The 91,094-nt window shown below is 71.8% G+C and carries 62 protein-coding genes and 1 pseudogene; 31 read left to right on the top strand and 32 right to left on the bottom strand.

The annotated features are described in order from the left end of the window. Positions 1–54: 54 nt before the first annotated feature. Positions 55–1,680, bottom strand: a complete 1,626-nt coding sequence (locus ABZ887_RS42950) for a S53 family peptidase (protein ID WP_361303032.1) — start codon at positions 1,678–1,680, stop codon at positions 55–57. 136 nt (positions 1,681–1,816) lie between these two features. Beyond that, entirely contained in the window at positions 1,817–4,924 is a 3,108-nt protein-coding gene (locus ABZ887_RS42955; RefSeq protein ID WP_361303035.1) for an AAA family ATPase, read from the bottom strand. Positions 4,925–5,120: 196 nt separating this feature from the next. Between ABZ887_RS42955 and ABZ887_RS42960 the strand changes: the two genes are divergently transcribed. Both ABZ887_RS42960 and ABZ887_RS42965 read left to right on the top strand, forming a co-directional pair. Further along, positions 5,121–6,446: an alpha/beta hydrolase-fold protein gene (locus ABZ887_RS42960; protein WP_361303038.1), complete on the top strand. Its 1,326-nt coding sequence runs from the start codon at positions 5,121–5,123 to the stop codon at positions 6,444–6,446. 122 nt (positions 6,447–6,568) lie between these two features. Further along, a complete protein-coding gene (locus ABZ887_RS42965) occupies positions 6,569–7,180 on the top strand; it encodes a DJ-1/PfpI family protein (RefSeq protein WP_361303041.1) in 612 nt (203 codons plus the stop codon). A gap of 42 nt (positions 7,181–7,222) precedes the next feature. Here ABZ887_RS42965 and ABZ887_RS42970 read toward each other — a convergent pair whose 3' ends face one another. Then, positions 7,223–8,890, bottom strand: coding sequence for a phospholipid carrier-dependent glycosyltransferase (locus ABZ887_RS42970; protein ID WP_361303209.1), 1,668 nt, complete (start codon positions 8,888–8,890; stop codon positions 7,223–7,225). A 391-nt stretch (positions 8,891–9,281) separates the two neighbouring features. Here ABZ887_RS42970 and ABZ887_RS42975 point away from each other — a divergent pair, with 391 nt between their 5' ends. From ABZ887_RS42975 to fxsT (ABZ887_RS42985), 3 genes are read left to right on the top strand one after another with little or no spacing between them, the layout of a single operon-like run. Continuing rightward, positions 9,282–10,736, top strand: coding sequence for a hypothetical protein (locus ABZ887_RS42975; RefSeq protein WP_361303212.1), 1,455 nt, complete (start codon positions 9,282–9,284; stop codon positions 10,734–10,736). After that, complete coding sequence (locus tag ABZ887_RS42980) at positions 10,733–11,863, top strand: MoxR family ATPase (RefSeq protein ID WP_361303044.1); 1,131 nt, start codon at positions 10,733–10,735, stop codon at positions 11,861–11,863. Before ABZ887_RS42975 ends, ABZ887_RS42980 begins: the two co-directional genes overlap by 4 nt. Next, the gene (gene fxsT / locus ABZ887_RS42985) at positions 11,863–16,485 is read left to right on the top strand and encodes an FxSxx-COOH system tetratricopeptide repeat protein (RefSeq protein WP_361303047.1); all 4,623 of its coding nucleotides are present in this window, start codon (positions 11,863–11,865) and stop codon (positions 16,483–16,485) included. Before ABZ887_RS42980 ends, fxsT (ABZ887_RS42985) begins: the two co-directional genes overlap by 1 nt. Positions 16,486–16,634: 149 nt before the next feature. Here the strand turns inward: fxsT (ABZ887_RS42985) and ABZ887_RS42990 are convergent, their stop codons facing one another. Beyond that, a complete protein-coding gene (locus ABZ887_RS42990; RefSeq protein ID WP_361303050.1) occupies positions 16,635–17,993 on the bottom strand; it encodes a cation:proton antiporter in 1,359 nt (452 codons plus the stop codon). A gap of 298 nt (positions 17,994–18,291) precedes the next feature. On the opposite strand from ABZ887_RS42990, the gene ABZ887_RS42995 reads away from it, so the two are divergent. From ABZ887_RS42995 to ABZ887_RS43015, 5 genes are all read left to right on the top strand, one after another. Next, positions 18,292–19,350, top strand: a complete 1,059-nt coding sequence (locus ABZ887_RS42995) for a hypothetical protein (protein ID WP_361303053.1) — start codon at positions 18,292–18,294, stop codon at positions 19,348–19,350. Beyond that, positions 19,347–20,447, top strand: a complete 1,101-nt coding sequence (locus tag ABZ887_RS43000) for a caspase family protein (RefSeq protein WP_361303056.1) — start codon at positions 19,347–19,349, stop codon at positions 20,445–20,447. The genes ABZ887_RS42995 and ABZ887_RS43000 overlap by 4 nt, the downstream gene beginning before the upstream one ends. Before the next feature lie 82 nt (positions 20,448–20,529). Further along, on the top strand, positions 20,530–20,706 hold the full coding sequence (locus ABZ887_RS43005) for a hypothetical protein (RefSeq protein WP_361303059.1): 177 nt from the start codon (positions 20,530–20,532) through the stop codon (positions 20,704–20,706). Between the two features lie 22 nt (positions 20,707–20,728). Further along, the gene (locus ABZ887_RS43010) at positions 20,729–22,549 is read left to right on the top strand and encodes an HEXXH motif domain-containing protein (protein WP_361303062.1); all 1,821 of its coding nucleotides are present in this window, start codon (positions 20,729–20,731) and stop codon (positions 22,547–22,549) included. A 193-nt stretch (positions 22,550–22,742) separates the two neighbouring features. Then, a complete protein-coding gene (locus tag ABZ887_RS43015) occupies positions 22,743–24,665 on the top strand; it encodes a hypothetical protein (RefSeq protein WP_361303065.1) in 1,923 nt (640 codons plus the stop codon). Between the two features lie 4 nt (positions 24,666–24,669). Here the strand turns inward: ABZ887_RS43015 and ABZ887_RS43020 are convergent, their stop codons facing one another. Beyond that, complete coding sequence (locus ABZ887_RS43020; RefSeq protein WP_361303068.1) at positions 24,670–25,833, bottom strand: VCBS repeat-containing protein; 1,164 nt, start codon at positions 25,831–25,833, stop codon at positions 24,670–24,672. A 561-nt stretch (positions 25,834–26,394) separates the two neighbouring features. Then, positions 26,395–27,261: a 5'-methylthioadenosine/S-adenosylhomocysteine nucleosidase gene (locus tag ABZ887_RS43025; protein ID WP_361303071.1), complete on the bottom strand. Its 867-nt coding sequence runs from the start codon at positions 27,259–27,261 to the stop codon at positions 26,395–26,397. A 135-nt stretch (positions 27,262–27,396) separates the two neighbouring features. Here ABZ887_RS43025 and ABZ887_RS43030 point away from each other — a divergent pair, with 135 nt between their 5' ends. Continuing rightward, entirely contained in the window at positions 27,397–29,757 is a 2,361-nt protein-coding gene (locus ABZ887_RS43030) for a tetratricopeptide repeat protein (RefSeq protein ID WP_361303074.1), read from the top strand. A gap of 86 nt (positions 29,758–29,843) precedes the next feature. Then, on the top strand, positions 29,844–30,722 hold the full coding sequence (locus ABZ887_RS43035; RefSeq protein WP_361303077.1) for an alpha/beta hydrolase: 879 nt from the start codon (positions 29,844–29,846) through the stop codon (positions 30,720–30,722). A 64-nt stretch (positions 30,723–30,786) separates the two neighbouring features. On the opposite strand, the gene fxsT (ABZ887_RS43040) is transcribed toward ABZ887_RS43035, so the two are convergent. The 5 genes from fxsT (ABZ887_RS43040) to fxsA all read right to left on the bottom strand — a co-directional run bounded on the left by fxsT (ABZ887_RS43040) (position 30,787) and on the right by fxsA (position 39,467). After that, positions 30,787–34,731, bottom strand: a complete 3,945-nt coding sequence (gene fxsT / locus ABZ887_RS43040) for an FxSxx-COOH system tetratricopeptide repeat protein (RefSeq protein ID WP_361303080.1) — start codon at positions 34,729–34,731, stop codon at positions 30,787–30,789. Then, positions 34,728–36,029, bottom strand: a complete 1,302-nt coding sequence (locus ABZ887_RS43045; RefSeq protein WP_361303083.1) for a TIR-like protein FxsC — start codon at positions 36,027–36,029, stop codon at positions 34,728–34,730. Before ABZ887_RS43045 ends, fxsT (ABZ887_RS43040) begins: the two co-directional genes overlap by 4 nt. 113 nt (positions 36,030–36,142) lie before the next feature. Next, on the bottom strand, positions 36,143–36,979 hold the full coding sequence (locus ABZ887_RS43050; RefSeq protein WP_361303086.1) for an AAC(3) family N-acetyltransferase: 837 nt from the start codon (positions 36,977–36,979) through the stop codon (positions 36,143–36,145). Continuing rightward, complete coding sequence (gene fxsB, locus ABZ887_RS43055; protein ID WP_361303089.1) at positions 36,976–39,153, bottom strand: radical SAM/SPASM protein FxsB, inactivated metallohydrolase extension form; 2,178 nt, start codon at positions 39,151–39,153, stop codon at positions 36,976–36,978. Before fxsB ends, ABZ887_RS43050 begins: the two co-directional genes overlap by 4 nt. A 149-nt stretch (positions 39,154–39,302) precedes the next feature. After that, positions 39,303–39,467, bottom strand: coding sequence for an FxSxx-COOH cyclophane-containing RiPP peptide (fxsA, locus tag ABZ887_RS43060; protein ID WP_361303092.1), 165 nt, complete (start codon positions 39,465–39,467; stop codon positions 39,303–39,305). Between the two features lie 223 nt (positions 39,468–39,690). Here fxsA and ABZ887_RS43065 point away from each other — a divergent pair, with 223 nt between their 5' ends. Continuing rightward, positions 39,691–40,572, top strand: coding sequence for a DUF4231 domain-containing protein (locus ABZ887_RS43065; protein WP_361303095.1), 882 nt, complete (start codon positions 39,691–39,693; stop codon positions 40,570–40,572). 84 nt (positions 40,573–40,656) lie between these two features. On the opposite strand, the gene ABZ887_RS43070 is transcribed toward ABZ887_RS43065, so the two are convergent. From ABZ887_RS43070 to ABZ887_RS43090, 5 genes are all read right to left on the bottom strand, one after another. Continuing rightward, entirely contained in the window at positions 40,657–41,193 is a 537-nt protein-coding gene (locus ABZ887_RS43070; protein WP_361303098.1) for a hypothetical protein, read from the bottom strand. A gap of 110 nt (positions 41,194–41,303) precedes the next feature. Then, entirely contained in the window at positions 41,304–42,341 is a 1,038-nt protein-coding gene (locus ABZ887_RS43075; RefSeq protein ID WP_361303101.1) for a rod shape-determining protein, read from the bottom strand. A gap of 159 nt (positions 42,342–42,500) precedes the next feature. Next, entirely contained in the window at positions 42,501–43,868 is a 1,368-nt protein-coding gene (locus tag ABZ887_RS43080; RefSeq protein ID WP_361303104.1) for a carboxyl transferase domain-containing protein, read from the bottom strand. Beyond that, a complete protein-coding gene (locus ABZ887_RS43085) occupies positions 43,861–45,303 on the bottom strand; it encodes an acyl-CoA synthetase (RefSeq protein ID WP_361303107.1) in 1,443 nt (480 codons plus the stop codon). The genes ABZ887_RS43080 and ABZ887_RS43085 overlap by 8 nt, the downstream gene beginning before the upstream one ends. Positions 45,304–45,595: 292 nt before the next feature. After that, positions 45,596–46,675, bottom strand: a complete 1,080-nt coding sequence (locus ABZ887_RS43090) for a MerR family transcriptional regulator (protein ID WP_361303110.1) — start codon at positions 46,673–46,675, stop codon at positions 45,596–45,598. 134 nt (positions 46,676–46,809) lie between these two features. Between ABZ887_RS43090 and ABZ887_RS43095 the strand changes: the two genes are divergently transcribed. Next, positions 46,810–47,685, top strand: a complete 876-nt coding sequence (locus tag ABZ887_RS43095; RefSeq protein WP_361303113.1) for a hypothetical protein — start codon at positions 46,810–46,812, stop codon at positions 47,683–47,685. Here the strand turns inward: ABZ887_RS43095 and ABZ887_RS43100 are convergent. Continuing rightward, positions 47,666–48,220 (bottom strand): hypothetical protein, encoded by a 555-nt coding sequence (locus tag ABZ887_RS43100; protein WP_361303116.1) that lies wholly within the window; start codon positions 48,218–48,220, stop codon positions 47,666–47,668. The two genes, ABZ887_RS43095 and ABZ887_RS43100, sit on opposite strands and share 20 nt — an antisense overlap. Before the next feature lie 230 nt (positions 48,221–48,450). Here ABZ887_RS43100 and ABZ887_RS43105 point away from each other — a divergent pair, with 230 nt between their 5' ends. Together ABZ887_RS43105 and ABZ887_RS43110 are read left to right on the top strand one after the other, a co-directional pair. Then, positions 48,451–49,224 carry an IclR family transcriptional regulator gene (locus tag ABZ887_RS43105; protein ID WP_361303118.1) on the top strand — a complete coding sequence of 258 codons (774 nt, stop codon included), beginning with the start codon at positions 48,451–48,453 and terminating at the stop codon, positions 49,222–49,224. Next, positions 49,221–50,081 carry an SMP-30/gluconolactonase/LRE family protein gene (locus ABZ887_RS43110; RefSeq protein ID WP_361303121.1) on the top strand — a complete coding sequence of 287 codons (861 nt, stop codon included), beginning with the start codon at positions 49,221–49,223 and terminating at the stop codon, positions 50,079–50,081. The genes ABZ887_RS43105 and ABZ887_RS43110 overlap by 4 nt, the downstream gene beginning before the upstream one ends. A gap of 183 nt (positions 50,082–50,264) precedes the next feature. On the opposite strand, the gene ABZ887_RS43115 is transcribed toward ABZ887_RS43110, so the two are convergent. The 3 genes from ABZ887_RS43115 to ABZ887_RS43125 are packed head-to-tail and all read right to left on the bottom strand — an operon-like array spanning position 50,265 to position 53,514. Beyond that, entirely contained in the window at positions 50,265–51,659 is a 1,395-nt protein-coding gene (locus tag ABZ887_RS43115; protein WP_361303124.1) for an FAD-dependent oxidoreductase, read from the bottom strand. Beyond that, positions 51,656–52,894: an MAB_1171c family putative transporter gene (locus ABZ887_RS43120; protein WP_361303127.1), complete on the bottom strand. Its 1,239-nt coding sequence runs from the start codon at positions 52,892–52,894 to the stop codon at positions 51,656–51,658. The genes ABZ887_RS43115 and ABZ887_RS43120 overlap by 4 nt, the downstream gene beginning before the upstream one ends. Then, the gene (locus ABZ887_RS43125) at positions 52,891–53,514 is read right to left on the bottom strand and encodes a toxin-antitoxin system, toxin component family protein (protein WP_361303130.1); all 624 of its coding nucleotides are present in this window, start codon (positions 53,512–53,514) and stop codon (positions 52,891–52,893) included. Before ABZ887_RS43125 ends, ABZ887_RS43120 begins: the two co-directional genes overlap by 4 nt. A gap of 263 nt (positions 53,515–53,777) precedes the next feature. On the opposite strand from ABZ887_RS43125, the gene ABZ887_RS43130 reads away from it, so the two are divergent. From ABZ887_RS43130 to ABZ887_RS43150, 5 genes are all read left to right on the top strand, one after another. Further along, positions 53,778–55,136 carry an extracellular solute-binding protein gene (locus ABZ887_RS43130; protein ID WP_361303133.1) on the top strand — a complete coding sequence of 453 codons (1,359 nt, stop codon included), beginning with the start codon at positions 53,778–53,780 and terminating at the stop codon, positions 55,134–55,136. After that, positions 55,133–56,089: a sugar ABC transporter permease gene (locus ABZ887_RS43135; protein WP_361303136.1), complete on the top strand. Its 957-nt coding sequence runs from the start codon at positions 55,133–55,135 to the stop codon at positions 56,087–56,089. Before ABZ887_RS43130 ends, ABZ887_RS43135 begins: the two co-directional genes overlap by 4 nt. After that, a complete protein-coding gene (locus ABZ887_RS43140) occupies positions 56,086–56,943 on the top strand; it encodes a carbohydrate ABC transporter permease (protein ID WP_361303139.1) in 858 nt (285 codons plus the stop codon). Before ABZ887_RS43135 ends, ABZ887_RS43140 begins: the two co-directional genes overlap by 4 nt. 10 nt (positions 56,944–56,953) lie before the next feature. Further along, positions 56,954–57,922, top strand: a complete 969-nt coding sequence (locus ABZ887_RS43145; protein WP_361303142.1) for an arabinan endo-1,5-alpha-L-arabinosidase — start codon at positions 56,954–56,956, stop codon at positions 57,920–57,922. A 98-nt stretch (positions 57,923–58,020) separates the two neighbouring features. After that, complete coding sequence (locus ABZ887_RS43150) at positions 58,021–59,532, top strand: alpha-N-arabinofuranosidase (RefSeq protein ID WP_361303145.1); 1,512 nt, start codon at positions 58,021–58,023, stop codon at positions 59,530–59,532. 60 nt (positions 59,533–59,592) lie between these two features. Here ABZ887_RS43150 and ABZ887_RS43155 read toward each other — a convergent pair whose 3' ends face one another. Next, a complete protein-coding gene (locus tag ABZ887_RS43155; RefSeq protein ID WP_361303148.1) occupies positions 59,593–62,583 on the bottom strand; it encodes a beta-galactosidase in 2,991 nt (996 codons plus the stop codon). 73 nt (positions 62,584–62,656) lie between these two features. Between ABZ887_RS43155 and ABZ887_RS43160 the strand changes: the two genes are divergently transcribed. Together ABZ887_RS43160 and ABZ887_RS43165 are read left to right on the top strand one after the other, a co-directional pair. Then, the gene (locus ABZ887_RS43160; RefSeq protein ID WP_361303151.1) at positions 62,657–63,115 is read left to right on the top strand and encodes an Rrf2 family transcriptional regulator; all 459 of its coding nucleotides are present in this window, start codon (positions 62,657–62,659) and stop codon (positions 63,113–63,115) included. Positions 63,116–63,295: 180 nt separating this feature from the next. Next, positions 63,296–63,964 carry a DUF4360 domain-containing protein gene (locus ABZ887_RS43165; RefSeq protein WP_361303154.1) on the top strand — a complete coding sequence of 223 codons (669 nt, stop codon included), beginning with the start codon at positions 63,296–63,298 and terminating at the stop codon, positions 63,962–63,964. A gap of 81 nt (positions 63,965–64,045) precedes the next feature. Here ABZ887_RS43165 and ABZ887_RS43170 read toward each other — a convergent pair whose 3' ends face one another. Continuing rightward, complete coding sequence (locus ABZ887_RS43170) at positions 64,046–65,023, bottom strand: Lrp/AsnC family transcriptional regulator (RefSeq protein ID WP_361303157.1); 978 nt, start codon at positions 65,021–65,023, stop codon at positions 64,046–64,048. 112 nt (positions 65,024–65,135) lie between these two features. Between ABZ887_RS43170 and ABZ887_RS43175 the strand changes: the two genes are divergently transcribed. After that, positions 65,136–65,759 (top strand): carboxylesterase family protein, encoded by a 624-nt coding sequence (locus ABZ887_RS43175; protein WP_361303160.1) that lies wholly within the window; start codon positions 65,136–65,138, stop codon positions 65,757–65,759. Positions 65,760–65,838: 79 nt separating this feature from the next. Here ABZ887_RS43175 and ABZ887_RS43180 read toward each other — a convergent pair whose 3' ends face one another. From ABZ887_RS43180 to ABZ887_RS43190, 3 genes are all read right to left on the bottom strand, one after another. After that, positions 65,839–66,825 carry a helix-turn-helix domain-containing protein gene (locus ABZ887_RS43180; RefSeq protein WP_361303163.1) on the bottom strand — a complete coding sequence of 329 codons (987 nt, stop codon included), beginning with the start codon at positions 66,823–66,825 and terminating at the stop codon, positions 65,839–65,841. Positions 66,826–66,917: 92 nt separating this feature from the next. Continuing rightward, positions 66,918–68,387 carry a HAMP domain-containing sensor histidine kinase gene (locus ABZ887_RS43185; RefSeq protein WP_361303166.1) on the bottom strand — a complete coding sequence of 490 codons (1,470 nt, stop codon included), beginning with the start codon at positions 68,385–68,387 and terminating at the stop codon, positions 66,918–66,920. Beyond that, a complete protein-coding gene (locus ABZ887_RS43190; protein ID WP_361303169.1) occupies positions 68,374–69,054 on the bottom strand; it encodes a response regulator transcription factor in 681 nt (226 codons plus the stop codon). The genes ABZ887_RS43185 and ABZ887_RS43190 overlap by 14 nt, the downstream gene beginning before the upstream one ends. A gap of 128 nt (positions 69,055–69,182) precedes the next feature. Between ABZ887_RS43190 and ABZ887_RS43195 the strand changes: the two genes are divergently transcribed. Further along, positions 69,183–70,736 carry a glycosyltransferase family 39 protein gene (locus tag ABZ887_RS43195; protein ID WP_361303172.1) on the top strand — a complete coding sequence of 518 codons (1,554 nt, stop codon included), beginning with the start codon at positions 69,183–69,185 and terminating at the stop codon, positions 70,734–70,736. On the opposite strand, the gene ABZ887_RS43200 is transcribed toward ABZ887_RS43195, so the two are convergent. Further along, positions 70,657–70,998 carry a hypothetical protein gene (locus ABZ887_RS43200; protein WP_361303175.1) on the bottom strand — a complete coding sequence of 114 codons (342 nt, stop codon included), beginning with the start codon at positions 70,996–70,998 and terminating at the stop codon, positions 70,657–70,659. The genes ABZ887_RS43195 and ABZ887_RS43200 overlap by 80 nt on opposite strands. 395 nt (positions 70,999–71,393) lie before the next feature. Continuing rightward, positions 71,394–74,768: an FG-GAP-like repeat-containing protein gene (locus ABZ887_RS43205; RefSeq protein WP_361303178.1), complete on the bottom strand. Its 3,375-nt coding sequence runs from the start codon at positions 74,766–74,768 to the stop codon at positions 71,394–71,396. Positions 74,769–75,532: 764 nt separating this feature from the next. Between ABZ887_RS43205 and ABZ887_RS43210 the strand changes: the two genes are divergently transcribed. Further along, entirely contained in the window at positions 75,533–82,942 is a 7,410-nt protein-coding gene (locus ABZ887_RS43210) for a ricin-type beta-trefoil lectin domain protein (RefSeq protein WP_361303181.1), read from the top strand. Then, positions 82,939–83,259 carry a hypothetical protein gene (locus tag ABZ887_RS43215; protein WP_361303184.1) on the top strand — a complete coding sequence of 107 codons (321 nt, stop codon included), beginning with the start codon at positions 82,939–82,941 and terminating at the stop codon, positions 83,257–83,259. The genes ABZ887_RS43210 and ABZ887_RS43215 overlap by 4 nt, the downstream gene beginning before the upstream one ends. A 151-nt stretch (positions 83,260–83,410) precedes the next feature. On the opposite strand, the gene ABZ887_RS43220 is transcribed toward ABZ887_RS43215, so the two are convergent. Genes ABZ887_RS43220 through ABZ887_RS43230 form a run of 3 tightly spaced genes read right to left on the bottom strand, consistent with a single transcriptional unit; the run spans position 83,411 to position 86,597 of the window. Beyond that, on the bottom strand, positions 83,411–84,673 hold the full coding sequence (locus ABZ887_RS43220; RefSeq protein ID WP_361303187.1) for a site-specific integrase: 1,263 nt from the start codon (positions 84,671–84,673) through the stop codon (positions 83,411–83,413). Continuing rightward, positions 84,673–84,864, bottom strand: coding sequence for a helix-turn-helix domain-containing protein (locus ABZ887_RS43225; RefSeq protein ID WP_155058002.1), 192 nt, complete (start codon positions 84,862–84,864; stop codon positions 84,673–84,675). The genes ABZ887_RS43220 and ABZ887_RS43225 overlap by 1 nt, the downstream gene beginning before the upstream one ends. Further along, a complete protein-coding gene (locus tag ABZ887_RS43230; protein WP_361303191.1) occupies positions 84,861–86,597 on the bottom strand; it encodes a replication initiator in 1,737 nt (578 codons plus the stop codon). The genes ABZ887_RS43225 and ABZ887_RS43230 overlap by 4 nt, the downstream gene beginning before the upstream one ends. Positions 86,598–86,961: 364 nt before the next feature. On the opposite strand from ABZ887_RS43230, the gene ABZ887_RS43235 reads away from it, so the two are divergent. Next, a complete protein-coding gene (locus tag ABZ887_RS43235) occupies positions 86,962–87,351 on the top strand; it encodes a winged helix-turn-helix domain-containing protein (protein ID WP_361303194.1) in 390 nt (129 codons plus the stop codon). Between the two features lie 916 nt (positions 87,352–88,267). Here the strand turns inward: ABZ887_RS43235 and ABZ887_RS43240 are convergent. Then, a complete protein-coding gene (locus tag ABZ887_RS43240) occupies positions 88,268–88,621 on the bottom strand; it encodes a hypothetical protein (protein WP_361303197.1) in 354 nt (117 codons plus the stop codon). Further along, on the bottom strand, positions 88,618–89,181 hold the full coding sequence (locus ABZ887_RS43245; protein WP_361303200.1) for a hypothetical protein: 564 nt from the start codon (positions 89,179–89,181) through the stop codon (positions 88,618–88,620). The genes ABZ887_RS43240 and ABZ887_RS43245 overlap by 4 nt, the downstream gene beginning before the upstream one ends. Before the next feature lie 161 nt (positions 89,182–89,342). On the opposite strand from ABZ887_RS43245, the gene ABZ887_RS43250 reads away from it, so the two are divergent. From ABZ887_RS43250 to ABZ887_RS43260, 3 genes and pseudogenes are all read left to right on the top strand, one after another. Beyond that, positions 89,343–89,720, top strand: coding sequence for a hypothetical protein (locus ABZ887_RS43250; RefSeq protein ID WP_361303203.1), 378 nt, complete (start codon positions 89,343–89,345; stop codon positions 89,718–89,720). A 3-nt stretch (positions 89,721–89,723) separates the two neighbouring features. Continuing rightward, positions 89,724–90,146 (top strand): DUF4259 domain-containing protein, encoded by a 423-nt coding sequence (locus ABZ887_RS43255; protein ID WP_361303206.1) that lies wholly within the window; start codon positions 89,724–89,726, stop codon positions 90,144–90,146. A 188-nt stretch (positions 90,147–90,334) separates the two neighbouring features. After that, positions 90,335–90,993, top strand: a pseudogene (locus ABZ887_RS43260) (IS5 family transposase); the annotation flags it as partial. Between the last annotated feature and the right edge of the window lie 101 nt (positions 90,994–91,094).

Genomic DNA, 91,094 nt, shown 5'->3' on the forward strand with positions numbered 1-91,094 from the left:
CACCGGGACGGATCCCGGTGCGCGCGGGGGCGGGTGGTGCAGAGGGGGGCGGGGTCAGCCGAGGAGCTTCGTCGCCAGGGTCGTGGAGTTGTACGAGCCCCAGCCGGTGGTGAAGTCCCAGCCGGTGGCCGCGGAGTAGGCGCCGTTGCTGCCGCTGGTGATGTCGTGGAAGCCGGTGCCGCTCGCCGCGTACAGGGCCGGGTTGGCGAAGCCGAGGTTGGCCTTGCCCTTCGCCGCGGCCTGCTGGTTGTAGAGGGCCGCGAACGCCGCCCACTCGGGGGCCGCCGCGCTGGTGCCGCCGACCGAGGACCAGGAGCCCTGCGAGTAGATGGAGACACCGGGGCTCGGGTTGGCGTGCGCCGAGACGTCCGGGACCTGGCGGTAGCCGCCGCCCGCGCTCTTCTGGACGGCCGTCTGCCAGCTCGGGATCTTGAAGACGGAGGACTTGCCGCCACCGCCGCCGGACCAGGCCACCTCCTTGCTGAAGGCGTTGGCCGAGGTGACGGTCAGCTTGGTGCCGCCGACGCCCGTCACGTACGGGTCGCTGGCCGGGTAGTCGACGGAGGTGCCGCCGTCGCCCGCGTCGTCGGAGCCGTCGTCGCCGGAGGCCGCGTAGAAGCCGAGGCCCTCGGCGGCGCCCGTCTTGAAGACGGCGTCCACGGCGTTGATGTTGGAGGTGGTGCGGGCCGACTCGGCGGCGCCCCAGCTGATCGAGGTGGTCGGGATGCCGCTGTCGACGATGGCCTGGTACGTGTCGACCTCACCGGCGTCCGAGTTGGGGCCCTCGAAGACCGTCACGTTCGCCTTCGGGGCGATCGCGTGCAGGACCTCGATGTCCAGCTCGACCTCGACCTGGCCGTCGCCGAGCGAGCCGGAGCCGCCGTCGACCTTGGACACGGCCGGGGTGGGCGAGCCGAGGCTGTAGTTGGTGTCGTACTTGGTGATGTTGGACTGCTGGAAGCCGTCGAACTCGATCAGCGCGATCTTCTGGCCGCTGCCGGTGTACGTGCTGGAGACGTTGTAGCCGCCCTTGAGCTGGGCCGGGGTGTAGCCGCCGCCGGGGCCGTCGTGCGGGGAGACGGTGTGCGGGGTCGCCTGGTGGTGCAGCTGGACGCGGTTGTTGAGGCCCGCCACGTCGCTGACGAGGGAGGCGAGGGAGGCGGGGAGCGTCGGCGCGCTGTCGTTCGCGTAGAAGGAGCGGCCCGTCGTGGCGTCCTTCCAGGTGGACAGCCGGGTGCCGAAGGCCTTCTGCAGCTGGGCCGCGGTGCCGCTGGCGTCGACCAGCAGGTTGCCGGAGTGCACCTTGCCGACGGTGACGCCCTGCGAACGCAGGTAGTCCTTCAGCTGCCTGACCTCGGCGTCGGTCCGGCCGAAGCGGGCCGCGAACTGGCTCTTCGTCAGGTAGTGGCCGTAGGAGGCCGAGTGCGGGTCGCTGACCTTCGCCACGAAGGTGTCGAGTGCCGTGCCGCCCCGGGGAGTCAGGCTGATCGCCACGGATATCCGCTTGCCGGCCGCCACCTTGCCGGTGCGGGCGGCGTCGTGCTTCAGGCCGGGCAGGACGTCTCCGGCGACGGCGGCCCGGGCGGTGTGCGGGGCGTCGGCCGCGAAGGCGGCGGGGACGACGGCCGTGACCAGGGCCGGCGCGGCGACCAGGCCGAGCAGCTTGAGGCGTGACTTCACTGGGGTCCTCCGAGGAATGGAGAGTGGGGGGTGGGGAGTTGCGTCCCGGAACCGGAACGGGATCACCGTAGGAACTCCGGACCCACCCCCGTAAGCGGGGGAACCCTTGCGTTACGTGTTAACTGCGGATGTCACGTCAACGGCGTGTGTCGAGCGGGCGGGGGAGACGGGCGCGGACCGGCTGACTCACCGTCACCGTCTGTGCGGTGGGCCCGGACCGGTCGTCGTCGCCGGTGTCCACCGCCGCCCCGGAGGCGATGACGGCGACGGCCATCGCGTGCGCCAGCGCGGTGCGCGAGCGGACGCCGAACTTGCGGTAGACCCGGGACAGTGCCCCCTCCACCGTCTTGACGCTGATGAACAGCTCCGCGGCGACCTCCCTGTTGGTGGCCCCGCCGCCGACCAGTTCGGCGATCCGCGCCTCCGTGGGCGTGAGTTCGGGTCCGCCCGCACCGCTCTCGCCGCCCCGCTCCCCGGCCGCCAGCCGGGCCAGTTCGTCCCTGGCCCGGGCCGCGAGCGGGGCCGCGCCGATCCGGGTCGCCGTCTCCAGGGCCTCGGCGAGCGCCTGCCGGGCGGCGTTCCGGCGGCGGGCGCGGCGCTCGACCGCGCCGAGTGCGATCAGGGTGCGTACCAGCTCGACGGGGAGCGGCAGCCGGCGCAGCCGCTCGACGGCGGTGCGCAGCCGTACCGCCCCTTCCCGTGCCCGGCCGAGGCCCGCCTCGCACAGCCCCTCCGCCCGTTCCAGCGCCGCCAGGACGCTGCCGGGCGCGCCGTGCGGCACGCGCGCCCGGGCGTCGCGGAGCACGGCCCCGGCCGCGTCCGTCTCGCCCAGCGCGACCAGGGCCTCGGCCAGGTCGCCGTACCAGTGCAGCAGCGGCGGGTCGGCGGCGCACATGGCCTCGCCGAGTTCCCGGACGCGTTGCAGTGCCTCGACGGCGGCGGCCGCCCCGCGCGGATCGCCGCCGAGGAGTTCGGCCTGCCCGAGCACCGCGAGCGCGCGCAGCAGGAACAGCCGGTCGCCGTCCGCCTCCGAGGCGCGGACCGCCTGTGCGGCCAGCCGCCGGGCCTCGTCGGCGGTGGCACCCGCGGTCGCGGCGAGCGCCGCCGCGTACAGGGCCGGAGCCGCCTGGGGCAGGGCCCGCGAGCAGCGGGCCGCGGTGCGCAGCGCCTCCCGGCAGTGCCCGGCACGCACCTGGATGCGGGTCAGCGCCACCAGGGTCGCGACGGTGTCCTCGGCGCCGGCCGGCTCGCCGGTCGCCGCGAGCAGCGGGACGACCTGGTCGCGGGCCTCGGTCACCCGGTCGGAGTCCAGGGCGAGGATCGCCCGCATGCGGATGAGCCGCCGGCTCTCCGGGCCGCCGGGGCGCTCCGCTGGGAGGGGCGCGATGTCTGGGGGTGCCGCATCTGGGGGTGCCGCGATCTGCCGTGTGTCGGCTGCGGCGCCGTCGTGGCTGGTCGCGCAGTTCCCCGCGCCCCTATGGGGCGCTGGTGAGTCGGGGCGTGTTGTGTCGACTGGGGTGCTGTTGTGGTTGGTCGCGCTCGCGCGGTGGCAGCCGCATGCCGGATCGGGGCCGGCGTCCCTGTGGGGCGCTGCCGAACCGCGGCGGAGCAAGGTCAGTGCCTCCGTCAGTGCCGTGTCGGCGGCGAGCGGGTCGCCGGCCAGGGAGCGTACCCGGGCGAGGGTGGCGAGCGCGTCGATCCTGGTCCCGGTGTCGCCGGCCGCGCCCGCCTGCCGTGCGGCCCGCCGGGCGTGTTCGGCCGCCTCCGTCAACTCCCCGCACAGCAGGCCCCGTACGGCGGCCCAGTGGTGCAGCCGGGCCTCGGAGCGCGGATCGCCGGCGGCGTCCCGCAGGCCGTCCGTGATCAGGTCCTCGGTGCCCTCCAGCGCCTGCCCGGCGCCGCGCAGCAGGACCAGGCGGGCCCGCACCCGCTGCGCCGCCGAGCCGGACCGGGCGAGCACGGCGCCGGCGGCCTCGCCCGCCTCCTCGGTGCGTCCGGCGTCGCAGGCGTACTCGGCGGCGGCCAGCAGCCGTTCGGCACGGTCCGCGGGGTGGCCGGCCGGGGTGCGGCGGGCGGCGAGGACGGCCAGTTCGAAGGCGGTGCCGGGGGCGCCGTCGCGGCGCGCGGACCCGGCCGCCGTCATCAGGGTGCGGGCCGTGGACTCGTCCTCGTACGGGTGGGAGAGCGCGAGATGACGGGCCCGTTCCACGGGTTCGGTCACCGCGCGGGCCAGCAGCGCGTGCGCCTGCCGTCGGCCGTGCTTGGAGGCGTCGGCGTGCACGGCGGCCCGGAGCACGGGATGCCCGAAACGTACGACCCCGTCGGCGTCGGCGGCCGCGATGCCGAGCCGCTCCGCCTCCGCGAGGGCCGCGGCCGGGTCGGGGAGACCGGCGGCGCGCAGCAGGGTGAGGCTCGGCCGGTCGGCGGCGCTCGCCACGAGGAGGGTGCGCCGCACCGGCTCCGGCAGCGAACGGGCCTGCTCCAGCAGGAGCGTGCGCAGTCCCGGGGGCACCGGCGGCAGCGCGCCGAACCCGGCGGGCACCGGGGCGCGCAGCGCGGCGCGGCCCAACTCCCGTGCGTAGTACGGGTTTCCGGCGGCGGTCTGCTGGATCGCCCGCAGTACGGCCGGGGGCAGGTCGGCGCCGAGGTCGGCGTGGACCAGGCGGGCCGTCTCGCCGTCCGTCAGGGGCGGCACCGGGAGTTCGACGGTGCCCGGCGGGCAGCAGTGCAGCCGCTCGGGCTGGCCGCCGTCCGCCACCCGCTCGGCGGCGAGCATCCGGATGCCGGGGTCGTCGAGCCTGCGCATGGCGAAGGCGAGGGCCTCGGCGGTCGGTCCGTCGAGCCACTGCAGGCCGTCGACGACCAGCAGGACGGGGCCGTCGGCGGCGAGGGCGCGCAGCGCGTCGAGGACGGCGACGCGTACGGCGAGCAGGCCGCGGTCGTCCGCCGGTCCGCCACCGCGCAGCAGGGCGGTCCGCAGCGCCGCCCGGGGCTGCGGCGCCAGGGCCTCCAGGTGGCTCTCCGGGATCCGTGCGAACAGGTCGACGAGCCCCGCGAAGGGCAGCCGGGCGTCCTCCTCGGCGGGCGAGCAGTGCAGTACGGTGCCGGCGGCCCGGTCCGCCGTGAGGGCCGCCACGAGCGTCGACTTGCCGATGCCGGCGGGACCGTGGAGAAGCAGTCCGGGGCGCGTCGCCGCCTGGACCCGGGCGGCGTCGAGCAGCGTACGGCGCCCGGTCAGTTGCATGTGTTCATGACAACCTTCGGTGATCCGGTGTGTCAATGACGTCCGTCACCCCGCGGCGGCCGGTGCCCTGTCCGACATGGCGTAACAGGTCATGTCTTCTTCCTGAATCCCTCGTTACGGAACGCGGAAGGCTCTTCGGCCCTCCTCCTGTGCGGAAGCAACGATGCACGGGCAGGGAAACCAGGGACTGAGTGACATGGGTTTGACCAGTCGAACGACCGTATACGCGCTCGCGGCGCTGGCCGCCCTGTGTGTGGCCCTGCTGGTCTGGCTGTGGCCGCGGTTCGCCAGGCCGGGGCTGTGGCAGGTGCTGGGGCGGCTCGGGGCCGTCGCGGTGACGCAGGTGACGATCGTCGCGGCGTTCGCGTGCGCGGTGAACTCGTCGTACCAGTTCTTCGGCTCCTGGAACGAGCTGCTCGGCAACGTCGACACCGCTCCGGTCGGCGTGACCCAGGCGGCCGGCGGGAACGGCGGCGGTTCGGTGAACGGCATAAGCAGCGTCCACGGGGCGTCGCTCGTGCAGCCCGCCGGGGACCAGCAGTTGAGCAGGGTCAGCGGGCTGCCGAGCGGACCCGCCGCGGCCGTCGGCCGGGTGGAGTCGGTGAAGATCATCGGCCGCCGCACCGGCGTGGTAGACCCGGCCTTCGTCTACCTCCCGCCGCAGTACTTCCAGAAGGCGTACCACCGCATGCGCTTCCCGGTGATCGTCGCGCTCAGCGGCTACCCGGGCAGCATCTACAACCTCGCCCAGCACCTGCGGGTCTCGCAGACCGCGGGCGAACTCCAGCGCAAGGGCCAGATGCAGCCGACGATCATGGTGATGATCCGGCCCACCATCGCCCCGCCGCGCGACACCGAGTGCGTCGACGTCCCCGGCGGACCGCAGACCGAGACGTTCCTCGCCAAGGACCTCCCGGAGGCGATCAAGTCCGTCTACCGGGCCGGCCACGACGCCAACTCCTGGGGCGTCATGGGGTACTCCTCGGGCGGCAGCTGCGCCCTCCAGCTCACGATGCGCGACCCCGGCGTCTACACCACGGCCGCCGCCCTGTCGCCCGACTACCGGGTCAAGGACGACCCCACCACCGGCAACCTCTTCGGCAGCGGCCCCGGCCGCCAGGCCCGGATCGACGGCCACGACCTGATGTGGCGGCTGAAGCACCTGCCGGTGCCCCAGGTCTCGGTCCTGGTCGCCAACAGCAAGCACGGCGAGAAGGGCTACGCCGAGACCCAGGCCTTCATCAAGGCCGTCCGGGCGCCCATGCGGGTCGTCTCCGTCCTCCCCGAGAACGGCAGCCACAACTTCCCCACCTGGGTCCGGGAGATGCCGGCCGCCCTCAAGTGGATGAACGACCAGCTGACCTTCCCGCAGGACGTCGTGCCCCGGCACCACGCCAGGAAGACGACGAGCGAGGCGGCGGGCAGGCCCAGCCCCGGCCCGCACGCCCGCCCCGGTCACGGCCACGGCTCGGTACGCGCGGAGGGCCCGGCACCCAGCCCCACGGCCACGGCACACCGCTGAGGCGCGGCGCGGGCTGTCGCACCGCGCGGGGACCGTGGACGCGCGGCGACCGTGAACGTGCCGGGACCGTGGACACGCAGGGACCGTACAGTGGACGTCCACCGCCGGGCCGGGGAGTTGCGATGCAGGTAGCCGTGGTCACCTTCGACGGGTTCAACGAGCTGGACTCCTTCATCGCCGCCGCGCTGGTCAACCGGTGCCGCAAGGACGGCCTCGAGGCGTTCATCACGACGCCCACGCCGGTCGTCACCTCCATGAACGGCGTCGAGGTGACCGGGCAGCGGCCGCTGGAGTTCGTGGCCGAGGCCGGCGCCGTGCTGATCGGCAGCGGGGTGCGGACCCGGGACGTCGTCGCCGACGACCACCTCGTCTCCCGGCTGCCGCTCGACCCCGGGCGCCAGCTGATCGGCTCGCAGTGCTCCGGCGCCCTCGTGCTGGCCCGGCTCGGCCTGCTGGACGGCCGGCCCGCGTGCACGGACCAGGTCAGCCGGCCCTTCGTCGAGGCCCGCGGTGTCACCGTGCTGGACGCGCCGTTCCACAGCGAGGGGAACATCGCCACCGCCGGCGGCTGCATGGCCTCGCAGTACCTCGGAGCCTGGGTGATCTCCCGGACGCTCGGCGACCGGGCCGTGCGCGACGTCATCGGCTACACGGCACCCGTGGGCGAGCAGCGGGAGACCGTCGACCGCGTCCTGCGTACCGTCCGCACGGGCGAGGCCGCCGCAGTGCGCTGAGCCGGGCGCCTTACCGCGCCGGGCCCCGGCGGCGGGTGCGCCTCAGATCCAGGTGTCGAGCCACATCCTGGCCTGCCAGCCGCTGTAGGGAATCGTCTGCCCGGTGTAGATCGGATAGAAGTAGACGAAGTTCCAGGCGATGAGGAGCACCAGCACCCCCGCGGCCACCGCACCCCGGGTGCGGCGCCGGCGGTCCGCGCCCGGCGGGCCCAGTACGGCACCCAGCATCATCGCGACGGCCAGGCACAGGTACGGCACGAAGACCACGGCGTAGAAGGAGAAGACCGTACGGTCCTGGTAGAGGAACCAGGGCAGGTAACCGGCCGCCACCGCGCAGAGGATCGCGCCGGCCCGCCAGTCGCGGCGCAGGGCCCACCGGTAGAGCAGGTAGCCGAGGGCGAGGCAGGCCGACCACCACAGCGCCGGGGTGCCCAGGGCGAGGACCGTGCGGGTGCAGGCGGACGCCGTGGAGCAGCCGTCCTGGCCGGGCTGGGGGGAGTCGTAGGCGAACAGCACGGGACGGCCGAGTACCAGCCAGCTCCACGGGTTCGACTGGTACTTGTGCGGCGTGTGCAGGTTCACGTTGAACTGGTAGACGAGGTACTCGTAGTGCCAGAGGCTGCGCAGCGGCGCCGGTATCCACGACCAGGTGCCGCCGCGGCCGTCCGCCCAGTGCCGCCCCCAGCCGTCGTCGGACAGGAACCAGCCGGTCCAGGTCAGCAGGTAGGTGACCACGGCGGTCGGGACGAGGGCGAGGACCGACCCAGCGAGGTCCCGGCGCAGCACCGCGCGGTACGGGTGGCGGGCCCCGGCGACGCGGCGGGCGCCGACGTCCCACAGCAGCGTCAGGACCACGAAGAAGACCAGGACGTACAGGCCGTTCCACTTGGTCGAGGCGGCCAGGCCGAGGAGGACGCCGGCCGCGAGGCGCCAGGGCCGCCGGCCCGTCCCGGTCCGGGCGGCGGTGTCGGCGTCCGGGCGCACCCGGCCCTCCGCGTCGGCCGGCAGGGCCGCCGCGAGCCGCGCCCGGGCCCGGTCCCGGTCGATCAGCAGGCAGCCGAACGCGGCCAGCACGAAGAACATGACGACGAGGTCGAGCAGGGCGGTGCGGCTCATCACCAGGTGCAGGCCGTCGATCGCCATCAGGGCCCCGGCCAGGCAGCCCAGGAACGTCGAGCGGAACAGGCGGCGGCCGATGCGGCACAGCATGAACACCGACAGGGTGCCGAGGACCGCCGTCATGAAGCGCCAGCCGACGGGGTCGAGGCCGAACAGCCACTCGCCGGCGGAGATCACCCACTTGCCCGTCGGCGGGTGCGCCACGAAGGCACCGGTGTCGGAGAGCGGGATCTTCTGGGGGTGCGCCAGGATGTCCGGGTCGGCGATCTTGCGGTCCGGCCAGGTGCCCTCGTACCCGAGATGCAGCAGCGCCCAGGCGTCCTTGGCGTAGTACGTCTCGTCGAAGATGAGATCGCGCGGCCGGCCGAGGCGCCAGAAGCGGAGGACGCCGGCCAGGACGGTGACCAGCAGCGGGCCCAGCCACTCCGCCGCCCTCGCGAGGCGCTCCGCCCGGGCCGGGCCGAGGCCCAGGAGCAGCCAGAGGCGGGTGGCGGGCTCGGGGAAGGGCGGGACCAGGCGTTCCCGGACGCCGGCGGGCGGGGCCCCGGCGTAACCGAACCGGCGCAGCCGGTCCGGCCACCGGGGGGACACCGGCGCCGGACGTATGCCGTCGAGGTCGTGGGAACGCGTCGCGCTGCTGTTCGTCACCGGACGACCTTAGGCGGTGCCCGCACCCGGCCGTGAAGCGGGAGCCCCACGCCCGTGCGACCGTCCGGCCCACCCGCGTGCGACCGTCCGGCCCAAGCCTGTGCGACCCTCCGGCCGGATGCCTGTGCGACCCTCCGGCCTGATGCCTGTGATTCCCGTTCCGGGGTGGCCACCCGTAAGGCCTGGGCCATACCCTGGACGCAGGGCTGCGGCACCTGGACTGCCCTGTAACGGGAGGGAGTTGGGGGACGCCGGAGCCGTGACGGGGGGAAGTTCGTTGAGTGGGAGAAACGGCGGCCATGCGGCGGGATTCGAGCATGAGCTGGTAGAGCAGATGTGCGCGGTGTCGGGACTCGATGCACCGGGAGGGCGCGATCTCTTGATCGACATGCTGGCGGGCCGGTTACCCGAGTTGGCCAACGTCCGGCGACACAGCCGGAAGCGGCACGACATACTGGAGATCTTCCAAGCCTGCTGGCGGAAGCCCTCCGGACTCTCCGTACTCGCGGACACCCTCCAGGAGTACGACCCCGGCTCGATCCCCGTACTGAGGATCGTCGAGCTCGTCTCCGCGTCGCCGGTCCTGGCGGTCCTGCCGGAAGCCGAAGTCCGCAGAGCCCGTGCGCTGTTGAGCCGCTTACCGCATCCCGACCCGCAGGGCCTGCTGTACGCGGCGGCCGGTGACCTGCCGCTCCCGGCCCGTCCGGTAGCCACCCTCCAGGAGGCCTTCGACTTCCTGGCCGACGCCAACGCCCGCCCCGACGGCCTGCTTCCCGTGCTGGTCCTGGTGGAGCACGCGATCGCGGCGGGCGCCGGGTCCGGCGCCGACCGGCAGGTCGTCGACGGCCTGCGCGGCTGGAACGACGATCAGGGCACCCGACTTGACCTGCTGAGTCCTCTCCACACCCTCCGCTCGCAGATCACTCGCGGAGTGGCGGAACCGGCTCCTGCCTGTCTCGTTGTCCAGCTCAGCAAGCACGGGATGAGCCCGGACGAGTACCTGCTGTCCCACTGGCGGCAGCGGCGTCCGGGCTCGTGGCGGCCGGAGCGAGGAGAGGACCGGATCGTGGCCCTGGCGCAGGTCGAGGCCGCGGTCGAGGAGTTGGTCGAGAGCGTCGAGGAGGACTGGGGCGAGCGCCCCGGCAGGCCGGTGCTCGAGTTCGTGCTGCCGCTCCAGCTGCTCAACGACCCGGTGGAATGGCTGCCGACGGCCTCGCACTCGGACTCCGCCACCGCGCTGTGCCTGGACTTCCCGGTGGCGCTGCGCAGCCTGGAGCGGATGCGGGCCCGGCGGTACCACCGACGCTGGCGCAACCGCTGGCAGCAGATGACGGCCGGCCCCCGGATCCTCTGCCACTGGGACACGACGGGCGAGCGCGGCCACGACCCCGTGCGCTGGAACAGCACCCTCGCCGCCGACGAGCGGCTGGTGTCGGTCGCGCTCAACGCGCCTCCGCTGGCCGGACCCGAGGGCCGCCAGGCCACGCTCGAGGCCGCGCTGCGGGCCGGTGTGCCGCTGGCCGTCTGGGACCGCCGGCCCACACCCCCGGGCGACTTCCGCAAACGGGTCGACAAGCTGCTGCGCGGAACGGCCGCCGAACTGCCCGAACGCGTCCGGCAGTTGCGGATCGAGGCGGCCACCGCCGCCGCGGCGCAACGCGACGCGCACTCAGGACGTCACCTCGCGGTGCTCCTCGACAACCCGAACCGGCTGGTCGACTGGTCCGACTACCCGGCATCGGATCCCGGAAGCGTGCGCGGCGGACACGACGACGAGGGGACCTCATGAACGGCGCCCAGCCCCCGGCCCACAACGGCAGCCGCAACGGCGGGCCCGTCAGCCGCAGTTGGTGGATCTACCGCGGCACCGGGCAACCGCTGCCCGACATCCGCCTCGCCGACGTGCTGCCCCCGCCGCCCGGCTGGCGGGCCTTCGACGGCGGCCCGGTGCTGCCGCCCGTACCGGCCGAGAGCGCCGAGACCGACCGCAGGCTCGGCAGCATGGGCCGCACCACCTCCCGGCAGGACCCGCACGACATCGACATGATCAACACGGCGCTGCTGCTGCGCAGGCCGCTGCTGGTGACCGGCCGGCCCGGCATCGGGAAGTCCACGCTGGCCTATCTGGTCGCGCGCGAACTGGGCCTGGGCCGGGTGCTGCACTGGGGCATCACCTCGCGCAGCACCCTGCGCGCCGGACTGTACGAGTACGACGCCATCGGCCGCGCCCAGGCGTCCCTCGGGCGGGGCCCGGCCGCCCCGGCCGCGCCGTCCGGCGACGGCACCCCGGAGGCGGCGGACCGTACCCCGTCGGCGGCGCCGGAGGGCAGCACCGGGGCACGGATCGGGGACTTCGTCCGGCTCGGCCCGCTGGGCACCGCCCTGCTCCCGTACGAACTGCCCCGCGTGCTCCTCATCGACGAGCTGGACAAGAGCGACATCGATCTGCCCAGCGACCTTCTCCACGTGCTGGAGAACGGTTCGTACGACATCCCGGAACTGGTCCGCGCCCGCCATCACGAGAGCGAGGCGCGGGTGTTCACCGACGACCCGGACGCCACGGTCACGGTGACGGACGGCCGGGTCCGGTGCCGGGCCTTCCCGTTCGTCGTCATCACCAGCAACGGCGAACGGCAGTTCCCGCCGGCCTTCCTGCGGCGCTGCGTCCGGCTGGACGTCTCCCCGCCCCGCGAGGACCAGCTGGCCGCCATGATCGCCGCGCACTTCCGGGACCAGGAGGGCCGGCACGACGAGATGATCCGGGCGTTCGTGGAACGCAGCCGGCAGAACGGCGGGCTGGCGACCGACCAGCTGCTCAACGCCGTGTTCCTGCGGACGGCCGGGGTCCGGGAGGACGACGAGTCCTGGGGCGAGCTGCTGGAGGCGCTCTGGCGTGAGTTGTCGGGGGCGCCCTGATGGGTGAGGACCCGCGTGCCTATCCGGAGGCCTTCGAAGTGGCGGAGGGCCTCTGGCTGCACGCGTACCAGACGCTGGCGGCCCGGCTGCCGGCGTCGGACCGCCCGCCGCAGCCCCGGCCGACCGCGCTGTCGGAGCTCTCCGGCCTGCCCGAGATCCCGGGGTGGCCGTCCGCGTCCGGCCGGACGAACGGGACGGGCCGCCCCGGTGGTACGACGGGGAGCGGGGGCGGCGCGGCGGGCAGCACGGGCGGCATGGGCAGTACGGGAGGCACAGACGGCACAGGCGGCACGGACGACAGTGCGGCTGCCGGGGCCGACGGCCGTCCGACGGCCCGGAACGGCGACGGAACGGCGGACGGGGCCGGCGGCGACGAGGTGCGGGACGCGTCCGGTGACCTGGCCGAGGTGCTCTTCCTGCCGTTGCCGCCTGCCGGGCCGCAGAGTCCCGGGCCGGCCGGTTCCGGGCCGGGTTCCGCGCGGGAGCGGGCCGCCCGGCGGTTCCGGACCGGGTCGGCCGAGCCGGTCGAGGCGGTCGAGGCGGTGCCGGATCTGCGGGACGCGGCGGGGATCAGCCGTGCCCTGCGACCGCTGAAGCAGCTGGTGCCCTCGGCGTTCGAGGTCGAGCTGGACGAGGAGACCACCGCCGAACGCGCCGCCGAGGACGGCCTGTGGATGCCCTACACCCGGTCGGCGGACGAGCGCCGCTTCGACCTGGTGCTGGTGGTGGACGACCACGCGACCATGGTCGTCTGGGAGCAGACGGTCGCCGAGCTCACCGCCCTGGCGGAGCGGCTGGGCGCCTTCCGGGACGTACGGGTGCACCGGCTCGGCCTGCGGGAGACCGCGCGGGGGCCGGAGGCGGTGCTGCGCGGGCCGTACCCGGACCACGACGTCCTCGGTGTCCCCGGCGAGCTGGTGGACCGCACCGGCCGCCGGATCGTCCTGGTCCTGACCGACGGACTGGGGCCGCTGTGGCGGACCGCGGCCGGCCGGCGGGCGCTGGAGCCGTGGTCGGCGGCCGGTCCGGTGGCGGTGGTGCATCTGCTGTCCCAGCGGGACTGGCACCGCACCGCGCTGGTGCCCCGGCAGGCGCGGCTGCGCAGCCCCCGCGCGGCGGCCCGCACCACCGAACTGGCCGTGGACTTCCCGGCCGAGTGGCGCGACCCGTTCGACCCGCCGCCCGCCGGCTGGAGCGCGGCGGTCCCGGTCCTCGAACTGGACGCCCGGTGGCTGGGCCGCTGGGCCGGTCTGGTGGCCGGTGCGGAGCCCGGCTGGATCGAGGCCCCGGTGCTGTTGCTGGGCGCGCCCGACGAGCCCGAGGAGGACGTCGACGAGCCGCCGGTCGTCATCCCGGCGCCCTCGGTGCAGGAGCGCATCCGGCGCTTCCGCAGCCATGCCACCCCCACCGCCTTCCGGCTGGCCACCCATCTGGCCGCCGCGATCCTGGAGCCCCGCCTGGTGCGGGACGTACAGCGCCGGCTGGTGCCCGAGGCACAGCCGGCCCATCTGGCCGAGCTCTTTCTGAGCGGCCTGCTGGAACAGCCCCCGCCCGCCGGGGCGCGGAGCGCCGCCGCGCCCGTGCCGCTGGAGTTCGTCGACGGTGCGCGCGAGGCGCTGCTGGCGGGTGCGATGCGCGCGGACACGGCCCGGGTGGTCAGTTCGGTGTCCGAGTTCTACGGCGACCGGTTCGAGGCGGCCCGCGGGCTGCACGGTGCGCTGCTCGCCCCGGAGGAGGAGCCGGTTCCACAAGTGACGGCGGAGAGCCTGCCGTTCGTGCGTGTCGAGCTGGCCGTGCTGCGCGCCCTGTCGGGGCCCTATCTGCTGCGCGCCCGCCGGGTCAGCGCGGCTCTGGAGGGGGCCCCTTCGGGTGCGTCGATGAATGAGAATTCGCGGCTTATGGGCCACGATAACCGAAATAAAAATGTTGTAAATCCAGACTTGGGCGGCCCGGACATGACCGACACCACTGCCAGCGAGTACCAGCATGCAGCGGAGGGATCCGCGAGCGGGACTCCGGTGCGGGAGACTCCCGTGCCGAGCGCCGACGGGCAGCCGGGCGCCGGCCTCCCGTCACCCGGCAGGACGGTCCCGGGGCCGGCCGCACCGGAGTCACGGCAGGCCACGCAGCGCGCCTCCGTGCCGGTGGTCTGGGGCAACGTGCCACCGAACAACCCCAATTTCACCGGCCGGGAGGACCTTCTCGAGCAGGTGCACGAGCAGTTGCTGACGGGCGACACCTCGGCGGTGCTGCCGCACACCCTGCACGGCATGGGCGGGGTCGGGAAATCCCAGATCGCCATCGAATACGTGTACCGGCACACCGCCGAATACGACGTGATCTGGTGGATCCCCTCCGAACAGCCGACGATGATCCTGACCGCGCTCACCGAACTCGCCCACCGGCTGGGCCTGAACGTGGGCGCGGAGGCCAACCGGGCGGTCCCGGCGGTCCGCGAGGCCCTGCGCCGGGGCGATCCGTACGACCGCTGGCTCCTGGTGTTCGACAACGCCGAGAACGTCGAGGCGGTGCGCCCCTACTTCCCGACCGGCGGCACCGGCAAGATCCTCATCACCTCCCGGAACCAGGAGTGGGACCGGGTGGCCAGGACCCTCTCCGTGGACGTCTTCACGCGCGAGGAGAGCAAGGCGCTGCTGCGCCGCCGGGCCCGTGACCTGAGCGACGCCGACGCCGACCTGCTCGCCCAGGAGCTGGGCGACCTGCCCCTCGCCATCGAGCAGGCCGCGGCCTGGCAGGCCGTCACCGGCATGGCCGTGGACGAGTACCTCGGGCTGATCCGGGAGAAGATCGCCGAGCTGATGCTCGAACTCGTCCCGTCGCCGGACTACCCGATGTCGGTGGCCGCCGCCTGGGACGTCTCGCTGCGCCAGCTCGAACAGCGCAACCCCGCGGCCCTCCAGCTCCTCCAGGTCTGCTCGTTCTTCGCCCCGGAGCCGATCTCCCGCTCCCTGTTCAACAACTCGCGGAGCACCATCGCCCCCGAGCTCGACGAGGCCCTGCGCCACCCGATCCGGCTCGGCCGGGCCATCCGGGAGATCAACGTCTACGCGCTGGCCCGCATCGAGCACCGGCACGACACCATCCAGCTGCACCGTCTGGTCCAGGCGGTCCTGGTCAACCGCATGTCCCCGCAGCAGCAGGCGGACATGCGGCACGGCGCCCACCTGCTGCTCGCCGACGCCAACCCGAACAGCCCCAGCTCCCGCGAACTGTGGCCGCGCTACCAGCAGTTGCTGCCGCACATCGCGGTGTCGCGGGCCGTGGAGTGCGACTCGCCCTGGGTGCGCGGCCTGATCCGCGGGGTCGTGGAGTTCCTCTACTACTGGGGCGACCACGACGGCGCGGTCTCCATGGCCCGCGAGGCGCTGGACGTGTGGACCGCGAAGTTCGGCGCCGAGGACCAGCAGACGCTGGAAATGGCGAAGTGGCTGGCCTATCTCCTGCGCATGGTCGGAGAGTACGAGGAAGCCGCCGCCATGATGCAGCGCACCGCGGACACGTACATCCGGGTCGCGGGCGAGGACGACGAGGGCACCCTGGACGCCCTCATCCAGCTGACCAGCGGGCTGCGGCTGAGGGCCGAGATGGCACAGGGGCTGGAGATCAACCGGTCGGTCTACGACCGCTGCCTGCGGGCCTTCGGCGACGACGACCCCGCCACCCTGCGCGCGGCCCACAGCCTGGGCGTCGGGCTGCGGCTGATGGGCCTGTACCAGGAGGCGCGCGAGTACGACACCGAGACGGCCCGGCTGCGGACCCTCGCACTCGGCGAGAACCACCTCGACACCCTCAACACCCTCAGCAACCTGTCCATCGACATCCGCGAGACCGGCGACTACCCGGGTGCCGTCACCCACCAGGAGGACGTCTACGCCCGCTACATCGCGACCTACGGCGAGGACAACCCCTCGACCGTGAGCTGCGCCCGGGTGCTCGCGGTGTGCCGTCGGCGCGCCGGGGACCACGACGGGGCGGTGCAGCTCGGCGAACTGGCGCTGTCGAAGTTCCAGAACCGCTACGGCGCCGACCACCCGGACGCCATCGCCTCCGCGGCCAACCTGGTCGTCGACCTCCGGCAGGACGGCCAGCTGACGCGGTCCAGGGAACTGGGCGAAGCGACGATCGGGCGCTACACGGCCAAGCTGGGCAGTGTCCACCCCTACACCCTGTCGGCCCGGACCAACCTGGCCATCACCCTGCGCTACCTGGGCGATCTCGACGCGGCCGGCGAAGAGGTCGGCACGGCGCTGCGGGGGCTGCGGGAGTCGCTGGGCGACGAGCACGTCCTCACGGTCACGACGGCCCTCGGCATGGCCAACCAGCGCAGTGCCGAAGGGCGCCACGAGGAGGCCCTGGAGCTCGACCGGGAGTCCCTGGGGATCCTCACCCGCATCTTCGGCAAGGACCACCCGACCACGCTGGCCGGCGCCAACAACGTCGTTCTCGACCTGCGCGCGCTGGACCGTGTGGACGAGGCCACGGTGCTGCACACCGACACGCTGACCCGGTTCCGCCGGACGCTGGGAGAGAGCCACCCGGCGACCGTCGCCGCCGCCAGCAGCCAGCGGGCCGAGGCCGACATCGCCCCGGTGCCGTTCTAGACGGTCCTGGGGCGTCCCGAGCGGTGCAGGACCGCTCGGGACGCCCCAGGCGTTCCCAGGCGGTCCCGGGCCGTTCCGGCCGAAGGCCGCCCGCCGGGCCCAGCTCCCGGCCGGCGGCTCGACCCGGCAGCAGTGCCAGGGCAGCGGCGCTACGGCTGTGGCGTCGGCTCGGCGTCCATGGCGGGGGCCTGTCCGGAGTCCGGCGTCTGTTCCTCGCCGGAGCCGGAGCCGGAGCCGGGGCCGGGGCCGGGGCCGGGGCCGACGTGTCCGGCCGGTGCCGCGTCGGCCGGACGGTACAGCGGGCCGATCAGCGGCCCGGTGGCCGCCGTGGTGAAGAGCGCCATCACGACGAGCAGCGCGTAGAGCCGGGGGCCGATCACTCCGGCCTGCAACCCCACGTTGAGCACGATGAGTTCGGTGAGCCCCCGGGTGTTGAGCAGCACACCGATCAGCAGCGAGTCCCGCCAGGGCAGCCGGGCACCGCCCCGGGCCGCCAGGGCACCGGCGGTCACCTTGCCCGCCACCGCGGCGGCGCATATCACCAGCAGGAGCACCAGGTCGGAGGCGTGCAGTCCGTTGAGCTGGACCGACATCCCGGAGATCGTGAAGAACACCGGCAGCAGCAGGCCGCCGGTCTCCTGGAGCGGGCGCAGCACCTGGCTGTCGGGAGCCCCGTCGGGCTGGCGGGGCATGATGATCCCGGCCAGCAGCGCACCGAAGATCACGTGCAGCCCGAGCGCGCTGGTGGCCCAGGCCGAGGCCAGCGCCAGCGCGGCGGCGACGGGGACGTGATTGGTCATCAGGGCGCCGGGCCGGTGCATCCACCACTTCAGCGCCGGCCGCACGACGACGAACATCACCAGCACGTACGCCGCCAGCAGCGCCACCTTGACGGTCCACGCCCGCAGCGAGCCGTCCTCGCCGCCGATCAGGGCGACGGCCAGCACCGGCCAGCTCAGCGCGTCGATGACACCGGCGGCGGCCATCGCGATGGTGGCGGGGCGGGTGCCGGCCAGTCCCTGGTCCCGGATGATGCTCGCCAGCACGGGAACCGCCGTGATGGACAGGGCGACCGCCATATAGAGGGTGAATGTCGCGTCGATCGGATGACCGCCGTTCGCGGAGCGGAATCCTCCGGAATACAGCAGAACGATGCCGACGCCGACCAGCATGGGAATCGCGAACCCGCTCAGCGAGACGGCGGTCACCGCGCCGCGATTACGCAGCTGGCCGAGGTCGAGTTCATAACCGACTGCGAACAGGAAGAGCACCAGCGCGACTTGCGCCAGGGAAGTGAGAATTGGCTTGATCTGCTCCGGGAACAGGGTTTGATACACCCCTCCGGGGAGCAGGCCCAGCAGACTGGGGCCGAGCGCGATGCCGGCGAATAACTGCCCGATGACGGAAGGCTGGCGTAACCTGCGGGCGGCCGCTCCCAGGACCGAGGAGGCCGCGATCACCAGCGCGAGAGCTGCGACGACATGAGTGACAGTGGAGTCGATGCTCACCGGCATCCCCCTTCGGCAAGTGCCGCACCCTGTGGCGTTGTCCACACGCAGTGTAGCCGGTGAAGTGGCAACTGACCTATTGTTGCGTCCGCTTGAAACATGCCGTTCTGGGGCGGGGGGGGGGACGACCGTGACGACGGTCCTATTCGTACACGGCACCGGCGTGCGCGAGCCGGGATTCAGCGCGACCGTGGAAGTCGTACGGGAAGGATTGCGGTCGTTACGGCCCGAAGTCCGTATGTCTTCCTGTTATTGGGGGGGAACTGCCGGATCGGTACTGCATTCGAACGGTATTTCCGTGCCGGGGTACGGGACCGGGCGTGAAGTGCCGCACGCGGGCGCCCCCGGTGCGCTGCGGGGGGATGCCGACGAGGACGTCGAATTCTGGGGACTCCTCTATCTGGACCCGCTGCTCGAACTGCGCCTGCTCACCGCGGAGACCACGGCGAGAACCGAGTTGGCACCCGGCGCCCGGCCGCCGGGCGAGGCCCTCTCCGCGGCGGCCCCGGCGCTCACCGCGGACGACCGGCTGCGCCCGCTGCTGGACGCGGCGGGCATCGCGGACGACTTCGCCGCCGCCGTGGCCGCCGTACTGACCGCCGACGACTGCCGCCGCTTCCTCCGCGCCCCCGCCGAGGGCGCCGGAACCGCCGAACTGGCCCGGGCCTTCGTGGCCGAGGCGGTGCGGCGCCGGACCGCACGGCAGGGACCGGCGGCGACCCTCGACGGCACCGCCCGCGACGAGGCGGTCGCCCGGATCACCGCCCTGCTCCCCGGGGCCTCCGGCAGCGGGGACGAGCCCGGCACCCACCGCGGCCCGGTCACCCGGCGGATCAGGCGGCTGACCGGGCGGCTGGCCCTCGGCCTGGCCTCCGCGCAGGCGGTGAAACGGCGTTCGGCGCTCACCGACGCGGCCCATCCGGCCGCCGGGGACGTACTGCTCTACCTGGCCCGCGGCGGCCCGGTCCGCGAGGCCGTCGCGCAGGCGGTGCTCGCCGCCGAGCCGCCGGTCGTCCTGCTCGCCCACAGCCTCGGCGGCATCGCCGCGCTGGACCTCCTGGTGCTGCGGCCGCTGCCGCAGGTCGCGCTGCTGGTGACGGTCGGCTCGCAGGCCCCGTTCCTGTACGAACTGGGGGCCCTGCCCAGCCTGGAGCCCGGCACCCCGCTGCCCGACCACGTCCCGCGCTGGCTGAACGTCTACGACCGGCGGGACCTGCTCAGCTACCTCGGCGCCGGTGTCTTCCCCGGCCGGGTCGCGGACATCGCCCTCGACAGCCGCCAGCCCTTCCCGCTCTCCCACAGCGCCTACTGGAGCAACCCGGAGCTGTACCGCGTCCTGGCCGGGGAGCTGCCGTGACCGCTGCGCGCCCGGACCGGACCCACGCCGTCGTGGTCGGCGTGGAACGCTATGCCGTCGGCCCGTCCTGGGACCTGCCGGGCCCGGCCGCCGACGCCCGCCGCTTCACCGCCTGGCTGCGCGGCCGCGGCGTGCCCGCGGCCCACATCTCCCTGCTGCTGGACGCCCTGCCCGGCACGGGCGGACCCGGGACGGACGTGACCGCGGGTCCCGCCGGGCGGGAGGCCGTGCAGGAGGTGCTGACGCGCCGGCTGCCCGCGCTGGAGGGCGACCTGCTGTTCGTCGTCTGGGGCGGACACGGCGTCACCGACCCGCAGGGACACCGCAGGCTCTTCTACGCCGACGCCACGGCCGAGGACAAACGCAACCTCGACCTGGACGCCTGGCTGACCACCCTCACCACCGACGCGCTGCCCGGTTTCCGGCGCCAGATCTGGCTGGTGGACTCCTGCCAGACCTTCGTCGAGGACCTGGGCTTCGCACGGTCGCTGCCCGGGGAACTCCCGTCCCGCGGCGACCGGTTGCCGGGCCGGGAGCAGTTCGTGCTGCTGGCCTCGGGGCCGGGGCAGCGGGCGGCCAACGACCCCGTGCGGCGCACCGGGGCGTTCTCCCGGGCGGTGCTGGCCGCGCTGGAGTCCTCGGACGACGAGAACTGGCCACCGGACATGGGCGCACTGGCGAACACGGTGATCGGACGGTTCACCGACGGGGGCCAGCGGCCCACCTCGCTCTGGTACCGGTCCGGGGCCGGCGACGTACGCCACTACGACTTCCCCGCCACCCGGCGCCGGGAGGAACCGGTGCCCGACGCGGCCCTGTCGGAGCTGATCGCACTGCTGGCCGGCTGGCCCGCCCTGGCCGACCGTGACCAGCGGCAGCTCGTCATCGGCATGCTGCCGGTCGACCTGGCCGGTGCCATCCCCCGGCTGGGCGCGGCCCGGGCGGACATCATCAGCATCGTGCGCACCTGCCGTCTGCACCCGGGCGGCCTGGCCGCCCTCGTGGCGGCGCTCGGGGTGCTCGACCCGGGCTCGCTGGCCCAGGGCGAGCTGACGGACTGGGCAGCCCGCCGGCTGCCGCCCGGGTCAGCGGGGTGACCGGCCTGATCACGGCCTTCCCGCTACCTGGCCCATGCGTCATCATGAAACCAACGGGAGGACGTACTCAGGGGGATGGCGCATGAACACGTCCGCGGACTTCGTGCGATCCGAACTGCCCGATCTCAGCGACACCGCGCTTGTCGAGCTTCGGTCGCGACATCCGGACGTCTACGCGCGTGCACTGGACCGGTTGCTGCGCCAGGTCGAACGGCTGCGGATCAACTTCGGGGACGGAGCACCTGGACGGGCTGACTGACGGTCCCTACGGAAGGAGACACGTGCAGGCCGACGGAGGCTCCGCATCCGCCCATGCCGATCACCACGTGATTCCCTCGGCGTACTTCGACGATCTGGCGGCGGGCCGGGGCGGTCCGGAGGCGGTTCGTTTCCTGTGGACCACCGAGTACAGCAGGCGGCTTCTGCTGCTGCGGGCCCTGCTCGACACCATCGCCGCGACCTCCGGCGCGCTGGGCCCGCTGCCGCCCGTGGACACCGCGTGGGACACCCTGACGGCGGCTCAGCAGCGCGCCCCGGAGGACTTCGGGAAGTTGCTGCTGCACCCGCAGATCGGCATCTGGCTGGGACACAGCCTGCGCCGGCTCAGGCACCGGGCCTGGGGCGACGGGCCGCTCTGGACCGACCTCGGTCACCTGCACGCGGTGTGCGCGGTCGCCGCGCTGCGCGCCGGGCTCCCGCTGCGCACCACCGTGCCGCTGCGGGACGGTACCGCGATGTTCCCGGGCCTCGGGCTGGCCCGCCTCCCGGACCGGCCGCGGTGGGGGACGGCGGAGGTGGTGGTGGAGGCGGGGCGGCTGCAGGTCGACCCGTACGGCACCGGCGTGGGCCCGCCCGAGCCGCCCGGGCCCCCCGACGGTGACGCCCCCGGATGGCAGGGGCTGCGCGCCCTGCGGGCCGACGTGGCCGGCCGGGCGGTGTCCGTCTGGCTGGACGACATCGACCCCTACCGGGACCTGAGCGAACCGCTGCCCCCGCAGCGCCTCGGCAAGGACGAACTGGCTTGCTGGCGGGAGCGGTTCGGCCGCGCCATGGACCTGCTGGCGGGCAGCGACCCGGGCACGGCCGCCGCCATGGCCGAGGGCCTGCGCACCATCGCGGAGGTGCGGGGGGCGCCGGCCTGGATGATCCTCAGCGCCTCCTCCGGCGACGCCTTCGGCGGCCTGCTCACCTCGCTGCCCCCCGATCCGGTCAGCTTCGCGGTCACCCTGGTCCACGAGTTCCAGCACACCAAACTGGGCGCGCTGCTCCATCTGCTGACCCTGGAGCGGGACGGCGGGACCGAACGGCACTACGCCCCCTGGCGCAACGACCCGCGCCCGCTGAGCGGCCTGCTCCAGGGCGCCTACGCCTTCCTCGGCATCACCGACTTCTGGAGCAGGTACCTGGACCACGCGCCGCCTGCCGGGCGGCCGCTGGCGGAGTTCGAGTTCGCCCTGCGCCGGCGGCAGACCCAGGAGGCGATCCACGCCCTGCGCGCCGACCCGGGGCTGACCGCGCACGGCCGCCGGTTCCTGCGCGGCATGGCCGCACGGCTGCCGGCCTGGCGGTCGGACGGCCGGGTCCGGCCGGACACCGCCGCCCTCGCCGAGTTCGTGGCCACCGACCACCGCACCGGCTGGCGGATCCGGCATCTGGCCCCCGCCCCGGACGACGTCCGCGCCCTGGCCCGGGCCTTCGCCGCCGGTGCCGCGGCGGACGCGCGGGTCGCCCCGTCCACCGTCGTCCCCGACCTCGCCGCGCCCTGGTCCCACGCCCGCTTCGGACTGGTCCGGCAGCGCCTCGCCGTACCGGACGCCGGCGACCGGCACGCGCTGTCCGCCGGCGACTGGCCCGTACCGTCCGCCGCCGACCGCGCCCTGGTCGCCGGGGCCCCCGACGCCGCCGACGCCTACGCCCGCCTGCTGGCAGGCGACCCCGAGGATGCCGACGCGTGGACCGGCCTCGTCCTCGCCCTCGCCGCCCGCCCGCTGCTGCACCGCCCCGAACTGCCCCGCGCGGTGCACCGCGAACTCCGCATGACCGGCACGGCCGCCGACCCGCGCGACGTCGCGCTCTGGCTCGCGGCCGGCCTGGCCGCCTGAGGACCCGGCAGCCGGGTCGGCAACCGCACACCCAGCGCGTCCATCGCATCCAGAGTGTCGACACTGAGCCTACTTTCGACGGCAGTTCCTGAGAATATCGCTCAACTGTCGACAGTAGAACGGCGGTTGGGGCAGACTGCACCGCGATCCGGAACCGTCCACCGGCATGTCCGTGACCGCGGAGGAGTCGTTCATGACAGCAGGCAGCAGTGCGTACGAGCCGTCGATGAGGGACCGGGTGCGGGCCCTGGTGGCGCTGGCGACCGCGGGGGTCGGGCAGGTGGCGCTCACCGGTACCGCCCGAGCGGCGGACGCGGCGGACGCGGCGGACGCGGCGGATGCGGGGGACACGCTCAGCGTGGGGGCCGGGGAGACGTACGTGGTCGCGACGACGACCGCCCTCGGCTCCCTGGCCCTCGCCGAGGGCGGCACCCTCGCCGCGCCCGACGGCTACGGCCTCACCCTGACCGTGGACGGCGTGGAGACCGGCTCCGTGCTGACCGCCACGCTCGCCACGGACACGACGATCGCCCCGGGGTCGTACACCGGCGACCTCGTGCTCACGGTCGCCGAGCAGAACCCGGCCACCTTCGCCGGCGTCACCTTCCCCCTCCGCCAGGCCCTGTACGCCGACGCGGACGGTGTCGTCGCCGCCAGGTCCGTCACCCCGGCGCTGGTGGGCGGCACGGTGACCGGCTCGGCGGCGCAGGGCGTGCGCGTCACCTCCACCGGCGAGGCCTTCGACGGCTTCTACGTCGCGGGCGGCACGTACTCGATCACGGACACCACGATCGGCCTCACCGGCAACGGGCGGTGCGACTTCGTCGGCGACGGGGCCGCGATCGTCGCGACCGGGTCGGGCACCCGGCTGGTCGTCGACGGGGTCACCGTCTCGAACAAGGGCGTGGAGCGCAGCGGTCTCGTCGCCGAGGGCGGGGCCGACGTCGTCGTCAAGAACTCGTCCATCCAGTGCCTGAACGGCGTCCTGCCCTCCGACTACGTGCCCGCCGGCGGTGCCGACATGCTCGTCGTGCCCTGGCGGCTCGGCATCTCCGGCAACGTCCGGACCACCACCCTCATCGGCACCGGCACCAGGGCCACGTACATCAACTCCACCATCGCCTCCGAGACCTGGGGTGCCTTCTCCACCGACTCCGTCAGCAACGCCCGGGCCACCGCCGTCAACTGCACCATCCGCAACCTCGGCGACGAGGGCTACGGCTCCTTCGCCGACGGCGACGTGACGGAGCGGATCCTCGGCTGCACCCTCGACGTCGGCACGTACGCCACCATCATCGGTGCCTCCAACAGCACGCTGTACTACGGCGACAGCACCCGCGAGGACGTGGCCCAGCTCAACACCGACCTCGAACTGGGCCTGACCGAAGAGGAGCTGGCCGCGTTACCGGTGCGCAGCACCACCGTCGACTCCGGGGAGTTCGGAGTGATGTGGCACGGGGCCGGGACCCTGCACATCACCGGCGGGACCGTCGTCACCACCGCCGCGACCACCTTCCTCGACAAGGCGGTCCGGGCCACCATCACCGTGGACGGCTCGGAAGGCGCCGCGCTCGACCCCGGCAACGGCGTCGTCCTCCAGGTGATGGAGACCGACAACCCCGGGTCCAACGACGGCGTCTACACCGAGCCCACCGACGACCCGGTGAAGGACGACACCTGGGACGTCACCGCGGCGCACGACACCGACACCTCGGCCGCCTTCACCGACATCGCCCTCACCGGCGACTTCTACAACGCGATGCGCACCGGCCGGAACATGGTGCTGACCTTCGACGCGTCGAGTGTCACGGGCGTCCTGTCGGCCTCCGAGTCCCGGCACGCCGTCGCCACCATCACCTCCGCCGAGTACGCGCAGCTCGGCCATGTCACCAACACCGCGCAACCGGTCGTCAACAACGGGGTGCTCGTCACGCTCACCGGCGGCTCGCGGTGGACGGTCACCGGGACGTCGTACCTCAGCCGCCTGACCCTCTCGGCGGACTCCTCCGTGACCGCGCCCGCCGGGAGCACGGTCACGATGACGGTCGACGGGGAGCCGACCGCCATCGAGCCGGGCGGGGACTACAGCGGTGCGATCGCCGTCGGCGTGGGCTGACCGGTCACTCGCACGAGCCGGTGAAGACGTCCACCGCGTCGTCGCTGCTGCTCGCGACCAGCAGGTCCGTGGTGCCGTCGGACGTCACGTCGGCGGCGGCCGCCTCGTAGGCGCCGTCCGCCGACAGCTCGGTCAGCTCGCTCAGCGAGCCGCCCGCGGTGCCGGCGTAGACCTCGACCGAGCTGCCGTTGAGGGAGGACACCAGGACGTCGGGGATGTCGTCGCCGTTGACGTCGGCCGCGTTGACGGCGACCGGCAGGGCGGAGGTGGTGTGGTCGACGGGGTCCTGGAAGGTGCCGTCGCCGTTCCCGGCGTAGATCTCCAGGGTGTCGGAGCCGTTGCTGACGGCGGCCAGGTCGGTGGTGCCGTCCCCGTCGAAGTCGCCCCCGGTGAGCGAGTAGAGCCGCTGCACGCTGCTGTACGCGGTGACGTCGCCGAAGGTCCCGTCGCCGTTGCCGAGGGCCACGCTCACGCCCCCGGCGGTGGCGACGCTGGCGGTGGCGACGTCCAGGTTGCCGTCGCCGTCGAAGTCGGTGAGGACCAGTCCGTGCGGCCGGGTCACGGTCACCGTCTGCGAGGAGACGGTGAACGCACCTTCACCGTCGCCCAGCAGCAGGTTGACGCGCCCGGCGGACTCCTCGGCCACCGCGACGTCCAGGTCGCCGTCCCCGTCGACGTCACCGGCGACCAGCGCGCGAGCACCCGAGCCGACCGTGTACTGCGTGGCCGTCCCGAAGGCGCCGTCCCCGGTGCCCAGCAGCACGCTCACCGTGCCGCCGTCGAAGTCCGCGGTGGCGAGGTCCGGGTTGCCGTCGGCGTCGAAGTCGGCGATGACGGTCTGGTACGGGGCGTCGCCCACGGCGTAGTCGGTGGCCGCGCCGAACGTGCCGTCGCCGTTGCCCAGCAGCACGGACACCGAGTCGGCGGAGTTGTCCGCGGCGACCACGTCGGCGTTCCCGTCGCCGTCGAGGTCACCGGTCACCACGTGCCGGGGGTTGTCCCCGGTGCTCGCCGAGGTGTCGGACCGGGTGAAGGAGCAGGTGGTCGCGGTCGCCGTGGCCGGCTGGCTCGCCGACGCCACCGCGGTGACGCCCGCGGCGACCGTCAGGGCACCGGCGGCTCCGAAGGCCACGATGCGCGCGGCCCGGCGGTTCCTGTGTTTGCTCATGACCGGAGGGATGTCCTTCCGTGAGACGTGCAGAAGGTGTCTGCCATGGGCACCGGAACCTACGGGCACCTCCTGTGATTCACGTGTTACGGGACCGTGGTTTCGCAGGGCGCCGTGGCCGCGTCGGGGACGCCGCCACCGGAACGCGGAGTGCGTGATGGGACGGCCCCCGCCAACCCCCCGCTCGTTACGGCGAGATGACGTCGCATTACGTGCGCGTCACACGGCGGGCCCGGCACCGCCAGGGGTTTCCGAACGGCGTCCGGCCGGCCGGACGCGCGGAGAAGTGCGGTCAACTTCGATCCTCGCAGGAGGCTTGGACCTGTTGACCGCGGGGCAGAGCCCTCCTACCGGACAGCAGGACGGGGCAGAGCTCGGCACAAGGAGGGCGTCATGGACGGTCGGATCCGCGTACGCGTTGTTCGTCGGCCCGCTCCCCGCGGTCAGGAGATCGACCGCAGGACGCCTTCCGGGCGCATCCTGCCGTACTAGGGGCGTGCACGGAGTACTTCGTCCGGGACCTGCCGGACGACGGCCGGCTCCGCCGGAGACACCGGCGCGCTACCGCTGTCCGTGTTCCGGGTTGCCGTGGTTGACGACCTTGCCGATCACCGGGGCGTTGAACGTGCCCTTGAACTCGGTGTGTTCCCCGCGGTAGACGCCGAGATTGTGCACGGTCGTCTGCGCGGGCGACGGTTCGGTCGTGCCCCGCTCCGGTACGGGGAGCAGCTTGCCGAGGACAGCGACGGCGGCGCGGGCGGCGTTCGCGGCGGCGCGTCTCTGCGAGCCCTCCTTGTCGGTCCGCCCCTTGTCGGCGCCCGCCTTGTCGCTGATCCCGCGAATGATCATCGCGTTCAGCTTCTCACTGACGTGTGCCGCGTGGGCGAACCCCGTGCCCTCCATTTCGATGGCGACGGCGTCGTTGTAGTGGGCGCGCAGGAATTCCCGGAGCTCGGCGTCGTCGTCGGCGAGCACCACGTCACCGACGGCGACCGGCTTGAACTCGGCCCTGTCCTCCAGCGCCTTGTGGGCGGCCTGGTCGAGCCGGTAGGGAACCGGCCAGGCGGCGGGGCGGACGTCGAAGCGCCCGTCCTTCAGCTTGCCGCCGTGGATCCCGTACACCTTGGTGGCCACCACCACGTCGCCGATCTCGAGGTCGTCGTGCAGCCCTCCGGCGACGCCGACGAAGAACGCGGCCTGCGGACGCAACCAGTCGGTCACCCGCATGGTGACCGTGGCGGCGTTCAGGACACCCACGCCCGTCCGCACCAGGGCGATCCGCCAGGGGATTCCGGTGACGCGTCCGAGGTCGGCGTACGTCCCGTCCGGATGGACCACTTCCTCGATGTCGGTGAACAGCGCCTTCACGGCGGCGTATTCGAGGGGAAGGGCAGTCAGGAATGCCGCAATGGGCTCAGTTGCTGACATGGTCCCGACTCTATAGCCAAATCACCGTCATGCCGGTCATGTTCGGGGCCCGCTCCGGGTTTCCGAGGGCGTGCCCGGAAGACGTGCGGTCGTTATGCTGGACCGTCCGGGTGGAGACGCGGTGCGGGCGGGCACATGGACGAATTGCGTGGGCTGCTCGGTGCGCTGCGTGACGGCGCCGGCGGCTCGGCCGGGCTGGACGCGTTACGGCGACTGGCCGAACTGACCGGTGGTGACGGAGACCTGGACCTGTTGGCGGCGAGAGCTGCACGCGCCTCCGAGGACCCGGCACTGCGCGGACCGTTCGCCGACTGGGCGGCCGCAGTACGGCGGGCACTGACCGGCGACCCGGAAGCCGTCGCGCGCGTCGCACGGGCCATGGACCGGCACACGCCCGGCAGCGGTGCCGCCCTGTACGCAGGCGACAGCCTCAGCTTCGACGGTCTCTTCCTCGGTGACGTGGTCGGCACGCAGGTCAACGTCCGGCCGGCAGCACCGCCCACCGCCCACGAGTCCCTGCCGCCCAAGGCCTCCGGATTCACCGGCCGGGAGGCGGAACTGGAACGACTGCTGGCGGAGTTGGATCCCGGTCGCGAGTCGGGGAACCCCACCCCGGTCGTCGTCGTGTCCGGGCTGGGCGGCGTCGGGAAGACGGCGCTGGCGGTGGTCGCCGGGCACACGGCCCATGAGCGGGGCTGGTTCCCGGGCGGGACGTTCTTCATCGATCTGCACGGATACGACGAGACCCCGGGCTCGGCCGATCTCGCCCTGGAGTCCCTGCTGCACGCGCTCGGTGTACGCGCGGAGCAGGTGCCGAAGACGCTCGACGACCGCAGCGCCCTCTTCCGCACCGTCCTCGCGGAACGCGTCCGGTCCGTCGGTACCGTGCTGATCGTCGCCGACAACGCCTTTGTCGCCGAACAGGTCCGGCCGCTGCTGCCCGGGCACCCCGGCCACCGGGTGCTGGTCACCTCCCGCTCCCGGCTGTCCCAACTGGACGCCCGTCTACTGCCGTTGGCCGAACTGAGCACAGCCGGGGCGACGGATCTGCTGGACCGCGCACTGCGGATCGCCGACTCCGCGGACGACCGTGTCGACCACGACCCCGCGGCCGCCGCGGAGCTGGCGCGGCTGTGCGGGCATCTGCCGCTCGCCCTGCGGATCAGCGCCGGGCTGCTCGCCGGCGACCCCGGGGTGCCGGTCGCCGGCCTCGTGGCGGAACTCGTCGGCTCACCCCGCCTGCGCGTCCTCGAGGACGGTGACCAGAGCGTAGGGGCGTGTTTCGACCTGTCGTACCAGCGGCTTCCCGCAGACCAGGCACGGGTCCTGCGACTGCTGGCCCTCGCGCCCACGGCGGAGGGTGCCGAGGAGGCGATCGCGGCGCTCGTCGACGGGGACCCGCCGACGGCTGAACTGAGAGGGCTCCTGCGTACCCATCTGGTCGAGCGCACGGGAGTGCCGGGCCGGTGGAGGCTGCACGATCTCGTGCGGGAGTACGCGGCCGGCGCCGCCGGGACGGCGGAGGAACAGGGGGCACGGGCACGGGTCCTGCGGTTCTACGCGGACCGGGCGGCCGTCGCCGCCCGGCATCTGCACTGGGTCGGCCCGCAGCCGCTGCCCGGTGTGTTCGAGAGCCGGGACCGGGCACTCGGGTGGCTGGTGACCGAGCAGGCCAACCTACTGGCGGCTGTCGGGTGGACAGGCCGGGAGGGGTGCGCGGTACTGGCCCGCGGACTTGCGGGGGACCTGTGGCTCTATCTGGACTGGCGGGGCTACTTCAGGCACGTGGCCCGGAGCCTGGTCCGGGAAGACGCCGTCACCGAGGGCCCCGGGCAGGACGAGCAGGGCTTCACCTATCACGAAGGAACGACGGAGGCCGCGATCGAAGCGCGTGTCCGGGAGATCAAGGAGTGCCGGACCCGCGGCGACTCGAAGGCCGAGGCCTGGGCGTGGAACGCCCTGGGAAGCCTGTGGGGGCACGCGAGGCTGGTCGATCGGGCGATGGGCGCTCATGGCCACGCCGTCTACCTGTTCGAGACCGCGGACGACATGTTCGCCGCGGCCTACGCCTGGAACAACCTCGGCACCACGCTCTACGAGAACGGTCGGCTCCAGGGCTCCCTGGAGGCCCACACCCGCGCTCGTGACCTGTTCCAGCAGGTCGTCGGCGACCGGTACCGTGAGGCCTGGGCGTGGACCAATCTCGGGACTGCCCTGTCCCGTCTGGGACGACGGGAGGAGCAGGCGCAGGCGCTGTCGGCGGCCCTGGAACTGTACAGCGGGTGCGGCGACTCGCTGCTCGCCGCTCACACCCTGCGGAACCTCGCCCTGAGCGTGGCGGCTCAGGGCGATGCGGAAGCCGCCCGCGCGAACTGGGCCCGAGCCGCCGACGCCTACGCCCGGGTGGGAGCGAACGCCTATGCCGTGTGCGCTCGCGCGGCAGCCATGGCCGAGCCGCCCGCGGACCTCGAATCGCCCCCGGCACAGGATGGTTGACCTGCACGTTCGTTTCGTGGCCTGGTCCTGCGGGCAATTGTCGGGCAACGTGGTCCCGGCCATGGCCGCGGGAGGGGGACACGGCGGTGCCTGATGTGGTGCGGACGACGGGTGGGCGGCGGCTGCGGGTGGAGGTGTCGGGGGACCCCCGGGGGCGGCCGGTGTTCCTGCTGCACGGCATGCCCGGCAGCCGGGTGGGGCCGCGGCCCCGGCCGATGTTCCTGTACCAGCACGGCGCCCGGCTCATCAGCTTCGACCGGCCGGGGTACGGGGGCTCGGACCGCCGGCCGGGGCGCCGGGTCGTGGACGTCGTCGAGGACGTGGCGGCCGTGGCGGACGCGCTCGGGCTGGACCGCTTCGCGGTGGCCGGCCGCTCCGGCGGCGGACCGCACGCCCTCGCCTGCGCGGCGCTGCTGCCGGGCCGGGTGACCCGGGCGGCCGCCCTGGTGGGGCTCGCCCCGCGGGACGCCGAAGGGCTCGACTGGTTCGCCGGGATGGCACCGTTCAACGTCCTGGAGTTCCACACCGCCTTCACCGACCCGGAGCGGTACGCGGCCCGGATCATCCCGCGCTCGGCGGTCATCCGCAGCAACCCGGCACGGATGCTGGAGGACCTGCGCGCGGACCTGACCGAGGAGGACCGGCTGATCGTCTCCGACACCAGCATCCGGTCGATGCTGCTGCGCACCTATCACGAGGCGCTGCGCACCTCGCCGTACGGCTGGATCGACGACGCGTTCGCGCTGACCAGCCCGTGGGGCTTCGATCCGGCGCACATCGGGGTACCGGTGCTGCTGTGGCACGGCGCCAAGGACGTGTTCTCGCCCGCCTCCCACTTCTCCTGGCTGGCCGCGCGCATTCCACGGGCCAAGGCCGTGCTGGAGCCGAAGGCGGCGCACTTCGCTTCGCTGCGCGCCCTGCCCGACGTACTGGACTGGCTGCTGGCGGGTACGCCGAGGGGCTGACCCGCCCGGCCGACGGCACCCGGGCCGACGGAGTTCGCCTGCCGCGTCCGCCGGCCGCGTGTGCTCACACGGCGAGCGGCTCCAGGTCCCGGTAGACCCGGCGTTCCTCCAGCGCGAAGCGGGTGATGCCGTTGTTCTCGCCGAGCTGCAGGCGCAGCCCCTTCAGCCTCCTGACCGCTTCCTCGCGCACCGCCCGGGCCTCGTCCAGGCGGCCGAGGGCGGTCAGGGTGAGGGCGCTGTTGCTGACGACGGCGAGGGCTTCGGGATGCTGGGCGCCGAGGTCGGCGCGCAGCGCCTCGGCGCTGCGCTGCTCCCGCTCCCAGGCCTCCTCCGGCCGGCCGGTCTCGGCGAGCACGATCGCGTAGTTGGCGGAGCAGAACTGGGTGTGCGGGTGATGGGCGCCCAGTACGTCGGTCATGCGGTCCAGTACCTTCAGGAACACCTCCTCGGCCTGCTCCTTGTCGCCGCAGCCCCAGTGGAAGACACCGAGGTTGTTCATCGCGGCCTGGGTGTAGGGGTGGGCCTCGCCCGGCTTCTTCACGTACTCGGCGAGCACCTTCTGGGCGACGTCGCGCGCGCCCTCCCGGTCCTCGGCCGCGAACAGGTCCGCCGCGCGGTTCAGCTCGCAGGCGAGGAAGTCCGGGGTGGAGGCCGTGTACTGCGCCCGGTACTGGTCCAGGGTCGCGGAGGTCAGCCGCCGGGCGTCCTCCAGCTCGCCCGCCCTGCGCAGGGACACCGCGAGCGACTTGGCGCACCGCAGCGTGCCCGGGAAGTCCTTGCCGAGCACGCGCTTGTGCTGGTCGTACGCCCGGGACAGCACGGTCACGGACTCGGTGTACCGCCCGACCTCGCGCAGGTCGCGGCCGAGGTTCTCCGCGGACGACAGGGTGTAGATGTGATCGACGCCGTGGACCTGGGTGCGGCGGGCGAGGGTGAGTTCGTCGATCTGCCGGGCGTCGGTGTACCTGCCGACCATGCGCAGCGCCAGGGCGAGGTTGTTGGCCGCGTTCAGGGTGCGCGGATGGGCCTCGTTGAAGATGTCGCTGAAGCCGTTGTGCGCCTCCCGCGCCAGCTCCACCGCCTTGGTGTACTCGCCCAGCGCCGCGAGGTCGCTGGAGAGGCTGGAGGTGGTGATGAACGTGTGCGGGTGCCGGCTGCCGAGCAGCCGGCGCTGCCGCCCGAGCACGTCGTCGTCCATCTCCCGTGCCTCGACGTACAGCCCTTGGGAGCGCAGTACGTTGGCGAGCTGGCAGCGCACGTACAGGTACTGCTCGTCCTCCTCGCCGATGGGCTCCTTCCAGTGGACGAGGAGCTCCTCGGCGAGCCGCTGCGCGCGCGGGAACTCGCCGCGCTTCCACAGGTAGCGGACGCGGTCGATGAGCAGCCGGCGCGGTTCCGCCTCGGTGCAGTTGCGGATGTCGGAGGCGGAGAGATGCGGCCAGATGATGTCGAACTGCGGCCAGTTCTCCCGGTTGTCGGTGGGCTCGTCCCCCTTGGGGCGGGCCTCCCTGAGGATCTGGTGCACGATGTGCCGGGCCTGCCGCTGCTCCGCCGTCGACATCCGGGAGCGGATCACCGCCTGGACGAGGCGGTGCACCTGGATCGAGCCGGAGATCTGGTCGACCTTGGCGAGCGCGAGCTGGGCGATCTCCCGCACCAGCTTGCCGATCAGCAGGCTCTCCTTGAGGGTGCTGTCGAAGCGGTGGAGGGCCTTGAGCATCTCGTCGTTCTCGTAGAGCAGCTTGGCGGAGATCGGCTCGGGAGCGAGGAACGCGCACAGCTGCAGCAGCCGTACCGAGGCGGGCGAACGTTCCTTCAGCCGCTCGATGGAGATGTTCCAGGTGGCGGCCACCGTCTCGGGGTAGTCGGCCGGCTGGTTGAGGCCCATCACCGCGGTGGTCTCCTCGGCGAGGCGGCGCAGGTACTCGGCCGTCGGCATCGCGGTCGCGGCCAGCCAGGCGCCGGCCTGCTCCACCGCGAGCGGCAGGTCGCCCACGGCCACCGCGACCTGGTCGGCCTCCGCCGGGGTCAGTCCCGGAGCGCGCCGGGACAGGTGCTCGACGCTCTCCTGCCGCTGGAAGACGTCGACCGGCAGCGTCTCCCCCTTGTCCGACCACGCCTGGTTCCGTGAGGTGACCAGGATGTGCCCGCCTCCGGTGGCGGGCATGTAGTCGGCGAGGTCCTCCGGAACGTCGGCGTTGTCGAAGACCAGGATCCACCGCTTGGTGGGATTGCCCCGGGAGAGCATGCGCACGGTTTCCTTGCTGGCCAGCGCCATGTCCTCGCCGCCGGGCGCACCGATGCGGGAACCGAGTTCGGCGAGCGAGGCCACCACGTTGTCGATGTTCTCGGCCGACACCCACCACACCAGGTCGTAGTCGGCGCTGAAACGGTGCACGTACTCCAGGGCGATCTGCGTCTTGCCGACCCCGCCCATCCCGAACAGCGCCTGGTGCTGGGGCAGCACCGCGGTCATGCCGCTGCGCAGCTGCTCCCGTACCTTCTCGAGGATGTAACCCCGGCCGGTGAAGGTGCTGTTGCGCTGCGGCACGCTCCAGTGGTCCGGCACATGGCCGGGGAACCGGGGCGCCGCAGGACCGCCCTTCGGCGGGTGCCCGGGCAGTTCGAGCGCGCCGAGCAGCGCGCCCTCGCAGCCCGCCTCGTCGAGTCCGTGCAGGTCGACGAGGCCGGCCGGATCCAGGTACGACTCCGGCAGCCCGACCTCCTCGACCTGCACCGGCACCAGGCTCCCCGGCTGCCCGTCGTCGCCGGCCGCCTGGCCGAGGACGCTCTCGACGGGCCGGGAGTCGCGCAGCGCCCTGGACACCACCACCAGGGTGCGTGCGCCCGGGACGGTCCGCTCGGGTGGTCCGGCGGCCAGGTCGTGCAGGGTGACGGTGCAGCCCGCCCGCTTCAGCAGCGACTCGATCCAGTCGGCCCACATCCGGTTCTCCGCCGCGTACACGATCGAGACCCGCGCCCCGGTGGCCTGCGGCCGCCGTCGGATGAACGCGTCCCGGCTGCGCAGCCGCACCGGTTCCGGGATCTGCGGCAGCGCGACGACCTGGTTGTCGGACACGGCCGCGGTGAGCCGTTCGAAGGCGGACAGCAGCGACTTGGGGTCGCCCTTCTTGTCCCCGACGACGGCGAGGGTCTCCTCGTACGCGTAGTACGGCTTGTACGGTATTTCGACGCTGCCCCAGTAGGCGGTGACGTCGTCGGCGCTCAGCAGCTCACCGCCCGGCCCCTTCGGCAGTCCGGCGAACTTCAGGCGGGCCACGGCGCGGCCCGCCTCGACCTTGTCCTTCTCGCCGTCGTCGACGCGCATCGGCACGGGCAGCACCCGGATCCGCCGCTTGCGGTGCTCGTCGGCGACGCTGTGCGCGACCTCGGCGGCCCCGTCGATGGACTGGTCGCTGAGGGTGAAGCAGTCCACGAGGAGGTCGGGCATCTGGAGGGTGCAGATGTCCGCGGTGTCCGACAGCCCGGTTCGCGAGTCGATCAGGACGTAGTCGTACGACCGTTTCATGCTGTCGCGCAGCGCCTCCAGGAACATGCCGCCGTTGAGGCGGTCGTAGAAGTTGTCCCACTCCAGGGACGACGCCGTGCCCGAGTAGGCGCGGAACTGGCGGCCCGCGGAGAGGAAGTCGAGCGAGCCGCCCTTCTCGAAGGCGAGCCCGTGCCGTTCGGGGGAGAGCGAGACGGCGTGCTGTTCCACGTCCGCGAACTCCAGGTGCCAGAGCCCGGTGCGGCTGATGCCGTCCGTCGCGGCCCAGGCGTAGTCCTGGAGGATGTTGAAGATGCCCGCGGTGGAGGCGAGCACGTTCGGGTCCAGGAACGGATGGAAGAAACGATCCAGCCCAGGGGCTTCCAGGTCCCAGTCGACGGCGAGGACCCGTTTGCCGTTGGCGGCGAGGATCCATGCCGTGTTGGCCAGCGCCATCGTCCGTCCGGTGCCGCCCTTGTACGAGTAGAAGGTGATGATGCGTCCGTCCCTTGCGGCCGTCATGCCTCTCCTCCGGGGTCGTCTCCCGCGTCCGGGTCGGACGGCGGATACGGGTCCGCCAGACGGGGTCTGGGGATGTGCGGGCCCGGCGGCAGTCGGACCTCCGCGTTCTTCAGGAACTGCCGGGTCGTGTACGCCACGACCTCGGGCAGCACCCTGGTGAAGGACTTGAGCGTGGGTACGCCGTTGACGGCGGTCCGGGTGTCGCCGCGCCGGGCCCGCTCCAGGATGGTCGGCATCACCCGCTCCAGCTCCTCGGCGAGCCGCCGCCCCTCCTGCCCGTGGTTCTGCAGGTCCGCCCGGCAGCGCGGCACGATCGCGCTCACCCACGGGCGGGCGTACGCGTCGAACGTCTTCAGCCTGCTCCGGCGTTCCTCGTCGCTCAGCGCCCACTGGTCCACGAGCAGGATGCCGGGCTGCCGCTCCCCGGATCCGTGCGGTTCCTCGGCGGGGTTCTCGTCGTCGAAGGCGGCGACGGTCACCCGGTAGTCCAGCGAGCGGATCAGCTCCTCGGCGTGCGTGGACAGCGCGCGCGTCGACTCGGTGTGGTACGGGTTCCAGTCCCGTGCGTCGTCGCCGTACGGGCGGGCGTCGCGGTGCTCCGGGACGGAGTCCTCGGTGGGGGCGGCCACGGTCAGCCGGATGTGCCGGGGGCTGGTCCCGCGCGGTTTGAAGGCGCTCGGGGTGCTCTCGTAGTCCCGGGGGCGGCCGGGCGGCAGCCGGGCCTCGCGGGCCGCCTGCACGATGCGCTCGGCGAGGCCGAACACGGTCTCGTCGTACTCGTCGCGCAGCCGGCTGAGCTTGATCAGACCGTAGATCCCGTTGTTGAGGTACCGCCCGCCCGACGAGGCGTCCTCGACGTGGATGTGCCGTACGGAGTCCGGGAGTTCATGCATGTCGACGTGCGTCCACAGGGCGGGCACGATGGCCGAGGCGGTGGCCGTCCCGGTGGTCCTGGCGTTCAGCATCCGCTCGTGGAACGCGTACCACTCGCGGCCGCACATCTCGCTGGAGAAGTAGCGCGGCGAGAACAGCGGCACGAACACCCGGCAGGCGGCGAGGTTCTCGCTCAGCTTCTCGGGCCAGCCCACCCCGGAACGCATCTCCCGGTCCATGAAACCGGCCGGCGAACCCCCGGGCAGGTCGGTCAGCGCCATGATGTGGCTGCACAGGTCGTTGAACAGCACCCGCACCCAGTGGTCGGGGTCCCCGCTGTCCGGACCCCACCGCGGGGTGTGGGCGTACGACAGGAAGAAATAGGGCCGGTTGTCCGGAACCCAGTCCTGCACCCGTTCCCCCATGTCCGCACGTCCCCCTGCCCGCCGGCAGGCCGCTGGACCGCCCCCGTCGCCGGCGCGTGCCTCCGTCGGACTCAACAATGTGCCCGACGGATGCCGTATCCGGTTCACTGTTTTCAGGCCAAAGCCCGGCGATATCCAGACATCTGGCCCTTGGCGTGGCCCACCACGTCCCGCATGGCACAGAGCACGACCGTCCGCGAGGCCCATGCGGCCTCGGCGAGCATGCGGGGCGGCAGCTGTGCGCCGATCTTCCCGAAGTCGCTGTCGTCCAGGGAGAGATCCCGGTACTCGACCCAGTTCCCCTTGGCGCCCACCACGCACCGGTACGTGCGCCGGGGCGGCCTCGGCCGCATCAGGTACTCGGCGTAGTGGAACGCGCTGCACACCTCGAACCCGACCCGCAGCAGCAGGATCTGGGCGTCGGCGGCGTACAGCCCCGCCATCGGGGAGAGCCGGCCCAGGTGGCTGCGCAGCGGGTGCCGGCGCAGCAACTTCCCCGCCCGCGGCCCGAGTCCGGCGAGGGAGGTCTGCGGATGCGAGCTGCGCACCGCCCCGTGCGTCGACCACACGCACTCGGCGAGCGCCCCCATCGTCGGGCATCCGGTGGCGTCCGGGTCGAACGGCGGCATCGTCCTGCGGTACTCGGCCGCCTCCGCCTCGCCCATGTCCGCGACGGCCTCCCGATAGGCCCGGGAGGTGTCGGAGTTCTCGGGCGTGAACGTGGGCACGATCAGGGTGCCCTCGGGGCCGAGCGCGTTCAGCAACGCGTCCCGGACCGGCTCCGGGGCGAGGCCGGTGCCGCTCAGCGAGGCGTGCACCATCAGCACCCCGCCCCGCCGGATGCCCAACGAGCCCAACACGTCGCCGAGTTCGGCCGACCGCGGCCCTTTGTCCGTGGCGTTCCGCAGGCGTTCCCCGGCCATGGTGTCCCGCAGGCGTTCCCCGGTCATGGCGCCTCGCAGGTGTTCCGCGGGCCCGGTGCCTCGTGGACGTCCGCCCACTGCGACCACATGCGGACCGCCAGCACCGCACCGGTGGGCGTCAGTTCGGACTCCGGAAGCAGGGTGAGCGCGGTGAGTGCGCGTGCCGCCTCCTCGTGCGCCCGGCGGCCCAGCTCTTCGTCCGCCCGGTCCAGCAGGGCGCCCGCGGGGCTGCCCGGCGGGTGCAGGTCGGCCGTCTCGCGCAGGGCGGTGAGGCGGGCCCGGCGGCCGATGCGCGGGAGTTCCCGGGCGAACTCCTCCGGTGTCACGTCCACCGCCACGCCCAGCGCCCCGAACCCGTGGGTGCCCAGCACCAGACCGCTGCCCGCCTCCAGCGGGGTGAGGACGGTGGGCCGGAACGCGTCCGGGTCGGTGTGCCGGGCCGGTGCGTCCTTCGCCAGCAACTCGTAGGCCCGGGCCATCCGTTCGGCGAACTCGCCGCACTCCAGCGGCGGGGCGGCCGGGACGGGATAGCAGTCGCGGTAGGGGTCGGCGTCGTCGACCAGCGGGCCGTCCCGGACCGGTAGCCGGTCGACCGGACGCCAGCGCGTGGAGACGGGGACCTCGTCGAGGCGTACCCAGCTCCCCTCGGCCTCGTGCTCACCGCGCACCCGGAAGGCGTCCGGGGCCACGGTGACCTCGATGCGGCCGGGGGCGTCCAGGCGGTAGCTGCCCCGGGTGGGCAGGTGCAGCCAGGTGTCGGGCTGGTCCCAGGACAGCGTGGCCGCTGCCCCTGCCCGCAGGGCCGCCGCGGCGGCCAGTGCCATGAACCGGGCCGTGTCGACGGGGCCGTGCAGGGAGCGCTGGAGGCCGGTGCGCACATAGGGGTGCACCAGCACCTCGTCCAGGTGCCCGGCGGTGCCGGGGTCGGCGTCCAGGGCCAGCAGCAGCCGCCAGGCGTCGGCCCAGTCCGGTTCGGCCGCCAGTCGCTGCTGCGCCCGGCGCAGCAGCACCCGGGCCAACTCCAGCTGGGCCCAGGAGAGTTGGTCGGAGCCCAGCACCGCGGGCGAGAAGGAGCGGTCGGTCGCCCGGTCGGCGATGCCCTCGACCAGGGAGCGCAGATCGGCGCAGAAGACACTCGGGTTGTCGAAGCCGTTCCCCGAGCTGTAGCGGTGCCCGTACAGGCCGCCGCCGCAGGACCGCACCACCGGGCACCGGCGGCAGGTGTCACTGAGCCCGTCGACGCCCGTCTGCCGGGCCTGGACGCCGGGGTGCGCGGCGAACTCCGCGAAACCGTGCCGGAAGACGTCGTACCCCGTCTCGGGAGCGCCCGCGTAGGCGGTCTTGAGCCAGTCGGCCTGCTCGAAGGCGCCGTCCGTCTCGATCACGGCCAGGTCGCTGGGTGCCAGCCCGAGCGCCTCGGTCAGGGGCGGCCCGCCGTGCAGCGTGCTGAGCACCGACTCGAAGGTCCGCACCGGCATCGGGCGGCCCTGCTCCTCCCAGCGGTCGAAGACCGCGAGCAGCCAGTCGGCGTACGGCGTGGCGGCCTGGGCCGGGTTGGGCGGCGGACTGTCCCAGGTGGAGTGCGGAAGCAGGTAGTCGATCCGCGGCGGGGCCAGTTCGGTGAGGGCGTCGTGCACGGCGACGGGGTCGTTCAGGACGTCCACCGTGCACAGCACTCCGCTGAACAGGTGGCGGTACTCGGGCTCCTGGAGCAGCCGGATGCCGCGGACCACGCGGTCGTGACTGCTGCGGCCCCTGCGGTCGAGCCGGTGCCGGTCGTTGGCCGCACGGTCGCCGTCGAGCGAGACGCTGACCCGGACCCCGAACTCGCGGCAGACGTCGAGGTGCCGCCGGTTCAGGGTGACCGCGTTGGTGTGCATGCGCAGGTCGAGCGCGGTCAGCGGGGAGAGGGTGCGGGTCAGTTCCGCGCAGATGTCCCGCAGCCGGGCCGGGCCGACCAGCAGTGGCTCGCCGCCGTGCAGGATCACCGAGACGGAGTCAAGGGTTCGGGAGCCGACGTACTCGGCCAGCCGGACGGCGACGGAACGCACGGTGTCCGGGCGGATGAAGGTCGGGCGTGACTGCCAGCTCTGGTCGGCGTGCTGGTAGACGTAACAGTGGTCACAGAGCAGATCACACCTACTGTGGATCTTGAGGACCAGCTGTCTCAGGGGTGGGTTGTCGGGCGACTGGCTCGTCACTGGAGCGAGTCTGGCAGACTTCCCGCCCCCGGGGCGTCCTAAACCGTATTACTGCGAGAGATGTTGACGCATTGACGTGGGTACGTACGGCGCGCACGGCTGCCGGCGTACCCACGTCCGGGTGCTGTTCCCGCGGGCGTCGCCCCGGCTCAGGCAGCCGAGTTGAAGGTGACCAACCGGTTTGCGCGGCGGTCGGGAACGTCGGTCACGCGACGCATGGCGCGCGCCGCGGAGGCCGCGTCCGGGTCGATGTCCTCCAGGGGAGTGTGCCGGACGGCCGGCGCGGAGGTGGGGGACTGCGTCGCGTTGGGCATGATGTGTCGTCGCTCCGGTTCGGGTCCGCGGAACCCAGTCTTGTTCCGATGGTGCGGACCCTATACCAGGAATGCCCGGCGAACCTCTTGTGCGCGAGCCTGCCTTACCCACTCACTGTTCTCTTAGGCCGTTTGTTCGGGGGCGCGCGCAAGCCTTCGGGGGCGCGCGGTGAATTCGGGGGGCGTCATGGGGGCCGCTATCACTCCAATACCGGGCACCACGATGGGCGAACAGGACCTGCCGCCGCTGTTCCGGGTGAGCGACCAGTGGGCGTTGCGCCATCAGAGTGACTCGTTCCGGGCGGTGCGGACGCATCTGCTGCTGCTTCTGCTGGCCACCACGGCCGCCGTCCTGACCGAACAGGCGTCGGGGCACGTCATGACGCTGCTCGCCGCCGTGCTGTACGGGCTGACGATCGCCCTCGGCCTGAGCACCTCGCGCCGCCGCTCCCGCGCCCACTGGCAGGCGCACCGGGCGGCCGCCGAGCTGCTGAAGTCGCTGGCCTGGCAGTACATGGTGCACGGCGGGCCCTTCCACTCCCATGTCGCCGACCCGGACGCGGTCTTCGCGGAGCGTGTCGAGGAACGCCTGCGCGAGCTGCGCAAATGCGGCTGGGAGGACTCCCGCAGCGACCCCGGGGAACGGGGCGGAGGGCAGATCACACCGCGGATGCGCGCCGAACGGGCCAAGTCCTACGCGGCCCGCCGGGACCTCTATCTGCGCGACCGGCTCCTGGAGCAGGCCGTCTGGTACAAGAACCGGTCCGTCCGCGCGCACCGCGCCGCCGCCCGCTGGTCCTCCGTCACCGCGGGACTGACCCTGTTCGCCCTCGCGGCCGCCCTGCTGCGGACCGTCGGCCTGCTCGGCGGCGCCGACCTCGCGGGGCTCCTCAGCGCGGCCGCCGCGGCCGGTGTCGCCTGGCAGGAGGTACGACGGCACGGCCCGCTGACGCAGGCGCACTCCCTCATCGAACAGGATCTGGAGACCGCCCGGATCGCCATGGGCACGACGGTGACCGAGGCGGGCTGGGCCGAGGCGGTGGAGGAGGCGGAGCGCCTGATGTCCCCGGCGCACACGGAATGGCTGGTGCGCTTCGGCACCTGACGTTCCCCCATGGCGCACAGAGCCCCTCATGACCCACCTGACGCCCTCTCATGGCCGCCCCGCGACCGGCGCACCGGCCCGGCGTCAGTCCCGCCGCACCCCTGTCTGCCACAGCACCGTCACCGGCACCCCCCTGCGCCGTGCGTAGGCCACCACGTCGCCGGTGCCGCCCGGGCCGCGGGCCGGCCGGCCGTCCCAGACGGCGATCAGGTGGTCGCAGTGGTCCACGACCCAGCGGCCCGCCGCGAAGTACGCCTGCTCGTGCGTCGGCTGGCGGGGCAGGTCGACGCGGGCCGTGCAGGACCGCAGGATCCTGCGATAGGCGGCCTGGGCCTCCGCGTCGTCCAGGTGGGCCTCGTAGTCCATGCCGGGGATCACGGCCGTCACCGGGACGCCGTGGGCCAGGGCGATGTCCGCGAACAGCTGGTCGGCGCCGGCCGCGAGGCAGCTGAGGGCCTCCAGCTCCACGTCGGTACGGCTGAACTGGCGCCGCAGGGCGGAACGGACGAGGGGCAGGACGGACGCCGGGATCGAACGGTGTCCGGTCACTCCGACACGGGAGACGGCGAGACGGGGGACCGCTGCCGCCTCGGCGAGGTACTCGGTGATATCGGTTGTCACGGAACGTCCCCTCCCGTCACCAACAGTGAGTCCAGCCTAATCCAGGGGTGACAAGGAGCGCAGGGGGCGCATCGGCTCACATGGACCGGGCGTCGGGAACGAACGGGTGTTCAGGCGGCCAGCGGATCCAGCACCAGCGGCTCGATCCGGCCCTCCAGCATCGCCCCGATGCCCTGGACGGCGCACACGTCCGGCCGCTCCGCGATGTGCACCGGCATCCCGGTGGCCTCCCGCAGCAGCTGGTCGAAGCCGGGGAGCAGCGCCGACCCGCCGACCATCACGATCCCGCGGTCGGCGAGATCGGCGACCAGGTCCGGCGGGCAGTCCCGCAGCACCTTGCCGATCCCGTCCAGGACGGACATGAGGGGCGTCTGGATGGCGTCCCGTACGGCGGCGGTGTCGACCCGCACGCTGCGGGCCAGCCCGGTGGTCACGTCCCGCCCGTGGATCTCGGTGGAGGCCGGGCCGTGCGGGGTGAGGCCGTTGCCGTCCAGCGCCAGCTCCAGGGGCCGTACCGACTGGTTCGGCAGCATCAGCTCGTGCTCGTGCCGCAGGTGCTGCACGATCGCGCGGTCCACGGCCTCACCGCCGACGGGCAGCCGCTCGGCGCACACGATCGACCCCAGCGACAGCACCGCGACCTGTGTGGCGGCCGCCCCGCAGACCAGGATCATGCTGGCCTCGGGCCGCTCCACCGGCAGCCCGCACCCCACCGCCGCGGCGATCAGCGTGTCGACCAGCTCCACCCGCCGCGCGCCCAGCCCCACCAGCGTCTCGATGATCGCCCGCTGGGCCAGCGGGTCGGCGTCGTGCGGGGCGCAGGCCGCCGCCCGCAGCCGGGCCTTGCGCCGCAGCGAGCGCCGGATCTTGTCGCCGAGCAGGTGGCGCAGCATGCGCTGGGCGATCTCGATGTCGACGATGGTCCCGCCGGAGATGGGCCGCACCACGCGGATGTAGTCGGGGGTACGGCCCGTCATCTTCTCCGCGAACTCGCCGACCGCGATCAGGGCGCCGGTCCGGGTGTTCACGGCGGCGACCGAGGGCTGGTCCACGACCAGACCGATGCCCTTCACGTACACGCGGGTGCGGGAGGCCCCCAGATCGACGGCGAAATGGCAGCGGCGCAACTGCTCCAGACTGACGGTCACGGCAGATCCTCCCGAGTGCGCGGGCCGTGGGGGTGGGCACCGCCGGTCGGCGGCCTGCTTCGCATCCTCCGGGGGATCGGAGCGGCGCGCCTGCGGGGAGGGGCCGGGCGGGGTGCGGCTGAATGGGGGGTTTCGCCGGTCCGGAGGGAGCTGACCGCCTCAGGCGGGTCCGCCCCGGGAATGGCCCACGATGCCCCGGACCACCCCCAGCTCCACCAGGTCCTGGGGCCGGATGCGCAGGTGGCCGGCGGTGGTCTCGGTCTGCTCCGGGGGGCGCTTCAGGATCGCCGCCGCCAGTTCCGGTGCGATGACGGAGAAGTAGCTGTCCGGGGTGGCCCAGGTGCTGCCGGGGGCGGCCAGCGCCAGCGCCCCGCCCGAGCCGCCCTCGCCGATGACGAGGGTGGTGATCGGTGTCCGGGCCGCGGCGACCTCGCCGAACAGCTCCGCGATCGCGGCCCCGGCGCCCTGCCGTTCGGCCGCGGCGTCGTTCGCGGCGCCCGGGGTGTCGACGAGGGTCAGCACCGGGATCCCCAGCCGGTCCGCGAGCCTTATCAGACGGGCGGCGGTCCGGTAGCCGGCGGGCCTGGTCGCCGTCCCGGTCTGCGCGGCGAAGGCGACCGTACGGCCGTCCCGCTCGCCGAAGCCGCAGAGCATCCCGTCCGGGTCCGCCCCGCCGCACCGGTCGCCGACGAGGGCGACCCGGCGGGTGAAGTACGCGTCCAGATAGGCCTCGGCCCGCGGGCGGTGCGGGGCGCGGGCGCGCCGGACGGCCTCCCAGCCGGTGGCCGGCAGCGCGGTGGAGCCGAGGGCGAGCGGCGGGTCGGCGGGTATCGGGGCGGGGGCGGTCAGCAGCCGCAGCCACAGCCCGAGCGATGCCTTCAGTTCCTCCGGCGGCACCACGGCGTCGGCCGCCCCGGCCGCGAACTGCGCCTCGGCCGTGTACGCGGCCGGATCGGCGTCCGGCGGGCGGACCCGGGAGCCGGCGAAGCCCACCTGGGCGCCGGGCAGCGCCAGGATCACGTCGGCGCCGGCGCCCAGGGTGGCCCAGCCGCCGCCGGTCGTCGGGTCGCGCAGGACCGCGATCTGCGGCAGCCCCGCCTCCCGGGTGAGCGCCGACTGGCGTGCCACGCGCTGGAGTTGGGAGAGGGCCAGCATGCCCTCCTGCATCCGGCTGCCGCCGGTGGCGACCAGCTGCAGCACCGGGAGCCGGTGGGCGCGGGCATGGACGTACGCCGCCTCCAGCCGGTCCCCGGTGTGCTCGCCGAGCGAGCCGCCGAGGAAGCCGAACTCGAAGGCGATCAGCACGGCCGCCGTGCCCTCGACCCGCGCGGTGCCGACGACGACGGACTCCTCCTCGCCGGTGCGCTCGGCGGCGCGGGCGCGCGAGGCGTCGTACCCCTGCCAGCCGAGCGGGCCGTCGGGCGGCGACTGCCGTGCCGGGTGCGGGAGTTCGGCGAAGGTGCCGGGGTCGGTGACGAGGGCGAGGACGCGGCGGGCCGAGAGCCGCCCGGGGGTTGGCTCAGGCACCGAGGGCCCGCTTCATGATCTTCCCCATGTCGTTGCGGGGGAGGGCGTCCAGGTAGCGGACCACGCGGGGCCGCTTGTGCGGGGCGAGCCGCGCGGCGACGTGGTTCGCCAACTCCTCGGCGGACGGCGGTGCCTGCGGGTCGGCCGGGACGATCCAGGCGACGATCCGCTCGCCCAGGTCCGCGTCCGGCTCCCCGGTGACCGCCGCCTCCCGCACCCCCGGATGTTCGAGCAGCGCGTTCTCGATCTCACCGGCCCCGATCTTGTAACCCCCGCTCTTGATCAGGTCGGTGGCCTTGCGCCCGACGATCCGCACATAGCCGTCCGGCTCCCGCACCGCCATGTCACCGGTGCGGAACCAGCCGTCGGCGGTGAAGGCGGCGGCGGTGGCGTCGGGCCGGTTGAGGTACTCGGTGAACAGGTTCGGGCCGCGCACCTGGATCTCCCCGACGGTCTCCCCGTCGAACGCGGCGATCGCCGTCCCGTCCTCCTCCACCAGCCGCAGCTCCACGCCCGGCAGCGGCACCCCCACGGTCCCCGCCCGGGCCTCGCCGTCGGCCCTGACGCTGGTGTTCATCAGGGTCTCCGTCATGCCGTACCGCTCGACGACCCGGCGCCCGGTCGCCGCCGCGATCCGCTCGTGGTCGTGGACCGGCAGCGCGGCCGAGCCGGAGACCAGCAGCCGGGCCCGGCCGAGCGCCTTCGCCAACTCGGGGTCGGCGGGCAGGGCTTCGGCGATCCGGTGGTACATGGTCGGCACACCGAAGAGCATGGTCGCGCCGTCGTTCAGCTCCCGCGTGACCCCGTCGGTGTCGAACCGCCCGAGGTGCCGGACGGAGCCGCCGCGGCGCAGCGGCCCGAGGATCCCCAGCACGAGCCCGTGCACATGGAACAGCGGCAGACCGTGCACCAGCACGTCGTCCCCGGTCCACTGCCAGGCGTCGGCGAGCGCGTCCAGGGTGGCGGTGAGCGCCCGGCGCGGGATGACGGCGCCCTTGGGCGGGCCGGTGGTGCCGGAGGTGTAGACGACGAGGGCGGGGTCGGCCGCGGTGGTGCGGTCCTCGGGCACCGGGCCCACACCCTGCGCGTCGACGTCGATCCGCTCCAGGCCCGCCAGCGCGGCGGGGAGTTGGGCGCCGGGTGCGGCCAGGACGGCGGTCGGCGCGCTGTCGGAGAGGATGTGCGCGAGTTCCTTCTCGCCCGACCTGGGGTTCAGCGGTACGGCCGCCCGGCCGGCGAGCAGTGTGCCGACGACGGCGACGGCCGTCTCCAGCTCCGGTGTCGCCCACACCGCGACCCGGTCGGCGTCCCCGACCCGGCCCGCGACGGCACCGGCCGCGGCGGCGAGCTGCCCGTACGTCAACGCCCGCGCACCGAACCGCAGCGCCACCTGGTCGCCTGGACCGCCCACCAGGGCCGGAAACAGAAGGGACACGCGACGACTCCTCACCGGTCGGAACCTCGACGACTTCTTCCTACACCAGGTACCGCGCCCCGAGGCCCCCCACGCGCACTCCGCACCACGACCTTGATCACACCGCCGGGGCGAGGGCGGGGCGGTGTCGCGGAGACCGGTGTGGGCGTGGGACGGCGCCGTGGGCCAAGACGGGGCGAGCCCGGAGGCGGTGTGCTCTGCCTTTCCGCCCCGCCCCGGCCTTGCCGCCGACCGAGGCGGGTGCGCCCTGGACGACTCTCCGCCCGGTCGGATCTCGTTCTTCCCCGGCCTCCTATCCGACCGAGACGGGTGGACGGGTGGGCGGGACGACGTCGGCCACCACCGCGCTCACGTTGTCGGCGCCGCCCGCCGCGTTGGCCGCCTCGACCAGTACCCGTACCGCGTCCGACGGCTCGTCCCCGCCCAGCAGCTCCCGGATCCGTTCCTCGGAGACCGCCCTGGTCAGGCCGTCCGAGCACAGCAGGTACCGGTCGCCGGCCCGGGCCTCGTGGAGCTTCAGGTCGGGGGTGTCGGCGGTGCCGCCCGGCAGCGCTTTCGCCAGCAGCATCCGGTCCGGATGGCTCTCGGCCTCTTCCGGCGTCAGCCGGCCCTCGTCGATCAGCGACTGCACCACGCTGTGGTCGTGCGTGATCCGGAACAGCTCCCCGTCCCGCAGCAGATAGGCCCGCGAGTCCCCGATGTGCACCAGGGCCAGCCGGGACCCGGTCCACAGCAGCGCGGTGAGCGTGGTGCCGGCCTCCGCGCTTCCCGCCGCCGCCTCCCGCACCGCCTCGTTTGCCGAACGCACCGCGTCCTCCAGGAGATTCAGCACGTTCCCCGCCGAAAGCTCCGCGTCCTCCAGGGGCTTGAGCGCCGCCACGGCCGCCGCACTGGCCGACCCCCCGGCCGGCCCGCACCCGTCGGCGACGGCCAGCAGCCGGCGCCCCGCGTACGCGGTGTCCTGGTTGGACGGCCGGACGTGCCCCCGGTCCGAACGGGCGGCATAACGCAACTCCAGCATCTTCGTCGTGTCCCTTCTCGATTCTCCGGACAGGTGGTCGACGAGGAACGCGGCCAGGTCCCGCCGTACGGCGGTCTCCGCCTCGACGCGGGCCCAGTAGGCCCGCACCTCCCGGGCGGCCGATCCGGGCGGCAGTGCGCACACCTCGCGGATCCGCGCCAGCGGCATGCCGAGCCGCCGCAGCCAGGCCACCAGCCGGGCGCGTTCCAGCTGCGCGTCGGCGTAGTACCGGTAGCCGGTCTCCGGGTCGACCCGGGCGGGCTTGAGCAGGTCCAGCTCGTCGTACAGCCGCAGCGCCTTCGGCGACAGCCGGCCGGCCCTCGCGAAGGCCCCGATGGTCAGCCACTCCATGCCGTCTCCATGCCCGTGCCTCGTGTTCCTCGACGTCCGCCACCGATGCTGGGGCTTCACCGAAGGGGAAGGTCAATGGTGTTCCGTTAGCCTGCCGAAGGAATGCAGCCGTCGACAGCCAAGGGAGCCCCACCGTGCCCCGCATAGCCCTCGCCACCTACGACCCCGGCGCGGAACCGAGCAAGGACCGGGACCTGCCGGTGCTGCTGCGGGCGCTGGCCGACGCGGGGGCCGAGGCCGTCGCCCGGCCGTGGGACGACCCCGGGACGGAGTGGGGCGACCACGACCTGGTCGTCATCCGCTCCACCTGGGACTACGCCTGGCGTACGGACGAGTTCCTGCCGTGGGTGGAGCGGGTGGGGAAGGCGACCCGGATCGCGAATCCGGCGGAGGTGGTGCGGTGGAACACCGACAAGCGGTATCTCGGTGACCTCGCGGCGGCCGGCGTGCCGGTCGTGCCGACCCGGTATCTGGCCCCCGGCGATCCGGCCGCCGAGCTCCCCACCGACCGCGACTTCGTCGTCAAGCCCACCTTCGGCGCCGGCGCCCGGTTCGCCGCCCGCTACACGCCCGCCGAGCACGGGACGGCCGTACGGCACCTCGCCCGGATGCACGAGGAGGGGCTGACCGCGATGGTCCAGCCGTACGTCTCCGGCATCGACGTCAGCGGGGAGCGGGCGCTGCAGTTCTTCGGCGGGCGGCTGCTGCACGCCAGCCGCAAGCGGGCGGTGCTCACGCCGGGCACGGCGTACGACGCGGACAAGGTCGCCCACCCGGAGCTGGAGAGGTGGACTCCGACCCCGGCCGAACTCGCCGTCGCGGAGCGCGCGCTGGCCGCCGTACCGGAGTCGCCCGAGCTGCTGTACGCCCGGGTGGACCTGGTCGACGGGGCGGACGGGCGGCCGCAGGTGATGGAGCTGGAGCTGGTCGAGCCGAACCTGTTCCTGTTCCTGCACCCCGGATCCGTGGACGCCGTGGCGGCGGCGATCCTCAGCGCGGCCCGTCGATGACCGCGGTGCGCTGGAGCAGGCCCCAGGTGAACTCGGCGACCACCTGACGTCCGTCGGGCACCTTGAAGGTGAGCCCCCAGCGGGTCGGGGCCGTGCCCTCCAGGGGGCGGGCCGGCGCGAAGGCGCGCGCGGCCTCGTCGACCGTGCAGGACCAGGGGGTCAGGTCGTCGAAGGTCTCCAGCCTCGGGGCGGCGGCGCCGGGGGCACGGACCAGCCACTCGTTCCAGACCGCGCCGCCGGGGGCGACCATGACCTCGAAGCGGAGGGTGGGCCAGAGGGGGAGCGGCCACTGCCAGGCGGCGCACTCCAGGTCGCCGACGGTCCGTTTCGTCTCCGACTCGGGCGGGCCGAGGACCGAGCGGTAGCGGGCCGCGGCCGAGCGGGAGCGGGGCGAGCGGGCCATCGCCTGCCAGCGCTTGTTGGCCTCCCGCATGTCCGCGATCGACGCGCCCAGCGCGCGCCGGGCGTCCTCGACCAGGTCCGGGTTGTGGTCGGCCATGCGGCGCAGCAGCACCAGCTGGAAGTCCAGTTGCATGCCACCCATGGTGCACGGGTGGTGCACGTGGGGTGCACGTGCCGGGGCTGCTGCCGGTGTCTGCTGGTGCCTGGTTGTGCACGGCTGGTTCCCGGCCATTGCCCGCGGAATCCCCGATGGTTAGCCTGTGTTCGTCATGCCGATCGCCTGTTGATATCTCGAACGGCTCCGCAGCTCCGGCGCGCGGCGCACCGATATCTGGCGCTTAGACCCAAGGGAGGGGGCCGGACGTGGGACGCCTCGTGCCTGCCGTGACCCGGGCTCTCGACATTCTTGAGCTCTTCCTCGACGGGGACGGGACTCTCTCCGCCCCCGACATAGTGCGCAGACTCCAGCTGCCGCGGACCACCGTGCACGAACTGGTGACCACGCTCTCCGCCCGGTCGTACATCGTGCCCGTACCCGGACAGCCCGGACGCTACCGGCTGGGTGTCCGCCCGTACCAGCTCGGCAGCAGATACGCCGAGCAGCTCGACCTCGCCGCCGAGGGCCAGCAGGTCGCCCGGTCCGTCGCCGAGACCTGCGACGAGACCGTCCACGTGGCGATCCTCGAGGGCACCGACGTCATCTACATCGCCAAGGTCGACTCCACGCACGCGGTCCGCATGGTCTCCGCGGCCGGCCGCCGGCTGCCCGCCCACTGCACCTCGGTCGGCAAGATGCTGCTGGCCTCGCTGCCGGAGCCGGAGCTGACCGCGCGCATCCCGGACGACGCCGACCTCGTCGCGATGACCCCGAACAGCATCACCGAGCCGGGCGCCCTGCGCGAGGCCCTCGCCGAGATCCGTGCGCGTGGTGTCGCCGTGGAGAGCCGCGAGTCCAACCCGGACGTGTCCTGCGTCGCCGCGCCGGTCCGTGACCGTACCGGCCAGGTCGTCGCGGCCCTGTCCATCTCCGTCCCGATGATCCGCTGGAGCGACGAGCGCCGGGACGAGCTGGAGCAGCTCGCGGCCAAGGGCGCCGCCGAGCTCTCCGAGCGCCTCGGCCACCGGAGCGTGGCATGACGACGGTGACGACGACGGCGTACGAGGTCGCGGTCGCCGCGGAGGCGACGCTCGGCGAGGGCCCGACGTGGGACGCGGCGGCCGGCCGCCTGATATGGATCGACGTCCTCGGTTCACGGGTCCACACGTACGACCCCGCCAGCGGCCGGCGCACGATCCGCACCACCGAACAGCACGTCGGCGCGGTCAAGCCGCGCGCGGGCGGCGGCCTGGTCCTCAACCTCCGGGACGGCGTCGGCCTCCTCGACCCCGACGACACGTTCCGCTGGCTGCACCGCGAGCCGGTACCGGGCCGCCGCGCCAACGACGCGGCCGTCGCCCCCGACGGCTCCCTGTGGGCCGGCACGATGCGCTACGACGAGGCGACCGGGGGCGGCACGCTGTCCCGGGTGTCGCCCGACGGCACGGTGACGACGTTGCTGCCGGACGTCACGGTCAGCAACGGCACCGGCTGGAGCCCGGACGGCAGCCGCGTCTACTACGTCGACACGCCGACCCGCCGGGTGGACGTCTTCGACTACGAGGACGGACTTCCCGTCGACCGCCGCCCGTTGGTGACCATCGAGGAGAGCGCCGGCTTCCCCGACGGGCTGACGGTCGACGCGGACGGGTGTGTGTGGGTGGCGCTGTGGGGTGGGGGAGCGGTGCACCGCTACACGCCCGACGGCGAGCTGGACCGGGTCATCACCCTTCCCGCCACGCTCACGACGGCCTGCGCCTTCGGGGGCGCCGACCTGACCGACCTGTACGTCACGACCGCCCGGGTGGGGCTGGACCGCCCGCATCCGACGGCGGGCTCCCTGCTGGTGATCCCGGGCGCCGGAAAGGGCGTGGCCCAACCGTCGTTCCAGGGCTGAACGCCCCGAACTCGAGCGCCCCGTCAGGGGCGCGGGGCTGTATCGATGTGCGGCTGCCGCCGCGTGGGCGCGACCAGCCACGACGGCGCCGCAGACGGTCGACTGCCCGGCGCGGCAGGGCCGTCGTTCGCCTGCGGGCGAGTGGGGGCTGGTCGCGCAGTTCCCCGCGCCCCCAAAGGGGCGCTACAGAACGCCCGCCGCCTTCAGCTCCTCCGCGGTCAACGGCGGGCCGGTCAACGCCGGTTTCAGCGGCCCCAGCACCGTCGCCAGCACCACACTCGGCGCCATCAGCACCTCCGCGCCCCGCTCCAGCGCCGTCACATCCGTCACCCGCCGCGCGATCCGCCCGTTCCCGGTCGCCGTGTACATCAGCCGCCCCACGTACGCCTGCGCCAGCCGCTCGCGCAGCGTCGGCCCGCCCTCCGTCGCGCCCGGGTAGAACACGTCCAGCCCCGTCGACAGGTCCCACGCCGCCCGCACCGGCCGACTCACCGCCTTCTGGAGCGAGGAGGCGAGTCCGGGCGAGGCCCAGCCCCGACGCTGCAGCACGTTCCGCACCGCCAGCGCCCCTTGCGCCGCCACCGACATCCCGTGCCCGTACACCGGGTTCAGCGCGCACACCGCGTCGCCGAGTACGACGAGGTTCTCCGGCCAGGCCTGCATGCGCTCGTAGAAGTGGCGCCGGTTGGCCGTCGTGCGCGTCACCGTGACGCCGGTCAACGGCTCGGCGTTCGTGAGGAGTTCGGCGATGACGGGGTGAGCCAGTTCGTCCCGGGCGTATCTCAGGAAGTCGTCGGCGTCCGCGCCCGGTGCGCCGTCCCGGCGACCGTACAGGGTGACCAGCCACCGGCCGTTCTCGATCGGCATCAGGACGCCGCCGCGGCCCGGACGGCTGCCCTGCGGGCTGCCCTGGAGGTGGACGATGGGGAAACCGGCCCGGGCGGCCTCCTCCGGGGCCCGGAACAGCCGGCTGGCGTAGGCGATACCGGAGTCGACCTCACGGAACGCGGGTGCGGGCAGCCCGAGTTCGGTCAGCCAGGCCGGCGTGCGGGAGCCGCGGCCGGTCGCGTCGACGACCAGTCCGGCGGCCAGCTCCCGTTCCGCGCCGCCGTCGAGCGCCCGCAGCCGTACCCCCGTCACCGCGAGGTGCGTGCCGGTCAGCGCCACCGCCTCGGTGCGTGGCAGCAGTTCGATCCGGTCGTCGGCCAGCACCTGCTCGCGTACCACCGAGTCCAGCAGGTCCCGGCTGCACGGCAGGACGAACGCCGACTCGTCCCAGCGCCGGAACCAGCCCTGCGGGGACAGCGCCACCATGTCCGTGGTCACCGGCAGCCGCCGCACGCCCGCCGCCCGCAGCCGCTCGACCGTGCCGGGCAGCAGCTCCTCCAGGGCGCGTGCCCCGCCGGACCACAGGTGGTGGACGTGCCGGGCCTGCGGGAGCCCCTTGCGCGGTTCGGGGCCGGCGGGCAGTGCGTCCCGTTCGACGACCACGACCCGGTCCGCGAACGGCACGAGGGCGTGGGCGGCCAGCAGGCCGGCGAGGGAGCCGCCGAGGACGACTGCGGTGCGATTACTCATGGACGGAGCTCTCTGCGGGGGATGGCTGTGACGGCCGCGCGCATGCGGACCGCCTCGATCTCGTCGGGGCGGCGCAGGACCCGGGACACCGCCCCGATCTCCTGGAGGAGGTGGGTGGCGTCCGGGCCGCCGGCCGTGTCGGCGGGTTCGGGGGTGCGGCCCTGGGCGTCGACGGCGCTCAGGATGCTGACGGCGGAGGCCAGCGCCCGGGCCCGGTCGGGCGGGTGGCCGAGGTCGATCGCGGCGTCGTAGGAGCGCCGGTCGAGATCCCCGTCGATGTGCCGGGTGAGGGGCAGCAGTACGTCCCGGATGAAGGTCTCGCGCCTGGTCAGCCGCAGCTCGGGCGTGGCGCGGAACAGGAAGGGGACGCCGTCGCCGTGCACGGTCCGGGTCAGCTGGTACAGCGGCCGCAGTTCGCGATGGGCGAGCCGGACCCGCCAGCGGTCGTGCAGGTACTGGCCGGCGTGCGGGAGGATGAAGCCGACGGCGATGTTGATCGCGGACAGGGCGGCGACGGGCGGGGCCAGGTCGGTGCTCAGCCAGTCCAGGTCGCGGCCGCACCAGCGGGCGCCGACCGCGGTCAGCTTGGCCGCGTCGAAGATCAGGTTCAGGACGTAGCCGACGCCGAGCAGTTTCAGTCCCCAGCGCAGCCAGGCGTCGAGGCCCTCGGTGCGTACCCAGTTCCAGATCAGCCATGAGGTGATCAGGCAGGCGATCGAATGGGCGACGAGGTAGAGCAGGATCTCCTCGCGCATGAACGGGGTGTTGGCGTAGTACGTGTCCAGGTCCTGCAGCCGCTCCACGGGCGCGTCGGCGAGCGCGAAGAGCAGCCACAGCGCGGCGATCACCCCGGAGTAGACGGCGATCACCCAGCGCATCGCCCGCCGGGTGGCGGCCGAGCGGTCGGAGAGGCCGTTGCGCCAGACGATGATCAGCAGGAGACAGGAGCCGCAGAACGCGGTGAGCAGCGAATAGCACCAGGGCGCCGAGATGTTGGTGACGCCGGTCCACCGGTTCACGGCGGCGATCGTCGACGGGGTGCAGAACACGAACACCCCGCAGGCGAGCAGCAGCAGGCCGCCGACCGCACGCAGCAGCGGGTCGCGCCAGAGCCGGATGATGCTGGGCAGCTTGATCACCAGGGCGATGGTCAGCACCGCGGTGGGGATCCAGAAGGAGATGTAGAAGTCGCTGAGGAACCGTGCGGGTTCGAACGCGGACGAGGTGGGCGTCACCGTGCCGCTCCACCGTGCCCGCGGTAGCCGAGGGACCGCTGGAGCGGGTCGGGCGGGGGCCGGAGGGGGTCGAGCGCGGGGCGGCACGGACTCTCCACGTACGGCCTCAGGGCGGTCGCCAGCCGGTACCCGAATTCGTCGGCCTCGGCCTCGTCGGCCGCTCGGGAGCCGTTGCGCGCGGCCACCGTCAACGCGTTGTCCCGCCAGTCGGGTTGACCGGCCAGCGCGCGGACCGCTGCCGGGCCGGCCCCGTGCTGCTGGCGGTGGCCGGCGTTCAGATGCCACAACTCATGCCCGAGGATGACCAGTTGCTGCACGGCCGCGGCCCGCTCCTCGACGATGACCAGATCGAAGTCCTGGAACTCCACCCACAGTCCGGTGACCTCGATCTCGTCCGGGAACCGCTCGAACCGCAGCTCCACCGGCCGTCCGCCACGCAGTGCGGTCATCTCCTCGCACAGGGCCAGGCAGACCTCGTGCGCCCCGGCCGGCGGCCGCGGCCGGGCGCGGACGGCGGCGGTGAGTCCGGCGGCGAGCCGGCGCATCCCCGTGTCCGGCCGGGGACGCCGCAGCCTCGCGGCGATCCGGGCCCACCGGTGCCGCGCGCCGGCCAAGTCCATCGCTCCCCCTTCGCACCGCCCCGACGGCGGTCACCGCGCTGCGTCGGCCCGTCCGAGACTACGCGTCCGGGGGCGGTAGTTCGAGCGGTGGTTCACACGAGAACAACTGCTCGATGCGGGAAAGTCACGCCGGACCCATTGACGCGCAAGCGCTTCGATTTTACGGTCCCGTTCGAAGTTACGAGCAGGAGCCGATATCTCGAACATCGTGACGGGCGCGATCACGAGCACGACGGACCCCGAGGGCAAGGGCAGGCAATGGCATGGGACGACCTGGCCTCAGTCGCAGGCGACTACTGGGCACGGCGGGCGGGCTGGCGGTGGCGGCGAGCTTCGGCTTCGCGGCCCTCGGCACCGGCGCCGACGCACTGACATCGAGCGCGCGCACCCGCGTCCGCTACTGGAACCTCTTCTCCGGCGGCGACGGCGCCAACATGCAGGCCATGGTGGACGCCTTCCACGCGGCCCACCCGGACACGGACGTCAAGGCGTCCACGCTCACCTGGGGCGACCCCTACTACACCAAGCTCGCCATGGCGGCCGCCGGCAACCGCGCCCCCGACCTGGCCGTCATGCACCAGGGCCGGGTCACCGGCTTCGCGCCCGGACGCCTCCTCGACCCCTGGGACATCGGCCTCCTCGCCGAACACGGCGTCCGCGAGGCCGACTTCAACCCCACCCTGTGGAAACGCGGCATCGTCGGCGGCGAGTTGTACGCCCTGCCCCTGGACGTCCACGTCCAGCTGAACTTCTACCGCAAGGACGTCTGCAAGAAGGCGGGCCTGCTCGACGCGGACGGCCGGCTCCCGCACGCCACCTCCGAGGACGACTGGTTCGCCATGCTCAAGGCCGCCAAGGCGAAGCTCCAGGGCGGCCTGCAGACCCTCGGCATGCACGCCAACGACCAGAACTTCTCCTGGTGGTTCTTCGTCGCCTTCTACCAGCAGCTCGGCGGCGGCTACTTCGACGCCGACCAGACCGGCGTCGTCTTCGACACCGACAAGGCCACCCGGGTCCTGGAGTTCTTCCGCAAGCACGTCACCGACGGCTACGCGATCGCGGGTTCGGACGACGCCGCGATGTTCCTGGCCGGCGCCCCCTTCGTCTGGGAGGGCGACTGGTCGGTCCCGGTCTACACCCCCGCGAAGCTCGACTACGGCGCCACGCCCCTGCCACCGGTCTTCGGCACCCCCGCCACCCACGCCGAGTCCCACTCCTTCGTCCTGCCCCACCAGGCCGGCCGCGGCGGCGCCGCGAACGAGGGCGCCTACGCGCTCGCCGCCTACCTGGTGAAGAACGCGGCGACCTGGGCCCAGGGCGGCCACGTCCCCGCCTACCTGCCGACGTTCGAGGACCCCGCATACACGAAGCTCTCGCCGCAGCGCGAGTACTCCCAGGACGCGATGCGGCACCTCGCCACCGAGCCGCACATCTGGTTCGCGGGCTCCACCGGCACCCTCTCCAAGCGGGTCGGACCGCTGATCGCCGGCTCCAACCTCGGCTCCACCAGGCCGGACGCCACCGCCCGCGCCATGAAGAGCGCCCTGGAGGCCCTGCTCGACGCGAAGAACCCGATGGACGGCAGGACCGCCGCCCAGGAGCTGAAGGGAGCCACCGCATGAGCTCCAGCGCCTCCACCACAGCCGCCCCCGCCGTCGCCACCCGCGTGGCACGCCCCGCCGCCGGCACCGGCACCCTGCGCCTGCGCTGGGGCCGCCGCCTCCAGCACGGCGGCTGGTTCGTCACCCCGTTCTTCGTCCTGTACGGCCTCTTCGTCCTGGTCCCCATCGTCCGCGGCCTCTACCTGTCCCTCACGGACGCCAACATCTCCGGCGACCACACGAGCTTCATCGGCCTGGACAACTACCACGAGGCCCTCCAGGACGACCTGGTCTGGCAGTCCCTGTGGCACAGCGTCAAGTTCACCCTCTGGGTGGTCCCGCTGATCGTCGTCATGGCACTCCTGATGGCGCTGATCGCCCACCACACCGTCCACTTCAAGTGGCTGTGGCGGTTCTGCTTCTTCGCCCCGTTCCTGCTCCCGTCGGCCGTCGTCGCCAACCTCTGGTGGTGGCTCTTCCAGCCGGTCAACGGCCTGGTCAACCACACCCTCGGCCTCGACACCCCCTGGCTCACCCAGAAGTCCACGGCCCTGCTCGCGAGCGTCGTCGCGACCCTCTGGTGGACCGTCGGCTTCTCCTTCCTCCTCTACCTGGCCGCCCTCCAGAACATCCCGCAACACCTCTACGAGGCGGCCGAACTGGACGGCGCGGGCGCCTTCCGGCGCATGCTCCACATCACGGTCCCCAACCTGCGCAACATCACCGGCCTGGTCGTCGCGCTCCAGATCCTGGCCTCGCTGCAGGTCTACGACCAGGTCGTCATCATGTTCCAGTTCGGCCCGGGCCCCGAGAGCTCCACCCGCACCTTCGTGCAGTACATGATCGAACAGGGCTTCACCAGCTACCGCGTGGGCTACGCCTCCGCGATCTCCATGATCCTCTTCATCATCGTCGCGGCCGTCGCCCTGGCCCGGATGTGGCTGCTGCGCACCCGTGAGGAGACCGCCCGATGAGCACCCCGACACCCCCGCTCCGCACCCCGCGCTCCACCTGGACCCCCGCCCAGATCGCCCTCACACTGCTCGCCGCCGCCCTCTCCCTCCTCTGGATCGCCCCGCTCTTCTGGGCCCTGTCCACCTCGCTGAAGACCTCCACCGAGTCGGTCGCCTCCCCGCACTGGATCCCGGACCACGTCACCTGGGACTCCTGGAAGGGCATCTTCGACGCCGGCAACATCCCCGACTGGTTCGTGAACTCGGTCGTCGTCTCGGTCTGCGTGACCTTCATCGTGCTGCTCGTCGCGTCCCTCGCCGGATACGGCTTCGCCCGCACCGAGTTCCGCGGCAAGGGCGTCCTGCTCTCGCTCACCATGGCGGGCCTGATGTTCTCCCCGGCCATCCTCGGCGTCCCGCTGTTCACCACGGTCCAGTCGCTCGGCATGGTGGACACCTACTGGGGCATGATCCTGCCCCAGTGCGCACCCGCCGCGATGGTCTACATCCTCTACAAGTTCTTCCAGGCCCTGCCCAGGGAACTGGAGGAGGCCGCCTTCATCGACGGCGCCGGCCGCTGGCGCATCTTCTTCACGATCGTCCTCCCCCTCTCCAGGCCGGCCCTCTCGGCGGTCGGCATCTTCACCTTCATCGCCTCCTGGAACAACTTCCTGTGGCCGTACATGGTGACCAACAACCCCGACCTGATGACGATGCCGAACGGCATCGCGACCGTGCAGAACGCCTTCGGCATCGTCTGGCCGCAGCTGATGGCCGGCGGCCTGATCGCGGGCCTCCCGCTGATCGTCGTGTTCGTCTTCTTCCAGAGCCAGATCGTGCGCGGCGTGGCCCACACGGGCCTGGCCGGCCAGTGAGGAGCCGGAGTTGAAGCGTTTCCCGAGACTCGCCGCCCTGCTCGCGGCCGCGACGATAGCCCTCCTCCCCACCCCCTCCTCCGCCACCACCTACCCCGACCCCCTCCCCCTCACCGGCCAGCAGATCATCCACGACCCCACCGTCCACCACCTCAAGGACGGCCGGTACGTCGCCTACTCCACCGGCGGCATCATCGGCGCCCGCCTCTCCACCGACCTCCACGACTGGACCGACGCGGGCAACGCGTTCACCACACCGCCGAGCTGGTGGTACGACTACAACTCCACCGCCGACCCCTGGGCCCCCGACCTCTCCTACCGCGACGGCCGCTACTGGCTCTACTACGCCGTCTCCTCCTGGGGCACCAACCACTCCGCGATCGGCGTGGCCACCTCCCCGACGGGCCTCCCCGGCACCTGGACCGACCACGGCGCAGCCTTCGCCTCCGACACGACGGACTCCTGGAACGCCATCGACCCGGCGATCACCCGAGCCGACGGCAGGCTCTGGATGGCGTTCGGCTCCTACTGGACCGGCATCCGCATGGTCGAACTCGACCCGCACACGGGAAAGGCGATCCCCGGCGCCCCGGTGCAGCACCTGGCCACCCGCCCGGACGCCCCCTACGCCGTCGAAGGCGCCTCGATCCTCCACCACGGCCGCTACTACTACCTCTTCGCGTCCTACGACGCCTGCTGCGCGGGCGTGAAGTCGACGTACAAGATCAGGGTGGGCCGCTCGACGTCGGTGACGGGCCCGTACACCGACAGTACGGGGACCTCGATGCTGGAGGGCGGCGGAGATCTGCTCCTCGCCTCCCACGACCGGTACATAGGCCCCGGCGGCGAGTCGACCTTCCGCACCCACGGCCAGACCTGGCTGGCGTACCACTACTACGACGCAGCGGACAATGGCACCCCGAAGCTGGGCCTGAACAGGCTGGGCTGGACAGAGAACGGCTGGCCACAGCTCACTTAGGGGCAGCCGACCCAGGGGCGCGGGGAACTGCGCGACCAGCCACAGACCACCGGCACCCGCCCACGATTCATCAACCACCCACCCCCGAAAGGCGAACATTGCGCACCGCCCGCTTCACCCTCGACCCCGCCTTCACCATCGGCGAAGTCAACCCCCGCCTCTTCGGCTCCTTCGTCGAGCACCTAGGCCGCTGCGTCTACACCGGCATCTTCGAGCCGACCCACCCCACGGCCGACGCCGAAGGCCTCCGCACGGACGTCCTCGACCTGGTCCGCGAACTCGGCGTCACCACCCTCCGCTACCCCGGCGGCAACTTCGTCTCCGGCTACAAGTGGGAGGACTCGGTCGGCCCGGTCGAGGACCGCCCCCGCCGCCTCGACCTCGCCTGGCGGTCGACGGAGACCAACCGGTTCGGCCTCTCCGAGTACATCGCCTTCCTGAAGAAGGTCGGCCCGCAGGCCGAGCCCATGATGGCGATCAACCTCGGCACGCGGGGCGTGGCGGAGGCCCTGGAACTCCAGGAGTACGCCAACCAGCCCTCCGGCACCGCCCTGTCCGACCTCCGCGCCGCCCACGGCGACAAGGACCCCTTCGGCATCGGGCTCTGGTGCCTGGGCAACGAGATGGACGGCCCCTGGCAGACCGGACACAAGACCGCCGCCGAATACGGCCGCATCGCCGCCGAGACCGCCCGCGCCATGCGCCAGATGGACCCGTCCGTGGAACTGGTCGCCTGCGGTTCCTCCAGCCAGTCCATGCCGACCTTCGCCGAGTGGGAGGCGACGGTCCTCGCGGAGACGTACGACCTGGTCGACTACATCTCCCTGCACGCCTACTACGAGCCCCAGGACGGCGATCTCGACTCTTTCCTGGCCTCCGCCGTCGACATGGAGTCGTTCATCGAGAACGTGGTCGCCACCTGTGACCACGTGGGCGCCAGGCTGAAGTCCCAGAAGAAGATCAACCTCTCCTTCGACGAGTGGAACGTCTGGTACACCTCGAAGTGGCATGCGATCGAGAACTCCGACGTGCGGGACTGGCCCGAGGCCCCCCGCCTCCTGGAGGACAACTACAGCGTCCTGGACGCGGTGGTCTTCGGCTCCCTCCTGATCGCCCTGCTCCGCCACGCCGACCGCGTCACGGTTGCCTGCCTGGCCCAGCTGGTCAACGTCATCGCCCCGATCATGACGGAGCCCGGCGGCCCGGCCTGGCGCCAGACGACGTTCTTCCCGTTCGCCCAGGCGTCCCGGTACGGCAGGGGTCAGGTCCTGGACGTACGCGTGGACTCGCCGACGTACGACACGAAGAAGTACGGCGAGACGAGCCTGCTGCACGCGACGGCGGTCAGGGCCGAGGACGGCACGGTCACGGTCTTCGCCGTGAACCGCAGCAGGACGGAGGCCCTGCCCCTGGAGGTGGCCCTGAGCGGACTCGGCCTGACGTCCGTGGCGGAGCACAGCGTCCTGGCCGACGAGGACCCGGACGCCCGCAACACCCTGGAGGAACCCGAGCGGGTGACACCTCACCAGGCAGAGGGCACGACGCTGACCGACGGCATGCTGACGGCCGTTCTCGAACCCTTGTCCTGGAATGTGATCCGACTGACGTAGGGGTCAACGCGCCCCTTGGGGGCGCGGGGAACTGCGCGAGCAACCACACACGACCCGCAGTCAACGGCCGGGGGAGTCCACCCCCACAACCTCGACTCCTCCGGCCGCACTCCCCAGCAACTCAAGCCGTACCGCACCAGGACCGAACTCGGACGTGCCATCCGAAAGCACAGCCAGGGCCAAGGTATTCGAACCCCGGGTCCGCAAGATCCCGCTCGGCAGCACAAACGAATGCTGCGGCCCCACGTCATTGACGTACTGCCCGAGGTTCCACCCGTTCAGGAAGATCTGCACCCGATAGGCCCGCGCCGGATCGTCCTCCAGCACCAGCCCCACCGACGCGTCCACCCCGCCCGGCACCGACATCCGGAACCCGGTCCGGTACCAGGTGACGCCCATCCCCTTGTCGGAGCGGGGAAGCGGGACCGCCTCCCACTCACCGTCCGCGAACCCGGGCAGGTGCCATCCCTCCCGCTCCCCGTACAGCCCCCCGTTGTTCTGCGGCCCCCGCACCGGATCCGGCGCCGCGGCCCCCTGGATCCGCCAGTCCACCTTCGGCGAGGCTCCCTTGAAGGAGGCGGCGGTCAGCCCGCGCGCCACCTTGTGGGTGTCCAGGGACGCGCCGTCCATGTCGTGCTGCATCCGCCGCACCAGCACGGACAGCACATGCTCCGGCTTCCTTCGCTGCTTCTTCTTCAGCTTCTTCAACCCGGCGAGGGAGAACTCGGCCGTGGCCGCCCAACTCCCCTTCCGTACCGTCTTCGCGTCCGGCACCGGCATCCGGTGCGAGCCCAGCGGCACCCCGTCCAGCCAGGCCATCAGCATGCCCTGGGTGCCCGTGCTGTAGGCGAGGGAGACCGACTCCAGGTCCGACAGGTCACCGTCCACGTGCCCCCGGTACCAGACGTCCCCGTAGTGGAAGCCGTAGTCGTCGGCGAAGAGCACCGGCTGACCCGCCGGGACCGCCGTCGTGCTGAACGACGTCTTCCTGTCGGCGACCGTCCACGCCGAGTCGTCGAAGCCGGTCGCCGACTCGGGGTTCTCGGCCTTCCGGCGCCAGTCGGCGAGGGCCGGCAGCGCGGGCCGCGGCGCCCCCGGCATGTCCGACAGGGCGACCAGGCTCTCCGAGAGGCTCACCCGCGTCGGCACCGGCCGCCCGTTCCAGGTGACCGAGGCGATCCCGCGGGGTCCCCAGACCTCGAGGCCGGTCGCCCCGACCGTGTCGCCGGTGAGCCGGACGGCCGACCCGTCGAGCTCGGCGTGGCGCAGCAGCGCCGGGCCGTAGACGAGGAGCGTGCCGGACGGGGTGTCGTACGGGAACAGCCGCAGGGCGGTCGCGTCGTCGGCGAAGAGCAGCAGCAGCGGGGTGTCGCTGTCGCCGCGCTGGACCAGGACCCGGGTGAGCCCGCCCTGCCCGAGCGGCGCGGTCACGTGCAGGACGCCCTGGTCGTAGACCCAGGCCGCCTCGGCGTCCAGGCGCTGGACGAACGGCTCGGTCGGGCACTCCAGCACGAGGTGCGCCATCTCGCCGTACCGGCCGGTGAACAGGGCGATGTCCTGGCGGCCCGCGGTGAGCACGAACATCGGCTGGGCGGTGCAGTAGCGCAGCTTCCGCTTGCCGAGGGCGAGACCGGCGGTGACGAGCCGGGCGTCGTGGGCCGGGACGGTCAGCTCGACGTCGTCGCCGGCGGCCGTGCGGAGCGTGGAGGTGACCTCGCCGTCGCCGTCGTTGCGCAGGACGTAGAAGTGCGCCTCGGTGTCCGGGTTGGTGAGGTGGTACGCCTTCAGCCCGGCCACGTGGACGTCGGCCGCGCGGTCCAGCTTCGCGAAGTCCGCGACGCGCTGCAGGAGGTGGCCGAGCTGGTGCATCGGCGCGATCTTCGGCGTGACGTTGCGGGCCTCGTCGATGGCCGCGCCGTAGTCGTACGACGTGTAGACGACCGGTGCCGGCAGCCAGCCCCAGGTGGTGCCGCCGTAGGTCATGTAGACGTTGTGGAGGGTGAGGCCGTTGGCGAGGTTGGTGAGGTAGAAGCGGCGTTCGTAGGCCGCGTCCCGGGTGCGCCGGGACTCCGCGTACCCCTTGCCGCCGAACTCGACCCCGCCCCACGGGTCGAACCAGCCGCCCCCGAACTCCGGCACGAACCCGGGCGTACGCGGGCTCGCGGTCGCGCCGCCCTTGAGGCCGCCGATCCCGAAGTCCCCCCAGTCCGGCGGGGGCTGGGAGGGGGAGGGGTAGCCGTCGAAGCCGTACAGCCACTTCCCGGTCTCGCCGCCGGTGTCGAAGGAGCCGGGGATCCAGTAGCCGTTGCGGCCCTTGTCGTTGTGGAAGAGGGGGACGTCGATGCCGTCGGCCCGCACCTTCTTGTACAGGTGGGACATGTAGGCGGGGCCGGTCGGGTCGGCGACGTGGCCGTCGTACTCGTTCTCGATCTGGTAGAGCAGGACGGTTCCGCCGCCGTCCGTGAGCTGGTGGCGGCGCACGATGCGGTTGACGGCCGTCAGCCACTCGTCGACGTGGCCGAGGTAGGTGGGGTCGGTGGAGCGGGCGGCGCCCTCGGTGGCGGTGAGCCAGCCGGGGAAGCCGCCGGCGTCGACCTCGGCGTTGATGTAGGGGCCGGGGCGGAGGATGACGTACATCCCGGTCTCGGCCGCCGTACGGAGGAAGAGGTCGAGGTCGCGTACGCCGGTGAAGTCGTACGTCCCGGGCGCGGCGGAGTGGTAGTTCCACGCCACGTAGATGCTGACCGTGTTGTAGCCGTGCGCCCGCATCTTCTCCAGGACGTCCCGCCACAGGGACGGGCTCGGCAGCCGGAAGGGGTGCAGCTCGCCGGACCAGACCACCAGCCGCCGGCCGTCGACGAGGAGGGAGTAGTGGTCGTAGCCGATCGTGTGCGGCTGCCCGTCCGCGTGCGGCGCGGCGGGGGCCGGGCCGGTCGGTACGCTGCGTGCCGCGTACGCCGAGGGCGCTCCCGGCCCGCCGCTGCCGCCCAGGGCGAAACCGAGCGCGGCCGAGCCGGCGAGGGCACTGAAGGTACGTCTGCTGAGCGCCAAGGGATCCTCCCGGGCGATCTTACGGGGCGCGGGTCCGGCCATTCTCCACGGGAGGACGCCCCACAATGGACGCATGAGGATCTCGGCACGAGCGGATTACGCGGTACGGGCGGTACTGGAGCTCGCCGTACGGCAGGGGGAGGGCCCTGTGAAGGCGGAGGAGATCGCCGGTGCGCAGGAAATTCCGCACAAGTTCCTGGAGGGCATTCTGGGTGACCTCCGGCGCGCCGGGATCGTCGACAGCCGGCGCGGCGGGGGCGGCGGCTACCGGCTGGCGCGGGACGCGTCCGCGATCACCGTGGCCGACCTGATCCGCGCGGTGGACGGCCCGATCGTCTCGGTACGGGGGGAACGCCCGACGGGGCTGGCCTACACCGGCACCGCCCAGCCGCTGCTGCCCCTGTGGATCGCCCTGCGCGCCAACGTCCGCAAGATCCTCGAAGGCGTCACGGTGGCGGACATCGCGGCGGACGCCCTGCCGGATCCGGTCCGGGAACTGGCGGCGGAACCGGCGGCCTGGGAGAACCCGTGAGCCTCGACGGGGTGTGAAATCCGGCGTTGTGAATGGCCGGAGTTCGCCCTGACCGGTTCGCGTGGGGGTTCCTACGATTCGAGCGCCCCGGTCTTCACAGGAAACTCACAGTTTCTTCAAAGATGAACTACGGACGGCCGCGGGTGCCACCCCCCACTCGATCACCGAACCGGAGAAACCATGGGATCCAGGAGACACGGACTCCTGCTCGGCGGAGCGCTCGCCGCGCTGCTCACCGCCGGGCTGCCCGCTCAGGCCCAGGCCTCGTCGTCGCCCGTCTTCGACGACCCGCCGCCGGACAAGATCGTCATCAACGTCGCCACGGTGAACGGCTCCGGCTGTCCGGCAGGGACCACCGCCGTGGCCGTGTCCGAGGACAACGAGGCCTTCACCGTCACCTACAGCGCCTATCTCGCCCAGGCCGGCGGCAACTCCGACCCCACCGCCTTCCGGCGCAACTGCCAGCTCAACCTGGTCGTTCACGTGCCGGGCGGCTTCACCTACGCCATCGCCAGCGCCGACTACCGCGGCTTCGCCTCGCTGCAGCCGGGCGCCATCGGCACCCAGCGCGCCTCGTACTACTTCCAGGGCTCCTCGAACACCGCCTTCGCCAGCCACCCCTTCACCGGCCCCTACAACGACAACTGGCAGGCCACCGACACCACCGACTGGGCCCAGCTGGTCTGGGCGCCCTGCGGGGTGCAGCGCAACTTCAACATCAACACGGAGCTGCGGGTGAACGCCGGGAGCGCGAACCCCGGCAAGGTCAGCTTCATGACCATGGACTCCACCGACGGCGAGATCAGCACCGTCTACCACCTGGCCTGGAAGCAGTGCCCGGCCAAGTAGCCCGGTCAGGTGGCCCGGCCGAGTAGTCCGGCCAAGTGGTCCGGCCCCCGGCTCCGGGGTCGGTCACAGGCTCCGGGTCGGTCACAGGCTCCCGGGCCGGACCAGTCCGGTCCGCTTGACCCCGCTCAGGATCGGCGTGACCTCCATCGTGGAGACGTGTTCCAGGGCGCCGATCGTGTCGCTCAGGAAGCGGTAGAGCGCGTCGAGGTCGGTCGCCGCGACGGCCGCGAGCAGGTTGGCGGAGCCGGTGGTGGCCGAGGCGAAGCGGACCTGTGGATGGCGGCTCAGCCGCCGGCCGGTCTCCTCCAGACGGCCGGGGGCGACCGTCATCCACAGCAGCGCCTCGGTACGGATGCCCAGCCGGGCGAGATCCACCTCGGTCGCGAGCCTCAGGACCAGGCCGCCCGCCAGCGCCTCCAGGCGCCGGCGGGCGGTCAGGGCGCTGATGCCGGCGCGGTGCGCGAGCTCCGTGTAGGAGGCCCGCCCGTCCTCGACCAGTGCGGCGATCAGCTGGTGGTCGGCGGGACCGAGCGAGGGCCGCGGGGCGGCCTCCGGCGGCTCCTGGCGCAGACTGGCCAGTTCCTCCGCCGACAGCAGGCCGCCGCTCCAGCCGAAGCCGGCCGGGAAGACCCGCAGCAGCGCGTGCGAGGTCCACGACTGGACCGCGGCGGTGGCCGGAAGGTCGCGCAGCAGCAGGTTGTTGCGGGCGTCCGGGCCGTCCAGGAACAGGATGGTGCAGATCTCGTCGCCGCCGCCGAGGACGTCCACCCAGATCGTGTCGGGGCGGCGGGCCAGGGTGGCGGCGATGGCGCTGATCCGGTTGGGTTTGCACCGGATGCGCAGGGCCAGCGGGATCAGGTCGGGGAAGCACACGGGGTTGCGGACGGCCGTGGCCCGCAGCGTGCCGTCGTGGTAGAGCGGCGCGGCCCGTCTGACCACGGTCCGCTCCGAGATCCCGAGGACCCGGCCGACCGTGCGCCACGAGGCGCGCGGCGCGGCCAGCACCGCGGCGGCGATCCGGCTGTCGGTCTCGTCCAGCTGATGGCGTGCTTTCTCCATATTCATGGATCATATGGCCTGTATTCGCGACTTGATGCCCGCTTTCTGGCTCGTTTCCGTGCTCCCGGTGAGGATCGGTGACATCGCAACCGAACCGAGAGAGGTGAGCACCATGGCGGACATCGAGAACCCGGTCGTGGCCACGGACCGGGGCAAGGTCCAGGGAATCGCGGCCGGCGGGGCGGGCGGGGCGGTCTCCTTCCGGGGCATCCCGTACGCCGCGTCGCCGGTCGGTGAGCTGCGGTTCGCCGCGCCGCGGCCGCACCCGGGATGGACCGGGGTGCGGCGCATCCAGAGCCTCACCGCCGCGGGCGTGCTGGACCTCCTGGCCGCCCAGGCCGGTGACCGGGCCCGGGAGATCTACGACGCGTACGCCGCCCGGCTCCCGCAGGGCACCCCCGCGCAGATCTTCACCGCGATCGGCACGGACGCGCTCTTCCGCGACGGCTCGCTGCAGATCGCCGACCACCACGCGACCCACGTCTACGAGTTCGACTACCGCCCGGCCGAGGACCCGCACTCCCTCGGCGCCGCCCACTGCGTCGAACTGCCCTTCCTCTTCAACACCTTCGACGCCTACCCGGACAGCCCGATGCTCGGCCGGGTCGGGGATTCCCAGCGCGCCCTGGGGCACGGGTTCGGCACCGCGGTCGCCGAGTTCGTCAGGACCGGCTCGGTCCACGACTGGCTCCCGTACGCCCCCGCGACGCCCGCCCGCATCCGCCACTTCGCCTGAACCCGAACGACGACCCACCCGGCCCCGACCCACCCGGCCCCGGCGCGTCCGCGCCCGCCGCTCGGACCTCGCCCGCCGCTCAGACCCTGCTCCCCGCCGTGGCCCGGAACGTGTTCCGGTACGTCTGCGGGGAGACGCCGATCGCCGCGTGCAGGTGCTGCCGCAGTGACGTGCCCGTGGCGAAGCCGACCTCGGCCGCGATGCGGTCGACCGACAGCTCGCTGCTCTCCAGGAGGTGGCGGGCGCGGTGCACCCGCTGCTGGATCAGCCAGCGCCCCGGGCTCGTCCCCGTCTCCTCCTGGAAGCGGCGGGCGAAGGTGCGCCGGCTCATCCGGGCATGCTCCGCCAGCTCGTGCAGGGCGAGCGGCCGTTCCAGGTTCTCCAGGGCCCACGCCCGGGTGGCCGCCGTCCCGGTGGTGCCCTCGTCCGGCACCGGCTGCTCGATGTACTGCGCCTGGCCGCCGTCCCGCCACGGCGGTACGACACACTGCCGGGCCACGCTGTTGGCGACCGCGCTGCCGTGGTCGGAGCGCACCACGTGCAGGCAGACGTCGACACCGGAGGCCGCCCCGGCCGAGGTCAGGACGTCCCCGTCGTCGATGAACAACACGTCCGGATCCAGGGCGACCTGGGGGAACATCCGGCGGAACCGCGGCGCCAGCGCCCAGTGCGTCGTCGCCGGACGCCCGTCGAGCATCCCGGCCGCCGCGAGCGCGAACGCCCCCGTGCAGATGGAGACGATCCGGGTACCGGGCCGGATCCGCGCCAGCGCCGCGGCGACGGGCCCGGGCAGTTCCTCCGCGATCCGCGCCATGTCGTACGGCGGCACGACCACGGTGTCCGCACTCTCCAGCGCCTCGGGCCCGTGCCCGACGGTGACCGTGAAGTCCGCGTTGGTCGCCACCGTACGGTCCTCCGTCGCCGCACAGGTCACCACGTCGTAGGCGCCGGGAACGCAGGTGAAGACGCGGTTCGGGATCCCCAGCTCGAAGGGGTAGACCCCGTCGAGGGCGAGCACGACGACCCGGTGGGGGCGGGTGGGCAGGAAGCCGACGGAAACGGACATGGCGCGATTCTATCGCTCACTGCTTATCCGGCCAACGAACGTGACCCTGGTCAGCTCATCGCGTTGCCCGGCACCAGCCGGAGGCCGGTTCGTCAGGGCCCGGCCGGGGCGGGGGCTCGGGGAAGGCGTAGCTCGAAGCATGCGCCGAGGGTGCGGGGGGTGAGGGTGAGGGTGCCGCGGTGGCGGTGGGCCAGGTCGCGGGCGATGGCGAGGCCCAGGCCGGTGCCGCCGCGGTCGCGGGAGCGGGCGTCGTCGAGCCGGACGAAGCGTTCGAAGATGCGCTCGGCGTCCTCGGCGGGCACGCCCGGTCCGTCGTCGTGCACCGTGAGGACGATCCAGGCGTCCTGGTTGCGGACGGTGATCTGGATGCGGTGTGCGGCGTGCCGGGCGGCGTTGTCGACGAGGTTGCGCAGGAGCCGTTCGTATTCGTTGGGGTCTCCCTGCGCGTGTGCGGGGGCGGTGCTGTCGCAGGTGAGGGTCAACGGCCCATCGGCGAGCGGGTATTGCTCGGTCAGCCGGGAGGCGAGGGCCGTCAGGTCGACGAGCTCGGGGCCGGCTGCGGGGGTGCGGGTGTCGAGGCGGGCCAGGAGCAGCAGGTCTTCGGTGAGGGCCTGGAGGCGGCGGGTCTGCCGTGCCGCGGTGGTGGCCGCGGCGGGCCAGTCGGTGCGTTCCGGGTAGGCGAGCGCGACCTCCAGGCTGGCCAGCAGGGTGGTGAGGGGGCTGCGCAGTTCGTGGGCGGCGTCCGCGACGAAGCGGCGTTGCCGGGCGGCCGCGTCGTCGAGGCGTTGGAGGGTGGTGTTGATGGTGGTGGCCAGGGCGGTGATCTCGTGTCCCGTGGCGGGTACGGTGACGCGCTCGCGGGGGTCGTGCGCGGTGACCGAGGCGGTGAGGACGCGGATGGCCTCGACCGGCCGCAGCGCGACGCGGACGGCGAAGTAGGTGGCGGCGGCGATCAGTACGAGGCCGACGAGCCCGGCGCGCAGCAGCAGGTGGTCGGTGGTCGTGGCGATGGCCTCGGCGGTGTTGGGGAGCACCACCACGTAGACCCGCAGCGCGGCGTCGGCGGTGACGCCCAGAGCGGCGGCTTCGGCGCTGCTCAGTTCACCGGCCCGGATGTCGGCCGTCACGACCTGATGGGTCCCGCCGGCCACGGAGAGCTTGTCACTGGGGTCGTAGCCGGGGTTCGCGGGCAGGCGGACGGTGGTGATGATCTCGGCCCGCAGGGCTTTCGGCGGGGCGGGCATCACGTGGTGGGTGCCGGGATCGAAGTCGTCCATGCCTCCGCCGTAGGCGACAGCGGTGCGCCGGCCGGTGGCGACGACCTCGTACGGCACCGTACTGGTGGAGTCGGGGACGACACCCTCGCGCAACTGATCGCAGAGGGACCAGAGTTGTTCCTTCGCCTGGTCTTCGGCGATCTGCGTGCTCCGGTGGTAGAGATCGTGGTGCAGCCACCAGCCGATGCCGAGCAGGATGACGGCGGCGGTCGAGGCGGCGGCCAGCGCCGTGCGGGCCCGTACCGAACGCGGCCAACAGCGGTGTCGCGGCTCAGTCGCGGTCACGGTCGTCCACCAGCCGGTAGCCGGAACCCCGTACGGTCTGCAGGGACTGCCGGTCGAACGCGGCGTCGACCTTCTTGCGCAGCGCGCTGACGCGCGCCTCCACCAGGTTGGGATCCCATGCCTCGTCGGGCCACGCGTGATACAGCAGATCCGCTTTGGAGACCGCCTGGCCCGCCCGGCGGGCCAGCAGTTCGAGGACGGCGAACTCCCGGGGGGTGAGGTCCACCCGGGTCCCGGCCCGGCGGCAGATCCGGCCGGCGACGTCCAGCGAGAGGTCGCCCACGGCAAGGACGGGCGGGGCGACCGTGGCGGCTCGTCTGACCAGGGCCCGCAGCCGTGCGACGAGCACCAGGTAGGAGAAGGGTTTGGCCAGGTAGTCGTCGGCCCCCGTGTCCAGGGCCTCGGCCTGGTCCCACTCCCCGTCCTTGGCGGTGAGTACCAGGATGGGGGTCGCGTTGCCCTCCCGGCGCAGCTGGGCGCAGACCTTGTAGCCGTTGAGTCCGGGCAGCATCAAGTCCAGTACGACGAGGGCGTATTCGCCGGTCCGGGCCATCCACAGTCCCTGCCTGCCGTCATGGGCGAGGTCCACGCTGTAGCCCTCGGCGGTCAGACCGGTGTGCAGGGTCCGGGCCAGGTCCACCTCGTCTTCGACCACCAGGATGCGCATGCGGTGCAGCCTCGCACAGCGCCGGCCCGCCTTCCTGATCGGCCGGTCAGGTCGGGTCAGCGTCCGGTCAACGAGGTCCCGGCACGGTGACGGAGTTTCCTCGCCCCTGCTGAAAGGCCCTGTCGCCGATGTCCGTTGCTGCACGCGTCCCCACCGTGGCCGGGGCGGTTTCCCCTCCCGTACCCGCCCGTCCTCGACCATCGCCGGGCCCGGCCCGAGTCGTCGTCGTCATCGCACCCCTGTCGCTGAGCCTCGCTCTCGGGCTCTGGGGTATCCGCAGGCAGAACACCATGTGGGGGGACGAGGCCGTCACCTTTCAACTCGCGCACCGCGATCTTTCGCAGATATGGCACACCGCCCGGCATGTCGATCTGGTCCATGCCCTCTACTACGCCGTGATGCACGAGATCTTCGGTCTCTTCGGCGGCGGGCTGCTGGCGCTGCGGCTGCCGTCCGTGCTGGCGATGTCCGTGGCGGCGAGCGGAGTCGGGCTGCTGGGGCTGCGCCTGGCGGGACCCCGTGCCGGGCTGCCGGCCGGGCTGGTGTTCGCGCTCCTTCCCCAGGTGCAGAAGTACGCCCAGGAAGGCCGCTCGTACGCCATGGTCTGCGCCCTGGTCACCTGGGCCACGTATGCGCTCGTGGCCGGCGTCTCGCATCGCACCCGGTGGCGGTGGGCGGTCTATGGCTCCACCATGCTGCTGGCCTGTCTGCTCCATGAGTTCGCGGTCCTCGCCCTGGTCGCACACGGCGTCACCCTGGTCGTCTCCCGTGTTCCACGATCGGTGCTGAGGGCGTGGAGTGTGGCTGCCGCGGGCGTTGTGGCCGGGCTGTCGCCGCTGGCGATCCGCAGTGCGGGGCAGTCGGAGCAGGTGTCCTGGATCAGCGGACCGGTGCGGCTTCCCTATTTCCTGGTCGCGGCGGTCGTGGGCGTGCTGTGTGCCCGGGCGCCCCTGGGGACGAGGAGGCCCGTGCGGCTTTCCGCGCTGGCGGTGCCGATTCTCGTGCTGCCGGGCCTTCTGCTGCTGATCGCCTCACTGGCCAAGCCCCTTTTCGTCGACCGGTACGTGCTCTACGGCAACATCGGGATCGCCTTGCTGCTGGGCGCCTGGCTGGATCACTCCCACCGGCTGCGGCGGTCTTCCCGCACCGCGTGGATCGCGGCGGTCGTCGTACTGGCCGCGCTCGTCCCGTCGAGCCTTGCGCTGCGGACGCCCCAGAGCCGGAGCAATGACGTCACCGCCATCGCTGCCGCCGTACGCAGGGAAGGCCGTTCCGGCGACGGGCTGCTCTATCTCTCCGGCCAGTACCGGGCCTGGACCGCGGCCAACCCCGAGGACACCCGTTCTCTGACCGATCTCGCCCTGGCACAGGACCCCGTTTCGTCGAACACGCTTGCAGGTGTCGAGCTCCCCGCGCAGGAAATCGCGGCACGCATGCTGGAATTCGACCGGATCGTCGCGGTCCGCGCCCCGGCGGGTGCGCACGTGCCGACCGACCCGCGGGAGGAAGCGAAGACAAGCACCCTGCGGCGCCACTTCCGCGCGTACCGGACAACCCATGTCAACGGGGCGCGAGTCACCGTCTATGTCCGGGACGGCCGCTTCAGAGAGGCTTGCCCAGGCGGATCCGGGTGTCGCAGCCGAGATCCTGGTGGTGTGTGGTGGAGCCCTGCCGGTACGTGAAGCGGCAGTCGGTCAGGTCCCCGTGCACGGCTGCGGTCACTTTGACCCGGGCCTCGTAGTAGAGGTCCGACTGGCTGTGCGCCGCGACCCGGATCGGACCGACCTCGACGTCGTCCGTGGCGGCGACGGGTGACGACCCGATGAGGTAACCGCCGGAGCCGGCACTGTCCTCCACCCGGTAACCCGTGACGCGCAGCCCGGCCGGCACGTGGACGATCTCCGCGTCGAGGACGGTGAGCGGCTTCCCCGTTTTGTTCGCCAACGGCGGCATGGCCACCCAGTACTCGTCGCCGACCTGGGCGTGGTCGTACCCGGCGACCCCGGACGCTTGCGAACTGCCGTCCAGAGCCGTGTCCCCGCCGCCGGAGCACGAGCTGAGGAGGCCGACCGTCAGGAGGGCGAACAGGGCCCGTCTTCGGCGGCTCGCCGTCGCGCGGGGGCTGCCGGAGGACGGCCGTGGAGACCCCCCTCCCGGCCGGCACCGAACGGCAGCCTGGCTCTCCGGGCCTCCTCCCCCGCAGCACCGGGGCAACCGTGCGTTCGGCCTGGCCACGGATCAGGGCGGCTTGCCGCAGGGCGACATCGTCACCTCGGGGAACCGGTGCGCCCCGTCGGATGTCTCCGGCGGGGCGCGGCTGCCTTCTTCGTCGTGTCCGGTCAGCCGATGGCGAGTTTGCCGCCCCAGCCGCTGCTGACCACGGTGGTGTAGGCGCCGACGGCGGAGGTGCCGCCGCTGTACATCCGCACGGAGCCGTCGTTCATGACGGCCCACATGTCGGGGATGCCGTCGTGGTTGGCGTCGGGTGTGCCGAGCAGGAGGCGGACGCCGGCGGTGGTCCAGCCGGAGGCGGCGTAGGTGGTGTCCTTGCCGTTGAGCGAGTTGCCGGCGGTGGCGAGGGAGTCGAGAGCGGTGCCGCCACCGCTCTTGGGTTTGCCGTAGCGCAGGGTCAGTTGTCCGGTGGACAGGGTGCGCAGGACGAGGTCGACGGCGCCGTCGTTGTTGTGGTCGCCGACGGAGACCAGGTCGCGGTCGGGCCAGACGGTGCCGCCGTTCTGCAGGACGGCGCTGGTGAAGGCGCCTCCGGTGTAGCCGAGGAAGGCCCAGTAGTGGTTGCCCTCGGTGGCGAGCAGGTCGGGGCGGCCGTCGCCGTCGATGTCGCCGGCGGCGAGGATCTGGTCGAGGGCGGCGGGGTCGGGCGCGCCCTGGGGGAGGAGTATCTCGGTGCGTTTGGTGACGTCGAAGCTGCCGTAGCCGTCGCCCGGGTAGAGGTAGAGCTTTCCGTCGGGCATGCGGGCCACCATGTCCTGGAGGCCGTCGCCGGGCATGAAGTCGCCGTTGTGGGTGAGCAGGGCGCCGGTCCAGTAGTCGTCCGGGTACGCGGAGTTGGTCTCGATGAGGCCGTCCTGGTCGTAGGCGGCGCGGTTGTACGAGTAGATGTCACCCACGCTGCTCGCGGGATACACCCGCAGGTCCTTGTACTGGTCGACGACGATGACATCGGGCCAGGCGTCGCCGGTCAGGTCGCCGGGGCCGTCGGCGTCGTCGCGGGGCGTGACGTAGAAGAGGTACTTGGTCGGTGCTGACGGGTTGCCCGCCGAGTCGACGGCACGTACGTAGAACACGTTGGGGCCGGCGTGGTGGGGTTTGAGGGACACGGTGACGCTGCCGCCGGAGGCAGAGGGGCTGCTGCTGCCGCCGTAGCTGGTGGAGTCGAAGGAGAACTCGTATCTGACGGTGTCGGTGGATCCGTTGGCGCCGAGTGTGAAACCGCCCGCGGTGCCGTAGGCAACAGTGCTCCAGAGGGCGCCGGTGCCGTCGTCCTCGGGGAACTGGGTGGAAGTGACCTTGGGGGAGTTGGGCTTGGTGGTGTCGTAGACGAATCCGCAGTTGTCGCTGCCTGCCGGGGCGTAGGTGGAGGCGGCGCCGGTGGAGTCGATGGCGCGCACCCGCCACCAGTAGGTCTTGCCGTTGGCGAACTTCCCGACTGTGGCAGTGACGCTGGCGTGCCCGTTCGCGTCGACGGTCTGGTTGCCGTCGACGATCTTGCTGCTGCTGCCGTCCTGCCAGACTTCGAAGTCGAGGTACTTCAGGTCACCGTCGGGGTCGCTGGCGGTGGCGGCGAAGGTCAGGTCCGACTTGCCGACCGAGGACTCACCGCTGACGTCGCAATTCGGGCCGGGGCTCATGGTCAGGTGGGTGGGTTCTTTGGGCTTGCGGTTGTAAGTGATCTTCAGATAGGGCGAGTTGCTGCTGCTGGCCTCGAACTTCTTCCACGGGTCGGGGTGGCTCTCGTCGGCTGCCTGCAGGCCCAGGGTGACGTAGCCCCAGCCGTTGTCGGCGGCGTCCTGGCCGAGAGAGGTGGCGGTGAACTTCACCCAGTCGTCGGCGCAGCCGCTGTTGTAGCCGTTGGCGACGGTCTGGGCGTCGATCTGGGCGATCCAGGAGGGCTGGTTGTTCCAGGTGGTGGAGGAACTGATGCTGCTGGTGTGCCACAGCTGGACGCTGCGGGGGGAGCAGGACCAGGAGTAGGTCTCCAGGCCGTAGAAGTACGCGGAGGAGACATGGGCGCCTTTGAGCGCGCTGGACAGGGCGAGCTGGAAGAAGGAACGGGACAGGCCCGCGGTGGTGGACTCGTAGCCGACGCGGGCGGTGTCGGTGCCGTCGTTGAAGTTGGTGCCGTTCCAGAAACTGGAGCCGGGGTGTGGCTGGTAGGCCGTGGTCCAGTTGTTCGTGGGGCCGCTGAAGGAGGGGTCGATGAAGACCGGGTAGACGGTGGAGCCGGCGGTCAGCAGCCTGGTGTCCGGCTTGACGGTGAGGGTGCCGCCGTCGGTGAGGGTGATGCCGGCGAGCGCGTCATGGGTGCCGGGCTGGGGACCGGCCAGGCCGTCGAGGGCGAGCACGGACGCGCTGTCCTCGCCCGTCGAGGTGAAGGACGCCGGCCGCGCGAGAGGTGCGGTGCCGCCGGTCCTGTAGGCGGCCGGGCTGGGCTCGTCCTCCTGTGGCGCGGCGGTGTCGTCGCTCCAGTCGGGTTGGTCGGGGGTGCCACCGACGTCCTCGGGTTCTTCCGAGGGGTCCACGTCGGGGCCGGCCTCGGGAGTTGGGGTCTCGGTGGGCCGGGGTGGCTGGGGGTCGTCGCCCTGGGTGACGGCGGGTTTGCCGGCGGAGTCCCACATGTAGGGGGTGGGGGAGGCGGCAACCTCGTCGCTGTCCGCGTCCTCGGCGTGGACGACGTGGGTGACGGGATCGAGGGTGAAGGTCAGGTCGGGTGAGGTCAGGCCGTAGGAGAGGGAGGCGAGTTCGGGGTCTGCGGCGGCTTCGGCGTTCTTCACGATCAGCACGTGGGAGAAGCCGGAGTCGCGGGCGGTCAGCAGCAGGTCGACGCCGGGCAGGACCTCCTGGTAGAGCGCGCGGGCGCCGTCGATGACCGGCGCGGGCAGGGAGCCCGGCCAGGTCAGGGTGAGCTGGTGACCGCCGGTGGTGAAGGTGACCAGATCCGTTGACGCCACGTCCTGGGCCGCGGTGAGGGCGGCCGGATTCGTTGACGCCGCGTCTTGGACCGTGGTGAGGGCGGCAGGCCGGATGGCGGTTCGGTTCTCGGAGCGGGTGGCCCGTTCGCCGCGGCTGCCGGCGGAGAAGACGACGGGGTTGTTGACGGCTTCGGGGGCCCAGCCGCCGTCCTTGGTGCGGTGCAGGTCGGTGTCGATCGCCCGCCACACCCCGTCGACCTTGGCACGGAACGGCACGGCGCGGGTCTCGAGTTGGAAACTGCCGTCGGGACGCGCGTAGGTGGTGCTGCTCGCGTCCCGCAACGCGGTGACCTCCACCGACCGGCCGGTGGCGCGGGCCTTGTCGGCGGCGGTGGCCTCGTCGAGCAGTTTCGCGGCGTCGGCCGGCGTGTCACCGGCCCGGGAGGCGTCGGCGTGATGCAGGACCGGCAGTTGCGTCAGGCCGAGCCCGGCGGCCACGGCGGCGGCCACCAGCACGGTGGCCCGCCGCCTGCGCCGGGGCAGGCGGAGCCATTGTCTGTCCACGAAAACGTCTTCCCTCCCCGTAAAACCGGCCTCGAACCGGGAGTCGTCGCCTCTCGTTGGACCGGAATTAACCCTCTGTTCATCCGTGCCCCCCATTCGGCGCTGCCGAATTCTCCATACGGGCATGAACGCGCCAGCAGATCATGCCCCATCGATGTGTCGGGTGCCAGCGTGAATTTGAACTCTGCTGCCGTCATGGACGTAAAAGGGATAGCTGCCGGTCCTCGTGGAGGCCGTGTGGATGCTTCGCATGGTCCGGCAATCCCATGACCACGGAAAGCGACGTCGCGGATGGGTGTCTGTGCAGGTAGAGCCACTCATGCTGCACTCGATTGTCGAGGATCACCGGATTCACATATGTGTGGGCGTGATGCGCATTATGAGTTTTGCGTTGTCAAAATATGCCAAAAATCGGGAAGCCTGAATTTGCACCAAATTCGAGTGTGACGGGCATCACATCTGCTTAAAATTTGTTTGACGGGTGATGTTTTCCGGCAGAGGATCCGTCGGTATTTCGTGTCGTCTTCGGGGTGGGGTGCGCGGCCTTCTCTCGCGTGTTTCCTGCCGGCTGCCTGGGGGGCTGTTCGGTGTTTGGTTCGCTGTCGTGGTCCGGCCGTGGTTCGCTGCCGGGTACCGCAGGGGCGCGTCGGCGGGTGCGCCGGAGGCGGCTCGGCGCTGGGGCGGTGCTCGCGGGCGCGTTGCTGGTGGGGTTGCTGCCGGCCCAGGCGGCCGCACTTCCGTCGCCGGGCGGCAACCGTGCCGATGTGGATCTGATCGACCTGCCCGCCGAAGACACCGCGGCCGACGCCGACACCGGGGTACTGGACGATCTGGCCGGTGAGGCCACGGTGCCGCCGGTGGAGTACGAGCCGGCCCACACCACCGCTCCGAGTGGTGGCACGGCGGATGTCAGCCTGTCAGATCCCGCGGCCGGGAACCTGCAGCAGGTGGGTTCACTGCCCGTACTGCTGGGTGCTCCGGCCGATGCCACGCCCGAGGAGGCCTCCGCGCTGGACGGCACCTGGCAGGTGAAGGTGGCCGACCCCACGCAGACGTCCACCGCCGAGGTGGACGGAACACTGCTGACGTTGACTCCGCCGACCACGGCCTCCGACGCCTCGGTCGATGTGGCCCTGGACTACTCCGACTTCGAGCAGCTGTACAGCGCGGACTGGGCCGACCGGATGCAGTTCGTCACGTATCCCGAGTGCTTCCTGACCACGCCACTGGACGAGGCGTGCAACCAGGCCACCCCGCTGGCCACCGACAACGACGACGACACCGGCCAGATCAGGGCCACCGTCGATGTCGCCGCCGCCTCCGCCGCCTCGGCCACGGTCGACCAGGCCTCGCTGTCCGGTGACGACAGCTCGACGAGCGAGTCGGCCGTCTACCACCCGGACACGTCGAAGAGCGGGGCGCTGAAGGCGCTGCTGCCGCAGGCGGGCACCTCGGGCAGCGGGTCCGTCGTGCTGGCCGCGACAGACTCCGGCTCCGGCGCGAAGGGCGACTACACGGCCACGCCGCTGGCGGCCTCGGGCACCTGGAGTGCCGGGGGATCGTCGGGAGCGTTCACCTGGTCGCAGCCGGTGACAGTGCCCCCGGTCCCGGCAGGCCCCGCACCGGACGTCGCGTTCGGCTACAACTCGCAGGTCGTCGACGGGCGGACCTCGGCCACCAACAACCAGGCCTCGTGGATCGGGGACGGCTGGGACTACCAGCCCGGCTCGATCGAACGCACCTACCGCACCTGCCGCGACGACACCGACGGCGATGCGAACAACGCCTCCCACAAGACGTCGGACCTGTGCTGGGGTTCGTACAACGCCGTTCTCTCCCTGGGCGGTTCCACGACCGAGCTGGTGGTGAATGCCAGTACCTGCCCGGACGGAAACCTGGACGCCCCGAGCTGCGACTGGGTGACGGCCAACGGCGACGGCTCCAGAGTCGAGCGGATCAAGGACACCAGCAAGGGCAACGGGGACAAGGACGGAGAGTACTGGCGGGTCACCACCCGGGACGGAACCCAGTACTACTTCGGCCTCAACAAGCTGCCCGGCTGGAGCAGCGACGATGACACCACCGACTCGGTGCTGACCGTGCCGGTGGCCGGCAACCAGTCCGGCGAGCCCTGCCACGACAGTGACTTCGCGTCCTCGTTCTGCGCCCAGGCCTGGCGGTGGAACCTGGACTACGTCGTGGACGTCCACGGCAACGCCATGTCGCTGTGGTGGGACAAGGAGTCCAACTACTACGGCAAGAACGAGAAGTACACCCAGCCGGTCTCCTACAACCGCGGCGGCTACCTGAAGCGCATCGACTACGGCCAGCGCTCCAACACCCTGTTCACCGCCGACCCGATCGCCCGGGTGTCCTTCACCGTCGACGAGCGCTGCTTCGACGAGGCCGAGACCGGCCTGACCTGCACCGACGACGCGTTCACCTCGCAGGACTACGGCCGGTACCGGCTGTGGTACGACACCCCGGCCAACCTGTACTGCTCCGGCGCCGCGGGCAAGCGCTGCTCCGTGGGCGCGCCGACGTTCTGGTCCCGCGAGCGACTGTCGTCGGTGACCACCTACGCGCAGCGCACCCAGGGCTCCACGACGCTCTCGAAGGTCGACAAGTACCTGCTGACCCAGACCTTCCCCCGCACACTGACCGACACCGCCCCGCCACTGTGGCTGGAGTCGATCCAGCGCACCGGCTACGCGGTGGACGGGACCGCGCAGAAGCTGAACGCGGTCGAGTTCTCCCACAACAACCAGGCCATGCCCAACCGGGTCATCACGGGGGCATCCGATCCGCGGCCGGCGTTCGACCGGCTGCGGATCCGCCGGGTGGTCACCGAGTACGGCGGTGAGATCGACGTCGACTACTCGGACCCGTGCCCCGCCATGGCCACCTCCGCCCACCCGAAACCGGAGGAGAACGGGACCCGCTGCTACCCGGTGTACTGGAGCCCGGACCCCGACCAGGAGACGATCGACTGGTTCAACAAGTACGTCGTCACCTCCATCACCCAGAAACCCCGCGTCGACGGCGTCCCCGACCTGGTCACCGAATACCAGTACCCCACCGACGGGGCCGCCTGGGCGAAGAACCAGACCGAGTTCAGCAAGAAGACCACCCGCACCTACGACCAGTGGCGCGGCTACGCACAGGTCACGGTCCTGACCGGGAAGAACGACGCCGCGACCGGGATCGTGCGGGGCAAGAGCGTGACCCGGTACTTCCGCGGCATGGACGGGGACCCGCTGCCCGGCGGCGGCACCCGCTCGGTGACGGTCAAGGACTCCACCGGCGCCGACATTGCCACCGACAAGCCCGCCTTCCAGGGCATGACCGCCGAGTCCCTCACCTACACCCAGGCCAACGACGACGGCACCGGAGGCAGCGTCGCCTCCCGCACCGTCTCCTCTCCCTCGGCTCATCTGCTGGCCACCCGCCCCCGCACCGACGTGCCCGACCTGAAGGCGTACCGCACTCAGGTCGACCAGAGCATCAAGGTCACCCCTGCCAGCGGCACCAACCCCGACGACAACCGCACTTCGCGAACAGTGAAGACCACCACCCTGTACGACGACACCTACGGGCTGCCGTACCAGGTGGAAACCGTCGCGGACACCGGCAGGACCGGCGACAGAACGACCACCTGCGCTCAGACCTCCTACCTGCACAACACCAGCGCCTGGCTGATCGGCCTGACCCAGCAGACCAAGACCACCGCAGGCACCTGCGCCCAGGCCGCCACCGCCACCGGCGACGAGGTCATCTCCGCCTCCCGCACCGCCTACGACAACCAGACCTACGGCACCGCTCCGACGAAGGGCGAGGCCACCAGCGTCTGGGGTCCGGACGGCCCGGGCACGGGCTGGATCCGTACGAGCAAGACCAGCTACGACGACTACGGACGCGTCAAGACGGTCGAGGACGCCGCGGGCCACATCGGCACGACGGACTACAACCCCTCGTCGGGACAGGTGTTCTCCACCACCGCCACCAACAACACCCTCGGCTTCACCTCCACCAACACGGTCGAGCCGGGCCGCGGCAGCCCAGTGAAGTCCGAGGACACCAACAAGCACGTGGTCACCCAGGCCTACGACGCCCTCGGCCGGACCACGGCGGTGTGGACGGCCTCGCAGAACCCGGCCACGGACGACCCCTCCAAGACGTTCGCCTACGACATCACCATCGGCAAGCCGGTCGCCGTCACCACCTCCACACTCCGCGACGACGGCACCTACGCGCACACGGTGACCCTCTACGACGGCCTCGGCCGGCCGCGTCAGTCGCAGACCGACGCCGTAGGCGGCGGGCGCATCGTCACCGACACCCTCTACAACGCGGCCGGCACCGTCCGCCGCACCAACAACGGCTACTACGCCGCCGGTGCACCGTCCACGGCGCCGTTCGAGCTGAAATCGGACTTCGACGTTCCCAGCGCCACGGTCACCACCTACGACGGGCAGAGCCGGCCGTTGACCGTCACTCCCTATGAAGCCGGGACCTCGAAGACCCTCAAACGCACCACCTACGCCTACGACAAGGACGTCACCACTGTCGTCCCCCCGGTGGGTTCTCCGGCGACCCGCACCTTCACCGACGTGCTCCAGCGCACCGTACGCATCGACCAGTTCACCGACGCGTTGCACGCCTCGCACACGTCCACCACGTACGGCTACGACCCGCGGGGCGATCGGGTCTCGGCAACCGACACCGAGGGCAACACCTGGACCTGGAACTACGACGCCCGCGGCCGGCAGACCCAGGCAGTGGACCCGGATACCGGCACCACCACCACGACCTACGACGACCTGGACCACAAGCTCACCACCACCGACGATCGCGGCATCACCGTGTGGACCGGCTACGACGCGCTCGGCCGCACCACCGAGCAGCGCCTGGACGACGACCAGGGCGACCTGCTGACCAAGTTCACCTACGACACCATCCCGGGCGCGAAGGGACAGCCGGTCTCGGCGACCCGCTACAACGACGGCGTCCCGATCACCACCACGGTCACCGGCTACGACGCGGAGTACCGGCCCACGGGGAAGAACATCACCATCCCCTTCAGCCTCACCACCACGGCAACCACGGGCCTGGACGCCACCTACTCCTACTCCTACACCTACACGAAGACGGGACTGCAGCAGTCGGTCACGACCCCGGCCGTCGGCGGTCTGTCCCAGGAGAAGGTGATCACCCGCTACAACGCCGACGGCCTGCCGACCTCCACCTCCGGTCTCGACTGGTACACCGCCGAAACCAGCTACAGCCCCTACGGCGAGGTCCTGCGCACGGTCACCGGCGAGATGCCCAACCGGGTATGGACCACGAACCTGTTCGACGAGAACACCGGCCAGCTCGACCGCACCGTCACCGACCGGGAAACCGCCGCCCCCAACCGCGTCAACGACCGCTACTACACCTACGACAACGTCGGCAACGTCACCCAGCTCAAAGACACCGACGGCGCGGGTTCCACCGACCGGCAGTGCTTCACCTACGACGCACTCGGTCAACTCCACGAGGCGTGGACCTCACCCAACGAAGGCTGCACCGCGGCAGGACAGACGATCGCCGCCCCGGTCTACACGGACACCACCGGCAAGGTCACGGCGACCAACGTCACCAGTGCCAACGACGGCTACTGGCAGACGTACACCTACGACACGCTGGGCAACCGCAAACGCCTGACCGAACACGACCCGTCCGTCACCGTGAAAGACGGCCAAGTCGACGCCACCGACGACACCACCACCGACTACGCGTACGGCAACGACACAGGTGGCCAGCCGCACACCCTGACCGGCATCACCACCGACACCACGACCATCGACACAGCCGCCGACCTCACCTACGACAAGACCGGCAACACGGAGACCCGCACCTACGGCGGCGACACCCAGGCCCTGGACTGGACCTGGGACGGCAAGGTCAAGACCGTCTCCGGCTTCGGCAAGGCCGGCAGCGGCCAGCTCATCGGCCTCGACGGCAAGTGCCTGGACCTGCAGAGCGCGAACACCGCCGACAGGACTCCGCTGCAGATCTACACCTGCAACGGCACCAAGGCCCAGAACTTCCGCCTCGACACGCAGACCGGCGCCCTGACCGTACTCGGCAAGTGCGCCATGCCCACCGGCGGCGCCACCACTGACGGCACCCCTGTCACCCTGGCCTCCTGCACCGGTAACGCCGACCAGAAGTGGACCGTCACCAACGGGACCCTCAAGCACGCCGCCTCCGGAAAATGCCTCGACATCCCCGGCGGCGACAGCACCGACGGCACCGACCTGCAGATCACCACCTGCAACGGCAACGCGGCCCAGAAGTGGGCCTTCTCCGACCAGACCAGCTACCTCTACGACGCCGACGGCAACCGCATCATCGCCGCCACCACCAGCGCCCACACCCTCTACCTGCCCGACACCGAACTGTCCACCGACGCAGGCGGTGACGTCGCCTACTGCCAGCGCTACTACGGCCAGGCCGGCGCCCCCACCGTGATGCGCCACACCGACGGCGGGACGAGCAGCACACTGACCGCGCTCGCCGCGGACCAGCAGGGCACCGCCGTCGCCGCCATCGCCCTCACCACCGGACAGGCCGTCCAACGCCAGAAGACGGACCCCTTCGGCGTTCCCCGCGGCACCGCGGACGGCCGCTGGCAGTCCCACCGCGGCTACCTCGGCGGCACCGACGACACCACCACCGGCCTCACCCACCTCGGCGCCCGCGAATACGACCCCGACACCGGCCACTTCATCAGCGCGGACCCCGTCCTGGACATCGCCGACCCGCTCCAGATGAACGGCTACGCCTACGCCGGCAACAACCCCGTCACCAAGAGCGATCCCACGGGTCTGTTCACTCCGATCTCCAACACCGGCGGAACCGCCTCAAGCAGTTCAGACGGCATGTGTCCGAGCCTCCGGAACCCCAACTGCCCGGAATACGACGGCAGCGACGGCGGCGTCGATGTCGGCGGAAACGGCAATACGAGCAGCACTGGCCAGGGAAGCGGCAGCGGTCATAAAGGCGGCGGTGGCCTCCTGGGCTGGCTCGGTGACGTCGGCAAGACCATCTACCACGAGACGAAGAACACCGGCATCGCGCTCGTCACCACTCCGATCCAGCAAATCGTCACCGACAAACGATGCATCACGTCCGGCGACGACTGCATGGCCATGCTCACCCAGCTGGTCTACAGCTCCAACCCGGCCGCTGCCGCCGCAGCGGCGGCGACGTCCCGCGGCGCGGAGATAGCGGGTGACTACGCGCACGGCCGAAGCGCCGAAGGCACCGGAAAGCTGATCTTCGACCTGGCGTTGCTCGTCGGAACGCGAGGCGCGGGCGCGGAGGTCGAGGGTGAAGTCGCCGCAACCAGAATCAAACCCCCGCGTGGCTGCAGCTTCACCCCCGCCACCCCGGTGCTGATGGCCGACGGCAAGACCAAACCCATCGGCGACATCAAGACCGGAGACAAGGTCGAGGCCGCCGACCCCGAAACCGGCAAACACCAGGGGCCCCGCAAGGTCGCCGCCACCCTCATCAACCACGACTACGACCTCATCGACCTCCGCATCCGGCGCACCGACGGAACCACGGAGACCCTCCACACCAACGCCAAGCACCCCTTCTGGGACGACACCCTCGACACCTGGGTCCCCGCCGGCCAACTCCGCCCAGGCCACGCCCTCAGCACCGCCCTCGGCTCCCACGTCTACGTCGCAGCCATCACCAGACTCCCTGGCGACCGCGACATGTACAACCTCACTGTCGAGGACCTCCACACGTACTATGTGCTGGCGGGGGCTACGCCGGTCCTGGTTCACAATTGCAACACCACCGTGGGTCGATGGATGTCGGAAGATGAGTATCAAGCGATGAGCGACACGGGGAAGGTGCAAGCGGGAAGTGGCGGAACTTCCACGTACGTAGCGCATCCCGCTAACTCTGATGCCTACCGGAAGCAGGCTGCGCCAGGGTCGATCTACGCGGAGTTCGATGTGCCGTGTTCCTGCCTGAAGCCTGCTGGTGAACCCGGGTGGGCTCAGATACCCGGACCGCAGCATCCGATTTACGCGAAACTCAATGCCAAGCGTGGCCTTCCGCCGCCGGAAATGCCTTCATTCGAGAACCTCAGGATTGTAGACAGAAAATGAATGAAGCTCTGCCTGACCTGCTCAGGGTGAGAATCCATGAGTCTCGTCCACGGTTGGAAGGAGCAGGAATTACGCTTGAGGTGTTCGATTCCGCAGAGCGTGCGGAGAAGAAGTCCTTCGGGGTCTATGTAGAGAAAGAGGGAAGGGGGTTCTACCTGACAGTCTGGAATTCAGGCGAGGTTCAGATATCGACTATCGACTATGAGGTCGACCCCTCTCCCTGCGAGAAGTACTTGTCCGACATGCATGCCGACCAGTTGAGGACTGAGTTCGAGAAGCTAGTTGATTGGGTCTCTGGGAGCAGTGGCCAGAGCTGAAGTAGTTCAGTCTCGATCACAGCTGGGCATGTGATGGCATACGCGAAGCCCCGCCGGGATCGGCGGGGCTTCTGCGTGGTGGTGACGGCAGTAGTTGACGGCAACGTCAGCGGACGCGGGCTGCGCAGGGTGGCGGTTCATCGCCGTCGGATCACGCCGTCTCGGTGTTCTCCGGGCTGCCCAGCACGGTGCCGAGGGTGTCGATGGCCTGCCGCTGGAGGCGGAGTCGGACGTGGGCGTAGACGGTGGCGGTGACGCCGATGTGGGCGTGACCGAGGAGTTCCTTGATGACGACGAGTTCGACGCCTTGCTCCAGGAGCAGGGTCGCGGTCGAGTGCCGGAGGTCGTGGAAGCGGATGCGGCGGAGGCCGGCCTTGCGGAGGAGTGTGGTGAAGGTGCGGGTGAGGTTGGTCGGGTCGATCGGCCTGCCCTGGGGAGTGGTGAAGACGTGCCCGTTGTGCTGCCACGTGGTGCCTGCGGCCTCACGCTCGTGCTGCTGCTGTTCGTGGTGGTGCTTCAGCGACCGGAGGCAGCGGGCGGGGAGGGCGATGCGGCGCTCGGAGGCCCTGGTCTTGGTGGGCAGTGTGGTGAGCCCGCCTGCGCTGGTGCGCTGAAGGGTGCGACGGATTGCGGCGGTGCCCGAGTCGAGGCCGAGGTCTTCCCAGTGCAAGCCGAGGAGTTCGCCCTTGCGGAGTCCGGTGTGGAGGGCGAGTTCGAACAGTGCGTGCAACCGGTGTCCGCGCGTGGCCGTGAGGAACTGGCGGGCCTCGTCGGCGGTGAGGGGTTCGAAGCGGCGGGGTCGGGGCGTGCCGGTGCGGACGTTGCGGGCGACGTTTCGCGGGATCTCTTCCTCGCGGACGGCGTGCTCCAGGGAGGACTTGAGCACGGAGTGGATGTACGTGAGCGTCAGTGGGGAGAGCCGCTTGGAGCAGCATGCTCCGGCGGCGCAGCAGCGGGGCTGATCGCGGTCGGCGTCGATGCCGCGTGCGCAGCACTGGCAGGTGGTGCGGAGCTGGTTGAGCCAGGTGCGGACGTCCTTGGCGGTGATCTTGGTGAGCCTCTTCTTGCCCAGGCCGGGGATCAGGTACTGGTCGACGCAGGCGGCGTATCGCGTGTGGGTGTTCTCGCGAAGGTGGTGGACGGCGACGTTCTCCAGCCAGTACGTCAGGTACGCAGCCACGCTGCCCTGAGCGGAAGAGACGGGGAGGCCGCGGTTGCTGGCTGCGATCTTCTCGGTGAGCTTGGCCAGGGCTTCCTTGCGGGTGATGCCGTAGACGCGGACCCGCTTGCGGGTGTTCCCGGGGGCGAGGACGTATCCGGCGGCTTCCCAGTGGCTGTCCTTGCGCTGGTAGACGGTTCCGTCGCCGTTGGCGCGGGTGCGGCGGGAGGCGGGGGTGTCGCGGGGCGTGGTCATCAGGCGGCGGCTTCCTGTTCGAGTCGGGTGGTGATGAGGGAGTCGAGCGCGGGGGCGGGGATGCGGCGGGCGCGGCCGAGGGTGATCGAGGGGAGTTGTCGGGTGCGGATGAGGTCGTAGACGGCGGTGCGGCCGAGTTGGAGGCGTTCCATGACCTGGGGGACGGTGAGGAGTTCCGTGCCGGCGGTCACGCGACGCCCTTTGCCCGGACAGCACTGGTCAGCCGACCGGTGGAGTGACCGACCGGGTGACCGGCGCGGTCGCCGGCGCGGTCACTGGATCGCTTCGAGCGCCGGGTGTGGGTCGGTTGCTCGGGTCGGGTCTGCCGTGTTGCGGTCAGGAGGTCGGCGAGGTGTTCGAGTTCGGGCAGGAGGCCGGTTCCGGCGTATTGCCAGTGGGAGATGACCAGCGTGGTGTCCGAGTCCACGCGTTGACCGGCGCTGTTGCGGTGACCGGGACGGTGACCGGCGGCCGGGTCGGTGGAGTGCTGGGCCTGGTCACCGATCGGACTGCCGCCTGTCTGACCGGCCTGCATCTCAGCCGACGCTGGGGTCTGGGTGTCGGGTCGGCCGGTTCGCCAGGCGGTGCGTTCGGCTCGGAGGTGGGCGAGGGTGGTGGAGTAGTGGCGGGTGCGGGTGGAGAAGTGGCCTCGGAAGCCGAGCATGTGCGCCCATTGACGCAGGCGGAGGTGGGCGTGCCGGCGTTTGGTGGCGAGGTGCCAGGCGGTGTGGATCATGCGGCGGGCGTGGTCGGTGATGTCGTGGGTGGCGAGTTCGGCGAGGAGTCGGAGGCGGCGGTCGAGGGTGCCGGTAGTGGTCTCGGCGCCTTTGGTGGCGTACTTGGCGATGTAGGCGGCGACGTGCCGGTCGGTGACCGGGCCGTCTCCGGTGAAGTCGGTGCCGCGGATCGCGCGGACGTCGATCTGCCGCCCGAACCGGAACACCAACCGCCCTGCCCGGTCTGAGTCTTGGGGCGGGGCCGCGTGGGCGTCCCCGGTGGGCTGTGGTTGCTTCGGCGGTTCGCCGTCGTGGTGGACGCGGGTGCGTGTGGCGGCGGCGCGGACGGCGTGGTCGAGGAGCCCGGTGGTGGCCCAGGCGGGTGGGGTGCTGGTGGGGCCGGTGGGTCCGTCGAGGCGGATGACGGCGTGGAAGTGGACCTGGCCGCGCTTCTGGTACTCGGCGACCTTGGCGTAGGAGAGCGTGGCGTGGTGGCGCAGGTCCCGCTGCGTGAGGCCCGCCGCCTTGGCGATCTCGCGTCGTAGGTGGGTGGTGAAGCGTGCCCACAGGGCCGGGGCGTGCGCGTTCCACAGGACCGCGCCGGTGTAGTCGTAGCGGTCGGGGTTGAGCGGCGTGCCGAGGAGCGGGTCGTCGTCGGGGTGGGCGTGGCCGCAGTGGCAGCGGCCGGTGTCGGGTTGGTTGTGGACAGGCCCGAAGCCGGGGGCGGGGAGGGTGGCGAACACGCGCGGGTGCGCGGCGACGCTGGTGGGGACGGTTTTGCCGCCGCGGAGTCCGGCGGCGATGAGTTGGTAGGTGTCGTAGCGGTAGACGGTGGAGCAGGCGGGGCAGCGGGTGGCGCGGCGGTTGCCGCAGCGGACCAGCAGTTCGCCCGCCGGGAGTCGGCCGGAGTCGAGGTGGTCGAGGATCTCGCCGGTCGCGCTGTCGAGGCGGGTGCGGTGGCCGGTGAGGCGGATCGGGTGCGCGCAGCCGCCGAGTCCGGCTATCTGGTGTGCGAGGGGTGCGAGTTGGCCGGTGGCGGCGAGCTTCGCCAGCTTGGCGGTGAGCCGGGCGCGGCGCTCCAGCGTCGACCGCCCTGCTGCCGCAGAGGCGGTGGCGTCCGCCGGGCAGGTCGGCGTCGTGAACGCCGCCGGCGGATGCGAAGCGGCTGGAACGGTCGCGGGGTACGGGAGTTGGAGCTGTGCGGGCATGCGGGAAGGGGCCTTTCGGCGGGAGCGCGGAAGCAGTACGGCGCGGTGTGGCGTGAGCAGGCCGAAGTGATCGGCTCACAGGGGAACGGGGCGCCTCGAAGTTGGGCGCGGGGGCCGGACCAGTGGGGTCTGGTCGGCGGGGCGCGGTGGTGATCACCGGCGGGTGCGTGACGTTAACATCGCCTCACCGGCGCATTCAAGTGCATCCCTCCTGATTCCTTTCTGGTGGGTGACGGGGACGCGGGTAGTGTGAGGCCGGTTTCCCGGTTTGGACGGGCCGGATTGTGCTGGTAGAGGGCATGGAAAGCGGGGGTGGCCGGGCGTGGTGGTGGGGCGGCGCGGGCGCAGGCCGGCAGGTGGCGGGGTGCCGCTGACGTTCGAGGTGATCGCCGAGGCCCTGCGTGAGCGGATCCGCTCCGGCGGGCTGAAGCCCGGGGATCCGCTGCCGACGCAGGCCGTGCTGATGCGGCAGTTCGGGGCCTCCAGCCTGACCGTGCAGAAGGCCATGACCGTGCTCAAGCAGGAGGGGTGGGCGGTCTCCCGTCCCGGCAAGGGCGCCTACGTCGCCCACCACAACCACGCCGCCGACGACGCCGATGACCTCGACGACCCCGAGGTGACCACACCCGCCGGCGGGACGACGGGCCGCGTCGAGGCGTTGGAACGTGCGCTGGCCGACGCCGTTCAGCAGATCGCCGACCTTCGTGGCCGCGTCGAGGCCCTGGAGTCAGGCGGCGGCGAGCACGACCGCTGACCCGCCGTAGGAGTGGCCCGGGGCGTGCGTTCAGATTTTCTCTACGAGGTTCAAGGCGGGCCCCGCCCGCTGGTGCGGGCCGCCATCGCCGGCAAGCCCCGCCGTCGGGCGAGCAGCCGACGCTCGCGCCGAGTGTCGACGGGCGGCCGGACCCAGGCGCGAGCTGGGCCCAACCTGGTGCCACCAGGCGCAAGTTGTGGGCGTGCAGCTCTCGCGCTTCGCACAGCAAGTTGTCGCCGACGACCGTCCTACGGCCGGATCGCAGGCACAGGGCCGACCAGGGGGCCGACCCTCACCTTCCGCCGCTGGGCTCACCGAGGGCGGTGGCCGGCGACGCCTCCGGCGGGGAGCGAAGCTCCCGACGCCCCGCCGTCGGCCGATCCCTCCCCGCCCGGCCTCCGGGTATCCGACCACTGCCGTCCAGTCGCGGCCAGCCCGCGGCAGTTCCCCACGGACGCACATCGAGCCGGGCGCCGGCCGCCTCGCGGATCTGGCGACTGCCTGATGCCGGGCTGTCCAGAACCTTGCTGCTGGCGCGTCGCAAGTTGTTTCGTTGGATATCCCAACGGGCTATCCAACGGGAAGAGGGCCGCCCCAGGGGCCGGCCCTCAACGTGCGTCGCCGGGCTCACCGTCGGGCGGGTAGCTGGCGTCTCCTCCGGCAGGGGAGCGGAGCTCCCGGCCGTCGTCGGCCGGCCCCTCCCGCCCCGGCCCCTGCGCCGCCGCACTGGCCGACACGCGAGCCCCGCCCGCACACCGACTAGGGCCGCCCCGGCGGTTGACCGCCGAGCCGCCGAGAGCCCCGGACCGCCCACCTGCCCGGGTCGGGGCCCGGATCGGGCAGGTCACCGGCCCAAGATCGGGCCAATACCCGCGCGGATCGTGGACAGGGCAGGTGGGCAGGAGGTGAAGGGCGATCAGTCGGTGGCTTTCGGGTGTCCGGTGCCTGCGTAGGTGATCCAGGCGGTGCGGTTGGCGTCGTCGACGAGGTACCAGATGCGGCCGCCGCCGGTGACCTCGTACTGCCAGCGCTCCAGCGTCTGCCCCTTCCAGACTGTGGAGCCGAGTTTGCCCTTGATGCGGTGGTGGCGCTCGGGGTCATCGGTGGCGCGCGGGGCGGATCGGATCTTGTCAAAGGCGCGACGGAGATTGCCTGCGGCGTGGCGGGAGAGGTGGTCCCAGCCGTTGGCCGCCTCCGTGTTGGCGAAGCGCAGGTCGAATTCGTCGCCGACCGGAGGAGGGGCCGCGCGGTCACCGCGCTTGGGGCTCACTCGGCGGTCTCGTCTTCGGGCATGGGGACAGAGCCGAGGTCGCCGTCGGGCTCGCGGGTGAGGACGGCGTGCAGGGCGGGGTCGGCATAGATCTCGGCACTGTGCCGCCACTGGGCCAACAGCAGAGCGATGGGAGTCAAGTTCTCCAGCGCTGCAGCCCCACGGGCGGTGTCCACCAGCTCGGCGAGCATCGCCTCGACGTCGTCCTCGGGGAGGAAGACCGACCAAGGCAGAGCATCAGGCAGGGCCTGGCGCAGCGCGGCGGTGTTCTCGGTGCGGACCAGCCCGGCGAGCAGGCGGGCGGTGAAGTCGACCACGGTGGAGTCCTGCTCCAGCTGGTCGGCGCGAATGAGCGCCAGGTCGCCCGCGTCGCGTCGGCGCAGGCGCAGGGCGCGGACCGCGTCCAGGCGCCGGGCGGTGGCCGCGGGGTGGTGGAGCAGCTCGCTGAAGGGCACGTCCTCGTAGGCCGTCGTCATGACATCCACAGTAGCTCGGATGTCCTGGCTCGGGTAGCGGATGGCGGTCGGGGCGCTGCTCGGCATGAAGATGATCGCGATCACTGCTGTGTGATCCGAGCGGCAACAGGTCTGCACCTCTGACGGCAACGCTGACGGCAACCGGACCCGACACCACCGCACTTCCACGGACATCAGCGAACCGGCGAATCGCCGTTGACCTGCGAAAACGCAGGTAGAGAGGGTGCGCGTAGCACACGTACTATGTGCTGGCGGGGGCTACGCCGGTCCTGGTTCACAACTGCGATCCGGTCAAGGATTTCGGCGTTCCAAACACTCCAGGCGTCTACACGATTCACCTGAAGGGCGGCGAGAAATATGTCGGCATGTCGACCACAAATATTCAGGATCGTGTGGCGGCTTCAGTCAAACCCGGCCATGCGGTGACAAGTGCCGGCTACTCGTGTGCAGATATATGCAACGTAACTTGGATGCGGCTTCCTGTTGGTGTCAAGTCTGTTACGGCGCGTCGAGTGGAACAGTCGGTGATGGAGGGATTGAAGATTCGTGGCGTGTCTCTTGTCAATCGGCGAGATCCTGAGTTTGATGTGAGTGGTCTCGGTGACCAATTCAACTGGAGGTAGGGTATGGGCACCTGGGGCGCTGGGCTTCTGGACAGTGACAGTGCGCAAGACTTCCTCGACCAGGCGAACGGGATGCCTGTTGAGGCGCGATCCACCATGGTAGAGGAAATTCTGGTCCGCGTTGCGGAAGACCCATCTGTCGTAAACCGAGAATTCGTTCCTGAGGAAGTCGTCGCAGCCGTGGCGGTAGTCGCGGCAACCGCCGCGAGGGCGCGCGAATTCGAATGGATGAATAACGAGGCCCTGGTTGAGGTCGCAGGCGAGATGGACCCGCAGAATCACTTGCGTGATGCTGCAATTTCGGCCTTGAGTGCTGTGACAGGAAGTGGTAATTCCTCTCTGCTCTCGGGCTGGAAGAACGAGGATGACCGTCGCTCGATGGAACGGCAGCTCGATGAGATCAGGAGCGTCCTCAGAGACAGCTAGCAGAGAGCCCGCTAGGTGATTTCTGCCAGTTAGCTATTGTTGAGTGAGAAGCCCCGCTGGCTGCAATCTCGCATGAGGGTTCGTCAATTTACTCACGCCCCTTTCTGCTCGCTGACAGCGGCTAACACAATGAGGTGGATCAGTCCTGGCTGCCGTGTCCGGGACGGGAGTTGAGCGTTCGGTCCGGTGTGGGGAAGTCGCCGTGGATCGTGTCGGATGAACTGTGGGACCGTCTGGAGCCGCTGCTGCCGCAGCGTGAGCGCAGGTTCCGGTATCCAGGTCGCAAGCCGTTGCCGGACCGGGCGGTGCTGTGCGGGATCTTGTACGTACTGCACACCGGGATCCAGTGGGAGTACCTGCCCAGGGACCTGGGCTTCGGATCGGGCATGACGTGCTGGCGCAGGCTGCGGGACTGGAACGAGGCCGGCGTGTGGCAGCGGTTGCACGAGGTCCTGCTGGCCGAACTGAACGCGGCCGCGCGTCTGGACTGGTCCCGCTGCGTGGTCGACTCCTCGCACGTCAGGGCGCTAAAAGGGGGCAGCACACGGGCCCGTCGCCGGTCGACCGGGGGCGGGCCGGCTCCAAGCATCACTTGATCACCGACGGACACGGCACCCCGCTCGCGGTCCTGCTGACCGGCGGCAACCGCAACGACGTCACCCAGCTCATGCCCCTGCTCGACGCGATCCCGCCGGTCCGCGGCCGGGTTGGTCATCCTCGCCGCAAGCCGGACTCGCTGTTCGCCGACCGCGGCTACGACCACGACATCTACCGCGACCAGGTCCGCGCCCGCGGCATCGTGCCCGCGATCGCCCGCCGCGGCACCCTGCACGGCACCGGACTGGGCACCTACCCAGGGTCCCGGCAAAGTCGTTCTGTAGCCCTGTGACGTGGGATTTTGCGGGGTGGAAGAGGTGCGCGGGTGTGGTCCGGTCCGATTGGATGGAG

Origin of the sequence: Streptomyces sp. NPDC047061 (assembly GCF_040643955.1) — a bacterium.
Classification (GTDB): domain Bacteria; phylum Actinomycetota; class Actinomycetes; order Streptomycetales; family Streptomycetaceae; genus Streptomyces.

Bases quoted from the DNA above. Each gene is read 5' to 3' on its own strand.
- ABZ887_RS42955 (WP_361303035.1), bottom strand. From the start codon at position 4,924: ATGCAACTGACCGGGCGCCGTACGCTGCTCGACGCCGCCCGGGTCCAG.
- ABZ887_RS42960 (WP_361303038.1), top strand. From the start codon at position 5,121: ATGGGTTTGACCAGTCGAACGACCGTATACGCGCTCGCGGCGCTGGCC.
- ABZ887_RS42965 (WP_361303041.1), top strand. From the start codon at position 6,569: ATGCAGGTAGCCGTGGTCACCTTCGACGGGTTCAACGAGCTGGACTCC.
- ABZ887_RS42975 (WP_361303212.1), top strand. From the start codon at position 9,282: ATGTGCGCGGTGTCGGGACTCGATGCACCGGGAGGGCGCGATCTCTTG.
- ABZ887_RS42980 (WP_361303044.1), top strand. From the start codon at position 10,733: ATGAACGGCGCCCAGCCCCCGGCCCACAACGGCAGCCGCAACGGCGGG.
- fxsT (WP_361303047.1), top strand. From the start codon at position 11,863: ATGGGTGAGGACCCGCGTGCCTATCCGGAGGCCTTCGAAGTGGCGGAG.
- ABZ887_RS43005 (WP_361303059.1), top strand. From the start codon at position 20,530: ATGAACACGTCCGCGGACTTCGTGCGATCCGAACTGCCCGATCTCAGC.
- ABZ887_RS43015 (WP_361303065.1), top strand. From the start codon at position 22,743: ATGACAGCAGGCAGCAGTGCGTACGAGCCGTCGATGAGGGACCGGGTG.
- ABZ887_RS43020 (WP_361303068.1), bottom strand. From the start codon at position 25,833: ATGAGCAAACACAGGAACCGCCGGGCCGCGCGCATCGTGGCCTTCGGA.
- ABZ887_RS43025 (WP_361303071.1), bottom strand. From the start codon at position 27,261: ATGTCAGCAACTGAGCCCATTGCGGCATTCCTGACTGCCCTTCCCCTC.
- ABZ887_RS43030 (WP_361303074.1), top strand. From the start codon at position 27,397: ATGGACGAATTGCGTGGGCTGCTCGGTGCGCTGCGTGACGGCGCCGGC.
- fxsT (WP_361303080.1), bottom strand. From the start codon at position 34,731: ATGACGGCCGCAAGGGACGGACGCATCATCACCTTCTACTCGTACAAG.
- ABZ887_RS43045 (WP_361303083.1), bottom strand. From the start codon at position 36,029: ATGGGGGAACGGGTGCAGGACTGGGTTCCGGACAACCGGCCCTATTTC.
- ABZ887_RS43050 (WP_361303086.1), bottom strand. From the start codon at position 36,979: ATGACCGGGGAACGCCTGCGGGACACCATGGCCGGGGAACGCCTGCGG.
- fxsA (WP_361303092.1), bottom strand. From the start codon at position 39,467: ATGCCCAACGCGACGCAGTCCCCCACCTCCGCGCCGGCCGTCCGGCAC.
- ABZ887_RS43065 (WP_361303095.1), top strand. From the start codon at position 39,691: ATGGGCGAACAGGACCTGCCGCCGCTGTTCCGGGTGAGCGACCAGTGG.
- ABZ887_RS43090 (WP_361303110.1), bottom strand. From the start codon at position 46,675: ATGGAGTGGCTGACCATCGGGGCCTTCGCGAGGGCCGGCCGGCTGTCG.
- ABZ887_RS43100 (WP_361303116.1), bottom strand. From the start codon at position 48,220: ATGCAACTGGACTTCCAGCTGGTGCTGCTGCGCCGCATGGCCGACCAC.
- ABZ887_RS43110 (WP_361303121.1), top strand. From the start codon at position 49,221: ATGACGACGGTGACGACGACGGCGTACGAGGTCGCGGTCGCCGCGGAG.
- ABZ887_RS43115 (WP_361303124.1), bottom strand. From the start codon at position 51,659: ATGAGTAATCGCACCGCAGTCGTCCTCGGCGGCTCCCTCGCCGGCCTG.
- ABZ887_RS43125 (WP_361303130.1), bottom strand. From the start codon at position 53,514: ATGGACTTGGCCGGCGCGCGGCACCGGTGGGCCCGGATCGCCGCGAGG.
- ABZ887_RS43130 (WP_361303133.1), top strand. From the start codon at position 53,778: ATGGGACGACCTGGCCTCAGTCGCAGGCGACTACTGGGCACGGCGGGC.
- ABZ887_RS43135 (WP_361303136.1), top strand. From the start codon at position 55,133: ATGAGCTCCAGCGCCTCCACCACAGCCGCCCCCGCCGTCGCCACCCGC.
- ABZ887_RS43140 (WP_361303139.1), top strand. From the start codon at position 56,086: ATGAGCACCCCGACACCCCCGCTCCGCACCCCGCGCTCCACCTGGACC.
- ABZ887_RS43160 (WP_361303151.1), top strand. From the start codon at position 62,657: ATGAGGATCTCGGCACGAGCGGATTACGCGGTACGGGCGGTACTGGAG.
- ABZ887_RS43165 (WP_361303154.1), top strand. From the start codon at position 63,296: ATGGGATCCAGGAGACACGGACTCCTGCTCGGCGGAGCGCTCGCCGCG.
- ABZ887_RS43170 (WP_361303157.1), bottom strand. From the start codon at position 65,023: ATGGAGAAAGCACGCCATCAGCTGGACGAGACCGACAGCCGGATCGCC.
- ABZ887_RS43175 (WP_361303160.1), top strand. From the start codon at position 65,136: ATGGCGGACATCGAGAACCCGGTCGTGGCCACGGACCGGGGCAAGGTC.
- ABZ887_RS43180 (WP_361303163.1), bottom strand. From the start codon at position 66,825: ATGTCCGTTTCCGTCGGCTTCCTGCCCACCCGCCCCCACCGGGTCGTC.
- ABZ887_RS43190 (WP_361303169.1), bottom strand. From the start codon at position 69,054: ATGCGCATCCTGGTGGTCGAAGACGAGGTGGACCTGGCCCGGACCCTG.
- ABZ887_RS43195 (WP_361303172.1), top strand. From the start codon at position 69,183: ATGTCCGTTGCTGCACGCGTCCCCACCGTGGCCGGGGCGGTTTCCCCT.
- ABZ887_RS43215 (WP_361303184.1), top strand. From the start codon at position 82,939: ATGAATGAAGCTCTGCCTGACCTGCTCAGGGTGAGAATCCATGAGTCT.
- ABZ887_RS43220 (WP_361303187.1), bottom strand. From the start codon at position 84,673: ATGACCACGCCCCGCGACACCCCCGCCTCCCGCCGCACCCGCGCCAAC.
- ABZ887_RS43230 (WP_361303191.1), bottom strand. From the start codon at position 86,597: ATGCCCGCACAGCTCCAACTCCCGTACCCCGCGACCGTTCCAGCCGCT.
- ABZ887_RS43255 (WP_361303206.1), top strand. From the start codon at position 89,724: ATGGGCACCTGGGGCGCTGGGCTTCTGGACAGTGACAGTGCGCAAGAC.